Annotated in this window: 111 protein-coding genes and 11 pseudogenes; 52 read left to right on the top strand and 70 right to left on the bottom strand. The window is 58.4% G+C overall.

Translation table 11 applies throughout. From position 1 onward, the window contains the following. Positions 1-33 precede the first annotated feature (33 nt). From PVV74_RS19670 to PVV74_RS19655, 3 genes are all read right to left on the bottom strand, one after another. On the bottom strand, positions 34-2388 hold the full coding sequence (locus PVV74_RS19670) for a heavy metal translocating P-type ATPase (RefSeq protein ID WP_443217233.1): 2355 nt from the start codon (positions 2386-2388) through the stop codon (positions 34-36). Between the two features lie 474 nt (positions 2389-2862). Then, positions 2863-3525, bottom strand: coding sequence for a L,D-transpeptidase (locus PVV74_RS19660; RefSeq protein ID WP_103764591.1), 663 nt, complete (start codon positions 3523-3525; stop codon positions 2863-2865). Between the two features lie 465 nt (positions 3526-3990). Beyond that, positions 3991-4572 (bottom strand): L,D-transpeptidase, encoded by a 582-nt coding sequence (locus PVV74_RS19655; RefSeq protein ID WP_103764592.1) that lies wholly within the window; start codon positions 4570-4572, stop codon positions 3991-3993. A gap of 450 nt (positions 4573-5022) precedes the next feature. Between PVV74_RS19655 and PVV74_RS19650 the strand changes: the two genes are divergently transcribed. Further along, positions 5023-5784: a hypothetical protein gene (locus PVV74_RS19650; protein ID WP_146050082.1), complete on the top strand. Its 762-nt coding sequence runs from the start codon at positions 5023-5025 to the stop codon at positions 5782-5784. Between the two features lie 41 nt (positions 5785-5825). On the opposite strand, the pseudogene PVV74_RS19645 reads toward PVV74_RS19650, so the two are convergent. The 4 genes and pseudogenes from PVV74_RS19645 to PVV74_RS19630 all read right to left on the bottom strand — a co-directional run. Then, positions 5826-6191, bottom strand: a pseudogene (locus tag PVV74_RS19645) (integrase core domain-containing protein); the annotation flags it as partial. A gap of 18 nt (positions 6192-6209) precedes the next feature. Further along, positions 6210-6394: pseudogene (locus PVV74_RS19640) on the bottom strand (helix-turn-helix domain-containing protein); the annotation flags it as partial. A 152-nt stretch (positions 6395-6546) separates the two neighbouring features. Beyond that, complete coding sequence (locus tag PVV74_RS19635) at positions 6547-7272, bottom strand: copper-binding protein (RefSeq protein WP_103764594.1); 726 nt, start codon at positions 7270-7272, stop codon at positions 6547-6549. Positions 7273-7318: 46 nt separating this feature from the next. After that, the gene (locus tag PVV74_RS19630) at positions 7319-7801 is read right to left on the bottom strand and encodes a multicopper oxidase domain-containing protein (RefSeq protein WP_245890551.1); all 483 of its coding nucleotides are present in this window, start codon (positions 7799-7801) and stop codon (positions 7319-7321) included. A gap of 304 nt (positions 7802-8105) precedes the next feature. Between PVV74_RS19630 and PVV74_RS19625 the strand changes: the two genes are divergently transcribed. From PVV74_RS19625 to lgt, 8 genes are all read left to right on the top strand, one after another. Further along, positions 8106-8492 carry a hypothetical protein gene (locus tag PVV74_RS19625; protein WP_146050083.1) on the top strand — a complete coding sequence of 129 codons (387 nt, stop codon included), beginning with the start codon at positions 8106-8108 and terminating at the stop codon, positions 8490-8492. 204 nt (positions 8493-8696) lie between these two features. Then, complete coding sequence (locus PVV74_RS19620) at positions 8697-10469, top strand: copper resistance system multicopper oxidase (RefSeq protein ID WP_103764595.1); 1773 nt, start codon at positions 8697-8699, stop codon at positions 10467-10469. A gap of 25 nt (positions 10470-10494) precedes the next feature. Continuing rightward, positions 10495-11196, top strand: a complete 702-nt coding sequence (locus tag PVV74_RS19615) for a copper resistance protein B (protein WP_103764596.1) — start codon at positions 10495-10497, stop codon at positions 11194-11196. 323 nt (positions 11197-11519) lie between these two features. Beyond that, entirely contained in the window at positions 11520-11948 is a 429-nt protein-coding gene (locus PVV74_RS19610) for a DUF6010 family protein (protein WP_211286184.1), read from the top strand. Between the two features lie 10 nt (positions 11949-11958). Next, positions 11959-12642: a TVP38/TMEM64 family protein gene (locus PVV74_RS19605; protein WP_425442941.1), complete on the top strand. Its 684-nt coding sequence runs from the start codon at positions 11959-11961 to the stop codon at positions 12640-12642. After that, entirely contained in the window at positions 12639-13379 is a 741-nt protein-coding gene (locus PVV74_RS19600; RefSeq protein ID WP_146050084.1) for a hypothetical protein, read from the top strand. Before PVV74_RS19605 ends, PVV74_RS19600 begins: the two co-directional genes overlap by 4 nt. Then, positions 13380-14702: an APC family permease gene (locus tag PVV74_RS19595; protein ID WP_103764599.1), complete on the top strand. Its 1323-nt coding sequence runs from the start codon at positions 13380-13382 to the stop codon at positions 14700-14702. An 11-nt stretch (positions 14703-14713) separates the two neighbouring features. Then, positions 14714-15637, top strand: a complete 924-nt coding sequence (gene lgt, locus PVV74_RS19590; protein WP_103764600.1) for a prolipoprotein diacylglyceryl transferase — start codon at positions 14714-14716, stop codon at positions 15635-15637. A gap of 44 nt (positions 15638-15681) precedes the next feature. On the opposite strand, the gene petA is transcribed toward lgt, so the two are convergent. Then, on the bottom strand, positions 15682-16230 hold the full coding sequence (petA, locus tag PVV74_RS19585; protein WP_103764601.1) for a ubiquinol-cytochrome c reductase iron-sulfur subunit: 549 nt from the start codon (positions 16228-16230) through the stop codon (positions 15682-15684). 313 nt (positions 16231-16543) lie between these two features. Between petA and PVV74_RS19580 the strand changes: the two are divergent. Further along, positions 16544-17437 (top strand): annotated as a pseudogene (locus tag PVV74_RS19580) (IS481 family transposase). Here PVV74_RS19580 and PVV74_RS19575 read toward each other — a convergent pair. From PVV74_RS19575 to PVV74_RS19535, 10 genes and pseudogenes are all read right to left on the bottom strand, one after another. Continuing rightward, positions 17410-17883, bottom strand: a complete 474-nt coding sequence (locus PVV74_RS19575) for a hypothetical protein (RefSeq protein WP_245890552.1) — start codon at positions 17881-17883, stop codon at positions 17410-17412. The pseudogene PVV74_RS19580 and the gene PVV74_RS19575 sit on opposite strands and share 28 nt — an antisense overlap. Positions 17884-17901: 18 nt before the next feature. Further along, on the bottom strand, positions 17902-18552 hold the full coding sequence (locus PVV74_RS19570) for a methyltransferase family protein (protein ID WP_211286185.1): 651 nt from the start codon (positions 18550-18552) through the stop codon (positions 17902-17904). After that, positions 18549-18782 carry a DUF2933 domain-containing protein gene (locus PVV74_RS19565; RefSeq protein WP_074940703.1) on the bottom strand — a complete coding sequence of 78 codons (234 nt, stop codon included), beginning with the start codon at positions 18780-18782 and terminating at the stop codon, positions 18549-18551. Before PVV74_RS19565 ends, PVV74_RS19570 begins: the two co-directional genes overlap by 4 nt. Positions 18783-18833: 51 nt before the next feature. Continuing rightward, positions 18834-21242: a copper-transporting P-type ATPase gene (locus PVV74_RS19560; RefSeq protein WP_274594366.1), complete on the bottom strand. Its 2409-nt coding sequence runs from the start codon at positions 21240-21242 to the stop codon at positions 18834-18836. Between the two features lie 203 nt (positions 21243-21445). Beyond that, on the bottom strand, positions 21446-21715 hold the full coding sequence (locus PVV74_RS19555) for a DUF5676 family membrane protein (protein ID WP_103764602.1): 270 nt from the start codon (positions 21713-21715) through the stop codon (positions 21446-21448). A 712-nt stretch (positions 21716-22427) separates the two neighbouring features. Continuing rightward, positions 22428-22760, bottom strand: a complete 333-nt coding sequence (locus PVV74_RS22850) for a hypothetical protein (RefSeq protein WP_338020436.1) — start codon at positions 22758-22760, stop codon at positions 22428-22430. A 15-nt stretch (positions 22761-22775) separates the two neighbouring features. Next, positions 22776-22841, bottom strand: a pseudogene (locus PVV74_RS22845) (ubiquinol-cytochrome c reductase iron-sulfur subunit N-terminal domain-containing protein); the annotation flags it as partial. A 131-nt stretch (positions 22842-22972) separates the two neighbouring features. Then, positions 22973-23317, bottom strand: coding sequence for a hypothetical protein (locus PVV74_RS19545; RefSeq protein WP_146050085.1), 345 nt, complete (start codon positions 23315-23317; stop codon positions 22973-22975). 96 nt (positions 23318-23413) lie between these two features. Further along, positions 23414-24046, bottom strand: a complete 633-nt coding sequence (locus PVV74_RS19540; RefSeq protein WP_103764604.1) for an RNA polymerase sigma factor — start codon at positions 24044-24046, stop codon at positions 23414-23416. A gap of 129 nt (positions 24047-24175) precedes the next feature. Continuing rightward, on the bottom strand, positions 24176-25066 hold the full coding sequence (locus PVV74_RS19535) for a DMT family transporter (protein WP_103764605.1): 891 nt from the start codon (positions 25064-25066) through the stop codon (positions 24176-24178). Between the two features lie 204 nt (positions 25067-25270). On the opposite strand from PVV74_RS19535, the gene PVV74_RS19530 reads away from it, so the two are divergent. Both PVV74_RS19530 and PVV74_RS19525 read left to right on the top strand, forming a co-directional pair. Continuing rightward, entirely contained in the window at positions 25271-25549 is a 279-nt protein-coding gene (locus tag PVV74_RS19530; RefSeq protein WP_146050086.1) for a hypothetical protein, read from the top strand. A 238-nt stretch (positions 25550-25787) separates the two neighbouring features. After that, complete coding sequence (locus PVV74_RS19525) at positions 25788-26801, top strand: YncE family protein (RefSeq protein ID WP_146050087.1); 1014 nt, start codon at positions 25788-25790, stop codon at positions 26799-26801. Positions 26802-27143: 342 nt separating this feature from the next. On the opposite strand, the gene PVV74_RS19520 is transcribed toward PVV74_RS19525, so the two are convergent. Further along, a complete protein-coding gene (locus tag PVV74_RS19520) occupies positions 27144-27419 on the bottom strand; it encodes a hypothetical protein (protein ID WP_146050088.1) in 276 nt (91 codons plus the stop codon). 166 nt (positions 27420-27585) lie between these two features. On the opposite strand from PVV74_RS19520, the gene PVV74_RS19515 reads away from it, so the two are divergent. The 8 genes from PVV74_RS19515 (at position 27586) to PVV74_RS19480 (ending at position 34182) form a co-directional block, all read left to right on the top strand. Continuing rightward, a complete protein-coding gene (locus PVV74_RS19515) occupies positions 27586-28308 on the top strand; it encodes a response regulator (protein WP_103764609.1) in 723 nt (240 codons plus the stop codon). Beyond that, positions 28305-29717, top strand: a complete 1413-nt coding sequence (locus PVV74_RS19510) for an ATP-binding protein (RefSeq protein WP_211286186.1) — start codon at positions 28305-28307, stop codon at positions 29715-29717. The genes PVV74_RS19515 and PVV74_RS19510 overlap by 4 nt, the downstream gene beginning before the upstream one ends. Beyond that, entirely contained in the window at positions 29714-30034 is a 321-nt protein-coding gene (locus PVV74_RS19505; RefSeq protein ID WP_245890553.1) for an SHOCT domain-containing protein, read from the top strand. The genes PVV74_RS19510 and PVV74_RS19505 overlap by 4 nt, the downstream gene beginning before the upstream one ends. Before the next feature lie 628 nt (positions 30035-30662). Next, a complete protein-coding gene (locus PVV74_RS22915) occupies positions 30663-30998 on the top strand; it encodes a L,D-transpeptidase (protein WP_425442943.1) in 336 nt (111 codons plus the stop codon). Between the two features lie 12 nt (positions 30999-31010). Further along, positions 31011-31469, top strand: a complete 459-nt coding sequence (locus tag PVV74_RS19495; protein ID WP_103764610.1) for a c-type cytochrome — start codon at positions 31011-31013, stop codon at positions 31467-31469. A 108-nt stretch (positions 31470-31577) separates the two neighbouring features. Further along, positions 31578-32969 (top strand): multicopper oxidase family protein, encoded by a 1392-nt coding sequence (locus PVV74_RS19490; protein ID WP_103764611.1) that lies wholly within the window; start codon positions 31578-31580, stop codon positions 32967-32969. A gap of 59 nt (positions 32970-33028) precedes the next feature. Next, positions 33029-33448 carry a c-type cytochrome gene (locus tag PVV74_RS19485; protein ID WP_425442947.1) on the top strand — a complete coding sequence of 140 codons (420 nt, stop codon included), beginning with the start codon at positions 33029-33031 and terminating at the stop codon, positions 33446-33448. 2 nt (positions 33449-33450) lie between these two features. Then, positions 33451-34182, top strand: a complete 732-nt coding sequence (locus tag PVV74_RS19480) for a DsbA family protein (protein ID WP_103764613.1) — start codon at positions 33451-33453, stop codon at positions 34180-34182. A 47-nt stretch (positions 34183-34229) separates the two neighbouring features. Here PVV74_RS19480 and PVV74_RS19475 read toward each other — a convergent pair whose 3' ends face one another. Beyond that, a complete protein-coding gene (locus PVV74_RS19475; RefSeq protein ID WP_103764614.1) occupies positions 34230-34436 on the bottom strand; it encodes a heavy-metal-associated domain-containing protein in 207 nt (68 codons plus the stop codon). A gap of 137 nt (positions 34437-34573) precedes the next feature. Here PVV74_RS19475 and PVV74_RS19470 point away from each other — a divergent pair, with 137 nt between their 5' ends. The 5 genes from PVV74_RS19470 to PVV74_RS19450 all read left to right on the top strand — a co-directional run bounded on the left by PVV74_RS19470 (position 34574) and on the right by PVV74_RS19450 (position 39692). Next, positions 34574-37090, top strand: a complete 2517-nt coding sequence (locus PVV74_RS19470) for a heavy metal translocating P-type ATPase (protein WP_274594365.1) — start codon at positions 34574-34576, stop codon at positions 37088-37090. Positions 37091-37103: 13 nt separating this feature from the next. Then, positions 37104-37523: a Cu(I)-responsive transcriptional regulator gene (gene cueR / locus PVV74_RS19465; protein ID WP_103764615.1), complete on the top strand. Its 420-nt coding sequence runs from the start codon at positions 37104-37106 to the stop codon at positions 37521-37523. 92 nt (positions 37524-37615) lie between these two features. Continuing rightward, on the top strand, positions 37616-37954 hold the full coding sequence (locus tag PVV74_RS19460; RefSeq protein ID WP_274594364.1) for a potassium channel family protein: 339 nt from the start codon (positions 37616-37618) through the stop codon (positions 37952-37954). 102 nt (positions 37955-38056) lie between these two features. Further along, positions 38057-38926, top strand: coding sequence for a DUF305 domain-containing protein (locus PVV74_RS19455; RefSeq protein ID WP_103764617.1), 870 nt, complete (start codon positions 38057-38059; stop codon positions 38924-38926). Between the two features lies 1 nt (position 38927). Further along, on the top strand, positions 38928-39692 hold the full coding sequence (locus PVV74_RS19450; protein ID WP_103764618.1) for a MauE/DoxX family redox-associated membrane protein: 765 nt from the start codon (positions 38928-38930) through the stop codon (positions 39690-39692). Positions 39693-39734: 42 nt separating this feature from the next. Here the strand turns inward: PVV74_RS19450 and PVV74_RS19445 are convergent, their stop codons facing one another. The 4 genes from PVV74_RS19445 to PVV74_RS19430 all read right to left on the bottom strand — a co-directional run bounded on the left by PVV74_RS19445 (position 39735) and on the right by PVV74_RS19430 (position 44005). Continuing rightward, positions 39735-40460, bottom strand: coding sequence for a copper-binding protein (locus PVV74_RS19445; protein WP_103764594.1), 726 nt, complete (start codon positions 40458-40460; stop codon positions 39735-39737). Between the two features lie 130 nt (positions 40461-40590). Beyond that, entirely contained in the window at positions 40591-41865 is a 1275-nt protein-coding gene (locus tag PVV74_RS19440; RefSeq protein WP_274594363.1) for a multicopper oxidase family protein, read from the bottom strand. A gap of 12 nt (positions 41866-41877) precedes the next feature. After that, entirely contained in the window at positions 41878-43338 is a 1461-nt protein-coding gene (locus PVV74_RS19435) for a TolC family protein (protein ID WP_057796934.1), read from the bottom strand. A 304-nt stretch (positions 43339-43642) separates the two neighbouring features. Next, positions 43643-44005 (bottom strand): hypothetical protein, encoded by a 363-nt coding sequence (locus tag PVV74_RS19430; protein WP_146050075.1) that lies wholly within the window; start codon positions 44003-44005, stop codon positions 43643-43645. Between the two features lie 141 nt (positions 44006-44146). On the opposite strand from PVV74_RS19430, the pseudogene PVV74_RS19425 reads away from it, so the two are divergent. Continuing rightward, positions 44147-44419: pseudogene (locus PVV74_RS19425) on the top strand (glutaredoxin); the annotation flags it as partial. Between the two features lie 103 nt (positions 44420-44522). Here PVV74_RS19425 and PVV74_RS19420 read toward each other — a convergent pair. The 23 genes and pseudogenes from PVV74_RS19420 to PVV74_RS19310 form a co-directional block, all read right to left on the bottom strand. Further along, complete coding sequence (locus tag PVV74_RS19420; protein WP_103764475.1) at positions 44523-45263, bottom strand: cytochrome c biogenesis CcdA family protein; 741 nt, start codon at positions 45261-45263, stop codon at positions 44523-44525. Next, entirely contained in the window at positions 45260-45751 is a 492-nt protein-coding gene (locus PVV74_RS19415; protein ID WP_103764476.1) for a hypothetical protein, read from the bottom strand. Before PVV74_RS19415 ends, PVV74_RS19420 begins: the two co-directional genes overlap by 4 nt. Beyond that, the gene (locus PVV74_RS19410) at positions 45748-46446 is read right to left on the bottom strand and encodes an SCO family protein (RefSeq protein WP_274594362.1); all 699 of its coding nucleotides are present in this window, start codon (positions 46444-46446) and stop codon (positions 45748-45750) included. Before PVV74_RS19410 ends, PVV74_RS19415 begins: the two co-directional genes overlap by 4 nt. Next, the gene (locus tag PVV74_RS19405; protein WP_103764478.1) at positions 46443-46742 is read right to left on the bottom strand and encodes a hypothetical protein; all 300 of its coding nucleotides are present in this window, start codon (positions 46740-46742) and stop codon (positions 46443-46445) included. Before PVV74_RS19405 ends, PVV74_RS19410 begins: the two co-directional genes overlap by 4 nt. An 81-nt stretch (positions 46743-46823) precedes the next feature. Continuing rightward, positions 46824-47336: a TlpA family protein disulfide reductase gene (locus PVV74_RS19400; protein ID WP_057796928.1), complete on the bottom strand. Its 513-nt coding sequence runs from the start codon at positions 47334-47336 to the stop codon at positions 46824-46826. Then, positions 47333-47926: a DsbE family thiol:disulfide interchange protein gene (locus PVV74_RS19395; RefSeq protein WP_103764479.1), complete on the bottom strand. Its 594-nt coding sequence runs from the start codon at positions 47924-47926 to the stop codon at positions 47333-47335. Before PVV74_RS19395 ends, PVV74_RS19400 begins: the two co-directional genes overlap by 4 nt. After that, positions 47923-48348 (bottom strand): cytochrome c, encoded by a 426-nt coding sequence (locus PVV74_RS19390; protein WP_103764480.1) that lies wholly within the window; start codon positions 48346-48348, stop codon positions 47923-47925. Before PVV74_RS19390 ends, PVV74_RS19395 begins: the two co-directional genes overlap by 4 nt. Positions 48349-48502: 154 nt before the next feature. Then, positions 48503-48637 carry a hypothetical protein gene (locus tag PVV74_RS19385; protein WP_009503829.1) on the bottom strand — a complete coding sequence of 45 codons (135 nt, stop codon included), beginning with the start codon at positions 48635-48637 and terminating at the stop codon, positions 48503-48505. 66 nt (positions 48638-48703) lie between these two features. Beyond that, complete coding sequence (locus tag PVV74_RS19380) at positions 48704-49159, bottom strand: DUF411 domain-containing protein (protein ID WP_103764620.1); 456 nt, start codon at positions 49157-49159, stop codon at positions 48704-48706. A gap of 37 nt (positions 49160-49196) precedes the next feature. Further along, the gene (locus PVV74_RS19375) at positions 49197-50636 is read right to left on the bottom strand and encodes a multicopper oxidase domain-containing protein (RefSeq protein WP_103764481.1); all 1440 of its coding nucleotides are present in this window, start codon (positions 50634-50636) and stop codon (positions 49197-49199) included. A gap of 90 nt (positions 50637-50726) precedes the next feature. Further along, positions 50727-51080, bottom strand: coding sequence for a hypothetical protein (locus PVV74_RS19370; protein WP_103764482.1), 354 nt, complete (start codon positions 51078-51080; stop codon positions 50727-50729). 202 nt (positions 51081-51282) lie between these two features. Beyond that, complete coding sequence (locus tag PVV74_RS19365; protein ID WP_103764483.1) at positions 51283-51906, bottom strand: transmembrane anchor protein; 624 nt, start codon at positions 51904-51906, stop codon at positions 51283-51285. Between the two features lie 12 nt (positions 51907-51918). Then, positions 51919-52646, bottom strand: a pseudogene (locus PVV74_RS19360) (HupE/UreJ family protein). A 58-nt stretch (positions 52647-52704) separates the two neighbouring features. Further along, positions 52705-53064, bottom strand: coding sequence for a hypothetical protein (locus PVV74_RS19355; protein WP_245890541.1), 360 nt, complete (start codon positions 53062-53064; stop codon positions 52705-52707). A 1112-nt stretch (positions 53065-54176) separates the two neighbouring features. Next, positions 54177-54332 (bottom strand): hypothetical protein, encoded by a 156-nt coding sequence (locus tag PVV74_RS19350; RefSeq protein WP_274594361.1) that lies wholly within the window; start codon positions 54330-54332, stop codon positions 54177-54179. Between the two features lie 38 nt (positions 54333-54370). Beyond that, the gene (istB, locus tag PVV74_RS19345) at positions 54371-55132 is read right to left on the bottom strand and encodes an IS21-like element helper ATPase IstB (RefSeq protein ID WP_103764485.1); all 762 of its coding nucleotides are present in this window, start codon (positions 55130-55132) and stop codon (positions 54371-54373) included. Then, positions 55129-56616, bottom strand: coding sequence for an IS21 family transposase (gene istA, locus PVV74_RS19340; protein WP_146050076.1), 1488 nt, complete (start codon positions 56614-56616; stop codon positions 55129-55131). Before istA (PVV74_RS19340) ends, istB (PVV74_RS19345) begins: the two co-directional genes overlap by 4 nt. A 661-nt stretch (positions 56617-57277) precedes the next feature. Continuing rightward, positions 57278-57736 (bottom strand): dUTP diphosphatase, encoded by a 459-nt coding sequence (gene dut / locus PVV74_RS19335; protein WP_103764487.1) that lies wholly within the window; start codon positions 57734-57736, stop codon positions 57278-57280. Then, on the bottom strand, positions 57733-58872 hold the full coding sequence (locus PVV74_RS19330; RefSeq protein ID WP_170067257.1) for an N-6 DNA methylase: 1140 nt from the start codon (positions 58870-58872) through the stop codon (positions 57733-57735). Before PVV74_RS19330 ends, dut begins: the two co-directional genes overlap by 4 nt. Then, a complete protein-coding gene (locus PVV74_RS19325; protein WP_103764489.1) occupies positions 58869-59801 on the bottom strand; it encodes a hypothetical protein in 933 nt (310 codons plus the stop codon). Before PVV74_RS19325 ends, PVV74_RS19330 begins: the two co-directional genes overlap by 4 nt. Continuing rightward, on the bottom strand, positions 59791-61656 hold the full coding sequence (locus PVV74_RS19320; protein WP_103764490.1) for an ORC-CDC6 family AAA ATPase: 1866 nt from the start codon (positions 61654-61656) through the stop codon (positions 59791-59793). Before PVV74_RS19320 ends, PVV74_RS19325 begins: the two co-directional genes overlap by 11 nt. Further along, positions 61656-62522 carry a phosphoribosyltransferase-like protein gene (locus PVV74_RS19315; RefSeq protein WP_146050077.1) on the bottom strand — a complete coding sequence of 289 codons (867 nt, stop codon included), beginning with the start codon at positions 62520-62522 and terminating at the stop codon, positions 61656-61658. The genes PVV74_RS19320 and PVV74_RS19315 overlap by 1 nt, the downstream gene beginning before the upstream one ends. A gap of 319 nt (positions 62523-62841) precedes the next feature. Continuing rightward, on the bottom strand, positions 62842-64332 hold the full coding sequence (locus PVV74_RS19310; RefSeq protein WP_146050078.1) for a hypothetical protein: 1491 nt from the start codon (positions 64330-64332) through the stop codon (positions 62842-62844). A 264-nt stretch (positions 64333-64596) separates the two neighbouring features. On the opposite strand from PVV74_RS19310, the gene PVV74_RS19305 reads away from it, so the two are divergent. Further along, on the top strand, positions 64597-65193 hold the full coding sequence (locus tag PVV74_RS19305; protein ID WP_103764493.1) for a DUF6088 family protein: 597 nt from the start codon (positions 64597-64599) through the stop codon (positions 65191-65193). Between the two features lie 2 nt (positions 65194-65195). Further along, a complete protein-coding gene (locus tag PVV74_RS19300; protein ID WP_103764494.1) occupies positions 65196-66206 on the top strand; it encodes a nucleotidyl transferase AbiEii/AbiGii toxin family protein in 1011 nt (336 codons plus the stop codon). Positions 66207-66306: 100 nt separating this feature from the next. Here PVV74_RS19300 and scpB read toward each other — a convergent pair whose 3' ends face one another. The 5 genes from scpB to PVV74_RS19275 all read right to left on the bottom strand — a co-directional run bounded on the left by scpB (position 66307) and on the right by PVV74_RS19275 (position 71569). Further along, entirely contained in the window at positions 66307-66900 is a 594-nt protein-coding gene (gene scpB, locus PVV74_RS19295; RefSeq protein ID WP_103764495.1) for an SMC-Scp complex subunit ScpB, read from the bottom strand. A gap of 2 nt (positions 66901-66902) precedes the next feature. Further along, positions 66903-67793, bottom strand: a complete 891-nt coding sequence (locus tag PVV74_RS19290; protein ID WP_103764496.1) for a DUF1403 family protein — start codon at positions 67791-67793, stop codon at positions 66903-66905. Positions 67794-67938: 145 nt separating this feature from the next. Next, the gene (locus PVV74_RS19285; protein WP_274594399.1) at positions 67939-68994 is read right to left on the bottom strand and encodes a TniQ family protein; all 1056 of its coding nucleotides are present in this window, start codon (positions 68992-68994) and stop codon (positions 67939-67941) included. Then, the gene (locus PVV74_RS19280) at positions 68994-69932 is read right to left on the bottom strand and encodes a TniB family NTP-binding protein (RefSeq protein ID WP_274594360.1); all 939 of its coding nucleotides are present in this window, start codon (positions 69930-69932) and stop codon (positions 68994-68996) included. The genes PVV74_RS19285 and PVV74_RS19280 overlap by 1 nt, the downstream gene beginning before the upstream one ends. After that, entirely contained in the window at positions 69923-71569 is a 1647-nt protein-coding gene (locus tag PVV74_RS19275) for a transposase family protein (protein ID WP_274594398.1), read from the bottom strand. Before PVV74_RS19275 ends, PVV74_RS19280 begins: the two co-directional genes overlap by 10 nt. A gap of 120 nt (positions 71570-71689) precedes the next feature. On the opposite strand from PVV74_RS19275, the gene PVV74_RS19270 reads away from it, so the two are divergent. Continuing rightward, complete coding sequence (locus PVV74_RS19270; RefSeq protein ID WP_103764497.1) at positions 71690-72808, top strand: tyrosine-type recombinase/integrase; 1119 nt, start codon at positions 71690-71692, stop codon at positions 72806-72808. Between the two features lie 3 nt (positions 72809-72811). On the opposite strand, the gene PVV74_RS19265 is transcribed toward PVV74_RS19270, so the two are convergent. After that, complete coding sequence (locus PVV74_RS19265; RefSeq protein WP_103764498.1) at positions 72812-73120, bottom strand: type II toxin-antitoxin system RelE/ParE family toxin; 309 nt, start codon at positions 73118-73120, stop codon at positions 72812-72814. After that, positions 73107-73352, bottom strand: coding sequence for a type II toxin-antitoxin system ParD family antitoxin (locus PVV74_RS19260; protein WP_103764499.1), 246 nt, complete (start codon positions 73350-73352; stop codon positions 73107-73109). Before PVV74_RS19260 ends, PVV74_RS19265 begins: the two co-directional genes overlap by 14 nt. A gap of 120 nt (positions 73353-73472) precedes the next feature. On the opposite strand from PVV74_RS19260, the gene PVV74_RS19255 reads away from it, so the two are divergent. The 8 genes from PVV74_RS19255 to PVV74_RS19220 all read left to right on the top strand — a co-directional run bounded on the left by PVV74_RS19255 (position 73473) and on the right by PVV74_RS19220 (position 81613). Beyond that, complete coding sequence (locus tag PVV74_RS19255; RefSeq protein ID WP_274594359.1) at positions 73473-74354, top strand: recombinase family protein; 882 nt, start codon at positions 73473-73475, stop codon at positions 74352-74354. A gap of 134 nt (positions 74355-74488) precedes the next feature. After that, positions 74489-75682, top strand: a complete 1194-nt coding sequence (gene repA / locus PVV74_RS19250) for a plasmid partitioning protein RepA (RefSeq protein WP_009827042.1) — start codon at positions 74489-74491, stop codon at positions 75680-75682. Next, on the top strand, positions 75666-76595 hold the full coding sequence (repB, locus tag PVV74_RS19245) for a plasmid partitioning protein RepB (protein ID WP_209259511.1): 930 nt from the start codon (positions 75666-75668) through the stop codon (positions 76593-76595). Before repA ends, repB begins: the two co-directional genes overlap by 17 nt. Positions 76596-76808: 213 nt before the next feature. Beyond that, positions 76809-78020, top strand: coding sequence for a plasmid replication protein RepC (repC, locus tag PVV74_RS19240; RefSeq protein WP_089963197.1), 1212 nt, complete (start codon positions 76809-76811; stop codon positions 78018-78020). Between the two features lie 1195 nt (positions 78021-79215). Beyond that, positions 79216-79701, top strand: a complete 486-nt coding sequence (locus PVV74_RS19235) for a hypothetical protein (RefSeq protein ID WP_274594358.1) — start codon at positions 79216-79218, stop codon at positions 79699-79701. Between the two features lie 41 nt (positions 79702-79742). Beyond that, positions 79743-80681, top strand: a complete 939-nt coding sequence (locus PVV74_RS19230; RefSeq protein ID WP_064260190.1) for an ArdC family protein — start codon at positions 79743-79745, stop codon at positions 80679-80681. A 127-nt stretch (positions 80682-80808) separates the two neighbouring features. After that, positions 80809-81162 (top strand): ArsR/SmtB family transcription factor, encoded by a 354-nt coding sequence (locus tag PVV74_RS19225; RefSeq protein ID WP_274594357.1) that lies wholly within the window; start codon positions 80809-80811, stop codon positions 81160-81162. Then, the gene (locus PVV74_RS19220) at positions 81149-81613 is read left to right on the top strand and encodes an SRPBCC family protein (RefSeq protein WP_274594356.1); all 465 of its coding nucleotides are present in this window, start codon (positions 81149-81151) and stop codon (positions 81611-81613) included. The genes PVV74_RS19225 and PVV74_RS19220 overlap by 14 nt, the downstream gene beginning before the upstream one ends. A 181-nt stretch (positions 81614-81794) precedes the next feature. Here the strand turns inward: PVV74_RS19220 and PVV74_RS19215 are convergent, their stop codons facing one another. Beyond that, positions 81795-83180: an IS1182 family transposase gene (locus PVV74_RS19215; RefSeq protein ID WP_274594355.1), complete on the bottom strand. Its 1386-nt coding sequence runs from the start codon at positions 83178-83180 to the stop codon at positions 81795-81797. A gap of 184 nt (positions 83181-83364) precedes the next feature. Here PVV74_RS19215 and PVV74_RS19210 point away from each other — a divergent pair, with 184 nt between their 5' ends. Then, positions 83365-83658, top strand: coding sequence for an ArsR/SmtB family transcription factor (locus PVV74_RS19210; protein WP_274594354.1), 294 nt, complete (start codon positions 83365-83367; stop codon positions 83656-83658). Between the two features lie 9 nt (positions 83659-83667). Continuing rightward, the gene (locus PVV74_RS19205) at positions 83668-84072 is read left to right on the top strand and encodes a VOC family protein (RefSeq protein WP_274594353.1); all 405 of its coding nucleotides are present in this window, start codon (positions 83668-83670) and stop codon (positions 84070-84072) included. Positions 84073-84142: 70 nt separating this feature from the next. On the opposite strand, the gene PVV74_RS19200 is transcribed toward PVV74_RS19205, so the two are convergent. Together PVV74_RS19200 and PVV74_RS19195 are read right to left on the bottom strand one after the other, a co-directional pair. After that, positions 84143-84481, bottom strand: coding sequence for a hypothetical protein (locus PVV74_RS19200; RefSeq protein ID WP_274594352.1), 339 nt, complete (start codon positions 84479-84481; stop codon positions 84143-84145). Positions 84482-84511: 30 nt separating this feature from the next. After that, entirely contained in the window at positions 84512-84958 is a 447-nt protein-coding gene (locus PVV74_RS19195; RefSeq protein WP_274594351.1) for an SRPBCC family protein, read from the bottom strand. Positions 84959-85006: 48 nt separating this feature from the next. On the opposite strand from PVV74_RS19195, the gene PVV74_RS19190 reads away from it, so the two are divergent. Beyond that, a complete protein-coding gene (locus PVV74_RS19190; RefSeq protein ID WP_274594350.1) occupies positions 85007-85369 on the top strand; it encodes an ArsR/SmtB family transcription factor in 363 nt (120 codons plus the stop codon). 261 nt (positions 85370-85630) lie between these two features. Here the strand turns inward: PVV74_RS19190 and PVV74_RS19185 are convergent, their stop codons facing one another. Both PVV74_RS19185 and PVV74_RS19180 read right to left on the bottom strand, forming a co-directional pair. Further along, complete coding sequence (locus tag PVV74_RS19185; RefSeq protein WP_274594349.1) at positions 85631-85984, bottom strand: DUF1428 domain-containing protein; 354 nt, start codon at positions 85982-85984, stop codon at positions 85631-85633. Then, positions 85981-86700, bottom strand: coding sequence for a glutathione S-transferase family protein (locus tag PVV74_RS19180; RefSeq protein ID WP_274594348.1), 720 nt, complete (start codon positions 86698-86700; stop codon positions 85981-85983). The genes PVV74_RS19185 and PVV74_RS19180 overlap by 4 nt, the downstream gene beginning before the upstream one ends. A 292-nt stretch (positions 86701-86992) precedes the next feature. Between PVV74_RS19180 and PVV74_RS19175 the strand changes: the two genes are divergently transcribed. Together PVV74_RS19175 and PVV74_RS19170 are read left to right on the top strand one after the other, a co-directional pair. Next, entirely contained in the window at positions 86993-87184 is a 192-nt protein-coding gene (locus PVV74_RS19175) for a winged helix-turn-helix transcriptional regulator (protein ID WP_274594347.1), read from the top strand. 66 nt (positions 87185-87250) lie between these two features. Beyond that, positions 87251-87550, top strand: coding sequence for a hypothetical protein (locus tag PVV74_RS19170; RefSeq protein WP_274594346.1), 300 nt, complete (start codon positions 87251-87253; stop codon positions 87548-87550). Positions 87551-89014: 1464 nt separating this feature from the next. On the opposite strand, the gene PVV74_RS22910 is transcribed toward PVV74_RS19170, so the two are convergent. The 3 genes from PVV74_RS22910 to istA (PVV74_RS19155) are packed head-to-tail and all read right to left on the bottom strand — an operon-like array spanning position 89015 to position 91654. Next, positions 89015-89377: a DDE-type integrase/transposase/recombinase gene (locus tag PVV74_RS22910; RefSeq protein WP_443217232.1), complete on the bottom strand. Its 363-nt coding sequence runs from the start codon at positions 89375-89377 to the stop codon at positions 89015-89017. Positions 89378-89408: 31 nt separating this feature from the next. Then, positions 89409-90170: an IS21-like element helper ATPase IstB gene (istB, locus tag PVV74_RS19160; protein WP_274594344.1), complete on the bottom strand. Its 762-nt coding sequence runs from the start codon at positions 90168-90170 to the stop codon at positions 89409-89411. Then, positions 90167-91654: an IS21 family transposase gene (gene istA / locus PVV74_RS19155; RefSeq protein ID WP_443217231.1), complete on the bottom strand. Its 1488-nt coding sequence runs from the start codon at positions 91652-91654 to the stop codon at positions 90167-90169. Before istA (PVV74_RS19155) ends, istB (PVV74_RS19160) begins: the two co-directional genes overlap by 4 nt. A gap of 570 nt (positions 91655-92224) precedes the next feature. Here istA (PVV74_RS19155) and PVV74_RS19150 point away from each other — a divergent pair. Beyond that, complete coding sequence (locus PVV74_RS19150; protein ID WP_274594343.1) at positions 92225-93139, top strand: hypothetical protein; 915 nt, start codon at positions 92225-92227, stop codon at positions 93137-93139. A gap of 599 nt (positions 93140-93738) precedes the next feature. Further along, the gene (locus PVV74_RS19145; protein ID WP_274594342.1) at positions 93739-96255 is read left to right on the top strand and encodes a cation:proton antiporter; all 2517 of its coding nucleotides are present in this window, start codon (positions 93739-93741) and stop codon (positions 96253-96255) included. Here PVV74_RS19145 and PVV74_RS19140 read toward each other — a convergent pair. After that, the gene (locus tag PVV74_RS19140; protein WP_274594341.1) at positions 96171-96722 is read right to left on the bottom strand and encodes a hypothetical protein; all 552 of its coding nucleotides are present in this window, start codon (positions 96720-96722) and stop codon (positions 96171-96173) included. The two genes, PVV74_RS19145 and PVV74_RS19140, sit on opposite strands and share 85 nt — an antisense overlap. A 119-nt stretch (positions 96723-96841) precedes the next feature. Beyond that, positions 96842-97453, bottom strand: a complete 612-nt coding sequence (locus PVV74_RS22905; protein ID WP_443217230.1) for a MarC family protein — start codon at positions 97451-97453, stop codon at positions 96842-96844. 111 nt (positions 97454-97564) lie between these two features. On the opposite strand from PVV74_RS22905, the pseudogene PVV74_RS19135 reads away from it, so the two are divergent. Next, a pseudogene (locus tag PVV74_RS19135) lies at positions 97565-98278 on the top strand (IS6 family transposase). Positions 98279-98739: 461 nt separating this feature from the next. On the opposite strand, the gene rnk reads toward PVV74_RS19135, so the two are convergent. Both rnk and PVV74_RS19125 read right to left on the bottom strand, forming a co-directional pair. After that, on the bottom strand, positions 98740-99180 hold the full coding sequence (rnk, locus tag PVV74_RS19130; protein ID WP_274594340.1) for a nucleoside diphosphate kinase regulator: 441 nt from the start codon (positions 99178-99180) through the stop codon (positions 98740-98742). Positions 99181-99266: 86 nt separating this feature from the next. Continuing rightward, entirely contained in the window at positions 99267-99734 is a 468-nt protein-coding gene (locus PVV74_RS19125; RefSeq protein WP_274594339.1) for a hypothetical protein, read from the bottom strand. 297 nt (positions 99735-100031) lie between these two features. Here PVV74_RS19125 and PVV74_RS19120 point away from each other — a divergent pair. From PVV74_RS19120 to PVV74_RS19105, 5 genes and pseudogenes are all read left to right on the top strand, one after another. Then, positions 100032-100171 (top strand): annotated as a pseudogene (locus PVV74_RS19120) (IS6 family transposase); the annotation flags it as partial. Between the two features lie 989 nt (positions 100172-101160). After that, a pseudogene (locus PVV74_RS22900) lies at positions 101161-101313 on the top strand (IS6 family transposase); the annotation flags it as partial. 210 nt (positions 101314-101523) lie between these two features. Next, complete coding sequence (locus PVV74_RS19115) at positions 101524-102285, top strand: hypothetical protein (protein WP_274594338.1); 762 nt, start codon at positions 101524-101526, stop codon at positions 102283-102285. Between the two features lie 26 nt (positions 102286-102311). Continuing rightward, positions 102312-102854 (top strand): hypothetical protein, encoded by a 543-nt coding sequence (locus PVV74_RS19110; RefSeq protein WP_274594337.1) that lies wholly within the window; start codon positions 102312-102314, stop codon positions 102852-102854. Positions 102855-102873: 19 nt separating this feature from the next. Beyond that, positions 102874-106599: an Ig-like domain-containing protein gene (locus tag PVV74_RS19105; protein WP_274594336.1), complete on the top strand. Its 3726-nt coding sequence runs from the start codon at positions 102874-102876 to the stop codon at positions 106597-106599. On the opposite strand, the gene PVV74_RS19100 is transcribed toward PVV74_RS19105, so the two are convergent. From PVV74_RS19100 to PVV74_RS19090, 3 genes are all read right to left on the bottom strand, one after another. Continuing rightward, positions 106518-107993 carry a sensor histidine kinase gene (locus PVV74_RS19100; RefSeq protein ID WP_274594335.1) on the bottom strand — a complete coding sequence of 492 codons (1476 nt, stop codon included), beginning with the start codon at positions 107991-107993 and terminating at the stop codon, positions 106518-106520. The genes PVV74_RS19105 and PVV74_RS19100 overlap by 82 nt on opposite strands. Further along, positions 107990-108547 carry a molybdopterin-dependent oxidoreductase gene (locus PVV74_RS19095; RefSeq protein WP_274594334.1) on the bottom strand — a complete coding sequence of 186 codons (558 nt, stop codon included), beginning with the start codon at positions 108545-108547 and terminating at the stop codon, positions 107990-107992. Before PVV74_RS19095 ends, PVV74_RS19100 begins: the two co-directional genes overlap by 4 nt. Positions 108548-108721: 174 nt before the next feature. After that, entirely contained in the window at positions 108722-109723 is a 1002-nt protein-coding gene (locus PVV74_RS19090; RefSeq protein WP_274594333.1) for a hypothetical protein, read from the bottom strand. Positions 109724-110104: 381 nt separating this feature from the next. Here PVV74_RS19090 and PVV74_RS19085 point away from each other — a divergent pair, with 381 nt between their 5' ends. Then, entirely contained in the window at positions 110105-111163 is a 1059-nt protein-coding gene (locus PVV74_RS19085; RefSeq protein WP_274594332.1) for a response regulator, read from the top strand. 615 nt (positions 111164-111778) lie between these two features. Here PVV74_RS19085 and PVV74_RS19080 read toward each other — a convergent pair. Next, positions 111779-111892: pseudogene (locus PVV74_RS19080) on the bottom strand (integrase core domain-containing protein); the annotation flags it as partial. A gap of 86 nt (positions 111893-111978) precedes the next feature. On the opposite strand from PVV74_RS19080, the pseudogene PVV74_RS19075 reads away from it, so the two are divergent. After that, positions 111979-112248 (top strand): annotated as a pseudogene (locus PVV74_RS19075) (hypothetical protein); the annotation flags it as partial.

Here is a 112248-nt window from a genome sequence, read left to right as displayed (position 1 = left end):
GATGTCAGACGTTACCCTACCGAAACCGCCGGATCAATGACCGTGCGCGAGTGCTCCCTTCGCCATCCGCTCGCCAATCGGTTCACCGCCCGAGGGCCCCGCTTCGACCCGGTGGCCGTTCAGGAGCCGAAGCGCGTTGGCCACGACAAGCAGAGACACGCCTACATCCGCAGCAATGGCGCCCCACATTGAGGCCATCCCGAACGCGGTCAGCCCGACGAACAGCGCCTTGGTCGCCAGCGATATGCCGATATTCTGGTGGATGATCGTCATGGCCCGGCGCGAATGGCCAATAAGCCAGGGTACCTTGCCGATGTCGTCGGTCATAAGCGCGATGTCGGCCGTCTCGATAGCGGCATCCGATCCGACAGCGCCCATGGCGATGGCATAATGCGCCCGCGCCATGGCCGGTGCGTCGTTCACACCGTCGCCGATCATCGCTACCATGTCGTGGCTTTCGACGAGTTCCTCAATGGCCGTCACCTTGTCTTCCGGCAAAAGTTCGGCGCGCACCTCGTCGATGCCGACTTCGGCTGCCACCGCGCGCGCGGTGCGTTCGTTGTCGCCCGTCAACATCACGATGGTATCCACACCCTGCGCATGCAGGCGCGCAACGATACCCTTTGCATCTGGGCGGATGCGGTCGCGAAGCTCCAGTACGCCGGTCACGCCGGCCTTGTCACCCACGGCAACGAGGGTGCTCCCTGTCTCCCCGATCTGATCCCGCAGATCCGCCGGAATGGCATTGCCGAACCCTTTCTCTTCGGCGAACCGATCCGAGCCGAGCCAGATAGCGCGCCCGTCGGCGCGTCCTTCCAGACCGCGCCCGGGCACGGTGCGGGTGTCCTCTGCGGCAGACACGGAAACACCATCGGCTTTGGCGCGCGAGAGTATGGCGCGTGCCAGCGGGTGTGAAGACCGCACCTCCAGGCTTGCTGCCAGCGCCATGAGATCGCGTGCGGAAACACCGACCAGTGGGTGAACCGCCGCCACCTCAGGCTCTCCCATGGTGATCGTCCCGGTCTTGTCCATCGCCAGTGCCGTGGTCCGCCCCGGCGCTTCGACATAGGCGCCGCCCTTGATGAGCACCCCCGCCCGTGCCGACGCGGTCAGCGCCGCAACGATGGAAACCGGCGTAGAAATGACCAACGCGCAAGGACATGCGATGACCAGAAGGACCAGGGCATTGTAGAACCAGTAGTCCCAGGCGCCGCCGAGCAGGAGTGGTGGCACCAGCGCGATGGTGATCGCCAGAGCCATCACGATTGGTGTGTAGATGCGCGCGAACTTGGCCACCCACTGTTCGACCGGCGCGCGGCGGGCATGGGCATCGCCTACCATGCGAATGATTTTCGCGAGCACCGTATCCGAGGCGGCCTTCGTCGCCCGCACCGTCAGTGTGCCTTCGCCGTTGATCGTGCCGGCATAGACCTCTTCGCCGGGTTCCTTGGGTACTAGCGCGCTTTCCCCAGTAATTGGGGCCTGATCGACGGCCCCTGCCCCGTCCACGACCTCACCGTCGAGGGGGATCCGGTCGCCGCCGCGCACGATAAACCTTGCATTGACTGCCACAGCCGCAGCCGGAACGTCGGATTCCGATCCGTCTTCGTAAAGGACCCGCGCCGTTGGCGGCGCCAGATCGAGGAGCGCGGAAACCGCGTTACGCGCCCGCCCCACGCTCCAGCTCTCAAGATAGAGAGAGAGCGAAAAAAAGAAGGCGACCGTCGCAGCCTCAAAAAACTCTCCGAGGCTGATGGCGCCGGCGACGGCCAGCACCATGAGCAGGTTCATGTCGGGGCTAAGCCTCCGCGCCGAAGACCAGGCCTTGGGCGCGACAAGCCAAACTCCGAAAAGAATCGCGAGGGCGAAGATCCCTGCTTCCGCCATGGGCATCGGCACATCGCCATGGCCCGCAAAGAGCCCGAGCGCGCCACCCATGCCGGTCTCGACCATGTGAAAAAGGAATCCCGCCCCCCAGAAGCCGCCGCTCAACGAGGTAAAGCGCTTCTGACGTGCCAGATGCGCGGCCTGGTCCTCTGCTGCGTTGTCGGCATCCCAAGGCTTCGCGCTCATGCCGGTCGTTGCGACCAACTGCGTGACCTCGTCGTCTGGTATCCTCTTGGCGCTATCGAGGATGGTCATTCGCCCGTTGATAACGTCGAATGCCAGGTGTTCGGTTCCGCCCACTTTCGGCCCGACAACCCGGTTCAGGATCGCCACCTCTTCGGCGCAATCGAGCCCGGAGACCTGAAAGCTCCTTCCGCCGGACGGCGCTAGCCCAGCCGACGCAACATCACTGTTCGCATCGCAACAGGATTTGCCTGTTGCGTGAGGTTGCTTTTGATCACTCCGGTGGCTGTGATCGTTGCGGTTGCCATCAAAAGACATGGATTGACCTCGGGATTCATTGATTCCACATTGCTATAGCTCCTAAAGCAACTAGAGCATCAAGAGTTAGAATAGGACGTTTCATGCAGAAAATTGCAGCGTCCGAACGTTCACCGCACCACTAAGGCGCGATGAAATCAGAAAGAGCGGGTTAAAAATGCAAAAACGACAAGCGCCTATCATTGCAGCAATTCTGGTACTCGCCGGCTGCGCGGTGCCGCCGACAGATGATGGCGCTCAGAACAAGGTTGGCAATGTTCCCGCGTCTGTAGCGGCACTTGCTGCACCCGGTCAGGATCTCACGTCGGCTCGTCGACTTCCGGAAGATGGGTGCTACTGGTATCAGCACAGTGGACCAGTAGAGACCACTTTGGTACCTCTTCGCGCGGCCGGCGGCGGACCAATCTGCACGTCTCTCCAGTCTTGATTTGCTTGTCCAGAGGGTCGCGGATGCGTCGAGTTCAGTGCACGCCTTCAACTTTGCGCTGTCACACTATCCTCGGCCGAGTAAAGAAACGCTGTCGAACCTATCTTGACGTTGGGATAAAGTTCGTTGATGTGAGCCATGACCATCCGGACGCAGCCAGAACTTGCGCGACCGCCGATGCTTTTTGGATACGGTGTGCCATGGATACGTAGATAGCTATCCCTACTGCCGACAAAAAGATAAAGCGCACGTGACCCAAGTGCGTTGGTCGGGCCAGGTTCCATACCATCTGCGTATTGCTCGTACTCCGGATTGCGTTCAATCATGTTTTTGGTTGGCGTCCAATGAGGCCATTTCACCTTCCGCTTAATCGTATAAGTTCCCGGCTCATAAAGGTCGCCCTTTGCAATGGCCACGCCGTAGCGCATTGCAGTTCCACCTTTTTCGATGTGGTAGAGGTATCGCGCCACTGCGTCCACGTGGATGTCGCCCGGCACGAGATTGCGCTTCGCAACGACGCGCTGCGGCAAAAACCTTGGATGCAGACCCCATGGGTTAGTCGTGGCTGGCTCGTAGCCGAACGGTGTGACTTGCGTGTCCCAAGCCGCCTTTTGTGATTCTGTTGGCCACGTATCGGCAAAGAGCGGCTGAGCGATTGAGGCCGAGAATAGCGCAGTCGTTGTCTGGATGAAGTGGCGTCTCGTCAGCATTTTTCTGTTTCCTTCGCAAGATTTTACTAAAGGATAAAATATATCCTTAACGCGTCTCTACTTGCCCAGGAAGGAATGAGGCATCGTCAGCAACCTTCCCAAGGTCTAGTTCAGTACATTTTCGTTGTAACTCCTAAAGCTCCTAAACGTTCAAGGAAAAAGTTCTGCGAACACGATTCCCACTAACCCAGCCTCGTCGCGTGAAAAGCCAGCTGATCCAATTACTTCTCAAGGGGCAGACGAAGCTTTTTTCAGCCTATTTCCGAGCCACAGCCTCCAGTCAGGGTCAGACAGGCTAACAATTGGTTGATCCTTGCGAAAGTAGGCTTCGACGTAAAACATTGGTCCAAATTCTGCATGCGAACAGGATACGATTGCATCATTCATGTGGGTATCAAAACCTCACGGGGTGAGACATGCGCCGCGTACATTCGTTTCGCTGACCTCAAGTTGCAAACGACTTTTTCAAATGCCGTTCAGTTTGGGGTAAAGATAAACGCGTGCACCTATCGCAACACGATCGTACAGGTCCTTTACGTGCTTATTGGTGAGGCGGGCACATCCGTTCGAAACGGCCGACCCGATGGTTTCTGGTGCGTTGGTTCCATGGATTCGAAGATAGGTGTCTCGGCCGTCATCATCGTATAAATAGATCGCTCGCGCGCCGAGAGGATTATTCGGTCCTCCCTTCAAACCGTTTCTAAATCGTGCATACTTATTCGGCTCTCTTTGGATCATGGCGTTGGTCGGCCGCCACCACGGCCATTTGGCTTTGCGCGCTACTGTGAACACGCCTGATTCGTACAAATCCTTGCGTCCAACTCCTACTCCGTAGCGGATCGCCATACCTTCTTCGAGCATGAAATACAAAAAAAAATCATCCGGTACTAAATGCAGATCTCCGGGCAGCCAATCCGTCCGACGTGCGTTTACCAGTTGAGGAAGAAAACGTTCTGGAAAAGAGGGTTGACTTGCTGCACCAGTCATAGGAACCAACACGCTGGCTGCACTGGTAGATACGAACATTCGCCTGCTAAAGTTTTTCATTTCGATGTACCCCACTAAATTGAGTTACATGAAATTGCGAACACATCGCCTCGATAAGTAGAACTCACGATCGTGTGTTCACAACTGCGAGCAGTTCGATTGTTGCTCCGAGGGTACGATCCGAACTTTCCGAAGGGAGATTTGACCAAAGCATGCCGAGCGCGTATTGGATATCTGCGCGGCAATCCACAACACCGCTCTCCAGCGTGATACAATCTTGCCTCCTCGGTCACGGGCGATAGCGGCGAGACGCTTAAGTACTTCGATAGAAACGTGTTCGTCAACTTGCTCCTGATTTGCATCCAAATCGCGAGTGAGAGCTACTGGAAAGCCCACGACGTGTGAACGATGACTTTTCGAAGGTTGGATATTGCTTCAACCTATCGTGAGTCCAGCGTCAAGATGTGGTTTCACACCTGAGCCGAACGTAGGTTCGACTCAGTAAAAAGCTTGGCGCTTGATGCGCGGTCCCGCCTCGCATATTCCGGCGCCAAATCTGCTGAGAAAGGCACGCCTTATATGACTCTGTCCGCAATCCTGCGTATCGACAAAATCCTGCTCGGCATTGTCGCCGCCGTGCTGTTACTTTCGGTCGGTATTTATTTCTACAGCACCGACTATTTCTCGCTCACCTACGCGCGTGAAGACGGCTTGGTGGAGTACGGCACTGCTCTCTTTCTCTGCGTGGCCAGCGTCGTCCTGGTGATGAACGCGCGGTCGCTAAAGGCGCGCGGCGCGGGCCTCGCCTTCGCCTGCACGCTGTTCTATGCGCTTCTCTTCTTCTTTGCCGCGGGCGAGGAGATTTCCTGGGGCCAACGTATAATCGGCTGGGAAACCGGCGAGACCTTCGAGGAGATGAACAAGCAGCAGGAAACGAACCTGCACAACCTGATTGTGCCCACGCCTTGGGGCGATTTCCACCTCGCCAAGACGCTCTTCGGTCCGATCCTAACGTTAATCGTGCTGGTCTACATTACCGTGCTGCCACTGCTCTACTCGCGCGTCAGCTGGATCAAACGTGCCGCCAATCACATTGCCGCCCCGGTGCCCGGCACACGTCACGCAATGCTCGCCGTTGCAGCAAGCCTGGTGATTGCGGTCATCGACGTTCCTCGCAAATGGGAGGTCTACGAGTTGGTCTTCTCGCTCCTGGCAACCTCGATCTTCCTCCTGCCGCAGAACAGTAAACACACGACTTTCTTGGAGGCGTGATATGAACCGCGCCGGGTTTGCCGGAGGCTGATTGATCTTAGCTACGCGGCCATGTCTGATGTTTCCAGAGTCGCGTAATAGTTTGCTTCGACCTCTCTTGGCGGAATGTATACGATGGGTTCGAGAAGACGGCGGTTGTTGAACCAATTCACCCAATACAGGGTCGCGTATTCGACTGCATCGAAACTGCGCCATGGCCCGCGTCGGTGGATGACCTCAGCATTGAACAGGCCATTGGCCGTCTCGGCCAGGGCATTGTCATAACTGTCGCAAACGCTTCCCACGGAAGGTTCTACCCCCGCCTCTGCGAGTCGCTCGGTATAGCGAATGGACAGCAATTGCGATCCGCGATCCGAGTGAAGCACCAGGCCTGATCCGGGTTGTCTCTGAAGAACGGCCTGTTGGAGGGTGTAAGGTGCGGTTACTCGTGGGACATCCCGTTTGTTGATTATAGCTTCTCTCTGAGCGCTTCGTAAGACGTCTTGACGCCAACGGTAGAAGCTGGATCGATCTATCCCGAAATAGCGGCAAGTCCTGCGACGTGACCGATCTCCTCCGCATGTCGAAGTATCCGCAACTTGCGTTGGATCTCGCGTTGGTCCTTGGTCATGAACATCTCCTTCGTCCCAAACCTCGGAGGTTAAAGAAAATGTCCCGCGAGTAACGGCATATCTACATTGCTCGGCTACCTCCGTAGCGCTTGATTTTATTGCCTCAAATCGTTGGGGCCGGGCGTGTTCGCCTCGGCCCCATTGTCTATCTTCACTTCACCTGCGTGACAGTAAGCTTTCCCTCAACCCGGTCGGCAACGAACTCGATTTCCTGACCCTCCGCCATCTTGGCCATCATTGCTTCGTCAGCGCGGAACACCATGGTCATCGCGGGCATATCAAGGTTGACGAGAGGGCCGTGAATGATTGTGACTTTGCCGGCCTCCGCGTCGATTTTCTTGATGGTCCCGCTCGTGTACTCCACGTCAGCCTGAGCTATCTGGTCACCGACCGCGACCTCACGGTGCATGCCGGCTTCGTAGTGGCCCGGGATCAGGCATGCTGCTTCGAACGTACCGGAATTCGCGAAAGTCCAGACAACCTCACCCGACGCGCCCGCATCGAGACGGATACGGTTCGGATCGTCGTGTTCCATGTCCATCTTGGCCATTTCGATCTTGTGCTCGGCATTGCGCTCGACCGTGTCGAGTACGAACTCATGCTCCAACTCACCCTTGTTGGTGATGTTGAAGCGGATGGTTTCACCCTCCTTGATGGTCATCTCTTCGCTCTCGATCAGCATCTGGCCCTCATCGTTTTCGAGCAAAGTGACGTCGATTGTGCGATCCACCTTGGCGGGGTCACCTGGCATGCCGACCATCATTTCTGTCTGTTCGGTAGGCTGGTTTTCATCATGTCCACCGCCGTGCGTGCCTGTAGCATAGGCCTGTGTGGAAAGCGCGATCGCGAGGCTTGTTGTCAGAAGAAGGTTTTTCATTTCATTTTCCTGTAGGTTGGTTTGGTTAGAGATGACGAAGGGCTGCTCAGCCCTTCGAGGCTGGTTTCTGTGTGAGAATGGTCCTGGGGCTGTTGTTGGAGGCGAATTCAGGCAACTCGCCGGTCCATTCGTAGGCCATCTCGCCCGGGGGGTTCTCGTACCAGCCGGGATCGGAGTAATCGTCCGCGTCGATGCCGTCCCGCACCTTTACGACCGAAAACATGCCGCCCATCTCGATGGGGCCGTAAGGGCCCCAACCCGTCATCATCGGGATGGTATTGTCGGGCAGCGGCATTTCCATTTTCGCCATCTCGCCCATCCCGTTCGTACCCATAGGCATGTATTCCGGCTGGAACTGACGGATCTTCTGCGTCAGCGGCTTCTTGTTGACACCGATGAACGTCGGCACGTCATGGCCCATGGCGTTCATCGTGTGGTGTGACTTGTGACAGTGGATCGCCCAGTCACCCAGATGGTCCGCGACGAACTCATAGGCGCGCATCGCGCCCACGGGGATGTCGATGCTCACCTCTGGCCATTGCGCTTCAGGCGACACCCAGCCGCCGCGTGTGCAGCCCGGTCGATCAGTATGAACGATAAATCTATGCGACGGACTGGTTTCGCCTGCCGCATGTTCTCCACCGGCTGCGCTTGCAAAAACTTGCGGCTCGCCGCGACTGCCTTAGCGGTCGAATGAAACCTGTGTCTTTCAAAAAATAGCATATTCAGCCTTTTGAAACGTGGGTACCTAGCCGAGCAAGCTATGCTCCCGCGCTGGAAGGTCAATAAAAACCAATGCTTTAGAAGCATAATTTTTGTAACGAAATGTATCCTTGATCTTTGTTGGCAATCGCGCTTTTTTAATTGTGAAAGGTACGAGACGTATGCGTTTTTTCAAATTGACACGAATGGCTCATATTCTGTCGCTCATCGCCTTGATGGTAGCGGCCATGCCTTTTATCGGATCTGAAGCTGACTCGCCGCAACAAGATTGGAGCCACGTCGCCGCAATGGACGTTCGTGACTGTGGCGGACATCTTGTGTCGGACGATACTATCCCCGGTTGCCGTGGTATGATGGTGCATTGCGTCACTTTTTCTAACGGCGATCATGCGCTAGCCGAACCAAAGCTCCTTATCGTTCACGTTTATCATGGCTCGCGCGCGGTCTACGCGGAAAGCTTGACGCCGGAAGCGTCTTCGCCCCCTCCGCGAGTGTGAACGGGCTTCGATTCTCATCCCTGCATCATACGGCTAAGGTTTCCGGTCTCGTCCAAAGAAGAAACGGCGTGAACGTGTGACTGGCTCGCCTGTTGGGGTGGTCCTGAAACACCTCGGGTACTCGCGGGGTCACTCCTTGGAAACTACTCGAGGTCTGCCTTAGTCGGGCGAACCTTCGACTCAATCATCACAAAGGAGAAGAGTATGCGACTCTTCAAAGCAAAACAGTGTGCGCTTTCCGAAACAGCACTCAGTTCTTCGGAACATCTGGCAAAAGGTCTGTCCCGGCGTCAGTTCGGTTTGACCGCGGCTGCCGCGCTTGCCATGCCGACGGTATTGCGCGCGCACGGATCACCAAAAATCACATCGAAAGGGACCTATGATGTCACTGTCGACCGGGTTCGGATCAACACTGGAAACTTTCGGAAAATGGGCGTCGGTTACAACAAGAGCCAGATTCCAACGATCCTGCGTTTCAGGGAAGGCGAGGAAGTCACCATTAATGTGACCAATAATCTTCGCGAGAGCACTTCTATACATTGGCACGGGCTTGTCCTGCCATTCCGGCAGGACGGCGTCCCTGGCATCAGCTTCAACGGTATCGCCCCGGGTGAAACCTTCACCTACCGCTTTCCGATTCAGCAGGCGGGCACGTATTGGTTTCACAGCCACTCAGGCTTTCAGGAACCCGATGGTGCTTACGGTGCCATTGTGATCGAGCCGCGCGATGGTGAACGGCTTGGGGCAAATCGCGATTATGTCGTGCAACTGGCCGACAAACACCCGCATCCGGGCAGCCGGATCATGCGGAATCTCAAGAGGATGCCGGATTATTACAACCGCTCGCAACGCACGTTGCAGACCCTGATCAAGGATTCGCGTCAGGACGGCCTAAAGGCAGCCCTCAAGGACCGCGGAATGTGGGGCCGGATGCGAATGATGCCAACCGACATCGAGGATGTGCAGGGATACACGGCGCTCATCAACGGACGAAGCACCTCGCAAAACTGGACAGGACTATTCCGGCCAGGTGAGAAGATCCGCCTACGGATCATCAATTCTTCGGCCATGACCTATTTCGATATGCGTATTCCTGGCCTGAAAATGACCGTGGTCCAGGCTGATGGCAATGACGTCAAGCCAGTCACGGTTGACGAGTTGCGTGTCGCCGTAGCCGAAACGTATGACGTCATCATCCAGCCGCGGGAAAACAAAGTTTATAGCATCATTGCCGAATCAATGGGTCGCACTGCGCTCGTTCGTGGGACTCTATCGCCAAAAAAAGGTTATGCCGGGGCCGTGCCGCGGCTCAGGTCCAAGCCATTGCTCACAATGGCCGACATGAGCGGCATGATGGGGATGGATATGGGTGACCACGTCATGCAGAACGCAAGTGGCATGCAGACCATGAGTGGAATGGAGCACTCAAAAATGCAGGGTATGAATAAGCCCGGCATGAACGGCATGGAGAACTCTGGCATGAATATGTCAGGCAATCACGACCCATTCTATGCGCCAGGGAGCGGGCTGACACCCAAGGCCTATAACGGCGGCAAGTTCCTGTCCTACACGGATCTGCGCGCTGCGCGGCCGCTTTACCGGAACCGCGCTGCCTCGCGCACCATTGAACTGCGTCTGACGGGCAACATGGAGCGTTACATCTGGTCGATCAACGGAGTAAAATACGAGGATGCCGACCCAATCGTGCTGAATTATGGCGAACGGGTGCGCATCCGCTTCATCAATGAGACAATGATGGCGCATCCAATGCACCTGCACGGGATGTGGTCGATCATCGATACCGGTCAGGGCGCGCGTAACCCCATCAAGCACACGGTGAGCGTCCAACCCGGCACGACAACCGACATAGAGGTAGAGGTCGATGCCCCTGGACAGTGGGCTTTCCATTGTCACCTCTCTTACCACGCTGACGGTGGCATGTTCCGCAAAGTCGTAGTCAGAGGGCGCCCAGCCTGAACCAGTCAGTAAAAGGAAAATCAAGATGAAACGTTTCAAACTGGCCGGACTTGCCGGCCTCTTTCTGCCATGGGCTCAGGTCACATACGCCGAGCCGCTTATCTGGGGTTTCCAAGCGGAGCAGTTCGAATATCGCGCGATGGATGGTGAGGATGCCTTCGTATGGGATTTTGATGCTCTGGCGGGATCGGATGAGTTGAAATTCGTCTGGAGAAGCGAAGCCGAGCTTGGCCTCACATCGGATGATTTCGAAAAATTGGAAAACCAGGCGCGACTTCAGTTTCCAGTTTCGCCTTTCTTTGATGCCGTAGTGGGGGCTTATGCGGATACGCCGGGTGGGGCACCTGACCGCTACGCTGGTGTGGTAGGCCTCAAAGGCCTCGCGCCGCAGTGGTTCGAGATCGATGCCGATCTTTTCGTGTCTGATCACCCATTCTTCCGTTTCGAGGCAGAGTATGAGGCACTGTTGACCAACCGCCTGATTTTCACGCCGAGCATCGAAGTTGATATGCCCCTGAAGGATGATCTGGCGCGCGAACGCGGCGCTGGCGGTGCTATAGTGGAGATCGGAGCGCGGCTCAGCTATGACGTCATCGACCGCGCTTTTTCTCCTTATGTCGGCGTTAACTACGAGGCCTCTTATGGCGACACGAAGGACATCGTCAAAGCAAATGGTGAAGATACTGATGCATTTTCGATCGTCTTCGGTACGCGCCTAATGTTCTGAAAATTTTGTCGCCCCGGCTGCAAGCCCGGGCGACTTTCAAACTATGCAATCCCCAAAGGGAGCGTGAGAGATTAACAGCCAAACTTGAAACGAAACCGTGATGAGTGGACGGGGACACGCGGGTCACATGCGGTAGAGCGGACGCAGCATGGCAATTTCAGCTTAACGAGGTCGCTGTCGATGTGCGCGAGATGATGGGCCAGGCCGTCGACGCCGCGTGAAATGGAGATTCTACGATTACGTCTTGAGCTTCCATCAGCTGGAAGCCCTAGGGTCGTAGCGACCCGGACGCAATCCCGCCAGATACGAGGACGCACCGCACCATGTCGAACGATAGAAGCCAAGTCGGCTGGATCACTACAGATACGCTGGGTCCGAGTGCCATCGGTTCGGGGTTGTTCCTCGTATTTGCGCCCGTTCACCTTTGGGTGCCCGAACAGGTCTCGGTCGCAATCGCGGCCCTGACACTGGCCGTGATCGGGGGCGCCTATATCGGTTTCGGCGCCTCCTCTGGCTTGGCCCGGCAGTTCTGGTTGGAATTCGGGGCCGCTGCCTTCTACGCGTTTGTGGCGCTTGTTGGTCTGCTCTGGTCCCCGCTCGCGTTGCCGCTGGGACTGGCGGCGCATGCGGCCTGGGACCTGCTGCACAGTATTAGCGCCTTCGGTGCACCGGTGCCGAAATGGTACATTCCCTACTGCGTGGTCTTCGATCTGCTGGCCGCCGGTTTTCTCCTCATCCTTTATCTACCGTGAGGGCGGTCAGGTGGCACAGGGCATCACGGTTGGAACAGGCGCAAAAATCGTCCTCGCGGTCGCGCTCGTGGCCGCTGCGGCGGCGCTGTTCCTTGGGCCCTTATCAGGCTTCGAGGAAGACCTCAGCGGCGAGCGGATATCGGCCTCTGTGAGCGCCGCCGGCGCATGGGGGCCGATCGTCATCATCGCCCTCATGACGATCGCCATCGTCGCCACGCCGATCCCAAGCGCACCTATCGCCTTGGCGGCAGGTGCCGCATACGGACATACGATCGGCACCATTTACATCGTCATCGGCGCCGAACTCGGCGCCTTGGCGGCCTTCGCTCTGGCACGGTTCCTGGGGCGCGATGTGCTGACCAGAAGGTTGGGCGAGACGGTGGACAAGGGCTGGCTCGGATCGCAGAACGCGCTGGCCCTGACCGTGTTCGCCAGCCGGCTGATGCCGTTTATCTCGTTCGACATCGTCAGCTACGCTGCCGGTCTCAGCTGCCTGCATTTCTGGCGTTTCGCTGTAGCGACGCTTGCCGGCATCATCCCAGCCAGTTTCGTTCTCGCGCATTTCGGTAACGAGGCGGTGAGCGGCGAGCCCGGGCGAGCCGCCTGGGCCGCTGTCGGGCTGGGGGCACTGACGCTGACCCCCCTTATCGTCGGGGCGATCCGCGAGCAGCGCGGAAGGAAGGCTCGCTCATGACCGCGACCCCCAGGCCCGACGCGCGCCCGTCCCCGGGCTGGAGAGCCGTTCGCGCGCTGATCCGCCGCGAGCTGTTGCGGACTTGCCGCTGGCAACTGGGCAATCGGGCATTGCACCTTGCGGATGGCGAAAAGGTGCGCTGGCTGCCTGAAGACATCGAGCGTTTTCTCGTCACGCTCGATCGTGCAGCGGAAGAGATGCGGGAGATTGCCGGATTGCAGACCCTGCCCGATTGCGGCAGCCGGCTGATGGTGGAGCTTGCCATCTACACCGTCGCCGCCGATGCGCGCTCTGCGGCGCCCCGGGGCCGAGACGGGGTGCGCGCACGCGGTCGTCACCGATGTCGGTTGGGAACTCTACCGCCGGATGCTGCGCCTGTCGTCGCTGTCCGCGCGACTCTTCAGCCGCGATCCCGGGCGCAGGCTGCGCTGGACGATCCGGGCGCTGCTGGTGTTTCCCTTCCACCCGGTCGGCGCCCCGGGCCTTGCTGCGCGCGTCTTTCGCGATGGCGACGACCTGCAAACGCATTTCGCACATGCCCGCCGCAAACATTTGCCCGGGCGGCCGCAGCGCATCGCGCGGAGCCCGAACTGCTGGAAGCCTTTCGCGAAAGTTGGAGCCTCAACGACCGGCCCGGCGCTAATCTCATCGCCGGGGATGGCAAGCGGGGGCATTCCCGCAGACCGCAGACGCTCTCGGCCGGGAAGGCACGCGCATCCAAAAAGGGAAATGTCTAGATGAAATCTGAATACAAGGCGAACAGTATAAGCCTCGCGGATGCCATCGCGATGGGGACGGGCGTGATGATCGGTGCCGGTATATTCGCGCTGACCGGACAGATCGCACAGCTTGCCGGACCGCTCTTTCCGCTGTCCTTCATCGCCGGTGCGCTTGTCACTGCGTTCAGCGCATCTACCTACGTCAAGATGTCCAATGTCTACCCTTCGGCCGGAGGCATCGCGATGATTCTGCAGAAGGCCTATGGCCCGACGACCGTCGCCGCGGGGGCCGCGTTGCTCATGGCCCTATCGATGGTCATCAACGAAAGCCTCGTTGCGCGGACTTTCGCCACATATTCTTTGGAGGGATTAGGCGTCGAGCAGACCAACTGGTTGGTTTCTACCCTCGGTGTGGGTCTGATTGTGTTTGCCTATCTCATCAACGCTGCCGGCAACCGGTCGGTTGGGTTGTTCTCGATCGTCATGGCTATCCTAAAGGTGGGAGGTATCACGCTTTTCGGGGCGGCGGCGCTCTGGGCAGGCGGTATTTCGTTCGAGGCGGCGACGGACGGGCAATCGACGCAAATCACCGGCTTCGTGGCCTCCGTTGCGCTTTCGATCCTCGCTTTCAAAGGGTTCACCACGATCACCAATAGCGGTGCCGAAGTGACCAATCCGAACCGTAATATCGGTCGGGCCATCGTTGCGTCCATCGGCATCTGCGTTATCGTTTATCTTCTCGTCGCCTTCGCCGTCGGTTCCAGTCTTAACCTTGAAGAGATCATCGCTGCAAAAGACTATGCCCTTGCTGAAGCCGCAGGGCCGACCTTGGGCCGCAAGGGCTTCTACCTGACTGTCCTACTGGCCATCGTCGCCACGTCCTCAGGACTGATCGCGAGCATTTTCGCGGTCTCTCGAATGCTTGCCATGCTGACCGACATGAAACTGATCCCCCACAGCCACTTCGGCATGCCGGGTGCGATCCGAGACCATACTTTGGTCTACACCGTGGTTATCGCCAGTTTCCTAGCGGTGTTCTTCGATCTCAGCCGGATCGCCTCGCTCGGTGCGTTCTTCTATCTGGTGATGGACATCATCATCCATTGGGGCGTGTTTCGGCACCTGCGACAGGAAATTGGTGCCGTGGGGGCTATTCTGCTCAGCGCGATCGCGCTCGACATCGTCGTGCTAGCGGCGTTTGCCGCTCTGAAATGGCAGAGCGATCCGCTGATCGTGCTGGTGTCCGTCGGGATGATGGCAGCTGTCTTTGCCTTCGTGGGGCTCTTTCTCCGCCGCCGCCCGCCGCAGGAGGCACACTCCCAATCTCACTCGAAAATGTAGGAGAGAATCCGATGCTGACCGCCGCATTGCCCTTTCCCGACATCGGCCACGAAGTCTTTTCGTTCGATATCTTCGGATTCCACCTCGCGCTGCGCTGGTATGCGCTCGCGTATATCGTCGGCATACTCATTGGCTGGCGTATTTGCGTTCGGGCCGCCAGGCGGCCCGCAATCTGGCCGAGCGCGGGGGCGCCGATGAAGCCCGCACAGGTCGACGACCTTCTGACATGGATCATCCTCGGCGTCATCATCGGGGGGCGCCTCGGCTATGTCCTATTCTACCAGCCGCAATACTACCTGCAAAACCCGTCAGAGATCCTGATGGTGTGGCAGGGTGGCATGTCCTTCCACGGCGGGTTTCTCGGGGTGACGGTTGCGGCTCTCGTTTATTGTCTGCGCTGGCGTTTGCCATTACTGAGCACGGCGGATCTCTTGGCGCTGGCGACGCCGCCGGGGCTCTTTCTCGGGCGTCTCGCGAACTTCACGAATAACGAGCTTTGGGGCCGCCCCACCACAATGCCCTGGGGGGTCGTCTTTCCGGGCGAAGCCGCGCAGACCAGCCCCGGCATCGAGGGGCTCTGCGCGAGGCACCCGTCGCAGCTTTACGAAGCGTTGCTCGAAGGAATGGTGCTGTGCATCCTTATGCTGGTTCTGGCATGGCGAAAGGGCTGGCTGAAAAGGCCCGGTGCCCTGACAGGGGTGTTTCTTGCGGGCTATGGCATGTCCAGGGCCTTCGTCGAGTTCTTCAGGCAGCCGGATTTGCAATTCGTAAGTGAGGATAACCCAATCGGACACGCCCTGCATTTCGGAACCTGGGGACTAACGATGGGGCAGGCGTTGTCGCTGCCAATGATCTTTGCCGGACTGGCATTGATCTGTTGGGCTTTTCGCATGCAACAGCGAGATCGCGACCAGAAGACAACCGAGACATTGTAAGTTTCGATCCGCTCGAACCTATGCAATGAAACGCTGCGCGCCGTTTATCCCAAAACGAGAATCAAGTCATCCGACAGCGAAAGGTCCGGAATGTGAAGGTTCTCTGGTGCGGGTCCTTTTCTGATGCGCCCGGCGGTGTCATAATGCGAGCCGTGGCAAGGGCAAAACCAACCTCCAAAATCGCCGGAGCCGTTTCCAAGCGGAACGCATCCCAAGTGAGTGCAAACGCCAATCATGACCAAATACTCTTCGCGGCCGGGAACTGCCCGGTGCTCATCGGTCGCCGGCACGTCCCCGTCGAAGTTGGGGTTTCTTGCGATCGCATCAGGTAGGTCGGCGACACTTTCGGAACGCGCCGCAGAAATTTCCTCTTCAGTTCGATAGCGGATGAACACCGGTTTTCCCCGCCACTTCAAAGTGAGTTGCGTGCCGGGTGTCAGCTTGGAAATATCCACGCGGATACTGAGCAAAGCTCTGACATCAGCGGCAGGGTTCATCTGGTTAACAAGCGGCCAGATGGCCGCGCCCGTGACTACGGCCCCTGCCCCGGCAGTTGCATAATATAGGAAATCGCGTCGCTCTGCATGGTCAATAGACTTTGTCGTAGCTCCTCTTAGGGGATTTCAGCACTGGAAGCTCAAGCAGATTCTTGTAACAGACTGTATCGCTACCGGCCTGAACGGTATTCCGGGGGGCGTGGAAAGGTAGTGCACAGCAATCAACAAGCTCAGATGTCGCGACTGCTTGACTCGGCATTTTCTTCGGCGTTCAAACCTGCAAAACCCCAAACATCCTTACGACTTCCTTCGACGACGAAATTGATGTAAGCGAGTCTGGCTTGTAGATATGCCGTTACTCGCGGGACATTTTCTTTAACCTCCCAGGTTTGGGAAGAAGGAGATGTTCATGACCAAAGATCAACGCGAGATCCAACGCAAGTTGCGGATACTGCGACATGCGGAGGAGATCGGTCACGTCGCGAGGACTTGCCGCTATTTCGGGATAGGTCGATCCAGCTTCTACCGTTGGCGTCAAGCCTATGCGGAGCGTGGCGAAGCTGGCCTGATCAACGCGCCGCCCATTCCCAAGTGGCATGCCAATCGGACGCCGCCTGAGCGCGAGAACAAGGTACTTTATCTTCGGCGCAAGTATCACCTCGGCCCGATGCGGATCGTCTGGTACTTGGAGCGCTATCACGACATCAAACTGTCTGACGCCACGGTTTCGCGCATCCTGCGCCGCCATGGGCTGAACCGCCTCCCTCGCGGCACTCGCATGCGCAAGGTTCACACCAAACGTTATCAGAAGCAGGTACCCGGCCATCACATCCAGATGGATGTTAAGTTCCTGACCTTCATTGACTAGAAAGGTGAGAAGGTACGCCGGTTCCAATACACCGCCATCGATGACGCAACGCGGGTTCGGGCGCTGAAGATTTACGAAAAGCACACCCAAGCCAATGCAATCAACTTTGTTGACCACGTCGTTGAAAAGTTCCCGTTCCGCATCCGCGAAATCAGGACGGATAATGGCCATGAGTTCCAGGCCAAATTCCATTGGCATGTCGAGGATCTTGGCATCCGCCATGCTTACATCAAGCGCGGGACGCCGCAGCTGAACGGTAAGGTGGAACGGTCACACAGGTCGGATGGGCAGGAATTCTACCAGTTGCTGAGCTACAAAGGCGATGTCGATCTTGAAGCAAAGTTGGGCGAATGGGAGCGCTTCTACAACTTCCACAGGCCGCATGGCGCACATAACGGAAAGACGCCTTACGAAGCGCTCAGAGAGAAGCTATAATCAACAAACGGGATGTCCCACGAGTAACCGCACCTTACAATCATCCAGATCTCGCGCCCTTTCATGCGACCCATCGCCGTCTGAATGCCAGTATCGATGGCTTTGGTGGCGTTGACTACGCCAAGAAACCCACCCAGCAGGAGCACAAACAGCGCTACATCAATTGCGTTCGCCGCATAACTGTCCGGGTCATAGAATCCTGCCACGGGAGCTAGCATGACTTCGACAAAGCCCTGCGGATTGGGATCGACGGTCTGGTAGGTTCCCGGCACGGCGACTTCACGCCCGACCTCTTCGTTCATCGCACGATCATATTGTCCTGCGGGGATGATCCAGGTCAGGGCTGCGACAATGATGATTAAGACAAAAAGGATCGAGTACGCGGTCGGAAACCATGACGATACGCCATCACTGTGTGATTCCCTATCGGTTGGATTGTCGCTCATGGGTCCGCTCCCGTCTTGTCATTGAGTTGCGTCATGTGTCTGCGTGAGGTTTGGCAAGAAGGCGGGAACACGCGCGGCATACGCGTCGAACCTGTCTCCGAACGCGGCCCGGGTTTCCCGCTCCTCTGCGCGAGCAAGCCGCACGTACATCCAGATCAACACCGGATACATTGCCAGTGTCAGCAATGTCGGCCACTGGACCAGAAAGCCGTTCAAAACGAGGATGAAGCCCACGTATTGCGGATGTCGGACGCGCGAATAGGGACCACTGGTAGCCAGCGTGCCGTTCCGTTGGGCTTGGTAGAGCACTCGCCAGGCAGCCGAGATCATCCAGAACCCAAGCCCGATCAGAACGAAGCTCAGGATGTGGAAAGGACCAAAATGGGGATTCGCCTGCCAGCCGAAGAGCATTTCCGGAAGGTGGCCGGCATCGTGCGAAAACCAGTCAATGCCCGGATATGAGGTCTGCAACCAACCGGACAGCAGATAAATCGTGAAAGGAAAGCCATACATTTCAGTAAACAGCGCAACGAGAAACGCGCTGAAAGCTCCAAAGCTGCGCCAGTCGCGCGCCGTTTGCGGCTTGAAGAAGCTGAATGCAAAAATGATGAAAATGGCCGCATTCAGCAGGGCAAATATCCACAGCCCATATCCTGAATCATGCATCATGACTTGTCACCTCCGCCATGACCCCCGTGCCCACCATGCATGAAGAGATGCATTACGACGCATCCAAGAAGAAGCAGCGCGAGAAACCCATTGCCGCCGAAAATATGGACACGATGTTCGAATGCGAGGAGGAACGCTCCAATCCCCAGAGCAATCAGAAGAAAGACGCCTGTGCGAGATTTCCAAAAGCCCTTTTCCTGATTGTCGTGGTTATGATTGTGCTCAGTCATTTACTTTGATCCTGTTGCTGTCGAAGGGAGAAATTGTCTGCCGTCATTGGCTCAGAACTTCAGTCGTCTCAGCCTCAAGGAGTTCAGCACAACCGACAGCGATGACGCACTCATCGCGAAAGCGGCGAAGATGGGGCCGATCAGGATGCCGAAGAATGGATAGAGTACGCCCGCGGCGATCGGCACGCCCGAGGCGTTGTAGATAAGCGCAAAGAACAGGTTCTGGCGGATGTTGCGCATCGTGGCCTGGCTCAGCTTTCGGGCGCGCACGATGCCGTCCAGGTTGCCTTTGACCAGAGTGAAGCCCGCGCTCTTGATAGCGACGTCTGCGCCGGTGCCCATGGCAATGCCGACATCGGCCTGTGCCAGCGCCGGGGCATCATTGACCCCGTCGCCCGCCATCGCGACTTTCCGACCCTGCTCCTGCAATTCCTTGATGATCCGGGCCTTGTCCTCGGGAAGGACATCGGCGCGGATTTCGTCAATGCCAAGGCGGTTCGCGACGGCCAGCGCGGTGCGCTCGTTATCGCCGGTGGCCATGATGATGCGGAACCCCAGTTCGTGCAGCGCCTCGAGGGCGGTGGGCGTGGTCTCCTTCACCGGGTCGGCCACGCAGACGAGCCCGGCGATCGTGCTGTCGAACACGATGAACATGACGGTCTCACCCTCGTCGCGCCGCGCATTGGCGGCATCCACCAGGGCACCGCTATCCAGCCCCATGTCTCGGATCAGCGCCGCATTACCCAAGGCAACTGCCTTGCCATCGACGCGGCCCTTGACGCCCTTGCCGGTCACCGCCTCGAAATCCTCGGCCTTTGCGAAATCCACGCCGCGTTCCTCTGCACCACGCACGATAGCCTCGGCCAGTGGGTGTTCCGACCCACGTTCGAGCGAAGCGGCGAGACGCAGCACCTCGGCCTCGTCATGGCCGTCTTCGGGCAATACCGCCACCAGCCTGGGCTTGCCTTCGGTCAGGGTTCCCGTCTTGTCCACGATCAGTGTGTCGATCTTCTCGAACCGTTCCAGTGCTTCGGCGTTCTTAATCAGCACACCCAACTGCGCCCCCGTACCCGTCGCGGTCATGATCGACATCGGCGTGGCAAGGCCAAGCGCGCAGGGGCACGCGATGATGAGCACCGCCACCGCCGAAACAAGGCCATAGGCCATGGCCGGGTCCGGTCCCCAGATCGACCAGACGACGAAAGACACGATGGCGACCGCTATGACAGCCGGCACGAACATGCCTGCCACCTGATCGGCATATTTCTGGATCGGCGCGCGGCTGCGCTGCGCATCGGCGACCATCTGCACGATCTGGCTGAGCATCGTGTCAGCGCCGACGCGCGTGGCTTCGATCACGAGGCTGCCGGTGCCGTTGATCGTGGCGCCGGTGACGGGTTCGCCGGCGACTTTCTCGACGGGAACAGGCTCGCCGCTGATCATCGACTCGTCCACCGAGGAGCGCCCTTCGACGACGACCCCATCGACCGGCACCTTATCGCCGGGCCGGACACGCAGGTGATCGCCCAGTTGCACCTGCTCGAGCTCGATCTCTTCCTCGGTTCCATCGGGGCGGATCACCACCGCTGTCTTCGCAGCCATGTCCAAGAGGGCGCGAATCGCCTTTCCGGTACCTTCGCGGGCGCGCAGTTCCATGACCTGCCCAAGAAGAACCAGCGTGACGATCACGGCGGCGGCCTCGAAGTAGACACCGACGTTGCCGTTCTCATCGCGGAAACCCGCTGGGAATATCTGGGGCGCAATGACCGCAAGGATACTGAATATGTAGGCCGCGCCCACGCCCATCCCGATCAGACTGAACATGTTCAGGTTCATCGTTCGGAAGGAGTGGTAACCGCGCACGAAGAACGGCCAGCCCGACCACAAAATCACCGGCGTCGACAAGGCAAGTTCCAGCCAGAGAGATGTCCGTTCGCCCAGCAATTCCATGAAATAGGTGAAACCGACGAACGGCCCCATCGCGAGGACCAGGACCGGGATGGTTAGAACGGCACCGACCCAGAACCGCCGGGTGAAATCGACCAGTTCGGGGTTAGGGCCTTCGTCCTCTGCGCTGACGGTCTCGGGCTCCAGCCCCATACCGCAGATCGGACAGGAGCCGGGGCCGGGATGTCTGACTTCGGCGTGCATCGGGCAGGTATACACCGTGCCGGCGTAGCCTTCGGGCACGGTGTCGTATTCACCCCCCTTGACCCCCGCTGTTGCGGCGCCGTGGGCGTGACTGTGGCCGGAGTGATCATGGCCGTGATGGGCGTGGTCCGCGGCCTCGCCCTCGGGGACCAGGAACATGCCGCATTTCGGGCATTTCCCTTCTTCGGTGCCACGTATCTCGGGGTGCATCGGGCAGGTGTAGACTGTGCCGGTGTGGCCTTCCGGAACCGTGTTGAAAGTTTCCGGGTCGTCAGCCTCCCTTACTGGCTGGCCTTTGCTGTCGTTCATTTTGCGTCCTTTCCTGTCCCGTTCCGTCGAGATGCTGTCTATCCCCGATCCGAGATCTCAAAAATGTGCCCGTGGCCGGCTGAAATCAGGTGTCTTCGCTGACCTGTTTTCAGACAGGCATGTTTTTCAGCTCTTCCATCTGCCTCGCTGCCACATTCTTCGGCTATGACCCATGCCGGAGCGGGCCGGACAACATCGGCAATTCATGTCCTTTTCCTTCCCGAAAAGAAGTTGAACGTCGGCACGAAGATCACGGCGATGTACCAGCCATAGGCAAAGCTCTCGACCAGCCCCAGAAAGGCGCTCGACCAGCTGATCCAGGCCACGCCGGGCAGAAGTGGTAGCCAGGCTTGATACATGGTGGCGGTCGGGAACAGCAGGCCGAAGATAACGCAAAGCACGAAGCTGATCGCCAACAGAGTCCCAAGGGCCATGCCTAAGGGATAGATGCGAACAGGTGTGCGATCAGACATAATTTCTCCTTCCAAACTCTTTGGGGATGTCTCGCTGGGGAGATGACTGCACCCACAGCCAAAGAGGTGTCACGAGGTTTCCTGTATCGTTTTGTCACGATGGGTGCCGAAGATGGCTCCCGATGTGTGATCTTGTTCGAGGGGAATCCGGATGGCTATATCGCGATTTCCCCATGCGTAAGACGAGTGGGCGAGAAACAGGGCACAGAGTCCTGCAAAGGCGCTTAGCGAAATCATGACTATGTTGTCCTTCTTTTGGATGAATGTTGAAAAGTTACCGGCCTAACCTTCTCGCTACGCGAGACCGTGACGCGGTCGATCTCAATTATTGCTGCAGCAGCATCTCCCGCAGCGTGCAGCGGTCGATCGGGCCTCGGGCCGGACTTCGGTGGCTAGACTGACAGAACTGCCGCCACAGCACCCACCGGGCTTTGCGGTTTGGGTTTTATCGTTTTGGATGGTATTTTGAGCCATCTTTTTCTCCTTCAATCCTGGTTTCATATTGAAGACGCCTGCCACGTCATTTCATTACAGGGAAATCGGTGGATTTCGCGACCGATCCAGCGGGTCACTTCGTTCCGCTTTTCAGCAACAGATCGGGCGCGAGGCTTTAGGGCGGAATATCGAGATTTCGCGGCGCGGCATCTTTTCGAGTTCGGTCCGACTGATCGCAATGCGATCCGTGGCAAGGGCCAAACCATCCGCCGAACCCTCAAGCGCTAGAGCTATCCTGACCGACCGGCACACACCCCAATTGGGTGTACACAACTATCACGACCACCCACTCACCTCCCTCGCCAGCCGACCTCTTTTGATCGCGCGCCAGCATCACCCGGTCTTTGTTGGAGTTATCCTCAATGGCATCAATCGGATCAACTAGCTCTTCGAGATCTGTCGCGCGCGCCCCGGAAATCACCTCAGGCGAACGCCGCCATATGAAGGCGGGCTTGCCTGCCCAGTCATCCGTGATCCTGGACCCTACCGCTACGTCCGTCAGATCGAAGATACTGGTCGATTGGCTGATGACATCTACCGAAGGGTTCATGGAATTGATCAGCGGTCAGACCGCAGCGGCCCTTGCGACTACTCCGGTGGCTGCAGCGGCATAGTAGAGAAAGTCTCGCCGACGGCTGCGTTTGGGACACCAATTGTCTGTTTTGAATTGGACATCTTGTTCCCCGTCGCTTGCTGTTGGTCGAGTTCACGACGGCCATTAGCCGCAGCGCTGTTCGTTTGGTTTTTGCTGCTATCAGGCCGCTACTTCCGTAGCTTTGAATTGCTGGTCTCATTTGAAACAACAGGAGACGGTCTTTCGGTATCTAGCAGCAGAACCACGAGTTCGGTCGCCATATCGCGACGTAATCCGGCAAGGAGGTAGGCGCAGTCCTTGGGCCCGAGGCCCAAAATTCTGGCCGCTTCAACCAGACTCTGGCCGTCACTTTCGATCCGCCGAAAGAGTTCTTGGGAAACCGGCGCATCGGCATGGTGCGAATGCGACGCGCATGCGCAGCCCATCCGGTGAACGAGACTAAACAACTCCGTTGAGGCGGCGAGGCGCTTATGGATTGCCGGATCCGATGTATTGTCCTCTCCGCTGATCATTTTGGTGTCTCCCGCCATGATGCCCGGATATGGGCTTTCACGGAAGTCGACGCTTCCTGGCAGAAACCATTACAAGCTGGGCCTATTCACCCAGCATTAGTTGGATGCGTCCTTGGGAGCACAGTGGGTCTGATCCTCGGGGTTTTCGCAGCCGATCGGAGGGCAGTAGCAGTCATCCCAACCTGTCTTGCAACACTTGCCACAATGACCCGTCAGCGCATCGCGCAAGGCCGCGCGGGCACGATGCAGACGCACGCCAAGCGCGTTGCGGGTCAGGTCCATGTCGACGGCGACCGCAGCACGGTCCTCCTCTCCGAAGTCGATCCGACGAATCAATTCTGCATCTGCATCCCGCAGCGCCGGGATCAGACCATCCAGGCAACGGCAAAACTGCGCCATCTGTGCGGGGGCATCATCAGCCAGTGCCTCGGGTTCACTGCCATACGCTTCGGCGAGGCGCCCCCGGCGAGCCACCTTACGGAAATGATCGTTCATCGTCGATCGCAAGATGGCGTAGAGCCAGGAATCCATTCGCTCCACATCTCGCAGCTGGTCTTTGCGCGTCAGCACCCGAACGCAGAATTCCTGCAAAATATCGTCCGCATCCGCCTTGTTGCCCAAACGGCGCACCAGAAATCCCAGAAAGGCTTGCCTACCCTCTGCAAGCGCGATCTCGGCCGGGTCGTGGTCGTGGGCGGGTTCCCGTGTTTCTTTGTCTGGCTCCGTCATATCTCATCCCTCCATTTCATTGAGATGCGAGCACATTGCATTAAGTTCGACAAAACGCGGCACTCAAGTTCGTTCATCGAAGGTGACGGATAAACGACCGGTTCTCGGTTGCTTTGGAGGGTTGCGTCTTCAAACCTCATTGAGTGTCCGTTCCTTTCCGCAGTGAACCATCGCTATTCCTAAAAATATCATAACGATGCCTGCAATTTGTAACACAGAGAGCCACTCACCATAGACCACGATACCCAAGGTCAGTCCAAAAACCGGAATGAGAAAACTGAAGGCATTGGCACGATTCAATGGAACTGTTTCAAGCGCTGAGAACCACAGCCAATAGACAAGTGCCGATCCTGCCATCGCCAGGACGAGAAGCGACGCGATGAATGCGGGCGCCCAGTTAATTGTAGTTGGCTCCTCCATGGATATCGCCGCAATGACGAGTGGTACGCTACCTAACAGCATCTGCACGCCCATTGCCGAAAGGCTGTCCACCTTTCCTGCAATGGATTTTATCAGGACGTTGCTAAGCGTAACGCCAGCGGCTGCAAGAATGATGTACAAAACGCCAATGGCATAACTCTCGTTCCCGTCTGTCAGAAAATCCGGCAGGGCAATTAGCACAATCCCCGCAAATCCAGCAAACAAACCTGCGCTACCAATTAAGGACAGCTTTTCCCCGAGCCAGAACGCCGCGAGGACAGCTGCCAGAAGAGGTTGCGTGTTCGCTATTACTGTCGCAAGTCCCGGTGAGACAAACTCTGCCGCATGAAACATCCCGAGAAAGCCAAGACTCGTCGCACCGAAGCCAACTCCCGCTAGCGTCAACCAAACTCGGTGCCCTCGCGGAAACGGTCGCCCTAAGATCAACGCCAAAACTGTAAGCACGCCGCCTGCGAGGAGCGCCCTCATGGCGGCAAAAGTTAAATGAGGCGAGTATTCGAGCCCGGCCACGATGACCGGGAAGCACAAGGCCCAGAGCACCATCGCAAGGACAATCTTCAGGGCCGCTACTGGTGTCATGTGTGGTCCTTTCATCGAACCGGCTCACGTTCATTCTGTCTACGATCTACAGGATCAAGCGTCAGATACCGAAGAAACCTGTCACCAAATGTAACCAGGTCGACTTCTGCGACAGACCATTACACGACAAGTCCGGGCGCCTGTTGCGCGACACGTCGCGTTTGCCATGTTGGACCTACAACACGCCAAAAATGGAGGCTTACAATGAAACGCAACACCACGCTCATTCTCGCAACCGCATTTGCTACGGCTCTCGGCGGCGCAGCGCTCGCGGACATGGGATATGTAACCGGGCATCATGATCTGCCCGACCGCGATAACAACATCCACATGAACGATACGATGCGCGGCCATTTCGATCACGCCGATCAAAACAAGGACGGCAAGGTCACGCGCGCGGAGATGGAGGCCCATATGGAGGCTGCATCAGAGTTCAAGAGCATGTTCGAAGAGCGCTTTGACAATCCGCAGCGAGGCCAATGAAGCTATACAACAGGCGCTCTGGCTGACAAAGGAAAGTCAAATTCTCTGCAGCTTAAACACGACTGTGGCGCTCAAAATGCGCCGCAGTCAGCTGAAGTCTCATAACGGCTATGGCCTTCTTTTCGTCCGTGCTTCGCCTCGCGATAGAGAACGCTAAGTCGACGCGATTCACCGATTCCGGTTTCGGATAGCGTCGGAAATCAACACGGAAACCTATGCGAAAACAAGGAGCGACCCTATGAGATTGCCGTTACTAGCAATCGGTGCAGTAGTACTCACTAGCAGCGCTGCAATAGCCGATGTCTACATTCCGGAAGAAGAACTCGGAACAGTACTTCATCTGAACGAAGCCTTTGAGGTTGTTGGCCGCATCGAGGGTCTCGACAACGTTCACGGACTGGCCGGCGCAACAAACCGCGGCATCCTGGTTGCCGGTAGTCTTACGGAAACCGAAGTCGGCATGGTGCCCAAGCCTTCCGTAGTTTCTGAGGAGGATCACGCAGCCCACCACGGAGGCGGAGAAGATGCCGGCCCGGCCACTTCGAGTCTGATCACCTTGGTCGACGCGGACAGTCATGAAATCCTGCGTCGCATCGAAGTTCCCGGAATCGTTCACCATGTCGGGGTTTCGTCGGATGAACGCTTCGCCGCGGTGACGCATCCTGGACTCGATCCTGTTTCGCTGATCGACCTGGAACGCGGTGAGGTTACTGCGACCGTCGCCACGGGTCCGACCCCGGAATATGTAATCGCCGATCCAAAGAAGGGCTATTTCTTCGTTTCCAACGCCGGGAATGACACGATCAGCGAACTCGAGCCTAAAGACGGGATTGTTACGCGCAACTACAAACTGCAAGGTCCACCCAAGCACATGGTGCTGGATGCCGGGGCCCGTCAATTGATTGTCAGCGAGTCTGACGTCGGCAAGGTTTCAATTGTCGATGCCGACAGTGGTGAAACTCTTGATACGTTTGAACTTGGAGGAAACCTGCACGGCGTTGCAGCCGATAAAGATACAATCTGGTCGAGTGCACGCGAGCGTATTCTTGTGGTACGCATTGACCGCGCAACAGGTGAGCGTGTGGAAGTCAACATCGGACCCGAACCCTATCACATGGTGCGCGTGGACGATGTGCTTCTGGTAAGCAGCACATCCAAGAACGAGCTATGGGTTCTCGACCCGAAAACGCTTGATCTTCTCACGACTGTCAAGACCGACAGCACGGGGCATCAATTCGTTCAAATACCATAGGTTCAGACGATTTCAGCCAAAGCGGACACTGCAGTTTAGGTCCGCCACTATGCAAGATTGCTGACGAAATAGTTGAGCTGATCAGTTAGTGCGAAATCAGCAATTGCAACGCTGCGGTGTGTACAACAGCCCTGCTGGCAATCTAGGCTGAAACAAAGCACCACGCCGTTCCGGAAATAAGGGCCGTGACGGCGTGGCTAGTTTAGTCAACTCTGAAAAACTTGTAGCGGCTCAGCTGCTTGAGATAGCTTCCTTCAATCAAAAGCTAAGCCTGCGAGAGGAGAATTCGATCACGCTCTTGTTCAGCAAGCCACCCTGCCCTTTTGTGAGAGTTCTTCACAACTAAAATCCTGGATCAGCAAACTCCCCGAGCAGGGCGTTTCGCTTGAACCATTTGTCACGTTCATCGTGGGCTTCAACCTCCTCGCGCGACACCATGCCGTCCTGATTGCGGTCTATGTGCCGAAAGTGGCCTTTCATTGTATCTCCCGAATGGGTGGCATCACCTCGCTTGGGCAGTTCGTGATGCCCGGTACCGTAGCCGTTGTCTGCCAAGACAATACCACCAGCAGACACCGCGACAGTTGTACAAAAAATCAGTGCCAGTTTACGTCTCATTCACTTTCTCCTTTTCTCCTACATGAATTGTTTGCCGATGAAGTATGACTTGGGTTGGGAACGCTGCTAACGGCACGTTTGTATCAATCTGTCGCAAAGTGTGGCTTTGTTACATTAAGTGACAAATTTTCTCGGCAGCGATCCTTTCATCGCTTAGGTACAAAAGATGATAAAATCTCCGCACATACTTCTGGTCGATGACAGCGCCGAAATTCGCAAAGCGGTTGCGCGATACCTGGAAAAGAATGACATGCGCGTGACGACGGCGGTCGACGCTTCCCAGATGGATAGTCTACTCAAGATTGGCCGCTATGACCTTATTGTCCTCGACGTGATGATGCCAGGCGAAGACGGGATATCGGTCTGTCGTCGTCTGTCCACCACAGGGCTGGCCCCAATCCTCATGTTGACAGCGCTTGGCGAGGAAATGGACCGCATCATCGGCCTCGAAGTCGGTGCGGATGACTATTTGCCCAAGCCCTTCAACCCTCGCGAGCTACTGGCGCGGATAAAGGCAATTCTGCGCCGCGCGCAGAAACCGGAAGCGCTCGCCGGGAGTCTTACGGGCAGCAGGGTTAGGTTCGCGGACTGGACGCTCGAAACCGATACGCGCCGCCTTTTCGCAGAGGACGGCCGCGAGGACGTACTGACGACATCAGAATTCAAACTTCTGACGATCTTGCTCGAGCGCCCGCGTATCGTGATGAGCCGAGAACAGCTTTTTGATCTGACAGTCGGACGAACACCGGCCGCTTTCGACCGGACGATTGACAACCAGATTAGCCGCCTCAGGCGGAAGATCGAGTACAACCCAGGTCGTCCGAAGATCATCACAACGGTTCGAAACGGGGGCTATTGCCTTTCAACGGATGTCGAGGTGCAGCAGTGATCCGCAAGCGGCTGGATAGTCTACGCGTCCAGCTTCTGTTGCTCATCATCGGTAGTCTCGCCGTCGCCCAGGCGATTAGCATTTGGCTGTTCGTGGACGAGCGCAGTCTCGCCGTGCGTGCTGCTATAGGGGCAGAAGCGGCCGGGCGCGCGGCGAATGTGGCCCTGCTACTCGAACAGGCTCCAACGGACTTGCGAGCCTCCATTCTTCGAGCTGCAGACTCGCCGCTGGCACGGTTTCGGATCAACCCGCAGGCGGCTGTTGATCATCTTGATCACCGCGCCGGAGGAGCTGTCGAAGCGCGCGTCAGGTCATTGTTTAGCCCTGAAGACAGTCGCGAAATCCGAGTAGAATTGCATGAGTTTGAGCGCGCATTCCCACCAATGAGTTCAGTGCCGCCGCAAATAGTCGCAGAGCACAAGCAGATGATGCATGACAAGATCTCAGGGCTTGAATTAACATTATCTATCGCGCTTGAAGATGGCACATGGCTGAATGTCGATACGCGCTTTCAGCGACCGCCGCTACAGTGGCCAATCTTTTCTGCGGTGAGTTTTGGTTTCACGGCGGCGTTCCTGATCGGTGTTGCTTGCTGGTACTTGCTTGCTCGCCTGACCTGGCCGTTAAGGCGCTTGGCGCAAGCCGCAGACAGGCTTGGGAGGGGAGAGGAAAACAAGCCACTCCCAGTCGCGGGACCAAGCGAAGTCAGAGAACTGACGGATACCTTCAATCACATGCAGGAGAGACTGGTGCGCACGGTTGCTGACAAGACGCGTATAATGGCCGCTCTGGGTCACGATTTGCGTTCGCCACTGACCGCATTGCGGGTTCACGCAGAGATGGTGGATGAGGAAGAGACGCGTGACGCCTTGGTGAAATCCATCGAGGAAATGCAGGAAATGGTCGAGCGCACACTGGCTTTTGCTCGAGGCATGGCAATAAGTGAACCTCCTGAAACAATAGAATTCGGGGAATTTCTCACTGAGCTGAAGTGTGACATGCTCAACGCATTCCGACTCGAAACGGACACACCGCTTCGGGTGAGGCTTCGGCCTCAATCCATGCGCCGAGCTTTGCGGAACGTCATAGAAAATGCAGTACGTTACGGCGACGATGTCGAGGTCACGTATAGCCGCGAGTATGACAGGGCATCAATCTGGGTTCGTGATCATGGTCCCGGCATCCCGGAGACGCAGCTAGAAGAGGTTTTCGAACCATTTTTTCGGGTCGAGACGTCACGCTCACGCGAGACGGGTGGCACCGGTCTCGGCCTGTCAATCGCACGCACTATCCTGCGCTCGCATGGCGGCGATATAACTTTGCAGAACCACCCGGACGGCGGGCTTCTTGCGCGACTCGATTTGCCGTTTTCACAAAGTTCCAACCAGCAAGAAAAGACAGTATCATGAATGCCTATATGACGGTCAAATCCAGCGTAATCGCTCTGTTCGCGGGCACAGTCTCGGCCCTCGCGGATCCAGGCGGCATTGCTGATAACACCTTTGGACACATGATGTGGGGAGATGGTCATGGTTGGTGGGGAGGTTTCGGCATGATCCTTTTCTGGGGGGTGATTATCGCGGTTACCGTATTCTTCTTCCGTATGCTCACCAGCAACCGTTTGGGCGAAACTCGCGATGCGATGGAGATCCTCAAGGAACGCTATGCACGCGGTGAGATCGACGAAGATGAGTTTCGGCGCCGCAAGCAAGAACTCCAAGGCTAAGCCATCATGCCCTTTCCCGCTTCGCCGAAATGACCTCCCAGACATCATGCCAAAGGCGCGAGTATGAACGTGTTGCTCGAGAAGCCAACAGATACGCGACCTGCCACAGCATAAAACAAAACCGGCGCAAGTGTGACCGCACAGCAGACTCATATCCCAAAGTTCATCATGTTACTTGAATTGGAAAGCTCTACTCGTGATTTGGCCATTTTCATAATGTCGAGGCCCCGTAATTCGAAACCCTGCTAAAGGCTTATCCTGCAGGGAGGTGAGCGATACAAACCGTTACGTATTTCACGGAGTTTTCATCCCGACCATTCTTGACCTTCCAGTGCGGGAAGGCGGTTCAAGAGTCCCATTCAAGGATCGAATGCGCGGAGACGGACGATGGAAGACAAGACCCCCAGGGCAATAAGACGCCGAGGCTTTCTATTCTTTTCGGTTGGAGGGCTCGTTGCTCTTGCGGCACCATCGGTGTTGCGTGCCCAAGAGTTCGGACTCGGTTCGCCGGAATATTTCGTCATTCCGGTTGCATCGCTGGCAGGATCACTTTGACGCGCTCGGCAAAGGAATTCTGCTTTCCGATACCAACACCAGAGTTCTTCAGCACTGGACCGCGGATGGGGAGATGCGCATCTACCCCACATCGGTTCCTAAGGGCGACGAACTCACGCGGCGTGGCTATAGCGAGATCGTCTACAAGGACGATGCGCCGGATTTGGTGCCCACCACGTCGATGCGCGAGCGCGATCCGTCTTTGCCGGCATATGTCGCCCCCGGCCCCGAGAACCCGCTGGGCGTGCGCGCCATGCATCTGACCTGGCAGTACTACCGCATCCATGGGACCGGCGACACGCGCAAGATCGGTCGCAAATCCTCCAGCGGCTGCATCGGTCTCTACAACGAAGATATCATCGAAGTGTTCGACAGGACTCCAATCGGCACCCAAGTCAAACTTATCTGAAGTAAGGATCAAATGAACAAGACAGTTCTAGCCATTCTGGCCTTCTTCGTGTTGGGCGGCGCAGTAGTCTACTGGAAAATCGCGCAGCAACCCCAGCAGGGGATGGGCCATTCGGTGGTACCTCCCGACACCAGTGATCTGGAATCGGGCGCCCCCATGGTCGAAGTTTCGCTGCCGGCGGAGCTTTCGGACCAGGCGCAGATGGGCAAGCGGGCCTACGAGGCGAAATGTGCGGAATGTCACGGCAAGAACGCCGCAGGCCAGAACGAGGTCGCACCACCACTCGTGCACAAGATCTACGAACCGAACCACCATTCCGACATGGCGTTCGTGATGGCCGCGAAAAACGGTGTGCGCGCGCATCACTGGAATTTTGGAAACATGCCGCCGGTCGAAGGTTTGACTGATGGCGACGTCGAGTTGATCGCACGCTATGTACGTGAATTGCAGACGGAGAACGGGATCAACTGAGCCTTGGGCAGGTTCCGGGTGCCCACTCTCACTATCCGGCCTGATCTTCCGATTTTCAGATCTGATTGCCGGCGCCATAATTGCCGCGATTGAAACACAGGATTCTCCATGCCGACGCGACGCGATTTTCTCATGCAGGGGGCGGCTATCGCCGCGGCGCTTGCCCTTCCAAAGCGGCTTTATGCCGCAACGTCAGAGTTCCAATCCCTGGACGCACGCACGGCCAGCGTTCAATTGGCGCCGGAAGACTATCCCAAGACCGAAATCTGGGGCTATGGCGGCGCGATGCCCGGCCCTCAAATGCGTCTTCAGCAGGGTGCGCGGCTGCAACGCCGCTTCATGAACGCACTGCCCCAGGCAAGCACGGTGCATTGGCACGGGGTTCGCATAGACAATGCGATGGATGGTGTTGCCGGGCTGACCCAGCCCGCGGTCGAGCCGGGGCAAAGCTTCGACTATGATTTTACCGTGCCGGATGCCGGAACCTACTGGTATCACGCGCATAACCGCTCGACCGAACAGGTGGCGCGCGGGCTCTATGGCGCGTTGATCGTCGAGGAATCCGAGCCGCCGGACCTGGATCGGGAAGAGACACTGATCCTTGATGACTGGCTGCTCGACCCCGAAATGGCGCAGATCGCCCCGGACTTCACCTCGCGCCATGACCGCGGCCATGCCGGGCGGCGCGGCAATTTCATCGCCACCAACGGCCGGCACGACCTTTCCCTGGAGGTGCGCCAACACGAACGTCTGCGCCTGCGCCTCGTCAACGCGGCCAACGCCAGGATTTTCGTGCTGTCGCTTCATGGCATGGAGGGCTGGACGGTTGCACTGGACGGCATGCCACTGCCCCGGCCCGAGCCGCTCGCTGAGGCGCTGATCCTCGGCCCCGGTCAGCGGGCCGATCTGATCGTCGACGTGACCGCCGCGCCCGAGGAAACCGCCCATCTCGTTCGCCTCGACGATCAGGAGGCGGCCTCGCAGGTGGCTTTCACCGTGACTGGAAAGGCCTCGACCACGCGCCGGGATGCACCGGACGCGCTGCCACCCAATCCGGGGATGGAGGTGATCGGCCTCGATGACGCCAGGACCGTGCGGCTCGACATGCAGGGCGGCGCAATGGGCACGCTCGACAGCGCGTTTCTGAATGGCGAGAAGAAAAGCTTTCGTGAGTTGGTGGACGCCAACCAGTTCTGGTCTTTCAACGGGACAATCGGCATGAACGATACCCCGCTTGTCGATGTCGCGAATGGGGAAACGGTCAAGCTGCAGATCTACAACGAAACGTCCTTTCCTCACGCGATGCATCTGCATGCGCTGCATTTCCGCGAGATCAGCGAGGATGGCGGCCTAGGGCCCTTGCGCGACACGATCCTGATGTTCGGCGGCCAGACCCGCACGATCGGTTTCGTGGCCGACAATCCCGGCGATTGGCTGTTTCATTGCCACATGCTCAGCCACGCGGCCTCGGGCATGATGACCTGGATGAAGGTGACATGATGCGACGCTCGCTTGTCCTCTTTCTACTCGTGGTCGGCGCGGCTAGCGTTGGCGCCTGGATGATGGCGGGTAGTGGCACATCCGGCACCGCGACGTTGCGGCAGACGGTCGATCTGGCCGAGGGCGAAAAACTCTACCAGGAGTATTGCGCCTCTTGCCACGGCGCCGATCTCGAGGGACAGGTCGGATGGCGCTCGGCCGGAGAGGATGGCATCCTGCCCGCACCCCCGCATGACGAAACCGGTCACACCTGGCATCATCCTGATAGTGTTCTGTTCGACTATACCAAGCTCGGCGGAAAGAAGACTCTCGCGAAGCAGGGTGTGGATTTCCAAAGCGGCATGCCCGGTTTCGGTGACGAGCTGACCGATGCGCAGATATGGAACATCCTCGCCTTCATCAAATCCACATGGCCCGACCGTCAGAGAGAGGTCCAGGCCGCCCGCAGCGAGGCAGAACAGCAGAAACGAGGAAACTGAAAATGATATCGCTTCGATTGGCAATGCTCGCCCTGAGTATCCTGTTGCCGTTTTCCGCATTTGCACAGGCCCTGAGCGAGGAACGCGTCAAGGAACTGGCCCTAGAAGCGATTCTAGAAAACCCCCAGATCATCATGGAAGCGGTGCAGCTTCTCGAACAGCAGGAAGCGACCGCGCAGGCAGAGGCCGCGGCGGACGTGCTCAAGGAACAACGCCAGCTCTTGGAAGAGGATCCGAACGCGCCGGTGCTGGGCAATCCTGATGGGGACGTCACTGTTGTGGAGTTTTTCGACTACAACTGTCCCTATTGCCGCAGGGCCATGTCGGAGGTTGAAGGTTTGATCGAGGCGGACACGAATGTGCGGCTCGTCTTTCGCGAATGGCCGATACTCGGTGACGGGTCCGTCTTCGCCGCGAAAGCAGCCCTGGCGGCACGCAATCAGGACAAGTATGAAGAATTCCACTGGGCGCTTATGGGCATGGAGGAACGTGCGCAAGAGGCGTCTGTCCTGCGGATCGCTGAAGAAATCGGCCTTGATGTGGACCAGCTGCGTTCGGACATGGAGGCGCCGGAGGTCCAGAGGCACATCGACGAATCGATGCGGCTGGCGCAGGCATTGGGCTTCAACGGCACACCGTCGTTCGTGATCGGAGACCACCTGCTTCCCGGTTTGGTCGAACAAGACCAACTGGAAGCCTTGGTTGATGAGGCCCGCGAAGGGGAACGAAACTAGTGCGATGATGGAGAACCGGCGCCGGAATTGTCCGGCGCCAATGGTCTTCAGGTCGTCGAGGCAGCCGTAACACCGAAACCGGCATTTCGGATGGCCTCCGTCAGGGCGTGCTCGTTCAGCACGCTATCAACCTCGACTTGCCGCGTACCCGTATCGCAGGTCACGGACGCTGTTGGGTCTATCGCCTTGATCGCCTTTTCGATCGTTGCGGTGCAATGGCCGCAACTCATATCCGAAACCTTGAAGCTACGCATATCTGTTTCCTCCAGTTCTCGGCATTAGATGCATGCCTCCCGCATGGGAAGGTCAAGGGCGAAAAAATGTCTCGGCGCCGTTGACCTTCCAGCGGGGGGAACCAATAGATATCTTGCAGGAGATGAAGGAGACGTTCATGCCGGAGTCAAGAGAGTTGCGTTTTTCTGTTCAGAACATGTCTTGCGCGTCCTGCGTCGGTCGGGTCGAGCGTGCGCTTTTAGCATTGCCCGGTATCGACGAAGTGAACGTGAACCTCGCCGCCGAAACGGCGCAGGTCCAGATCGACTCGGATGCTCGGATCCCCGAGGTGATCGGGGCGCTGGACAATGCCGGCTATCCCGCCCGCACTCAGACCGTGCGCCTGAACGTCTCGTCCATGTCCTGCGCCTCCTGCGTGGGACGGGTGGACAAGGCGCTGGCGGCGGTGCCGGGCGTGCTCGACGTGGACGTGAACCTCGCGTCGGAAACCGCGACCGTGACCTATGCCGAAGGCGCTGTCGATCCGGCTGACCTGTTGCAGGCCACCGAGGCGGCGGGCTACCCGGCCGAGTTGATCGAAGATGCTGCAGAGGATCGCGGCGCGCGCAAGGACGCCGAGGCTCATGCGCTCGCCCGCAGGACCGTTTTCGCGGCGGCACTGGCCCTGCCTGTCTTCCTGCTCGAGATGGGAGCGCATCTCGTGCCGGGCATGCACGAGATGATCGGGCGCACCATCGGCTATCAGGCCAGCTGGATGATCCAGTTCATGCTGACGACCGTCGTGCTGTTCTGGCCCGGACGCCATTTCTACACCAAGGGGTTTCCGGCCCTATTCAAAGGGGCGCCCGACATGAACAGCCTTGTCGCGGTGGGCACCGGGGCGGCCTATCTTTATTCGGTCACCGCGCTTTTCGCGCCCACCGTGCTGCCCGAGGCGGCGCGTGCCGTTTATTTCGAGGCCGCGGCGGTGATCGTCGTGCTAATCCTTCTGGGCCGCTGGATGGAAGCGCGCGCCAAGGGCCGCACGGGGGCCGCGATCCAGAAACTGCTGAGCCTTCAGGACCACACGGCCCGGGTTCTGGTGGACGGCGAGGCGCAGGACGTGGCGATCGAGCGCATCCGCGTCGGCGACATCCTCGTCGTCCGGCCGGGCGAGCGCATCGCGGTGGACGGTGAATTGACCCAAGGCAGCGCGAATGTCGACGAGAGCATGATCACCGGCGAGCCGGTGCCCGTGGCGAAGTCCGAGGGCGATCCCGTCACCGGCGGCACGGTGAACGGCAGCGGCAGCTTCCGCTACCGCGCGACCCGCGTGGGGGCGGACACGACGCTGGCGCAGATCATCCGCATGGTCGAGGAAGCTCAGGGCGCCAAGCTGCCGATCCAAGGCATGGTGGACCGGATCACGCTCTGGTTTGTACCGGCGGTTATGGCATTGGCCGCGCTGGCCGTGCTGATCTGGCTGCTGATCGGACCGGCGCCCGTGCTGTCCTACGCGCTCGTTGCAGGCGTTTCGGTGCTGATCATCGCCTGTCCTTGCGCGATGGGGCTGGCCACGCCCACCTCCATCATGGTTGGCACAGGACGCGCGGCCGAGATGGGTGTCCTCTTCCGCAAGGGCGACGCTTTGCAACAGCTGACTGGCGTGGACCTGGTCGCGCTCGACAAGACCGGAACCGTGACCGAGGGCCGCCCCGAACTGACCGACCTGGTGCTGGCCGAGGGGTTTGAGCGGGCCGAGGTCCTGGCGCTAGTCGCGGCTATCGAGGCGCAGTCCGAACATCCCATTGCCGAGGCAATCATGCGCGCGGCGCAGGCCGAGGGCGTGGCGCGTCACGAGGTCGAGGGGTTTGACTCGATCACCGGCTACGGCGTGCGCGCCAAGGTCGCGGGGCACGACGTGATTGTCGGCGCGGATCGCCTGATGACCCGCGAGGAACTGAGCATCGAGGCGCTGGCCGATACCGAGCGTCGGCTCGCGAAGCAGGGCCGGACGGCCCTTTTCGCGGCCGTTGATGGAAAGATCGCGGCGGTCATCGGCGTGGCCGACCCAGTGAAGCCCGATAGCGCCGCTGCCATCGAGGCGCTGCATGATCTCGGGCTGAAGGTCGCGATGATCACTGGCGACAAGCGCGAAACGGCCGAGGCCATCGCGCATGAGACCGGCATCGACGACTTGATTTCGGGAGTTCTGCCCGATGGCAAGGTCGCTGCGCTGGACGCGTTGCGGCGGGAGGGCCGGCAGATCGCCTTCGTCGGTGACGGGATCAACGACGCCCCGGCGCTGGCCCATGCCGATGTGGGCATCGCCATAGGCACCGGGACAGACGTGGCCATCGAATCCGCGGACGTCGTGCTGATGTCGGGCAACCTGCGCGGCGTCGTCAACGCCTTCGAGGTGTCGGCTCGCACCATGCGCAACATCCGGCAGAACCTGTTCTGGGCCTTCGGCTACAATGTCGCGCTGATCCCGGTCGCGGCGGGCGTGCTCTACCCAGCCTTCGGTCTGTTGCTCTCGCCGGTGCTGGCCGCCGGGGCGATGGCGCTCAGCTCAGTTTTTGTGCTGACTAACGCGTTGCGCTTGCGCCGGATCCGGCCGGCCATGGATGAAGCCAGCAGCTTGAAATCTGAAGGGGCGGATTCTCTGTCCCCTGCCCCTGTCGCTGCTCAATAAGGAGGATCATGCAATGAATATCGGAGATGCGGCCGACCTTTCCGGGCTGCCCGCCAAGACGATCCGCTACTACGAAGATATCGGACTGGTCAAGCCCTTGCGCAGTTCGAACGGTTATCGCACATTCCGTGAAAGTGACGCGCACAAGCTGGCGTTTTTAGGACGCGCCCGTGCGCTCGGTTTCACAATTGAAGATTGCCGTAATCTTCTTGCCCTCTACGAAGACGAAGAGCGTGCCAGCGCCGTGGTGAAGGAGATCGCCAAGCAACATCTTGAGCGAATCGACGGCAAGATCGCCGAGTTAAAGGAAATGCGAGCGACACTCGCGCATCTCGTCCAGGAGTGTGCCGGAGATCACCGCCCGGACTGCCCGATTCTAGCCGATCTGGCCATGAAACGGTGCGACGAGGACGACCGCCGCAAATCAACTTAGTCGGGTCCGAAGACGTGGTTTGGGCCATCCTTCTGGTTGTCGTTCTATTCGGGTCGAGCGGGCTGGTGCACGTCCGTGCGATGACCCTTGTGATGAACCAGGCGCGTGGGACGCCGTCCACGCAGTCCGCACGTCTCCTTTTTGCTCTTTATACGCTTGCGCTTGCCCACATCATTGAAGCCGGACTTTATGCCCTCGGCTTCAGTTTCGGTGAACTCATCGGTATCGGCGGTTTTGAACAGGAGAACGTCGACACGTTTATGGACGTTTTCTACTTTTCCCTAGTCAACTATTCGTCCCTCGGCCTCGGCGATATCTATCCCACGGACCATCTGCGTTTTCTGGCCGGTGCCGAGGCCCTGAATGGCTTTCTCCTAATTAGTTGCTCGGCCTCCACCATCTTTCTCGTGGTTACGAGAGGGAAGGACTAGAAGCGTCAGATGACTTAATGCCCGGAAAATCTGGAACCCTCCAGCGCTGGATGGTTGTTGTTGCTATGTCCGCGACGACAGTGAAAGCAGAAGGAGTACAACATGTCATATTGGAGATTTGCAGCCATGATTGCGACCTCCACGGTTGTAATGTTCGGACTTATGTATTTGAATACTTATCTGATTTCCCACATTTTTTGGTCCGAAACAAGGGCTTACATGGCATTGTTGATGGGTGCAACGATGGCTATCATCATGCTGGTCTTCATGCTATCGATGTATACCAGCAAGGCGATCAATGCGGCGATCTTCGCCGGCGCTGCCGTCGCATTCGCGGGATCTCTCTGGCTGGTGCGTGGGCAGGCCACAGTGGGGGACACCAGCTACATGCGCGCGATGATCCCGCACCATTCCATTGCGATAATGACATCCAGCCGCGCCAACATCTCTGATCCCCGTGTTCGAAAACTGGCGGACGAGATCATCTATGCGCAGGACAAGGAAATCGCTGAAATGCGCTATCTCATCAACGAGATGGAGGCATCGGGTGACGTATCCGAGCCTGAGAAACCTGTGAGCCCTCGCATCGTGAACCTCGACGAAGCCCTTTCTACCGCGAACATCGCCGTGCTCGATCCCGGTTTCCTGACCGAGGAGGAGATCGCTCAGCTTCTGCCCAATGGCGCGGCCTGCACCTTCAACTACACCACTGGCAGTCCGGCTTCTCTGGCACTTGGCGAAGTGAATGGTGAGGCCGTCGGGCTGGTCAAGCTGAGCGGCGACCTCGTGCGGATCGACCAAGGTGCGGCCGGGGAACTAGGCACCGAGGGTCTGGCGATCCTTCTCACCGCCGCCGAGGACGGAACGGCGCTTGACTCGGTGGGCAGCAAGCCGGTCGAGGCGACGATGACGCTGGAGCTCGACGCCGGTCTCTCCGCCGGCTACCGCGGCTTCTACAGCTGCGGGGGCTGACATGGACCAGCAGGCAACTCCGAGCACGGCGAAGCTCTATCGCATGGTGATGCCGGGTCATCTCTGTCCCTATGGCCTGAAGTCGAAGGATCTTCTTGAAAGGGAGGGGTATGAGGTCGAGGACCACCATCTCACCACCCGGGAGGACACCGATGCCTTCATGGAACAGCACAGCGTCGAGACCACGCCACAGACTTTCATCGACGGTGAGCGGATCGGTGGTTACGAGGCTTTGCGGGTGCACTTCGACAACGACAACACGGAAGGCGACGAAACCAGTTATCAACCAGTCATTGCGATTTTCTCAGTCGCGTTTTTCATAGCGCTCGGCCTCAGCTGGGCAAGCTTCGGTAGCATCTTCACGCTGCGCGCGGCGGAATGGTTCATCGCCATTTCCATGTGCTTTCTCGCCGTGCAGAAGCTGCAGGATGTCGAGAGCTTCTCTACAATGTTCCTGAATTACGATCTACTGGCTCGCCGCTGGGTCCGATACAGCTATCTCTATCCGTTTGGGGAAGCTTTCTCTGGTATCCTTATGGTTGCTGGCGCGCTCACTTGGCTTTCGGCGCCGGTTGCGCTGTTTATTGGAATGGTGGGAGCGATAAGCGTTTTTAAGGCGGTCTATGTCGATAAACGCGAGCTTAAATGTGCCTGTGTGGGCGGTGACAGCAATGCGCCACTGGGTTTCATCTCTCTGACTGAAAACCTGATGATGATGCTCATGGGCATCTGGATGCCAATTAAAGTGTTCGCGCTCGGATGGTAGTAGTGTTCGGGTGGCAACCGCGCCACCCGAACATCTAAGTGATTATTTCACCTGCGTGACAGTAAGCTTTCCCTCAACCCGGTCGGCAACGAACTCGATTTCCTGACCCTCCGCCATCTTGGCCATCATTGCTTCGTCAGCGCGGAACACCATGGTCATCGCGGGCATATCAAGGTTGACGAGAGGGCCGTGAATGATTGTGACTTTGCCGGCCTCCGCGTCGATTTTCTTGATGGTCCCGCTCGTGTACTCCACGTCAGCCTGAGCTATCTGGTCACCGACCGCGACCTCACGGTGCATGCCGGCTTCGTAGTGGCCCGGGATCAGGCATGCTGCTTCGAACGTACCGGAATTCGCGAAAGTCCAGACAACCTCACCCGACGCGCCCGCATCGAGACGGATACGGTTCGGATCGTCGTGTTCCATGTCCATCTTGGCCATTTCGATCTTGTGCTCGGCATTGCGCTCGACCGTGTCGAGTACGAACTCATGCTCCAACTCACCCTTGTTGGTGATGTTGAAGCGGATGGTTTCACCCTCCTTGATGGTCATCTCTTCGCTCTCGATCAGCATCTGGCCCTCATCGTTTTCGAGCAAAGTGACGTCGATTGTGCGATCCACCTTGGCGGGGTCACCTGGCATGCCGACCATCATTTCTGTCTGTTCGGTAGGCTGGTTTTCATCATGTCCACCGCCGTGCGTGCCTGTAGCATAGGCCTGTGTGGAAAGCGCGATCGCGAGGCTTGTTGTCAGAAGAAGGTTTTTCATTTCATTTTCCTGTAGGTTGGTTTGGTTAGAGATGACGAAGGGCTGCTCAGCCCTTCGAGGCTGGTTTCTGTGTGAGAATGGTCCTGGGGCTGTTGTTGGAGGCGAATTCAGGCAACTCGCCGGTCCATTCCTAGGCCATCTCGCCCGGGGGGTTCTCGTACCAGCCGGGATCGGAGTAATCGTCCGCGTCGATGCCGTCCCGCACCTTTACGACCGAAAACATGCCGCCCATCTCGATGGGGCCGTAAGGGCCCCAACCCGTCATCATCGGGATGGTATTGTCGGGCAGCGGCATTTCCATTTTCGCCATCTCGCCCATCCCGTTCGTACCCATAGGCATGTATTCCGGCTGGAACTGACGGATCTTCTGCGTCAGCGGCTTCTTGTTGACACCGATGAACGTCGGCACGTCATGGCCCATGGCGTTCATCGTGTGGTGTGACTTGTGACAGTGGATCGCCCAGTCACCCAGATGGTCCGCGACGAACTCATAGGCGCGCATCGCGCCCACGGGGATGTCGATGCTCACCTCTGGCCATTGCGCTTCAGGCGACACCCAGCCGCCATCCGTGCAGGTGACCTTAAAGTCATAGCCGTGCATGTGGATGGGATGGTTTGTCATCGTCAGGTTGCCGACGCGCACACGCACCCGGTCTCCCTTGTTGACTACCAGAGGATCGATGTCGGGGAAGATCCGGCTGTTCCAGGTCCACAAGTTAAAGTCGGTCATGGTCATGATGCGCGGCACGTAGGTGCCGGGATCAATGTCAAAGGCGTTGAGCATGATCAGGAAATCACGATCCACCGGCATGAACGTGGGGTCCTTGGGATGGACCACGAACATGCCCATCATCCCCATCGCCATCTGCACCATTTCATCGCCATGCGGGTGATACATGAAGGTGCCGGATTTGATCAGGTCAAACTCGTAGACGTAGGTCTTGCCCGCCGGGATGCCGGGATGGCTCAGTCCGCTGACCCCGTCCATGCCGGAAGGCAGGATCATCCCGTGCCAATGAATCGTCGTCGCCTCGGGGAGCTTGTTGGTGACGTAGATGCGGACCCGGTCACCTTCGACCGCTTCGATCGTTGGACCCGTGGACTGGCCGTTATAGCCCCACAAATGCGCGATCATTCCATCAGCGAGTTCGCGCTCGACCGGTTCGGCGACGAGGTGGAATTCCTTCACGCCGCCATTCATGCGGTGGGGCAGGGTCCAGCCGTTGAGCGTCACGACGGGATTGTAATCTGGCCCGGAAGAGGGCCGCGGAGTAATCGCCGTCGCGGCAGTGTCCATTTGGGCCGCTTCTGGCAAGCCCATGTTTGTGGTCTTGCCCCAAGCTTGAGAGGAGACGAGCGCCGCTCCTGCGGCGCCGGCCCCAAGTAATTGACGTCTATTGATCATGTCATATTCCTTTCAGTGCCCTGCGCCGCCACCGGCGGCAAGTGATACGCCCTCTCCATCGCCCATTCCGCCTGCGCCACCGCCGTATATGGCGGCAGTCAAGTTCGCTTGGGCCAAGTAGAAGTCACGCTTGGCATTGGCCGCCTCGAGCGAGGAACCAAGTTTTTCGCGCACATCCGTGAGCAATTCGAAGGTGTTGGTAATCATGCCGTTATAGGACAGCAGGCCTTCTTCCTCGATGGTCTTGCGCAGCGGCACAAGAACGTCGCGGTAGTGACGCGCAATCTTGTAAGATGCGTGATAAGCGGTCTCAGCAGAACGTGCTTCGGACCGCACATTGACCGCGCGCTCAGCCAGAACATTTGCCGCTTGAAGATACATCAGCTCGGCTTTGCGCATCCGCGCCTTGCCGGTGTCGTAAATCGGGATGGCGAACTCCAGCTCAATCTGCGGGGTAGTTTCAGTTTCAAGGTTACCGTCCTCTCTTTCCCGCTCTGCTTCGAAACCAGCGATGAGCTCGAGATCGGTCACAAGCCGCGTTTGATCGGTCAGCCCGAATGCAGCCGCCTGCGCTTCAAGCCCGAGTTTAGCGACCCGCAGGTCGAACCGGTTTCGAAGGGCTTTAGCTTCCAGGTTGGTGATTGGCCCAACCGACCTCGGGAGCGCTGGCAAAGCATCGGGCACGTAGTAATTCACTTCGGTGCCCCACAGCCCCATTAACCGCGTCAGATCTTCTTTGGCTTGGGTTGCATTCAGTCGGGCCTGTGCCAGCTGTCCAGCCAGCTCGGCATTGAACGCTTGTTCCCGCGCCTGACCGGCCTTGTTCAGCGCGCCGGTCTCGCCCAGCCGGGCCGCAAGTTCTGACCCGGCGTCGGAAGTGGCCTTGGCACGCTTGAGATACGTTACAGTTTCAAACGCAGCCACGGCGTTGATCCACGCCATTCGCGTCTGGTTGGCAAGCGCAAGCGTGTCATTCACCGCATTCATCTGTGCGGCCCGAAAATTCGCATCTGCCAGCAGAACACGTTGCTTCCGCGTTTGCGCGTCAAGGATGTTCGCTCGAAACAACCCTTCTATCGCCCGGTAAGCGCCCAATTCCGCAGCTCCGATGCCAAGCACTCCGATTGCAACGATCGGATTCTCCGGCGTTGATTCCTGCCAAGCCTCTGCAGCCGAAAGTCCGACATTGGCATAGGAGGCTTGCAGCCCCTTGTTGTTCAAGAGCGCGACCTGCACCGCCGTGTCTGCCGAGATCGTTCGTTGATGGACCATTGCGTGAACTTGTTTTTTCAATTCCGCGTTCTCGGCTTGGGTCTGCGCAAAAGCTGTTCTTTTGCCGATGGCCGCCGCGGTCTGGGTTGACACAATCGAAAACCCGGCTTTCTGGTCCGTGTAGGCATCTGGAACCGCCGTCGCGCATGCTGCCAGTGTCATTGGCAGACCAAGCGCAAGTAAAGGTCTCGTCAAAATCATCAGTTTGCCTCCGATTGCTCTTCGTTGACCTCGCGCCAGTCGCGCGGTCCAGTTGGGCCGCGAAACGTGTACCCGGCCAGGGGGTTTTTGTAAGACAAGGGGGATGAGACTGTACCATTGAACGTAGCCTCTTGGCTGGCAACGCTCGGAAGCGGCGTGGGCTCTGACGTGCATGCCCCAAGCACGAGCGCAGATGCGCCCAGAAGTATAGCAATTTTCATTAGTTTAGACCTGACTTATTGAGAAATTCGAGAACGCTTTGCAGGCGCACTCAGAAGATCCACATACCGGATCGGCGGCTAAGTCAGACTCGTGGTGGGCGTTGCGGGCTGTCCGGTTCGAACGATACGATCAGGCGGTCGACAGCCACGTGACGCGCGCTTGGCTCGTCGCGCGACCGGATCACGTTTCTTTCATCGAGAACAACCGAAAAGCAGAAGCCGTTGCAGCATTGAATCCCGTCATGTTCGTCATCCGCGTTTGCAACGTGTTCGCTTTCTCCGCAATGAGTTGCGGTGGAATGGCCGTGACCACTATCGTTTAATTCAGACATCGTTTCGGCGCTATGATCTGTGCCAACCGGCTCGCCATGTCCGCCCATCTGAGCATGTAGAGCAGACGACGGAACTGTAGCCAAAGCAAGCACACAGATGATACCAAGCATCATCTGACGCAATCTTGAAATGGTGAGAGCGATCCTCATAGTAAGTTAAATGTATCATGGAGAGCATTTTGTCAACGTTTCCATCCTTTGAAAACTGTGACCTGAGCCCCGACTCCCCTCCAACCATTTGGAGAATCCGCAGGTTACGGCAAGATCTATCGCTTCGGAGAGGCCTTCGCGGGTATCCTCATGGTCGCCGGAGCGCTCACCTGGCTTTCGGCACCCGTGGCCTTGTTCATCGGCACCGTAGGTGCGGTATCGGTATTCAAGGCGGTCTACATCGACAAGCGCGAGTTGAAATGCGCCTGCGTCGGCGGTGACAGCAACGTGCCGCTGGGGTTCGTCTCGCTCACCGAAAACGTCATGATGGTGGTGATGGGGATCTGGATGCCGATCCGGGTCTACCTGATCGGCTGACGGCCCCGCGACCTCTACAGGGGCGCGGCGTGTACGACCTATTTGAGTGGTGGAGATGATCCCCACTTACCAACCATCACGCCAAGAGCTGGTTCGAGGTTCGTCAGCCGATTGTCGCGAGAAAGGGAAACGTCCCCAGCAGCCAATAGGCAAACCGTGACAATTGCCCGGTCATGATGGCAACTCCCATGATGATCATGGCAATACCCGCGCCCTTGTAGAGCCAGCGGCCGGCCTTGCCGATCTGCCTTACCCGCGCGGCGATGGCGTCGGTGAAGAGCGCCGCCAGCAGGAAGGGCACCCCTAGACCAGCGGAATAGATCGACAGCAGCCAGATGCCGTCCGCCATGCCGCCGGAGGTCGAACTGAGTGTCAGGATCGCGCCGAGGATCGGTCCGATGCAAGGTGTCCAGCCAAAGGCGAAGGCCAGTCCCAGCACGTATGCCCCGAGCGGGCGACCGCCGGGAATGTCGAGATTGAAACGGGTATCGCGCGAGAACGCATTGAGACGAAAGACACCCAGCATGACCAGTCCGAACAGAATGATGATCGCGCCGCCGAGATAGTTCAGCTCGGTGCGCCATGTCAGCAGCAGGGATCCGAGCGCACTGGCCCCAGCCCCGAGTGCGACGAAGACTGTCGAAAAGCCCAAGACAAAGCAGGCGCTCAACCCGAGCGCCCCGGCGCGCGCCCGCAGGCCGACCGAACGCGTCGTGCGCAAATCCGGCTGGCCCGCAATATAGGAGACATAGCCCGGCACCAGCGGCAGGACGCAGGGCGACAGGAACGAAATGGCCCCCGCCAGAAAGGCCGCGAAAATGCCGATGCCGGAGATATCCGTCATTTTTCACGATCGGTGTTGAAGGGCCGCAGGGCCCACCAGAACGCGGTCAGCGGGATCACGATCCATTGCAGCACAGGTGACAGGCCCGCATCAAGGATCGGAATGATCGGCATCAGGTCCGAATAGGCCCAGGCCGCGCGGATCACAATGTTGAGCCATTCACTGAACAGCGTGTATCCCAGCCCGAATACCACCGTCAGGACAGTCACAGACCGCCGCGTGGAGGCAACCAGGGGCCAGCCCCGGCCCGACAGCATGAGCGCAAGCATCAGCGTGCTCATGGCGATCAGGATATCGCCACCCGTGCAATGGACGGCTGCGAAGACAATCTCCCCCCAAGTGCCCTCTTTCCAGATCGTGTAGAGCGGCATATGTGCGAACTCCCAGATCAGATTGGCCGGGATTATTACCGAAAAATACCGACGCAGAGCTGTCAGGGAGATTCCGTCTGTCGAGGACAGCCTGACGCCAGTCGCGACGACACTCATTGAAACACACCTGTCAGCCGGTCCCACCAGCTGGGCTCCCGGCGTCGATGTTGGTCGTTGTTGATCAACTCGCTGACGTAGAGGATCAGGTTCACGTTCTTGAAGTCCATGCCATGGAATTTTGCGGCGAACCGTCCGCCGATGTCCACGACATGGGTGACCGCTCCGTGCATCATCATGTCGCTGTCGGCAGTCATCGTGAACTCCATCCCATATTCCCGCGCGAGAAGGCGCGTTACGTCATCAGATTGATGAGGCTGCTTGGTCAAAATGACCCAGTTGCTCGTGTCGAGTCCATGCCGATCCGCGTAATCGCGCAGCAGGTCCGGCGTGTCATTCACCGGATCGGTCGTGATCGAGATGAACTGTACCAAATCTTTCATCGGCCCGTCGTTGATCGAGGCCTGAATGGCCCCGATCTTTTGGGAGTGGAGCGGGCAGATATCCGGGCAATTGGCGTAGATGAAGTGCAGGATGACCACCTTGTCGCCGAAGTCCGACAAGCGCACAGTATTCCCCTCGGAATCCCGCAACTCGAAATCCGGAGCCTGCGCTGCATCGATGGCTTGGAAGTAGGGTTCCATCTCGAACATACGTGCATCCAGGTTTTCACCCGGATGATTGGCGAAGGCCGGAGACGAAATCGTGGTCGCAAGTATCGCCAAGGCTGCGCGACGGGTCAGAAAACTGTTCAAGTGTCGCCTCTTTCAGTTTGAATGGGATTGGCTGTTTTCGCATCCTTACATTGTCCGCCGGACCCGCCCTTCATGCATAAACCGAGACCGCACATCGCAGCGCAGGGGGCCAGCGAGACCAGAACAGGCGCGAGCCCGATCGCGGTGAGCCATCCCCAGTTCAGCGCCATGCCACCCCCCATGACCGTTGCCGCACCGACGAAAAGCAATCGCCTGCGCGTCAACAACGGGGGCCTGTTGCCAGCACTGGAAATGCCTGAAGTGGCTGCGTCGCTGGACGGTATTACGTCGGTCATCCGAAAAATCCTTTCTATGTTAGTGAGATAGTCATTCCGGTAACTGGAAGGTCAAGGGTGAGGGAACGTCTTCTGGGGAACTCATTCGATAAATCCGCGCAGAAAGGACACCATTTCGGGGTCGTCCCATTCGGCTGGTCCGACCAGTCGCCCGAGCTCCCGCCCCTGCGCGTCGATCAGGATCGTCGTCGGCAGGCCAACGGTGCGCAGCGCGGTCATCGAAAGCATGGTCTGGTCGACATACATATTGAGATTGGTGACACCGATCTCGTCGTAGAAACGCCGAACGATTTGTGATCCGGCCCGGTCGATGGAAAGGGCAACCACTTCGAAGTCGTCGCCGCCAAGTTCCGCCTGGAGCGCATCCAGCGTCGGCATCTCTTCGCGGCAGGGGACGCACCAGGTTGCCCAGACGTTCACGAGGATCACCTTGCCGCGAAAGTCCTCCATGTCCCCACGGCTGCCGTCTTCTTTCTCGTAGCGCACATTGGCGACGGGCTGCGGGGTATCGTGCAGGGCGAACCCCTGCGGTCCGGCAAACGCCGTGCCGACGGACAGTGCCCAAGCGATCAGCGCCGGTTTCAGATGTTTCATGGCGTTGTCTCCTTGGCGGATTGGGTGTTCAGATCACGGACGATCGGCAATAGGGTTTCTTCCAGGATTGACCGCGTAATCGGACCGACATGGCGGTAGGCGATGGTGCCATCGGCGATGACGTAGGTTTCGGGCACGCCATAGACGCCCCATTCGATACCGGCGCGTCCGTTGATATCGGCCCCAATGCGCGCGTAGGGATCGCCCAATTCGTCGAGCCAGGCGCGCGCCTGATCGGGCGGGTCCTTGTAGTTGATTCCGTAGAGCGGCACCTCACCGGTTGCGTTCAACTCCATGAACAGCGGATGTTCGGCACGGCAGGGCACACACCACGAGGCAAAGACGTTCACCAGTGACACGTGTCCGATCAGGTCCTGCGTCGAAAGACCTTCTTCTCGGCCAAGCACCGGGGGCAGCGCGAAGTCGGGCACGGGTTTGCCGAGAAGTGCCGACGGCAAGTCGTCGCCACCCTTGAAAAGCCCCCAACTGAACAGGACCATGAGGGCAAAAGCTATCAGCGGCACCAGCACGAACCTGGAGATACTGCGCCGCGACACAGGGTCGGCATTTCCCTCGACCTCTTCCGTCATGGCTGCGCCTGCTCATCGGCAAGGGATCGGCTTTCCTGCGACGCGCGGATCCGGTCGGGCCATGTGCTCTTGATGTAGTCAATGATCCCCGTGATCTCATTGTCTGTCAGCACATCCTCATATCCGGGCATGTCGCTTTCGTACCCGTTCCCGACAATCGCCGCCGGCCCGCGTTTCACGATGTCGAGCAATACGCGGTCGGGGTGATGCCAGGTATGGCCGGAGGCGTCGTGCGGCGGGGCAGGCAACTTGCCGTTCGGCAATCGTGTGCGCCAATCTGGTTGCCCCTCCAGGTTCGCCCCATGGCAACTGGCACAATTTTCTTGATAAAGGCGCTCGCCCATGAGCACGTCGCTCTGCGCCGCTACTGGCAAAACCGTTGTGGCGAGCAAGACCGCAGCGAGCCTAATGGTGTTTTTCACGGCACTTCCGCATTCTTGTTACGAACCACATACAGAGAATGAAAAGTGCCGCCAGCAACGACAGGACAAGCAGGACGCAAAGCGCCCAGGCCAATCCCATCGACAACAGGCTGTCGCCACTGCTGGCATCCTCAATCCGCATTCTGGCACATTTCTATTTCCCGCTGTCCGAGCGGATGTATTTGACCAAGGCGATCGCCGCGAGCACCAGCACACCCACGATCAGCAACCAGACGAGGCCCATCGCAATCATCATGCCGCCGCCCATCATTCCACCGTCCATCATCATGCATTCCATCCTTTGCTTTCCCTTGAAGCCGGTCTGGCACGGGTTCGCACCAGACCGCGCGATAGATCATTCGACCGCATATACGGTCGGGCTCACACCTTCCTCGACGGTGTAAATCTTGAAGGGCTCCTGTTTCGCACCGCCCATACCCGGCGACCCCAATGGCATGCCGGGAAGAGTCACACCGGCAATTTCCGGGCGCTCTTCCAGCAGCCTGTTGACGACATTGATCGGCACGTGGCCGCTGACAACGTATTCGTCCAAAGAGGCTGCATGGCAGCCTTGGAAGTCATCCGGGATGCCCGCATCGCGGCTAATCTGCGCCAGATCGTGGGTCGGCTTCACCTCCACCGTGAAACCGTTCTCGCGCAGATAGTCCGCGTAACTCTCGCAACATCCGCATTGTGGGTTCTTGTAGAGCGTGACCTCCTGCGCCGCGGCAGGCGCGGCATTCAGGCTCATCGCAAGGACGGCGACGGTACCTGCCGTGCCGAGGCTGGCAAATCCAAGTATCTTCTTCATCGGTTCATTCATTTTCATGGTCCTAAGTGTGTGAGTTTCAAGTTTTGGTCGTGCCGGGTTCGACACGGATGACGCCCATCATGCCCGCCGCCTGGTGTTCCAGAATGTGGCAATGGAACATCCAGTCACCGGGATTGTCCGCGGCGAAGGCGATCTCGACCCGTTCTTCGGGTGCCATCAGGACGGTGTCCTGCCATTCGCGATACCGAGTCGGTTGTCCGTTGCGGGCAATCACACGGAACGAATGCCCATGAAAATGGATCGGATGGTGCCAGGCGGTGCGATTATCCATCTCGAACATGTGCGACGTGCCCTGCGGCAGGACCAGCAAGGGGTCCATCATATGACCCGTCGCGGCTTCTCCATTGATGAACCACATGTTGCCCTCGCGCATCTGGTCCATCATCGACCCCATGCCGCCGCCCATCATCATCTGCCCCATCATTCCGCCGTTGAAGACGATCCGGTGCCGCGCGGCCGACGCCATGACCGGTTCGGCCAGCGGGTTGGGCGGCAGCTCCATCGACCAATCCGGCACCGTGTCCCGCAGCCTGTCCGGCGCGTAGGCAAGATCAACCAGACGGTATTCAAGTCCCTCGTAGAAGGCATCGATGACGGTCACGGCATCTCCGGGCTTGCCGGTCAAGTCGATGACCAGATCGACACGCATCGCCGGGCCGATCACCACGACCCCGCCGTCAGGGGCATGGGGCGTCACGGGTTGACCGTCCAGCGCGACCACGACGGGGGCAAGACCCCCGAAATCCAGCCCGAATATCCGCGCGTTCGCCGCGTTGACTAGCCGCAAGCGGATGCGCTCACCGGATTGCACCGAGATGCGTTCGGGGATCTGACCGTTGATGGTCACGGAATTGCCAATACGACCGCCGTGCATCGCGTCATGGCGGTTGCCGAAGTCATCCGCAATCTGTCCGTCCCGGGTCATGCGCCAGTCGTCCAACATCCAGGTCACGTCGCGATCGACGCGGATCGGGTCCGCCTCCTCCACGATCAGCGGCCCGTAAAGCCCGCGTCCGACCTGTTCCGAACTGCGCTGGTGCGGGTGATACCAGAACGTGCCCGCATCCAGCGCATCGAATTCGTACAGGAATTCGCCATCGAAGGGGATCGGGTCCTGCGTGAGGAACGGCACCCCGTCCATCGCATTGGGCGTGCGGATGCCATGCCAGTGGATTGTGGTCCCTTCATCCAACCCATTTCGAGCCAGAACCCGCACGCGGTCGCCCTGCCGGACCCTGATTTCAGGACCGGGGACGGATCCGTCATAGCTCCAGACATTAGTCGGGCCGTATGGTGACGGGCGCAGGGCGGCCTGTCCGGATGCCGCGCGTAAGACAAATGGGTCCCCAGTTGGATCGGCCATCGCCATTCGTGCAGGTGACAGAGCGGATAGGGCTGTGAATGCAGCACCTGTGCGAAGCACGTGCCTTCGTGAAATCGGTCTGTGGAGGATCATCGCAATTGCCTTGATTTGAAAGGGTCGCACACAGCCAGCTTCGGCCAAGGCAACAATCAGGCCTCGCAGCAGGCGAGGCCGGTTTCAGGTTCAGACAGGCAGTTTGGGCGGGAATGGATCGAGTGAAGGATTGATGCCGAGCGGCATTAGAGGTTCGGCACCCCGGACGGCAATACCAAAGGGCATGGCGAGCTGCGCTAACGAAACCTTGGCGATGATGCCGGCCGTTCCACTGGAGCCGCAAGGAACAGGACACCCGCCCTCGCAGGGCACCGCGTCAGAAAATCCTGCGGGGACGCATCCGTAGCAAAGCTGATCTTGGCTCTCGGCGGTGTCTATCTGCGTAATGGCCGCGTCCGACATACTGGCCGACACCCCATCCGGTGCAATCACGGCACCGAAGCTGAAAGCCAGAATCAAAATGAGGCGGAAAGCGCGGATCATGCAATTCTTATGCAAGCTTCCAGTAGGGGGAAGTCAAGAACTATCCTGTAACATCGGCGTGACATTCGTACTCGCCGATTGGCCAACGAATGCCGGCGGATGGTTTCAGAGGAAAATTCGAGGCGAGACTGCATATTTACCCAAGGTCTGTTTCGAAGCCAGCAGCCATCCGCTTACTTTCATGCGGATGGCTGCCCTTGTGTCAACTTGCGTCTTTGAATTTGGTGTATTCGCCGCGCACCTGGATCGTCACGGTCGCGGGCTCGCTGTCTCGATTTCGCCAGAACCAGCCGTGTTCGCCGTCGAATGCCGCAATGATCTCGCCCTCGTCGCCCGTCGAACCGCGGCCCTTTTCATAGGTCACCGAATTGCCGCCGCCGTGGCCGTGCATGTCGAAATTCACCCGACCGCCTTCGACCAGCATCCGGTATTCCACCGTTTGGCACTCTTCCATGACCAGCTTCCACTCGGCACTGTCACCGGGTGCCAGCGTGAAGGTGGTTTCGTCGCGCCAGATCTCGGCTTCCTGCGCGTGGGCTGTGCCGACAAAGAGCCCGAAGATGTCGTTCATCAGGCTTGACTGCTCCTCAGCTTCAAGCTCTAACAGCCTGTCGGCCTCGGCCTCTTCCCCGAGCTGGGTTTTGATCTCTCCCATTTCGGCCAGACCGATCGCGCCGCCGATCCCGGTCGGGTCGATGCCGTATTCGGCGGGCAGGACGACGGTGACGAGGATCACGACCGCCGAGACCGCCGCGATGACGGTGGAGCGGATCAGTTGAGCAGAGCTTGGAAGCTCGTCGAGGCTGGGTTTTTCTGCGTTGAACATCTGTTTGTCTCCTTATGCGGCCTCGAAATAGCCGGTGATTTGCAGTCCCATGAGGATGAATCCCATGGACATCATGACGACGTTGGCGGTGTAGGCCTGGCGGAAGAAGTTCGGGGACTTCCGCCAGTAGCCCATGACGATGAGGATCACGGCGAGCGCCATGATCTGGCCGAGCTCGACACCGACGTTGAAGGCCAGAAGATTGGCCAGCAGTCCGTCCGAAGCGATCTCGTAGTTGAGAATCTTGGTGGCGAGGCCGGTGCCGTGAAAGAAGCCGAAAATCAGCGTCGCGGCCTTGGTGTTGGGCTGGAACCCGAACCAGCGCTGGTAAGCCCCCAGATTGTCGAGCGCCTTGTAGACGACCGAGAGGCCGATGATGGCGTCAATGATGTAGGCGTTGATGCCCCACCCGAACCAGACACCGGCGAGCATCGTGGTCGAGTGCCCGAGGGCGAAGAGGCTCACGTAGATGCCGACGTCCTTCATCCTGTAGAGGAAGAAGACGACGCCGAACAAGAACAGGATGTGATCGTAGCCGGTCACCATGTGTTTGGCACCGAGATACATGAAGGGGATGATGTTTACCCCCAGATTTCCTGGATATAGCCTGCGTCACCTTCGGTCACGGCATGGGCAAGTGCTTGTCCCGCATTCAGAATGAGCGCTGACAGCATAATGGAGGACAGGATCACGGTCCGGCGAATGCCGAGATCGGTCGAGCCCCGATGGACTGTAGTCATGGATTTAACTCCGCATATGTGTTGATGATCGAATGCAACGCGCCGATGGCGCGGCCGATCAGACGCGCGGAGGGCGTTCGATCTGGTTTATCCGTAACGTGTTCGACGTGGCCGAACTCAGCCGCCATGCGGTTCTGTAGATATCAAGCGGCTGCGACGACAGATCGAGACCGGGCACGACCGCTTGACTGTGATCGTGATCGATACTGTCATGGCTATGGCCGTGCATGGCCCAGAGAATATCTTCTTCGAAACCATGTGAATGACCATGTTCCGCGATCATTTCCGAATGCTCTTGGATCACATCGAGGACATTAGGTACATGAGAGGTCGTGGGTAGCACTGACCAGACCAGCAGGGCCATGCAGAGAAGTGTGGCGAAGGCGGCTTGTCCGATTGTCCGTAAGGTTGTCATCATCTCTGCCTGCCTGCCTGCCTGCCCGCTCGTCGCTCGCGTGGTGCGTCGCGGCACCATCTTGTTCTATCCCCCAGGGGAGGATAAGCCTTCCTTATGAGAAATCCCCCGGTTCATGCAACCCATCCCGCTGTCACAGTACCCTAATAAATCAGATTCTGCGGATTCAGGGCATTTTGGAGCACTTTTGTACCCTTAATTGCAATATATCCACAGGCTCCGCGCCTCAGGATTTGACACCAACTGAGCCTTTCCAGATTGCATCGGCGCGCGTCAGAAGCGCTTGGCGATTTGCGTCTGCTCCAAGCTCGGATATGGCCTGACGAGCTGCCTGCAGAGCGCTCTCGGATGCACTTGGGCGGCTCGTTCCATGCGTTTTCTGCCCGGTCGGATGCTCTGATTCCCACCGCCCCGGAAGCCGCTGGCCGAGGTCTCGCGACAACCCACGGGCCCGCTCAATCACCCGACGATGTTGAGGAAAGGCGCGACGCAACTCAAGGACCATCCGTTCATTTCCACGTAGAATGATGGCAGCACCCAAAATGGGACGAGTCACGCTTATACCGATCCCGGCAAGCGCCATTAACCTTTCGCGCTCACTCCCCGAAGTGGGCGCCCAAAGATGCCCGATCTCCATCACTGCCATGAGATGCAAGGTCAAATCCACCCGGCGCAACCGCGCGAGATTGTTCATAGCGACAGCCGTCTTAAGAGCTTTCGCGCCGCCTAAAGCTCGAGCCCGAAGTCTGCCTGACACATCTTTGGCTGGATACTTGGTTGCCAGAGACTCACCGCAGGTTTCGCAGATCATCGACCATGCAAAGCGCCAATGACGAAGAGTGAGACCGGGCGTATGCTCCGCGCACCCCGGGCAATGCTGGAAGTCATGCTGCGACACGATACGCAGCGAATGATGCGTCGCGTCCGGAAGGCACATGGCGGCGATTTCATCCGGGGACCGCTGAACCGCACCGCATAGCCTGGCCCAGTTCACCGCCCGCAGGTCGTTCGCACATTCCGGCACCCTGCCCTGCCCCAAACCCAGATAACCACAAAGCTCTTCAACCGAACAATGATTGGCTTTCGCCAGTCGCCCGATCTAGCTGGACAGAAGCTCATCGCGCGCCGGCGGTGGCCGGAACGGTAACGGTCTGACGGTCATCTGTCAACGGCGGAGTAAAAACCGGCCACGCGGCGGTGTAAAACCAGGCCAGTGGCAGGGTGCCAAGCGCCATGGCGCGCGCGCTCTCCAGATAGCTGGCGCGTGCCATGGCGCATTGGTCCGCAGGGCCAATTCTGTGACGGTTGATCAGGTGCCGGCTTCTTTCCGGGCGCGGCTTTGGGCAAGTCTGTAACTCTCACCGTTCATTTCGAGGATGCTGACGTGATGGGTCAGGCGGTCGAGGAGAGCGCCGGTCAGCCGTTCGGTGCCGAAGATTTCGGTCCATTCGTCGAACGGCAGGTTGCTGGTGATCAGCGTGGCGCCGCGCTCATAGCGCTGCGAGATCAGCTCGAACAAGAGCTCCGCACCGGTCTTGGAGAGCGGCACGAAGCCCAGCTCGTCAATGATGAGCAGCTTGACGCTGGCCAACTGCTTTTGCAGCCGCAGCAGGCGACGTTCGTCGCGGGCCTCCATCAGTTCACTGACCAGCGTGGCGGCGGTGATGAAGCGGACGGGCAACCCCTTCTGGCAGGCCTCCAGCCCGAGGCCGAGAGCAACATGGGTCTTGCCCGTGCCGCTCGGGCCAAGGGCGATGACGTTCTCCCGCCGCTCGATCCAGTCGCAGCGGGCAAGTTCCAGCACCTGCATTTTGTTCAGCTTGGGGATCGCCTTGAAGTCGAAGCTGTCGAGGCTCTTGGTGGCCGGGAACTTCGCCGCCTTGATGCGCCGCTCGATCATCCGCCGCTCCCGGTCGATCAGTTCCAACTCGACCAGGCGGGTCAGGAACTGGACGTGGTCCTGACCTTCGGCGGCGCATTGTCGGGCGAGCTTGTCGTATTCCCGCAGGAAGGTCGGCAGCTTCAGCGTCTTCAGATGATCCGCGAGCAGGATCTTCGGGGCGTCACTCATTCCGCCGCCTCCGACGTCAGGGCCATGTAGCTGGCGACCGAGGTCGTCTCGACATGCGCGCGTGGCAGGTAGGGGTAGACGTCGAGGTCGAGCTTCGGCGGCCGCTTCTCGACGTGACAGAGCACGAGGTGCTTGACCGCATCAAAGCCGACCGCCCCCAATTGCAGGGCCCTCTTCACCGCGGCGTGGAGGTCATCGATGCCGAAGGTCTCGAGCAGGCGCAGAACCTGAACATACTCGCGGCGCCCGGCCTTTTTCATTCGCGCTTCCATCAGGCGGCGCAGGGTCGCGAACTCAGACGGCAGGTCCCATTCAGCCAGGGGCGCCGCCTGGTCCAGAGCGTTGATCTTTTGCTCGATGAGCGGAAGGTAATGCACCGGATCAAAGACCATGTCCTCACGGTCGTGGCAGCGGGGATGGCGTGCGATCACCTCGCCATCGCAGCCGATCACAACCACGTCGACATAGCCCCTGATCCAGACGTCACGGTGGCCGTAGGCGACCGGCACCGAGTAATCATTGGTCTTGTAGCGCACCAGCGCCTGGGAGCTGACCCGTCCGGTCGCCTGATCACAGGCATCGAACGGCGCCGCGGGGAGTTCGGACATCGCCGCCAGATCCCGCGCGAGCCGGTCTCCGATGGTCTCGGATTGCCCCCGCAGGACATCCGACTGGCGTTTTCGGCACTGCTCCTCCAGATCGACGTTGAACGCCTCCCAAGAAGCAAACCGCGGGATCGGCACCATGAAGTTGCGCCGGGAATAGCCGACCAGGCCCTCCGCGTTGCCCTTGTCGTTGCCTTTGCCGGGACGGCCGTATCGATCACGGAACAGGTAATGTGACAGGAACCCGCTGAAGAGCGTCGCCCGCTTGCGCGTTCCGTCCGGCAGGATCTTCGCAACCAAGCAGCGGTCGTTGTCGTACAGGATCGAGATCGGCACCTTGCCGAAGAAGGCAAAGGCGTGGATATGGCCATCGACCCAAGCCTCGGCGGTGGCCGCCGGATAGGCTCGCACGAAGCAGCCATCGCTGTGCGGCAGATCCATAACGAAGAAGTGTGCCTTCTGCTCAACACCGTCGACGACAACCACCGCCTCGCCGAAGTCGGCCTGGGCGTGCCCGGGCGGATGCGCCAGCGGCACGAACATCTCGCGGCCGCGCCGTTCGCGCTGACGCATGTAATCCTTCACGATCGTGTAGCCGCCGGTGAACCCGTGCTCTTCGCGGAGCCGCTCGAACACACGCTTCGCCGTGTGGCGCTGCTTGCGATGGATCTCCCGATCGCTGTCCAGCCAACCGTCTATGATGCCGGTGAAGGCATCCAGATTTGGTCGTTTGACCGGTGCCGTTCGTCGATATCCAGGCGGAACCGAAAACGCCATCATCTTGGCTACGCTGTCGCGCGAGATGTTGAAATGCCGCGCCGCTTCTCGCTGGCTCATGCCCTCAGCACAGGCCAGCCGAACTTTCCGATACAAATCCACGGTGAAAATCCTCCCGCCCTCCCTGTCGCCAGAAAGGGTAAAGGTGGCCGACTTTTACGCCGCCCGCAGCAGGCTCATCCCGCCGCTACCGTGGCCGACTTTCGCACCGCCGTTCTCATTTCAGCCCACTCTTGCGATGCAAGGTATTCAGCATGAGATCTTTGGAAGTATGACTTGCCCTTCGAACTACCCCGCCACCGGCTCTCTTGGAGCTTGACATAACGGCGACGGATTGAGTCCCAACTTCCCTTGCGCTTTGCCTCGTAAGCCGGGTTTTGCGCAGTGTCTATTTCTGGCAGTAGATCAGTCTCGGGTGTGCGTTTGACGGGGTTTCCAATCAACAGACCGCAGTCGAGGCACTGATTTTTGACAATTGGTCCGCCGCCCTTATTGAAGCCACGGCGGAGTTCAATATGCTCGTGTCGGCACTCGGTTGCGCTCAGAGCGCTCACCTCCTTTGCATAGCGCTCTGCAAGGTCGCTATCCAATGGTACTCGTTGGCCGGTGTCAGGGTCGGTAATCGCCATTGGTCTTCTCTACTTTTGTTCGAGTGCTCCACGACCATCGGGGCTAGTTTCATGGTCGCAGAAAAAACCTTGAATAAGAGGAGCGTTGTTGGGGCGGGCCCTCATTGAACTGCTTTGTCCGCGTCGGGATCCGGCTAGTACCCTGTGCTTCCAAATCCATGGGTGTCTCTTTCGGTACCTGACAGTTCGTGAACTTCGAACAGCTCTGGTGACTCGAAACGTACAAACACGATCTGTGCTATTCGCATACCATGAGTAACTGCGAAATCTTCTCTACCTAGGTTAGCTAGCAAAACGGAAATCTGCCCACGGAAGTCTGGGTCAATCGTCCCGGGAGCGTTCAAAACAACAACGCGCGATGACTTCGCAAGCCCTGATCTACTTCGCACTTCACAAAGGATATTCTCAGGACAGGCCAATGAAATCCCCGTCGGAATAGAAAGGACCTCTCCGGCTCTGATTAAAATACCATACTCACGATCATGCGCCGGCAAGTTTGCCCGGATGTCGTATCCAGCTGCGCCATCCGTTGCCTTAGCAGGCGGAGCAATACCTTTGTCCGCGCCCTCGCAGTAGGTGAAGTCGATCCTCATAGCTCCGCCTTAGCCGAATTCTCGCCATCAAGACAGTCGCCACTGGCATCTGGATTCCAAAGCCGGTGATCGTTGGAAAACTCGGCCTTGTACCCGAGCTTTGCGGAAAATTCTCTGAAAGCATCTAGAGTCAAATATGAAGCGCAAGTTCCAGAATAGGCGTCTTCTAGAGCATCCCAGAAACGACATATCTGTTCGTGTAGATGTTCTTCAAATCCACCCGGCACAGTTTTTACACAAACAATGCAGTCGGATGGAACAACCGGCTGTATGAACGAGCCAACAGCAACTTTCTCGACGTTTGGTCGAGCAACCCTTGGAAGCATAAGTACTTTGCCAGACACTAGTTTGTTCTTTCGCGTCGCGCGGCGTCTGCTGATCGAGATTTCATAGTTAAACAAGTCTGTTGTGTGGATAAGGCTCGGTCCCTGTGTGTGAAACACACCGTCTGCAACCGCGTGGCTACCTCGCATAAACACCAAGCTATACGGATGTTTGGGGGTTATTTTGTCGACATTGGAATTTTGACTTGCCTGATCCGACACCAGAGCCGCACGTTTAGAGATCCGGACCAAATGGACAGAAACCGAAGCTCTACTGAAGCCAGGGCTTTCATACACCCCCAGATCATCAACGTTGTAACCGTTGGACAGATTTTCGCGGGCTTGGCCGTCTTTTTGACTGTAAAGGCAGGAACGCGGAACGATGGCAAGTATCTCGCCATTGGCGCTCAAGTAACTACAACTTCGAAGCAGGAAGGCCATGGCTTTACTGCTCTTGACTAGATTATCGCCGAACTCCGTCGTCTCGAATGATGAGCCTCGGCAAGTGAACGGCGGGTTTAGAAGGACAAGGTCTATCCTGCCTTGTAGATCATGATTGGCTGCTCGCGCTGCACTCGACAGATAGTCTGAGGTAATTGCTTTCAGCCCTGGCAGACTGTCCTGCGCTCTAGCTATTGCTTCCGGATCGAGGTCGAGCCCGTGAAGCTGAGCTTGAGGCCATCTTTTCCTTGCTTCTAAAAGAAGCGCACCGTCACCTACTGCGAAATCCGCAATTATTCTGGGGTCGCGTTGAACACTCAATCTGACCAAGTCACGGGCCAGCGCCGTCGGTGTATAAAAGTCGTCCTTCAAAGGCCCATAAACTCGCTGACTGCATAGACAAGGCATTTGTCTGTTCCACTTGTTCGGCCAGGCTTTCGCAGCACATGATCGTAGATGATCTCGGAACGGGACTCATTTTGCATCGCGAATAGCAAAGCCCCTAGTGCGTGTGGCTTGGTGCCAACCAACCCAAGCTTCATAACATGATCGTCAAACTCGGACGCCAGCTCTTCAAGGCGATAAAAAAGGCTAAACGGGCAGTTTGACTTGGCAAATCGAACTCTCACAAACGACTCAGAACGCTGTAGTGGGTTAGCGTTGCCAAGGTAGGCGCTAAACGGGTACTCTTGGCGAAACCCGGGAACCCCAATGATTGGAAAGGTCTTTCTATCTTCCGGTTGAACATTTTCGAACATATGAGCAAATCGCGTGCCTTCGAAGCCCAGTAGAGGCACAAAGCAGGACTTCTCTTCTTCAAAGTCTCCAAATGTCGGGAACATAGGAAGCTGATCGATACCTTGGATCCTAAGGCTCAAGTCAAAAATATCGCCAAGCTTTGGCTCTAGTGTTTTCAAGTAGCTACTTGGCTCAAGGTAGACGACACGAACCGTTCTACCTTGTTCAACAGCACATCTCATCAAGGCGGCCCAAGTGGCATGGCCCAGACCAGTGATGTCGATGTAGACAACTGGTTCGGATACTGACTGTAGAAAAGCTGAGATCGAGCTCTTATTTCGAAGACTGATCTGGTCGCCGCCGGCTATGTCACTTGAGAAATAGTACTTGTCCTCAGCCGTCACCTTATAAAAGCGCACGCTATCCGCCCTTGCAGCCAACTCATCTGCGAAAGCGCTTCTTGGCTCACCGCTTGTGCCGTAGATGTACGCACTATCCTTTGTTGGGGTGAACTCGGTAATCTCATTGAATTCCTTTGTAAAAAGCGGACGATCAGCCAACATCGTTAAAGAACGCCTCGAATAGTTGCATCTGCTGAGGATGTTCGTCGCTTTGCTCTACACCGTGCTTGGAGATAATCTCTTGAATGAATTTTTTGGGTTCAGCTATCAATCCGGAGATTTGAGCACCTTTCAGGACAATCTTTCGCTTGCGGCGATAGCTGTACTCGAAGAAGGGGGAAAAAATCGGATGAACTGCGTAGTCAGAAGTACGTGTTTCGAACTCCATGCGCTTACTGGACTCAGTCCGAACTAAAGCAAGATGCATGACTGCCGACTCTAGCAGCTCACGAACATCCGATGAAAGAACTTCATTATCCATGAAATGGAACTGAGTATACTCTGGGGCGTGGCCTTGAGGATGGGAGGCAAGCGCCTCAAAAACCTTTCCAAGACCCAAAAGGAGCTTTGTCAACTGAGCACCATTAACTGACAGGCCCTCTAACTCTGATAGGTTCTTCTTGGCGACGCTTACCGCGGCTCGAGTTTGAATCTCTTCAGAAATCGGTACGTCTACCAAGCCGTGCTTTCGATTTAGTTGGATCGACCTGCCAACCAATTCGAGGAGATAACGGATGTTACCGTTGGCTAGAAGAACATAGGTCTGCCAACCGCAGTAATACTTACTAATTTCGGCTTTCTTTGATTTAATGGTGAAGAGCATAGAGAACCGATAATTATCGAAGCGCTCTTTCCATTTCTGTTTATGATTGTGCCTTTCGTTAAGCACCTCTTCAATTGGAAGGTTTTGGCTAGTTGCCCAAAACTGGGCGAAGTACAGCTCTAGGCTGGGAATATCCGAGATCTCTTTTTCAGAAATACCTGACTTAATCCAGTCAGACCGGATGAGCTTTGCCTTGTCATCAATCCCAAGACGATCTGCTTCCTCATATGACGTCATACCAGGCAGCAATTCTTCCAGAGATGCAATCGCACCCAAGCTCTCTTCCTGTTGGGCTCGAATGAGGCAAACGCTTTCCGCAAACTCTCTGAACGTCACAGCGTCTAACCTTTGCCCAATGTCGATCCTCTCATAGTCCGCCGGGCTAACCAATTGCTCTGTTGCGTTGAGAGTAGTTCTCTCTCGCCAACCTAACTCCTTTATCCCAACTTTGAATGTGTAAAACTCACCACAGTGTTTGATAAGCGTGTTGAGGATTATCTGTTGGTAGTTAAGTAGGTTTTCATACTCGTCCACGATGAAAAAAAACGACTTCTGGCTGAACTGGGGCAGCTCAAGCAAAGCCTCACATAAGTCATCAATTGGCTGCCCTTGAACCGACAAGTTTGGCAATTGATCTTGCGACAAGTTGTTGAGGAGCGTTTCAAAGCGCCGTAAGCTCTTCCGAACCATGGCTGCCAACTCAGATTGGGATTGTGCTTCTCCCGCGAACAAAGAAGAGCTGATTTCGCCGCAAATCTCCGCGTCCAACTCAGGCGAACCTTTGTGCTTGTCGCGGTACCACTCCGCAAACTTCAGAACTTCATTGCAAAACACTACATTGACGTAGTGTCCGAATACCTTCGACCACTGGCGATCGGTGAGTTCCGGCCCAGAGAACGCAGTGACGCGATTTGTGTTAATCTTGTGGTAGAAACCGTAGTAAGACCATGTTGATGGTCGGGCGGGAACATTCTTTCTCTGCTCTAGCTGGTACTTACCGTCATACGATAGGCACTTCAGGACTGTGGTCTTACCTGTTCCCCTTCCACCGAGGAGGACGCATGCTCTATTGGTTTCTAACTCGGGAAAATATGATGGCATGGCAAACAGGTCATAGACCGCTGCTTTCAAGCTTTCCGCCCGATACATGCCAAAGGGCTCGGAAACAGATGGTTTATTGTCCCTGTCGCTCATCACCGCCTCGACACCAACGGCTTCCAGCCGTTCTCATTTGAAAAAAAGAGTGGAAGCGTAGCATCCGGTGTTGAGTGCTCGAAAGCAAAGCCAAGGCCGAGGCAATGAAAGCCGCGCCAGTCTGACTCGCTGCCATCGTCGTCAATGTATCCCAACTGCTTCGAGTACTTCTCGATCATCGCAATCCCATCGTCACGCCTTTCGTCAGGCCACATTCCGCTTTCCTTCGAGACCCAGCTATACTCGCGTCCAAGAACATTCCCACTTGCCAACGCGGCTCCTGGAAAGTCACCATTTATTCGCTCCATGCCCTTCTGCGTCATTGTGACGTTGCAATAGTAGACTTTCAAATCAGGATGAGTTGGCCACAGATTTTCAATGCTCTTGCCTTCTATTCCTACGCGCTTCGATCGGCGCTTCAGAGTTTTCGTGAACTGTTCACCAGAACCGACAAAGTCATCAACAAACACTATTGGAAGATTTCTTCCTGCATCAACAGACGCAATGGCTTCGTCGAGGTCAACGAGCTGCTCCTGGGGGATCCCGATTATTTGGCGAGCTTTCCGAGCAAATGTATATCCACTGTCTGAGGGGTTTGGTGTCTCCCCTTGGACGGGCACAATCAGGCAGGTATTAAGAAACGTGTTCCATTTCTTTTTGGTTTCATCAAATGGTCCCCAATCAGAGCAGACTAGGTTGGAAAGGCTCTGGAATGAGGAAAGAAACTGGGCATCGATCAGCTGGTCATTCAAGTAAATGAATTGACTGACCATATGCAGGGCAAACGGCTTGTCTACTTCATCAAAATTCGACAGCCATTGCTCAACGTTTATCTTGCTGAACGGCCAAGCTTGAAGTGCCGTCAACTTATCGCAACACTCCATGCAGAACTTTTCGTTTCCAAAATTGGCCAATTGTTTCCCAGAGGCACAGACAACTATCGTTTTTCGTCCACGTCGCCGTGGTGAAAGACAGCTTCGTCGATTTGGAGTTCACCGACAAGGTGTATCGGCATAAACAAGGTGCCGATCTGGACCTCGGCTTTCAAAGCGTGCAGCCGCCAATGTCCGGTCTTTAGACACGAAACTTCGATAGCTCGCACACGCTTAGGTGGATGACTTCCCGTGGTGCCACTGGCGATTCTCATATCGGCGCAGAAGTTGGCTTTGGTCGAGAGGGCCCGCGTTAAGTCGTTTCAAGCAGGTCTGGGTCCAGCAGGATTTGTATACCTTCCGCTTCCGCACGTTCACGACCGTACTGTTTGAGGTCTAGTACCTGCGGACGAACATCCACAAGTTCAAACTTCGCCGAGCGGAACTTCGGCTTGGTTTTAATCACGCGTTTCAGAACCACGCGGACGCAGAACGAGATCTCGGCACCAGCAAATGAACAGCTGTTGAAGTAAAGGGCTTCAAGCTCGTTTGGCTGACACTCGCCCTCAATATCGAACTCCATATAGCCAGGCGGGTCAGGATCTAGCGAAAGCCCGACGGCCACCTGCACAGCCCAGCTTGCCTTTGCTTCATCGATTGTGAAGGCTTCTGTTGCAGTGCTTCCCGCGAGTTCGACGAGCCGCTTCCACCTTTCGAGAAAATCACGGAGTTTTGGAAGGTCTTCGGGGTTCGGTCCATTTAGACTACCGGCAACTGGGAAGTGGCATGTATTGCCTGCGGTTGTTGTAATCGCCAAGCGGCCCCTTCCATCGGCGAGGTGCGCCAAACCGCGCAGGAGGTTGCACCAATCGCCGAGGGTACGTCTGGTCTCGGTAAACACGTCCACAGTTTCGAAATGTAGTCCGACGTCATCGAAAGTGATTGTGAAGTCGTCATGTTTTAGGAGCGCATAGGGGCCTCCTAGCTCAGGAGGTGCAAGGTGCAGTTTTACGTCGAAGCTCGCGGCGGCTTCTAGGGCATCGGCACCTTTCATTGCTACGCGCCAGGTCCCCATCTCCGGAGGAGTCACATACACATCGTCAAGGTCGTCAAATAACGAGCCGATGTACGGAACTGGGATTCCAAACCGCGCGTCGAAAACCTGCATCGCACTGGATTTAAGCGGCTCCAATCCTAACGCAACACGCGCCAGTTGGTCGTCGCGTTCAACGCGGAACACAACCTGACCTACAAGTTCAGCGTCCTCATAACCGAGTTCTTCCAACTGCCGCTGCTTCTCCTTCACATATGTCCCTTGGTCGTTACCCACCGCTCCCTCTATTGCCGCGCGCAGACCCTCCGGTGTTAGTTCGAAGGGAGATCCTTTCGAGCTATAGTCAAAGGACATTGTTTCTTTGGCTAAATCTGCTTCGCCTTTGGCTTCCGCCTGCCGCAATCGAAGCAGAACACGACGAAGCTGATCGCCGATAATGTGAACGACAAAACCTTTCTTAGGGCGTCCATCGGGATGCAGCCCAAAGACAACAAGCAGGGATGGGCCAGGTAGTTTTGCAAAGGTCTCAAACGTCGACAACTTTACTCGGACGGAAGTTGGTTTCTTCTCTGCCGTTGTTTTCAATTGCACATGACAAGACCACTCGGAACGTTTATCCAGCATTTCGTCAGAGGCCGAGCGTGGCCCGCCGGGTTGAACAAAAAAATCCCAGCCTTTCTTGTCGATATTGCTCGAATTGGCGATCAGCCGTGCCGTAGCCGCTAAGCTCGTAAAGAGCGCTTCACCCACGTCGCCTAACTCGTCCGAAGTTAGAGTGACGGATTCCTGCTGGATGCGTGACTTTGTCAAAACTTCAATATCAGCGTCGAGACATCGCTGAACCTGTTTGCTAGTGAGTTATTCACGACGATACCTTTCCCAATGACCGCTTTGAAGCGATTACATCTTCGCAGCGATTGCGCAGCGAGCGACGGCTTCCCGTCCTCATAGCCGAAACCTCCCCATCTTGACTTTCAGAAAAACATACCCTATTTTCTGACATGGAGTTGAACCATGATCACGGCAAAAATCAAGCAGCGCATCGTTGGAAAGGGCCGAGGTGCCATCTTCGCGCCGTCGGACTTCCTCGATATCGGATCGCGTGCGAGCGTGGATCAGGCGTTGTCGCGTCTGGCGGATCAGGGCGTGATCAGGCGGCTGACGCGTGGCCTCTACGACTATCCCACGCACAGCACCCGCTTCGGGCTCCTCGCACCCTCCGCCGATGACATCGCACGCGCCGTTGCACGGAAGGACAACCAGGTTCTGCAGCCTTCGCCGGCCATGGCGGCGAACCAGTTGGGTCTGTCCACCCAGGTCCCGTCCAATCCGATCTACATGACCGATGGGCCTACCCGGACGAAAAAGGTCGGGCGGCAGGTGATCCGGTTCCGGAACGCCTCTCCGAAGACCTTGGTTGGTGCCGGGTCTAAGGCGGGCACGGTGTTTCAGGCGCTCCGTTATGTTGGCAAGGACCGCGTCGACGATCAGGTGATCGGCAAGATCGCCCGCACGCTGGATGCCAAGGATCGGGCGCTGCTTGCAAAGCAAAGCCGACATGTTCCGGCCTGGATGCATCCTGTTGTTGAGCAGATTGTGGCTCACGCCTGAGTATGGATGCCTTCGCGAACGACACGCCTGCAAACCGCGATGAAGCTTTCCGCCAGGCCGCGGCAGAACTCGGCTTTGCCAAGGCGATTGTCGAAAAGGACTTCTGGGTGTGCTGGTCACTCCAGCACCTTTTTGCCCTGCCCTCTTTTGGCGACCACCTAATCTTCAAGGGAGGCACATCGCTTTCGAAGGCCTATGATGTGATCCATCGGTTTTCCGAGGACGTCGATCTGTCGCTCGACCGCGCGCAATTCGGGTTTGAGGGAGACCGTGACCCTGAAAACCCCGGCCTCTCGGGCGGCAAGCGCAAATCGCTGCTGCAAGATCTTCAAGAGGCCGCTGAGGCGACCGTCGCTGGCCCTTTGATCGGAGAAATCAACACCACTTTCTCCGCGCGTCTGGACCAGCCATTCTCGCTCCAGATCGACGAAGACGACCCTCAGACCATACTCTTCGCTTACCCATCTCTCGGCGGCGATGATCCAGCCTATATCAAACCCGTTGTACGGTTTGAGTTCGGTGCAAGAGGCGCACAGCTTCCGGCCGATCAGCGAACAATCTCAACTTACGTTCAGCAGGCCTTCCCCGATCTGCCCGGCCTCACCTCTGTTGATGTACACACTCTCGGGATCGAAAGGACGTTCTGGGAAAAAGCGACGATCCTTCACATGCTCTTCCATCAGGACGCGGGCAAACCGCTCGCTGACCGCATGTCTCGACACTACTACGACATGGCAAAACTGACCCAGCACGACGCCAAGGCGCACGCTTTGGCCAATCTCGACCTCTTGAGCGAAGTTGGCCAGCACAAATCGGTATTCTTCAAGGCGGCCTGGGCAAGATACGAGGACGCTAAACCGGGCTCGCTTCGCCTTACTCCGGGCGACCAGCTGAAGGCCGCCCTCCGAAGGGACTATGCCGGGATGCGTGAGATGATCATGGGCGACGCGCCAAGCTTCGATGATGTGCTGAGTGCGATCGGGGCGCTGGAAGCAGAGATCAACGCAGCCTGACCTAGAAGCCAATTGAGCGCCATGAGCTATAGGATCTCGTTCTATAACTCATGAATGGCCCAGATTTGAGCGATAGAGCGCGAGGTTTAACGCTGGCATGTCATTCTGCAGCCAGTCCCGCATCTTCCAGCTGTTCATGGTCCGGCAGGTCCTGCAGTGACTCCAGATCGAAAGCCACGAGGAACTGCTCTGTGGTCACATAGGTGTAGGGTGCTCCGCGCCGCGGCGAGCGCGGGCCGGTTCCGATGAGACCGCGGGCGTGCAGCCGCCCGATCAGGTCGCGACTGATCTCCTTGCCGAAGATATCCTTCAAGCCATCCCGGGTGATCGGCTGGTGATAGGCGATGGCGGCCAGCACCGCGACATCGTATTCGCGCAGGCCGAGAGCCTGATCGCCGACATCCGCCGCGGTCCGGATCGCCGCCGCATAGGCCGGGCGCGTCCGCAGCATCCATCCGTCGGCCACCTTCGCGACTTCGAAGGATCGTCCTTCGAGATCAGCCATCAGATCGTCGATCAACAGATCGACCGAGGCCCCCTGCCCTACGACGCGGGCCAGGTCTTCGCGCGGCACAGGTGAGGCAGACGCAAAGAGAACCGCCTCGATCCGGCGCATCCATTCGCGCCAGCGCAGGTCAGCGGGCAGGTCGTCCAGCTCACGATCCAGATCGGTATCGGCGTGGTCCTTCGCCATCGTCAGATCCCATAGAGCCGAAAGGTGTCGCGGCCGGTCAGCTCGCGCACAGCGCCCAACTCGACAAGCCGGTCACAGATTCGGCGAGCAGCTCGATCGGACCTGAGCGACATCAGTGCCGTCGGAGCCACGGCATCCCGGCTCAGGAAAAGCGCGACGGCCTCATCAGACCCCCTCGCCCGGAGCTTCGGCGCGACCTCTTTCAAGCGCGCGGCGCGGCGGGCAAGATTGGCGGCCTCCTGTGTTGCCTGCGCGACAGCCGCCAGGATCGCCCGATGGCAGGCTAGGCGTAACTCGTCACCCGACTTCCGCAGATTGGCCCGCTTCAAACCAAGTGCCAGGAGCGGCAGGACATGGTTCCACCCGAGCGTCTGCGCCAAAGCCGCGTCCGCCAGGATCAACGCCGTCGCGGGATCGCGTGGTCGATCAGCAAGAACCGCCTGCAGCACCGACGCAACGCGCGCGACCGGCGCGCCCCGCCCCGCGCTCAACCAGGTGGCAATCTTCTCCGGTTCAAGATCAGGCATGGCGCGGTGCAGTGCTTTGACCGACACGGGTCGTTGGACTGCGCGCTGCCAAGAGAGATAGATCTCGCCCGCCGGTCCGGGACTGTCGCCAGGCTGCAGGAACGCTACAGAATCGCGCAGCTCCGCGGCCCTTTCCGGCCGGCACGCATTTACCACGGAGACCTCGGCCGCGCGCAAAGCCAGCCGCGCCCTCAGCAAGGTCTGGGGGACGTCGTCCCGGCTCAGCACCAGATGCAGGTGGCCAAGTGTAGCACCGGACAAAAACGCCACATCTTCAGGGATTTCCAGCCACGCCGACGTGACCCAGGACGGCATCCGGGGTAATGTCTCGCTGTCGTCTAGGAGCTCATGGCGGGCATAGGTCATGCCACAAGAATATCGTACGGCGGCGCTTTCGTCCACAATATGATGTACAAACCGCCCCGCTTTGCCGTCCTCTGTCATGTCCAATAAGTTTGCCTTATCGGACATAAATGAAGTAGGCTGAGAAACATGAGCTGTCGTTTTAGTTTCATGGGTGGATTCGGCCGAAATCGCCTCTCTCGTCGAGGAAATTTCCATTTAACCGGTGGAGGGGCCTCTTGCTCAATCTGTGGACTCGTTCCGCCCCTACGTCAATACCACGCTTTCCCTTGCCCGCCCGCGTGCCTCGCCCCTCTGACAGCCACGGCAATGGGGCGGCACGCCGGAACAGGACGAGGGCGGCCTCCGGCAGGACCGCACCAGGCACCAGATCTGTTCCAAAGAGATCATGCAAGATCACCAGCGTCAGAGCCCGCCAACGCACCGACAGGTGCTGAAGAGGCGCATGCCGACCGACGGTCGCACGGGCCTCGTAGGGACAATTCCACCCCGGTTCATCGTACCAGAGCGCGAGGACCGGCCGCGCCGCCCCGTTGCGATCGAGCGGCGCCCACAAAATGCGAATTGCATGTTCGAGTCGATCAAGGCGTCCTGGGCCTCCTCTGACGATCCCATTGATCTGGCGTTGGAGATCGAGGACACCTGCGGCGAAATCCACATTCAAAAGGTCCTCTGCCTCCCCTCCCCCACCTGTCAGAACGGCTTCGCACTTGCGACAGAAGGGACGCAGCAGGCCATTCAACATGCGAAGGGAAGGCCTCAGGTGACCGCGACAAGCGGGGCAGCGGTCCAGGAGCATGGTCCGGTGCACCGGACAAACCACCTGCTCCGTCAATCGCCAATTCACCCGCAGATAGGCATCGCGACCGACAGCAACATCCGCATCGAAACAGGCAAGGCAGACCGGTACAGTCTCGGTCAGAAACCAATCCCGAGGCTGAGCAGGATATCGGGAAGCCAGTGACCTGCGACGAAGCCGTTCCGGATCGATCCTGCAGGCCTTCGCCCAAAGCATGAGCAGCCCCATATCCGGCGCCACATCGTCAACCTGCCGCGCGCCTGCGTCCCTACCCCCCTGCCCCGCCAGGTGTACCATCAGCTCAAGGGGCTCCGCCCCGTAGCGCGCGGCAACCCGCGCCACCCAGGACGAAAGCAGTTCGTCCCGGAACGGACGCGGCGCGACGGGCAGTCTGGCCGGCACCATCATGCCCCGACCCGTTGTTGCGCGGGCTTCCCCCGCCGCCGAGCGGTCTGGGTCATCGAGACCAGCGGCAGCACCAGATTGTCGCCAAAACTATCCGCGTCGAGGCGCTCCTTGCCCGACCGAACCGCATCTTCCGCCGCCGTCTCGATCAGGCGGAAAATGCGCGCCGTCACACCGGAGGTCAGCTTGTGAATCCGCTCTCTGGCCTCCCCGCTGATCAGATCGGATGCCTCGCGCAAAGGCAGGATGCGTTCAAAACTTTTCAGGAGCCCGGCGAAGGCGGCATTGTTCAGCCAGGGCTTGAGATGGAACGCCTCGAACCGCTCAGCCAGCTGCGCATCGGTCAGCAGGGCTTGGCGCGCAAGATCCGTGCCGGCACACACCAGTGGAATCCGAAGGTCATTAGCCAGAAACCGGATCGCGTTGAGAAAAATTCGCTGTTGCCGGAAGGTTCCGGCCAGCATGCCGTTCACCTCGTCGAGGATGATCATCTTCGCGCCCACGGTCCGCAGCAGCGATCGGCAGATATCCTTCTCACGGGCAAGCGTGCCTCCTGTCATCGCCGGCGCGCCCATGGCGGCCAGAAGTTCGCGGTAAAGATCGCGCTCGATGGGTTCGGATGGCACTTGCGCAACAACCACCGGGCGGTGGTCAACGCCGGTGATCTGACTGAACTTCGGCGGGTGGTCGCGTTCAAACTTGCGGACGATCTTGGTTTTACCCATGCCGGTGTCACCGTAGATCAGCAGGCATGGCATCCGGTCACGCGGTGGATAGGTCAGCAGGTTCTCCAGACGTGCCAGAGCGGCCCCGGACTGATCGAAACCGATCCAGCGGTCGGCCCGGATCCAGGCAATGCGCTCATCATCCGGCAGCGCCGCAAACCGGCGGTAGGTCGGATCGAGATGTGCAAATGCGCTGCCTTCGGTCACGACCATTCCTCAACTTCGAACCCCGGGTGGTCCCTGAGCACATTCTCGCTTTCCTTGGGCTCCGGACCGGCATCTACAGCCTCGTAGGCCCCTACCCCATCAAGCGCTCGGTCCCGTCTCTCGGAAAACCGCCTGGCCTCCCGTGTCCTGCTACTGGCAGCATCAACCAGGGCGCGCTGTTCCTCGATCACCGCGAATATGAGGGCTTCATCCTCGAGCGCCCGCCCGCGCTCGCGCAAAATCGCCTGCGCACGGCGATGTTCCGCAAGGGTGATCGACGGATGGCGTAGATCCGCAAATCGCACAGGATAGCGCTGACCTTCGGGGCCAAGCACAAAGATCGTCGAGAGATCGCGCGGATCATAAGACACGCGCAATTGCCGGTCCTGCCGACCCGCCCAGAGGCTCAGGATATCGTCCCAATACCGCAGACCGAAGAGATGGATGCCATCGCGGCGCACCATGCGTTCCGTGCTCGGCAGGAAGTCGATCCGGAACCCCTCCGGATCGTAAGGCCGGCGCAATGGTGCCTCGCGCCGCCCATAGGCCTCGTTCCAGGCCGCGACTGGCGGAATGCCGAGCGAACGGTGCCGTTCAGCATGATAACGGGTGATTTCCAACGCCAACCAGTGCTCCAGCTCGTCGAGCGTCATCGCCGACTTGCCCACGGAGTCGTAATCACCGCGATCCTTGATGCTGCTGAAGGTCGATCCCGGCAGCAGGTGAGCCGCCCCCATCATTGTGCCAATCAGCCGCTCAATATGACCGCCGTAATGTGGCGCCCCTATCGGCCGGTACTGCAGTGAAATCCCGTGCTCTTCCGCCCCGCGCTTCATCGCCTTCGAGCGGAATTCCTTCGCATTGTCGATGTGAATGGTCTCCGGCAATCCCTCGGTCGGCCAATCCGCGTCGATCCCCAAGCTCTCCAGCCAATCGGATTTGGGCTGCACCAGGTGCTGAATGGCCAGTGCCACCGACAAGGCCGATGGCGGCTCCAGCGTCAGATAAAACCCTGCCACCATGCGGCTGGCGACGTCGATGGCGAGGGTCAGCCAGGGCCGTTGCAAAGGTTTCCGATGAACCCGGTCCACGACGATGACATCCACCAGCGTGTGGTCGATCTGAACCACCTCATAGGCCCGTTCGACCTGATAGCTGCCCGGCACCGGGTGATGGCGCTGGCGAGAGGCCTTGGCACCCTCACGCGCAGTCGTAAGTTCCGCCGGATCTATCGCCGCCACACGGTCCCGCAGCGTGGTCCAGCACGGGGGACGTAGACCCCTCTGACTGCACTGCCTGCGTACCTCCTTTTGCAGGGCGTTGATGCTTGGCTTCTGGAGGGACTTGTAGAACTCCTCGATCGCCCCCGAAATCACCGCTTCGATCTCGTCAGGCAGCCGACGGCTGCCCGTCGGTGTCCCAACCTGAGCCGCCAGCAAGGAACTGGCGACCGGGCGCGCCTTGTACGCTGAGATCAATTCGTAGAGGCGGGAGCGCTTGAGACCAAGATCGCGGCAGGCCTTGAGGAATTCGGCACGGTTCGGTGACGCCTTGCTTGCAAGGCGGCGGATCACAGCTTCCCGCGCGACCGCCTGTGCCCACGCAGCATCGTCGACGGCGTTGATGTCTGCTCGATCCACCATGGCCAAACCCGGAAAATAAGTGTCTTATGTCCGATAATGAACCTATAATCCGGGAATGAAACAAGAACATGAACACAATGATATCAATACGTTAGTGTCCACTAATGGAACAAGAACGACATGAGCAGAACACCTGAAAATACGCCCTCAGGCGATGAGAAATCGAGCGCAGTGAACGATGCTGCAACCGGAGATCACAAGATCGACGAGAGAGAGGCCGCGGACGGGTATACGATCACCCTGCCCGCTCATGTGGCCGGCTCCGGCAATCTCGACCGCCTTGTCGATATCGCCCGCGACTACGCCAAGGCCTCGACGGCGGAGAACACCAACAAGGCCTACGCGGCCGACTGGAAGCACTTCGCGCGCTGGTGCCGGCTGAAAGGCACGGAGCCCCTGCCGCCGTCGCCGGAGATGATCGGACTCTATCTCACCGACCTGGCGGTGCCAAGGAATCGGGTCCCTGCCCTGTCAGTTTCGACGATAGACAGAAAACTCTCCGGCCTTGCGTGGAACTACGCGCAACGTGGCTTCACCCTGGACCGCAAGAACCGGCACATCGCCGCGGTGCTGGCCGGGATCAAGCGCAAGCACGCACGCCCACCAGTGCAGAAAGCGGCGATCCTGCCCGAGGACATCCTCGCCATGGTCGCCACCCTGCCCTTCGATCTGCGCGGATTGCGGGATCGCGCGATTCTGCTTTTGGGTTACGCTGGTGGCCTCCGGCGCTCCGAGATTGTCAGTCTCGATCACGGGAAGGACGACACACCGGACTCCGGTGGTTGGGTCGAGATCCTCGACGATGGTGCGATCCTCACGCTCAACGCTAAAACCGGTTGGCGTGAGGTCGAGATCGGTCGCGGATCGTCCGAACAGACCTGCCCGGTGCATGCGCTCGAACAGTGGATGCATTTTGCCAAGATCGATTTTGGGCCAGTCTTCGTGCGCACGTCACGCGGCGGTAAACGCGCGCTCAACGCCCGGCTCAACGACAAGCATGTGGCTCGGCTGATCAAGCGAACGGTCCTGGACGCTGGCATTCGATCTGAGCTGCCCGAGAAAGACCGCGTGGCGCTCTTTTCCGGACATTCTCTGCGCGCTGGTCTCGCCAGCTCCGCCGAGGTCGACGAGCGTTACGTCCAGAGACAACTTGGGCACGCCTCGGCCGAGATGACCCGTCGTTATCAGCGTCGCCGCGACCGGTTCCGGGTAAACCTGACCAAGGCTGCGGGATTGTGAGGATCAGCCGTCTAGCAGATAGGCCGTCAGGTTCTGGTGGGCATGCAATATGCGGATGATCTCGACCCCCTGCCCCGCCGCCCGGTAGATCACCAGATGCGCTCCGCTGGGATGGATACGTACCGCAGGTGTGAACTCACTGCGCTCCCGGGCCATCTCTGGAAAGTCAGCGAGAAGGTCGAAGAGTGCAAAAAGGCCATCCGCATAGCGATCTGCCTGCTCGATGCCCCAGTTGTCTGCGCCGTAGTGCCAGATCTCGGACAAGTCGGTTTCAGCCGCGGGTCGAATGACCCAACCGCTATTCTCCGGCATATTTGGCGTGCATCCGGGACTTGAACGTGCTGCGATCAAGCGAGGTCGCTGGGCCACTGGAGAGGCCTGCGTCGACAGAAGCCTGGATTTCAGCAATGGCCTCACTCCGCGCACGATCACGCCGGATCAGGTCGCGAACGTAGTCGCTGGAATTGGCATACCGTCCGGTTTTTGCCTGTTCTTCGACCCAGTTTTTCATCGGGTCCGGCAACGAAATATTCATGGTGCCCATGGTGATCTCCTTATTAGTAGTATGTATGACAAAGTTTGCCAAAGTGCAAGAACGGCTCATACAAACGGAACCAAACGGTCGTTTACTAGCGATACCTTAAATTGCAAACGGCCCGTTTTCATGCCCCTGATAGGCTACGCCCGTGTTTCCACAGAGGATCAGACCCCCCTGCCCCAGTCTGAGGCCCTGCAAACTGCGGGTTGCGTCGAGATCTTTGAAGAGCACGCCTCTGGCGGCAATCGCGCACGACCGGTGCTGGCACGCGTGCTCGAACGTGTCCAGGGCGGCGACACGCTGGTCGTTGTGCGGATCGACCGGCTTGCGCGGTCTCTGTCGCACTTGTTGGAGGTGATCGAACGGCTGGAGGCCAAGGGGGCTTTCTTCCGCTCGCTGCAGGACCCGATCGACACGGCATCGCCACAAGGCAAGTTCACGTTGCAGGTTCTAGGCGCTGCGGCCGAGTTCGAGCGCGCTCTGATCCGCGAACGCACAAAGGCCGGGCTTGCCTCTGCGCGCGCCAAAGGGCGCGTTGGTGGCAATCCTGGGCTACGCGCCAAGGATCCCGCTGCGCTGCGCAAGGTGCGGCTGGCGCGACAGGACGGCTACATGGAGCGCCTCAACGAGACCGCGCAGGATTGGGTGCCCCATGTGCGCCGCTTGCGCCCCGATATGGCCTGGGAAGACCTGCTGCGGATCATCAATGGCCCCCTGCCCCCAGATCGCCATTGGACACAAAGCCGACTGCTCCGCGCTGTGAAGGCATATGTGCGCGACGGGTTCCTTCCTGCCGAGGTGCTTGGCCGCGCCGGACGCCGCGAAACCGATGACCGCCTGCCGGCCATCGTGGCGGCCATCAAAGGGTCGGACCCGGATATCACGCTACAAGCGATCTGCGACCGGTTGGAAGCCATGCGTGAGCGCACCCCTCGGGGCCGCACTGGCTGGCAGCCGTCTTCGGTCAAAATGCTGCTTGAGCGTGCGGAAAAGTTGGGGCTCCTCTGAACACGACACTTGTGTTGGCCTAACGGATTGCCACTAAATCTAGAAAGTGCTTGCACGAATCTGGCTGCTCGGGCAATAGTCTCGAAAAATAACGCGCGGTCACATAAAAAACGCGCCCACGGATCGGGGCAAACATGAGCGAAGCAGAACAGGATCTAGATATCGCCATCGGGCACTACGCGGAACTTCTCGCGTCGAACCTGCATGCTCAGCGCGCTGCACACTTCCCACCAGATGCAAAGAAGGTGATGCGCACTTTGACAAGCGGCGAAGCTGCTGAGCTCCTTGGCGTCGACCATACCTATCTTCGGAAGCTTCATCGAGAAGGAAAGATCGTTGACGTTGAGACGACGGCTGGAAGTCATCGCCGTTATACGCTCGACGATATTTGGGAAATCCGGCAGACGCTTGAAGGAAACGCAAAAAAGTCTGGAACTTACGTGCCCGGACGTCGCGACGGTGACGAGCTTCAAGTCATTTCAGTTGTGAACTTCAAGGGCGGGTCCGGCAAAACGACGACATCTGCTCACCTCGCTCAGCGCTTGGCGCTCAAGGGGTACAGGGTTCTTGCGATCGATCTCGACCCCCAAGCATCTCTTTCGGCTCTTCACGGAATCCAGCCAGAACTCGACCTCATGGAGGGCGGGACCCTCTATGATGCCGTTCGCTATGACGATCCGGTTCCGATCGCCGAAGTGATCCGCAAGACCTACATCCGCGGCCTTGATCTTATCCCGGGCAACCTTGAACTCATGGAGTTCGAGCACGAGACGCCTGCTGCGATCCAGCGAGGCGGAGCGAAGGCGTTCTTCGCGAGAGTTCATGACGCACTCGATAGTGTTGAAGCGAACTACGACGTTGTTGTGATCGACTGTCCGCCGCAACTTGGTTTCTTGACGATGTCAGCACTATCCGCGTCCTCTGGTGTGCTCGTGACGGTTCACCCGCAGATGCTTGACCTTATGTCGATGTCCCAATTCCTGCGAATGACTGCGGATCTCCTTGGAGTAATCAGGGATGCAGGCGCAAATCTGCGCTTCGATTGGCTTCGCTTCTTGCCAACGCGATACAAAGTCGGCGACGCACCACAGACCGAAGTCATCGCCTTCATTCGCGGGCTCTTTGGGAGGTCGGTCCTGACCAATCACATGGTTGAGTCGACCGCAATTTCTGATGCCGGCTTGACCAAGCAAACGCTCTACGAAGCTGACAAGAAGGACTTCACGCGTCAGACGTTTGATCGTGCGATCGAGTCTATGAACGCAGTGAACGATGAGATCGCTGAAATCATCCAGAACACATGGGGGCGGAATGGCAAGAAAGCCTAAACTTGGCCTGCCGCTGCAGACCCTTCGCAACGCTCCTGACGCTCTTGAAGGGCGCCGACTGCGTGGCGGTGTTTTTGAGATCGATCCGGCGCAGATTGTTACCGAAGGACGGTTGGATGACAGGCTTCAGATTGAAGTTGAGGGCCTGAAGAACTCTATTTCCAAGAACGGTCAGCGTGTGCCTGTCTTGGTCCGCCCACTGGAAGGCGATCGCTACAACCTGATCTATGGCCGCAGACGCTTGGAAGCATGTCGCGAACTCGGTATCAAAGTTCGAGCCATCGTCACAGAGGTTGAAGGTGATCAAGCGCTTCGAGATCAGCTTCTCGAGAACCAAGAGCGTCGTGATCTGAGCTTTATTGAACGTGCGCTTGTAGCGACGGCGCTTCTAGACGGCGACCATTTGGAAGGGGCTGAGCGCACCAATCGTGGTGTCGCCGAAGTCCTTAACCTCCACGAAGCTGGGGTTTCACAGCTCTTGAGTGTCGTTCGGACGGTCGGCGAGGATCTCATCCAGGCAATTGGTGCAGCTCCTGGGATTGGTCGCCCGAGATGGGAAGAGCTCAAAAAGGCTTTGGGTGCCTACGACGGTGATCGGGACCAACTGCTAGCCATAGCTCATGCAGCCAAGTCCGGAAGTTCCGGCTCGGTCGATGAGGTTTCTGAGCGTGCGTTTCTCGCAGTTCTGGCAGCTGCGAAGAGCGCAGAGAAGAAAGCAAGCCCGTCTAGAAAGGGTGTGCCTGCTTTGGCGATCCCCGGTGTTGGAGCTGCGACGGTCAAGACCAGCCGCCAAGGCAAGCAGCTCAAACTTGATCTAACTACGGATGAACCTGATTTTATCAGCTGGTTGGAGGGCAACGCCCCAAAGCTGATTACCGAGCTTCATGAGCGCTGGAAGCGTTCAGGAGACTGAGGAAGAGCAACCAACAAGAAGGAGGCACGATACAGGCAAAAAGAAAAAGGCCCCGAGAAGCTAGCTTCACGAGACCTTTGTAAGGTTTCGCACCGGGATCAGCCCGCTACAAAATCTCAGTTTTCGCACTTCTGAATGTAGCGTTCTGGCCCCTACCCCGCAAGCGCAAAGCGATTCGCGGGCCCTAGAATTTTTGTCTTCGTGGACATTTTCATGGAGTACACACCAATCTCGCCGTTTATGCGGCCGATTTCGCACGCCCATTTGCGCGTCATTGAGCGACCCGAGGCATCTGTTCCAGCCAGACCCGTTAACAAGTGGGAACTCCTGCGCGAGCTCTCCAAGGCGCAAGCGGCCTTTGGGGTCTCGGAACGTGATCTGACGGTTTTGCAGGGGCTCCTCAGCTTCTTTCCGGACGATGCGCTTGGCGGGAACGCCGAGATGGTCGTCTTCCCCTCGAACAAGGCGATCTGTGAGCGCCTGAATGGTATGCCCTGCTCCACGATGCGTCGTCACCTCGCGCGTCTTGTCGAGGCTGGCTTGCTCCAGCGGCGCGATAGCCCCAATGGGAAGCGCTACGTCCGTAAGCACGGCGAAGACCGCGTTGCCTTTGGCTTCGATCTTTCCCCGCTCTACTGTCAGTCCGAGGAGATAGCACGGGCCGCAGAGGCCGTACGTGAGGCTGAGGAGCGCGTCAGGCGCCTGAGAGAGGTCGTAAGCCTCATGCGCCGCGATCTCGCGGCCCTCGCCGAGTTCGGAGACGAGATGCAGCCAGGCCTAGGCTTCTGGGATCAGCTTCGCGACAGGGCTGCCCTCACAGCCCGCGCGCTTCGCCGCAAGCTTTCAGTTGAGGACCTCGCGGCCTATCGAGCCGACCTTGAAGCTCTCCTTGACCAGGCACGCAACATCATTGATGGCCCTGAAACAGAAGAAATGAACACCAATGATGCCCAATCTGAGCGTCACCATCATAATTCAAATAAAGAATCTATAGATCTTGAACCTGCTTTAGAAAAAAGCGGGGCGGCCGCGGGTGTGCCAGATGTGGATACGAATGAGCCGGTGGCTGACGTTGATGAACAGGACACAAGACACCTGCCAAAGATCCCGCTGCACCTAGTGATCGCGGCATGTCCCTCGCTCAAGACCTTCTACCAAGGTGAGATCCGGCATTGGCATCAGCTCTTCGATGCGGCGTGCCATGTGCGGCCAGCCATGGGCATCAGTGCGTCTGCATGGGAAGAAGCACAGCGGTTCATGGGTCCGGAGCAAGCGTCGATCGTCGTTGCTGCCATGCTGGAACGCTTCGCCGACATAAGATCGCCTGGTGGATACTTGCGAGCTCTGACTGCCAAAGCTGCGGCAGGCGAGTTTTCCTGTGGCCCAATGGTCATGGCACTGATTGGCCGGCGGAACGCGGCTTAACAGCTGTTAAACTCCGATCTCGTGCGGCTGGCATGGCATAACTTAACAGCTGTTAAGTAGGCTCTCGGCACACAAACGGTGTTCGAGAGAGAAAAGTTAGGGGGTTGAGGTGTGGCGGTATTTGAGATCGTGAAAGTGGCTTTCGCCTTCGTCGCGGCGAAGATCTGATGACGAGGGCATCCCGATCATCATGGTAAAACCTCAGCTGGTGACCATCGCTGCTAGTAGCGCAAAGGCGGCTAGTGAAGAACATACAGAGCGTTGCGCTGTAGCCAACCTAGCAGTTGCGCGCCTCCGCGGCCCCTGCCCTTTTCGAAGTCTGAGATCTGATGATGAATACCCTGAACAATTGGTTCTACGCTATCCGGCGCCTGCTGACGGCGATTTGGGTCCTGGCCTCGGATATTCCCTTGGCCTTCATCGGTGCTAATGACTGAGAGGTAGGTTGTGGATGTCTGTTGCATGATATCGTGGCTACGGGCCGCAGCGCACAAGGAGCAGACGATCGATGGTTGCCAAAACCGTTTGACCAAGGGCTCGATCCTCGAATTCCCGCACGCGGGGAGCCGGTAACTTCTCAGTCACTTCGATAATGGCGACATGGCCAGCGAGGCAATCGGTTCCTCAAGCGCAGCAGCTGGTTGCCAGCGGTCCCGCGTTCCACTGATTTGGTCGTAGTGGACGGCGAGGACATCGCAGAACAGCGGGTGCAACTTAATCTCTTGATTTCATGACACCCGAACTCTTCAAAAGAGTGCTTTGATGTTGGCTGCGGAATGATCTGATCCATCCGGTGGATGAAAGCGATTTAATAACAATGGGTTATTGTGTTTTAGTGTTCGCGATGGGAAATTATGCCCATAACAGCCATCATCGACATGGTTTCCCTTTCCAGGGTGCCGATCCGCTACATCGGCGGGAAGCCAAAGCATCAGCACGCTTTATGAAGAAGTTGGCAGTTGCGGGCCGATTGAGCGGTTTGGGCTATCTCGTGAAGAAGGAGCCGCCACAGGTCTAGCCGTGGGCCCTGTGGAAGTTCTGATCCCGTCGTACCAGTACAGTTCGGTGGCGGTTGGGTGTTTCATGGGTTTGGTCCACGAAAAGTGAAAGTGTTCTTCGGGTTTTGTGACTGACGGATGAGGGCCTTTGGGGTCCCTCAGATGGGTCCGGGCCGGGTTCCGGTCTGCCGTTCCGGATGAAGGGCATTCCCATGCAAACAGGTGTCTTGCGCGTGCTCCGCGCAACCGCCGCCTCCTGGTGGCGACATAGAGAGCTGCGCCGAACTGGCCAGACGGCGCTGGCACAGCGGCTCGAACGCCAGACCGTCCTGCGTGATCTCGGCTATCTCAGGCAGGCGGCGACGCTGCCGAATGCCCATGTGATCTGCGGGGCGGGTGGAACGTTCCTCCATCTCGGCTGCGCCACCGTATCCACCCACGCGCCGATTGAGCGCTTTCCCTTGGCCACTCTTGCGGTCGCACGTGGCACGCCGTTCATCGATATCCGACTCGTCACCGATGTCATCGCCTTCGCGAACCTGCCGCGGGTGACGCGGGACGGATCGGTCGACCCTGACTCTTCGGGTCCCGGCAAGTCCGTGTCGCTGACCACCTACATCGACATGGTCGAAGCCCTCGGTGGCAGGATCGCCAACGATCCGCGCCCCTGTCGGTCAACCTAGTCACCACTCCCTCTCACCAAAACTCGAAAAGGAGGCCAGCCATGGCCCGATCCCGTACGCCCAAATTCGATGCCTCAGAGGTCATCACAAACGAAATCATCCGTATCATTGAGCGCGGCGTCCTGCCCTGGCGAAAGCCCTGGACCGCAGGCGGCAGCTCTCGCCCCCTGCGCGTGGGGGGTGAGCCCTACCAGGGGGTCAACAACTTCCTGCTGACGATGCGCACCGTGATGGCGGGCCACAGCTCGCCCTTCTGGATGACGCTGCCTCAGGCCAATGCCTTGGACGCGAAGGTGCGCAAAGGCGAGAAGTCCTCTGTCGTTGTCTACTACGGCCAAAGCCGGAAAGACGCCGATGGCGAGGACGACCGTAGCAGCGGGGATGATCACTCCGAGGAAGCCCGCATCTTCCGCTTCCAGAAATCCTACCGCGTGTTCAATGCCTGCCAGATCGAGGGCTTGCCCGACAGTTTCTACCCTGACCCGGAGCCCGTGCCCGAGCATCCGCCGTCCGAGCCCATCCCGCACATGCAAGCGTTTTTCGATGCCATCGACATCACAACCGTCTTCACGGGCACGGAGGCGTACTATTTGCCCCCCGTGGACAAGGTCTACATGCCGTCCATCACGCGGTTTCAGGACCCGCGCAATTTCTACGGGGTCTGGGCCCATGAGCTGGCCCATGCCACAAAAGCCCCCCATCGGCTGAACCGCGATTTCGGGTTCTCGAAGTTTGGCAACACGTCCTATGCTCGCGAGGAGATCGTCGCGGAATTGACCTCGGTGTTCCTGGGTCAGACGCTGGGCTTTACCGCGCATACGCTCGAGATGAATGCCGCCTACCTCCACAACTGGTTGCGCGTTCTTCGGTCGGACAAGGGCGCAATCTTCCGGCACGCCGCGGACGCGCAGCGGGCCTGCGACTATCTGATCGCCAGATCGGAGGCGTGCAGGGCAGGGGAGGGCGCTGAGGCAGCATGACCTATGCTCTTCCGCAACGCAGAAAATGGCAGCTTCGAGCCCAGACCAACATTCCTGCTGCGTCGCGGCGAATATCCGTTTGCAGAAATAGTTTGCTAAGCGGCCAACTTTTTGTATAGTTGGCCACATGAAAAACTATCAATCCGCGCTCGATACTGCCTTTCATGCTCTTGCCGACCCGACTCGTCGGGCCATGATCGCACGGCTGATTGAGGGACCTGCGTCGGTCAAGGAGCTTGCGGAGCCTTTCGAAATGGGCCTCCCGTCATTCCTTAAGCATGTGAAGGTTCTGGAAGCCAGTGGGCTAATCAGCTCGGAGAAGTCCGGACGGGTTCGAACCTGTCGCCTAGTGCCAACGCACCTCGCTGCTGCGGAAGACTGGCTGAATGAACAGCGGGCTATCTGGGAGGCTCGAACCGATCGCCTGGCTGCATTCGCCGAAAATCAACATGCATCGGAGACGAACAATGACGTCGAATAACCAACTGTCCGTATCCAGACTGATCAATGCTCCGCGTTCTGCCGTCTGGCAGGCCTGGGCGAACCCAAAGAACTTCGAGCAGTGGTGGATACCCGCCCCTATCGTTTGCCGGGTCGAAAAGATGGACCTTAACCCCGGCGGGGGCTTCGAGACCCTGATGAGCGAAGACGGCGGTGAATTTAAGCCTCATGTGGAGGGGTGTTTTCTAGACATTGTCCCGCAGGAACGGATCGTATTCACCACGGCGCTGAAGGAAGGATGGGAGCCTGCGGAACCATGGCTGACATTGACCTCAATCATCACAATGGAGGACGAAGGTAGCGGCACACGATACATCGCCCGTGCCCTCCACAAGAATCTCGAGGACAGCCGAAAACATGAAGAGATGGGGTTCGAGGAAGGCTGGGGAAGCACCATAGAACAGCTAGCTAAGCTGGCCGAAAAACTTTGAAGCAATCAGCAGGCAGATAGAGCGGACATCCGAGTCCGCGGAGCGAGGGGCAGGATGATCCCGCATTACCGACCTTCGTGCATCTTGCGGCGAAGGTCCGGACTGAGCCGATTCTGTGGAAAAACAACGTGTTGCTGGCGCAGTAAGTGGTGCTCTGAACGAGGCGCGCGCGCTTTCCTGATCAGGCTTTTCGCGTTTGCTGCGGTGCGGGAAAGGTCTTGGCCAGCTTGCGGAGGTTTTGGGCGGTGGCGGCGAGGAGGAATTCGTCGTTTGCGCCGCATGGACCACGTAATCGGAGTCGGCCCAGGCCGAGGATACGTTTGAGGTGCGCGAATAGCATCTCAACCTTCTTCCGAAGCTTCATCGAGATCTCATATTGCTTGGTTGTGGCGATGTCGCGGGCGACCTGGCGAGCGTCTTCGTGTTCTTCGCGGGTGATGGAGCGAAAGTCCATGTTCGGACAGCAGCGCGTTTTCGATGGACAGGCCTGGCAGACGTTCTTGAGACCGCGATACTTGGCGACGCCCTTTCCGGTCGGCCCCCTGTTCGGGTCAGAGTAGTTCCGGCGGAACTGATTCAGCTCCTGGCCTTCCGGGCAGGTGTATCGGTTGTTGGCCGCGTCCCACTCGAAGTCCGCCCGGGTCCAGGTGCCGTCGCTGCGGCCTGACTTGTCGAAGACCGGGATGTGCGGGGCGATCTTGCGGTCGACCAGCCAGCCCAGCATCGGTCCGGTGCCGTGGGCGGTGTCAGCTATCACGCGCTCGGGATGCAGGCCGAACCTGGCCTTCACTCGATCCAGCATGGTCTTGGTCGATCCGACTTCGGCCTGCCGGATCGACCGCGTCGCCTCGACATCGACGATGACGCCATGATCCGTGTCGATCAGGTAGTTGTCGGAATAGCTGAAGAATGCCGGCCCCTTGCGCGCCGAGGTCCACTGGCTGGCCGGATCAGAATGCGACGTGAACTTGGGCTGGACCTCACTGGCGGCACCGAACGCGGCCTCGTCCAGAGTGTCGAGATACTCGCGGACCGCGCGGGGCGCATCGGCTGGATCAATCTGCGAGACGTCCCAATCCTCCTTCGGCGTCGAGTTCTGCTTGTTGGCATCTGCCGCGATCAGGCTGGCATCTACCGCCATACGCTGACCGCTCACGAGCCCTTCCTCGATGCAGCGCGCGACGGTCGTCTCAAACAGATGACGTAGAAGCTCGCTGTCGCGGAACCGGCCATGGCGGTTCTTGGAAAAGGTAGAGTGATCCGGGACCCGATCAGCCAGGTCGAGCCGGCAAAACCAGCGATACGCGAGGTTCAGATGCACCTCCTCGCAGAGTCGTCGCTCCGACCGAATGCCGAAGCAATAACCGACCAGCAGCATACGGATCAGCAGTTCGGGATCAACGGAGGGACGGCCCGTGTGGCTGTAGAAATCCGCAAGATGGGCACGAATGCTGATCAGGTCAACAAACCTGTCGATGGATCGAAGCAGGTGGTCTTGCGGGACGTGACCCTCAAGCGAGAACTCGTAAAACAGCGCCGGTTGCGCCTCCTGCTTTGGTCCCATCATCGCTATCCCTCCCGCCCGCTGGCAGAATTGAATCAGCAGGATGACCCTCGATCAAGCGCGAGTTTTTCAACAGAATAAGCCCTACGACGACCTTCGTGACCAGATCCTGCCGCCGCTGAGGTCTTGGCGCTCGCTTGTCCGCATGGGTTGACATGCAGTATTCTTACTGCATATTGCAACCAGCATGACCGAGGATCAGATAACACTCGTTTTCAAAGCGCTGGCGCATACGGAACGGCGCCGCATCCTGGCCTCGCTATTGCAGAAGCCCGGTCAGACGCTTTTCGATCTGTGTGTCGCCCCGGACCAGCCGGACGGCGCGGGACATTTGTCCCGTCAAACTGTCTCGCAGCATCTCGATGCCCTCGAACGGGCGGGACTGCTTGAAATTTCGTGGCAGGGGCGAACCAAGACCCACAGGCTTGAGCCGGGTCCGCTGCGCGAGGCCGTGCAACAGGCCCTTACCCCGTATCTTTAGGAGCGAACGATGATGAAAATCTACGTCACCAGTGTCTTTGTCGACGATCAGGACCGCGCGCTCGACTTTTACGTCGGGAAGCTGGGCTTCCAAAAGAAGAACGACATTCCGGTGGGCGAGAACCGATGGCTGACGGTGGTATCGCCGGATCAGCCGACTGGCACCGAACTGCTTCTGGAACCCAGCGACCATCCTGCTGTGAAACCTTACCAGGCAGCGATTGTTGCGGATGGCATTCCCGCCGCGTCATTTCACGTCGACGACCTCGCCAACACCTATGATCGCCTGACAGAAGGCGGCGTCAGGTTCATGCTGGCCCCGATTGATGCGGGCGATGTCAAAATGGCTGTGCTGGACGATACGTGCGGCAACCTGATCCAGCTGGTCCAGATCAAGAACCCGCAGCCCCACTGACGTGCGCTTGCGATCTCAGCGGAACGCCACCACCTGACCCAACACCGGGTGGTGGCATCAATTTAGTGGCTCACCCCATCTGCTCTTTGCGCAACAGGATCACCGTGCCGGCCGGGTCCGACGTCCAGTGCCCGGTCACATTGGTCAGCGGCTCCAACTCGTCTCGTTTGGGGCTGCCGAGGCTCGACAGCGCGACGTCGGGGTCGTCGTCGAACAGCTCGATCCAGACATCCACCTGGCTTTGCGCCGGTACCCGGTCGATCCACAAGGTCATCGCGCCGAACTCGAAGCCCGTGCTGTTCTCCAGCTCACGGGCGACTGTCAGACCCACCTTGTCACGGTAGAAGGCCACGGTGTCCTCCCAGCGATGCAGGGGCACCTTGATGGCGATGTTCTTTCCGGCTTCCATGTCATGTCGCTCCTTCTTTGAAATCTCGGGTTACTTGTAGAACCCGTCCCGGAGGTTGATCCCGTGCTCCAGCCAGGCCTTCATGGCGCAGAGCATCCCGGTCCAGCCTTCGCAATTGCCGAAGCAGGAGGTCAGGCTGGCCTCTGTTTCGGGCCAGCCGAATTCGCTGATCCGCACCAGGGTGCGCCCGTCCTCCAGTGGACTGAACTCCATGGTGACGGTGGTCCATGTGGCGGTCTTCTCGTCCGCCTCCCATTGAAGCACGATCTTTTGGTTCGGGACGACCTCTTGCACCAGGACAGGGAAGGCGCCCGGAAAGTCGTGGAAGTCCCACGTCACCTCGGCCCCGGTTTCCAGTCTCCCCCGCGCGCCGCCCGTGGTGAAATATTGCGACAGGCGGTCAGGGGCGACTACGGCCTCGAAGACCTCTTCGACCGGCTTGGACATGCGCCCCGCCACCGTGAATCTCAGCTCCATGATGCGAATCCTCTTTGCTTTCCACCATTCATGTTATAAAAATATAACATGTCAACTGAAAATAATTTCGACGCCGTGTTCAAGGCGCTCGGCCATCGGGCGCGGCGGCGGATACTCGACCTAATCAAGGATGGTCCGCAGACCACCGGCGCCCTTTGTGAGACACTGACGGATCTCGACCGCTGCACGGTGATGCAGCATCTATCGGTTCTGGAGAAAGCTGGGCTGGTGGTTGTCGAGCGGCGCGGCCGAGAACGCTGGAACCATCTCGACGCCCTCCCGATCCATGACATCCAGAAGCGCTGGATTGGGCCTTACGCCGCGCACGCGGTCGGGATGCTTGGGGATCTGGAGAGGCTGGCCGAAACCGACGCATCTTCGGCCGACGCTGACGGTAGCAGTCTTGTCTGAGGCGTGGGACAAGAGCCATGTCTAGCCCCCTGTTTATGGGCCACTAATGGGCGTCTTCTCTAAGACAGTTTCTGGGACTGGTGGCCGCATGTTGAGGGCCTGATGCGGGCAAAGTCATCATGCCACTCAAGGCAAGGGAAAGAACACTGGAACGCTTGTTGCCAAGTACGTGAGCGATGGTCATCGCGACGTCCCTTTGTTGGACGGAAATCCGGCGGCTCGAAGGTCCGGTCGGCCTGCATGCGTGGAGCAAAGCCCGGTTCAGGCCGTCTCCTCGAAGATAGGTGTGAATCCGCCCCACATCATGCGCGTGCCATCGAAAGGCATGTCCATGTCCTGCCAGCGTGGGTCGGTCTGCATGCTGGCGCCGCACTTGTCGTGGGTCTTCTTGTCGGGCCAGACAATCCAGGAGAAGCAGACGGCCTCTCCCTCTTTCAATGCAACCGCACGCTTGAAATCGGTGTGTTTGCCCTCTGGAACCTGATCCTCCCATGTTTCCATGATCTGCAATGCGCCGTACTCCTTGAAGAGGGGCCACGCCTTGCGGGTGCTTTGGATATAGGCCTCCTTGTTGCCGTTCGGCACGGGGGTCAGAAATCCGGCGATATAGGTCATGTCAGTTCCCCTTGGTGGGATTGGAGCTCCGCCATCCAGGCGTCGAAACCGGGTGGGGGATTGCCGGTGAAACCGGCCAGATGATCATTCAGCGCCTGACGGAACGCGGGCCGTTCGGCACTGCGCGCTACGTAGTCGGCGAGGTTCGGGAACGCTTCGACAAGGCCTTCGCCCTCTATGATCCGCAGGACGCTGACCATCATCAGGTCGCCTGCGGAAAAGCTGCCGGCGAACCAGTCGGCGGTTCCCAACCTGTCCGAGGCCTCCTGAAGGCGTTCGGTGATCCGTTCGTCGATACCCGGAAGGCGAGGGGCGGACCACGGATCTTTCGCTTCGAATATCGTGGCCTGCGCGCGGTCCATGATCGGCGGCTCTATCGTGTTAAGGGCGGCGAAGAGCCATTCCAACGACAGGCCTTTTCCAGCTGCGCTCTTGGGGGTGAGGCCGGGAAAACGTTCGGAGATGTGCCACACGATGGCGCCGCTTTCGAACAGCGCCTGTCCGTCCTCTTCGTAGGTCGGCACCTGTCCGAAGGGTTGCAGTGTGCGATGCGCCGCTTCCTTTTGCTGGCCCTGGGGCAGGTAGCGGACAGCGTAATCCTGGCCGACCTCCTCGAGCGCCCAGCGTACGCGCAGATCCCGGACCTGTCCTTTTGCGAAGTCAGGCACCCAGTCGAAAGCAGTGATGGTGATGGAGGCGTTCGGATCAACCGGCATGGTACAGCCCCCGCGTTTTTGCATTCAGCGTGTCGCAATGCGCAATTGAGCGGTCGAGATACGCCATGGACAGGTCTATATAGGACATCTCAGACATTAAGGTTCCTCCGAGTCGCGTCGTCGATGTGGACAGGCTAATCCAGTAGAGTTACAAAAAGCAACTATGTAAAAACAAAAAGTAACTAGATCGGCGGAAGCGCCCCATGGACGGTGGTATGGCGATGCCTGCGGCACCGCCTTCGGCCTTGAATTGCTCGCGGAGCGCTGGTCGATGCTGATCTAGCGAGAGCTTATGTTTGGGCCGCGCCGCTTCAGCGATATCCGCGCGAGCCTGCCGGGGATCAGCGCCAAGGTGCTTTCAGAACGACTTGCCGGTCTCGAGACAAATGGCGTCGTTGTACGGTCCGTGGCGCCAGAACCGGCGCTGGCGCAGCTTTGTGGCCTGTCGGAGTGGGGGTATGCCGCAGAACCGATCATACAGTAGCTTGGCCGCTGGGCGGCGGCCTCGTCCTTGCATGATCCGACGCTACCTTTGTCGCCGGTTTCGTTCATGCTGTCGCTGCGCACGATGCTCGATCCCGACGCAGCCGGCAGCACCAAGGCGACCGTGGTTTTCGTAATGGGTGCCGCGCAGTTCACGGCGCGGCTTGCCGATGGTGCAATGCCTGTGACGCGTGGCGCTGCGGACGAACCCGATCTTCGGTTCGAAGCCGCTGACGCTCCCTCCCTTGCCGCGGTCTTCTATGGCGGGGTGGATCCTGACACGGCGGGGCTGCGGGTAGCAGGTGATCCCGAGCTTGCGCGAACGTTCATCGCGCTCTTCAACCTGCCGGCCAAACTCGACAGGTAGAGTGCGACTTGCGGTGCGTCGTCACGTTCTGCGTGCAAGAGCCGTGATGCCGAGAGAGCCGGCCGGTTTGGCACATCTATCAAGGTGACGGACCGGATCGATTGTCGAGGTTGCTAGACAGTGCGCAAAGTGGTTGCTTCCGACATGGGCACCTCGGCAAACCGACGCACGGTGGGGCTCGCACCGACTGGGTCGCAAAAGAACAAGAAAAGGTCCACGGATCTACGTAAATTTCGAGGTACTAACTGAAGCTCAAGCCACTTCGGGCAGCATCTTTGCAAGCCAATCAAAAACGCAACCAAATCCTTTGTCTTCGCTCTACCGAGACGTCTGGGCGGCAGAGATAGCATTGTTGCGCACAAAAAGAACGCAACGGGTGTATCCATCCTGCAACATTTTTGGGCACCGCACATTCTTATGGTTGTTCGGCGCTATATGGATAGGCGAAAGAAGGCCTCCGGGCGTCTTCATCCCCGTTGAACGTCCTGGGGTGGGTTTTCCCGCCGCGCTGATGCGTTCTGCCTGCCTGTCCGATGGAACGTGCTAGCGTATCTCTATACGCCCCTTTCTGCCTTTCAGATAGGGGCTGGGCGGCTGGTTGTTGAGTACCATACCAGCCGCCTTTTTCTTAAGACGTGAGGACTATCTGAGCAGAGTTCTACTCTCCTTCACCCTCCGTATGTTCTACTTTTTCTCGAGTTTCTATTCTCTTGAAAGGTAGATCTGGGTGCGTTGCCCAAGGTTGCGGGCAGATACTCTATCGAAATGAGCCTTGTAGATCTGATCGCCACACGAATACGCACCTTGCGTCGAGCAGTGCTTTTGTTGCACAATTTTTGCGCGGGTGCGTCGCTCCCCATGATGACCCGCGTGGTAAAGTGGTAAAGAAGTATCGTACCACCGTCAGCGCGGTCTCCCAATAGGTCGGGTTGACGATTAACTAGCCTCAGCGCCTCCTAGCTCGAGGCAGGGCGGCTGGTGCATGAATGTCGTATCAGTCGCCTTTTTTGAACCGGGGAGTAAACCAATGGCTGCGTTCTGGAAGATGTTCCTTCATGCTCCCGTTGTATGACGATTGGGCGCTAACGCGATGAACATTCTACATTCGACTCGATGGCGCACGCGTTGGCGTCGCTTTACAATTTGAGGTTTGGATCCTCTTCGAAGGTCCAGCCGAGGTTCTTGATTAGATCTTCGTCTCGGAATGGTCTCTCAATCACCTCTCAGTACCTAAGGTGCAAGGCAGGTCGCGGGCGTCTTCCTTGAAATCGGTCAAGAATACAACTTTGCAGGACTGCTGAACTAACTGCTGCGCGAGGCCAACCATGCACTAACAATCAAATTGGACCACTCAGGTGGGGCTGATCAGGTCATTTCGATGCGATTGTTCAAATGCTTGCGATCAATGTGCCGGATCGCATCATCGGGACCGAGCTGACCGTAAATCTCGCCGATCACCTGAGCCTAGTTGTGTGCCTTGTCAGCGACAATCCTCAGTGGCTGATAGTGCCGTGCCGTTTGTCGCGCCTGACGCTGGAATGCCCTTTCCGCCTCGGCATTCCAGCGCGCGGTCAGCCGCAATTCGATCAGTTGGCCGAACTGATCCACTGCCTTCAAATGATAGCGCCAACGCCCACCGACGCGGTCGTAGGTTTCATCTGTATGCCATTGCGGCCCGCGCCACGAGCGATGTTCGGCGAAGGCCGCTTGCGTGTCAACGGCGGAGTAAAAACCGGCCACGCGGCGGTGTAAAACCAGGCCAGTGGCGGGGTGCCAAGCGCCATGGCGCGCGCGCTCTCCAGATAGCTGGCGCGTGCCATGGCGCATTGGTCCGCAGGGCCAATTCTGTGACGATTGATCAGGTGCCGGCTTCTTTCCGGGCGCGGCTTTGGGCAAGTCTGTAACTCTCACCGTTCATTTCGAGGATGCTGACGTGATGGGTCAGGCGGTCGAGGAGAGCGCCGGTCAGCCGTTCGGTGCCGAAGGTTTCGGTCCATTCGTCGAACGGCAGGTTGCTGGTGATCAGCGTGGCGCCGCGCTCATAGCGCTGCGAGATCAGCTCGAACAAGAGCTCCGCACCGGTCTTGGAGAGCGGCACGAAGCCCAGCTCGTCAATGATGAGCAGCTTGACGCTGGCCAACTGCTTTTGCAGCCGCAGCAGGCGACGTTCGTCGCGGGCCTCCATCAGTTCACTGACCAGCGTGGCGGCGGTGATGAAGCGGACGGGCAACCCCTTCTGGCAGGCCGCCAGCCCGAGGCCGAGAGCAACATGGGTCTTGCCCGTGCCGCTCGGGCCAAGGGCGATGACGTTCTCCCGCCGCTCGATCCAGTCGCAGCGGGCAAGTTCCAGCACCTGCATTTTGTTCAGCTTGGGGATCGCCTTGAAGTCGAAGCTGTCGAGGCTCTTGGTGGCCGGGAACTTCGCCGCCTTGATGCGCCGCTCGATCATCCGCCGCTCCCGGTCGATCAGTTCCAACTCGACCAGGCGGGTCAGGAACTGGACGTGGTCCTGACCTTCGGCGGCGCATTGTCGGGCGAGCTTGTCGTATTCCCGCAGGAAGGTCGGCAGCTTCAGCGTCTTCAGATGATCCGCGAGCAGGATCTTCGGGGCGTCACTCATTCCGCCGCCTCCGACGTCAGGGCCATGTAGCTGGCGACCGAGGTCGTCTCGACATGCGCGCGTGGCAGGTAGGGGTAGACGTCGAGGTCGAGCTTCGGCGGCCGCTTCTCGACGTGACAGAGCACGAGGTGCTTGACCGCATCAAAGCCGACCGCCCCCAATTGCAGGGCCCTCTTCACCGCGGCGTGGAGGTCATCGATGCCGAAGGTCTCGAGCAGGCGCAGAACCTGAACATACTCGCGGCGCCCGGCCTTTTTCATTCGCGCTTCCATCAGGCGGCGCAGGGTCGCGAACTCAGACGGCAGGTCCCATTCAGCCAGGGGCGCCGCCTGGTCCAGAGCGTTGATCTTTTGCTCGATGAGCGGAAGGTAATGCACCGGATCAAAGACCATGTCCTCACGGTCGTGGCAGCGGGGATGGCGTGCGATCACCTCGCCATCGCAGCCGATCACAACCACGTCGACATAGCCCCTGATCCAGACGTCACGGTGGCCGTAGGCGACCGGCACCGAGTAATCATTGGTCTTGTAGCGCACCAGCGCCTGGGAGCTGACCCGTCCGGTCGCCTGATCACAGGCATCGAACGGCGCCGCGGGGAGTTCGGACATCGCCGCCAGATCCCGCGCGAGCCGGTCTCCGATGGTCTCGGATTGCCCCCGCAGGACATCCGACTGGCGTTTTCGGCACTGCTCCTCCAGATCGACGTTGAACGCCTCCCAAGAAGCAAACCGCGGGATCGGCACCATGAAGTTGCGCCGGGAATAGCCGACCAGGCCCTCCGCGTTGCCCTTGTCGTTGCCTTTGCCGGGACGGCCGTATCGATCACGGAACAGGTAATGTGACAGGAACCCGCTGAAGAGCGTCGCCCGCTTGCGCGTTCCGTCCGGCAGGATCTTCGCAACCAAGCAGCGGTCGTTGTCGTACAGGATCGAGATCGGCACCTTGCCGAAGAAGGCAAAGGCGTGGATATGGCCATCGACCCAAGCCTCGGCGGTGGCCGCCGGATAGGCTCGCACGAAGCAGCCATCGCTGTGCGGCAGATCCATAACGAAGAAGTGTGCCTTCTGCTCAACACCGTCGACGACAACCACCGCCTCGCCGAAGTCGGCCTGGGCGTGCCCGGGCGGATGCGCCAGCGGCACGAACATCTCGCGGCCGCGCCGTTCGCGCTGACGCATGTAATCCTTCACGATCGTGTAGCCGCCGGTGAACCCGTGCTCTTCGCGGAGCCGCTCGAACACACGCTTCGCCGTGTGGCGCTGCTTGCGATGGATCTCCCGATCGCTGTCCAGCCAACCGTCTATGATGCCGGTGAAGGCATCCAGCTTTGGTCGTTTGACCGGTGCCGTTCGTCGATATCCAGGCGGAACCGAAAACGCCATCATCTTGGCTACGCTGTCGCGCGAGATGTTGAAATGCCGCGCCGCTTCTCGCTGGCTCATGCCCTCAGCACAGGCCAGCCGAACTTTCCGATACAAATCCACGGTGAAAATCCTCCCGCCCTCCCTGTCGCCAGAAAGGGTAAAGGTGGCCGACTTTTACGCCGCCCGCAGCAGGCTCATCCCGCCGCTACCGTGGCCGACTTTCGCACCGCCGTTCTCAGCCTCGGACGTGCACCGGAGCATTCAGTAATGAGGGACAAGAGGTAATTGCGCCAAGTGGTGAGGATCTGGCTGGTGAAACCACATCATATCTCAATCCGCTGGATCACCGACAGGTCGCGGTGGGCAGAACGTCACGGACAGTATCTAGCAAGTCCCGCCCGGGTTCTGTGCCAACCCGCGTTCTTCCCCCAGACCCGCTGTGCGCCTTGAGTTCGGCCAGTCCCGCTCAATTCTTCAGTCCCCACTGGTTGTCGAGCGCCCCGTCATCGCTTCCGGCGTCATTCAACGCGCACTGGAGATGATAGGCGAGGCGGACCGGCGGCGCCTCGGAGTAGGGGCGTCTGAAAAATGCCGGGCAATCCAATCATTCCCGCAGGCCAGAGTGGCAGAAATGTTGACGGTCGAAAGCCCGCATTTATCCTGATGCGGCATAGTGCAAGGAACGCAGGTGTGGCGAAGCTTCGAAAATCGATCAATCGGTGGGCGCTCTGTGTGGCGGGCCTTGCTTTCGCCGCCGCAAGTGGCCAGCCCGCCTTCCCGGCTACATACGACTATGGCAACGACAAGGCCTCGATCATGGACCTGCGCGTGAAGGACCCGGACAGCCTGACCGAGGAAGAACGGGCCATCCTTCAAGCCGCGAACCGGACGGGCTTCGTGCATATTCCGGCGTGCAGAATGGGCAGCAACGCCTTCCTGGTGCGCATCGACGGCCGCGATGCCATCCTGACGTCCGGGCACATGGTGGTTGACGAAAACACAAGTCAGATCAAGAACGGCTGCGGCCCGCGCGACCTGGAAACGGCAGTCTACCACCCAAACCTGTCCTACCTGGACCTGCGCGACGGCCGTCCCCGTCCGACCCCGGACGATCCCATCATGCGGGCAGTGCGGGTTGAACCGGGCGTCTTGAACCTGGACGCTCTTGTCGGAGATTTTGAGCGTCGCAAGGACTGGGTGGGGTTTTTCCTGTCTGAACAGATCTCGCAACAGCCAAGTTTAGACGGGACGTTACGCGGGTATCTGAAATTCACTGCCGATGGCCGGGGCGAGGGGGAAGGGTACTTGATCGGATTCGATCCTGCCTTTGACCAAGCTAATGGCGGTCGCTCAGCGTCGTGGCAAAAGTGCGAGACCTATGTTACGAGTTTCGTCCTTCACACCTGCGACACGGGACCCGGAACGAGTTCATCTTTGTTGGCATCACTTCAGTTTAACGAGATCAGATTCGTTGGAATGAATGTTTCTGGCGAAGTAGGTTCAGGTGGCCATGTCCCTGAGAGTCGGTTGGCGTGGAATATCGGAGTATCCGGTGACACCATTGCAGACCAGCTTCCCGAAGGCATGGCATTCGGTCATGAGTAACGAAATTGCTCCTTCGCCGCTTAGCGGCACGTTACCGCAGGTAGCAGCCCCCGGACGGCATCCAGCAAGGCCCGCCCCGGCTCTGTGCCAGCCAACGCTTCTCCTCCGGAGCCGCTCTGCGTCTTGAATGCGGCCAGCGCCGCACGGCTCGCCGGCCCCCACTGGCTGTCGAGCGCCCCGTCATAGCAACCCGAGTAAATCCAGCCAGAGACCCAAAGGTAGCACTTCCATATCGTCACCGAGGCAATGAGATCGGCGTGCACCTTCGCTCAATCTCGGGAAGTCGTCCATCCAACGCAGACCCGCCAGCGAGGAATACTGCGAAAGCGGGGCGGCAAGCGGCCGTTTTGCCGAGTTCAATACTAACGTCGGCCCACCGGCGCCTTGAACATGTTCGGGCGGTTAATGCCGAAGCGGCTCCATCACGAAATGACGGCCGAACTGCGGCAGCGTCGGTCGCCACAGGCAAGTCTCGCTTCGGCGCAGGTCTCGATAGGGAGAGCCATCCGGGACGACAGTATGAAGAAAACACACCATTTTCCGGTGACCTTCCCAGTCTGACGATTCCCCACGCATGCAATTCCGGCTATCTTAGATTCATGGATATAGTTCTTGTCACCACTGTGATCGCATCTTTGTTTCTTGTGATTGGTGCGGCAGAGCCGCTCGCCGCGCGCTTGCGTCTGCCCTACACCGTGATCCTCGCCGTGCTGGGCATGATGATCGGCGCAGGAGCAATCTTCTTTCTGCGCACGGAACTGACCGATGCGCTGAACCCGATGGCCGAAGCAATCCTGCAGCTTCCGATCCGATCCAACGTCTTCATCTATGTCTTCCTGCCGACGCTGCTGTTCCAAGCGACGCTGGGGATGAACCTGCGCCGGATGATCGACGACTGGGTGCCGATCCTGGTGCTCGCCGTGGTGGCGGTGGTCATGGCAACGTTCAGTGTTGGCTACGCCCTCTCATGGGTGAGTGCGCTGCCGCTGGCGGCCTGCCTGCTCATCGGCGCGATCGTTTCCACGACCGACCCGTCCGCTGTGGTCACCATCTTTCGGTCGATCTCGGCGCCGCGCCGGCTTGCTCGGATCATCGAGGGCGAGAGCCTTCTGAACGACGCCGCCGCTATCGCGCTCTTCGGCCTATTCATGGGCTTCGTCATGCTGGGAATGCCCGATCCCGACCTGGGTGAGGCGCTGGCGCGCTTTCCAGTTCTGATCTTCGGCGGCGCGTTTGCGGGCTGGCTGTCCGCACGGATGGCAGTCTGGGTCATGGCGCTCTTCGGCCGTCATGAGTTGGCACAGATTTCGATCTCGGTCGCGTTGCCATACCTTGCCTTTATCGGGGCCGAGCAAAGCATTGGCGCCTCGGGGGTCATCGCGGTAGTTGCCGCCGGGCTGACGCTGAACCTGACCGGTCCCGGCCGCCTGCCACCGCAGGCATGGATCAACCTGCGCGAACTCTGGAACGTGCTGGCGCACTGGGCCGGGGCATTGATTTTCATCCTCGCCGCCCTCCTGATTCCGCGACTGTTGGAAGAAGTGCGCATCGAGGATTTCGTTCTCGTCGGCGTGGTAATCCTCGCCGCCATGGCCGCGCGGGCGGTGATCCTGTTCGGGCTGCTGCCGCTACTGACGATGCTCAAGCTCTCACCCGCAGTGGAAAGACCCTACCGTGTGGCGATCCTCTGGGGCGGCCTGCGCGGTGCGGTGACGCTGGCGCTGGCGCTTGCAGTGACGGAAAGCTTCCGCGTGCCGGACGACATTCAGCGCGTAGTGGGCATCCTTGCCACGGGCTTCACTCTCTTCACGCTGATCGTGCAAGGGACGACGCTCAGGTGGGTCATCGGCCGGCTCGGCCTCGACCGGCTGTCGCCCATCGACGAGGCGCTGTCGCGGCAAGTGGTCGCCGTGGCGCTGCAGACAGTGCGCGAGGATGTGGCGCGCACCACCGAGAACTACGAGTTGAGCCGCGACATCGTGCGTTCGGAGGCCAAGCGGTTCGGAGAACGACTGGAGATGACGGTGAAATCGGCCGAGGACAGCGCCGACATCCTCGACCGCGACCGGGTCACGCTTGGCCTGATCGCGCTCGCAGGCCACGAGCGAGACACGATCATCGTCCGCGTTCGGGAGAGGACGATCTCTGCGCGGATGGCGGAGCAGGTCCTATCAGATGCGGAACGTCTGATCGAAGGCGCCCGTAGCCAGGGGCGTAGCGGCTACAACCACGCAGCCCGGCGCAGCGTCGCCTACGGTCGCGGGTTTCGCATCGCCGTGCTTCTGAACAGTCGTCTGCGCCTGTCCGGTCCGCTGGCGCGCATGACCGCCGACCGGTTCGAACTACTGCTGTCACAGCGGCTGATCCTGCGTGACCTGAACACCTTCATCGACGGGCGCATCCGGCGAATCCACGGGCGGCGGGTGGCGGAGCTGCTGCACGAGTTGCTCGCCCGGCGGATCGAGACAGTGGAGACTGCGCTGGAGGGGTTGCGCCTGCAATACCCGGGCTATGCGGAGGAACTGGAGCGCAGGTTCATCCGTCGCACTGCTCTCCGCCTGGAGGAGCGGGAATACACTGCGATGCGCGAGGACGGGCTGATCGGCTCCGAAATCTACACCGCCTTGATGCAGGATCTCAATGCACGCCGCCTCACCGCCGAGGAACGACCGCATCTGGACATCGCGCTGCAACGGGCCGAGTTGGTCCGGCAATTCCCACTCTTCGCCGAACTCGATCGAGCCGTTCTGAAACGCCTCGGTCGTGCACTCGGGACACGTCACTTCAATGCCGGAGAGGTCATCATCCATAGGGACAGCGCCGCCAGACGCGTGTTCTTCATAGCCTCTGGGGCGGTGGAACTGGAGACTGCCGGGCAGACTTGGCGTCTCGGGCGGGGAGAAATGTTCGGGCAAATGGCGATCCTGATGCAGAAGGCCCGCCGCACCGAGGTTCGCGCCATCACCCCGTCGATGCTCCTGGTGCTCGACGAGGCGCGGTTCCGTAGGCTGCTGGAGCGTAGCGAAGCTCTTCAGGTCGCCGTTCGCGCGAGCGCCGAGAAGCGCGGGGTCGACCCTGAACGACTGTTAGCGGCCACGAACCGCGCGCCCGCCTGACCTAAATCCAGCGTCGCGTCGAATTCAATGATGCTGCGCCCGGTCTCGGTGCTTGGCGCGACAATGATCTTCGTGTTGCCAATTCCTGGCCCAAAAAACTCAATCGACAGGTCCAGAAGATCTCCAGTGCCTTGCGTCACGGCGTATCCGTTGACGCACAGGCATTGTTGCCAATCCGCATCGATTGCATCGACATCGGTGCCCGTTGCGATGGAGAACATCCGCACGGTTGAGCCGATTGCGCGATCCGTGACGACCTCCGCATCGCCCGGGATCGCAAGCCCATCGGGAATCCGGCGCTGTATATGCTCGACGGCGTAGACGACTGCCGAGGCGGACAGAACGAGCCAAGCCGCAACAAGCGTGCCCATGATGGGCAGGGGTGGGATGGCGGCGCGCAGGTTGGTAAAGGACCGTACAGTATCTGCGGAGCAGCGAGAGCGGTTCGTGCATCTGATGACGATCATGACTGCAAACCTATCGAGCTCAATGAGACACTCAAGTTGATCGGCACCTGTCCGCCTGTCGCCGCGCTGCAGCCCAGATACTTGTTCACTGAAATGGGATTTTGCTCAGCCCTTCAACCCTACGGCCAGATCGAAAGCAAGATCATGTCGATGGCTACTATCAAGACTATACCGCTTGGCACTCTGCGAAATGCGATAATCTCAGGCCTTACAGCGCTCCCGCCCTTGCGGTAGATTCTGCCAAGAAACATAAAGTATCCCGCAGACACAGCGGCCAACACCACGTAGGGTAATTTATCTGGCGAGCCGCTCGTATCGGAAATCAGGAAAAAGACAGCAGCGATGCTCGGGATTGTGGTCACATTATTCAAACAAACTCTGAATGGACACTCTGACATTCCCCTCTCCTTGGAAGGATAAATCGATGACCGCCCTTGAAAGTCATGCACCGCACTTGCAAGCAGGATCGCACCGCCAGTAAGCGTGAGGGACGCTTCTGCGAGCGAAAGCCACGAGAATGCCACAGAAAGCAAATAGAGTATCGAGACAAGCAACAGAGCCACGCATAACGCTGACGAAATAATTGTGGATCGCTTCGCATGATGCTGCACCGGAGCGCCCTTGCACGATATCGCAATCAAGGAAATTGGATTGAAGATACATACCAGGACTATAAAGCTTCGGACTATTGCGCTCCAATCCACCAGTGCAGATTCCCAAGGTCCGGTCATGATTCTTCAGATCGGCCGATGCAAATGAACGTAGAGAGGGTTTCTATACCGAAACATGTTGCTTCGGCATCGTCAAGTTGCGGGGCATATCAATAGCCGGTACGCGGGGACATGACCAAACCCAAGCAATCTGGGGCCTTTTCAGGCCATCGCTTTCCTGCTGAGATCATCGCATATGCCGTCTGGGCCTATCACCGGTTCCCCATGAGTTTGCGTGATGTTGAGGACTTGCTTGCCACACGCGGTATTGTGGTCAGCTACGAGACCATCCGCGCTTGGGTTGCCAAATTTGGATCAAAATATGCCAGGGCGATCCGCCGCGACCGCCCTAAAGTGGCGAACAAATGGCACCTGGACGAAGTTGTCCTTCCAATGAACGGGCAGAAGTATTGGCTATGGCGCGCTGTTGATAGCAATGGCGACGTGCTGGACATCCTCGTTCAGTCTCGGCGCAATAAACATGCCGCAAATCGGTTCTTTCGCAAACTGTTCAAGGCGTTTGGCCAACCACGAGTTGTTGTCACGGACAAACTCCGAAGCTACGGGGCCGCCCTGAAAAGCCTCGCTTCGGGAATAGAACACCGCAGCCACAAGGGCATCAACAATCGATCCGAATGATCACACAGGCCGACCCGAAGGCGAGAAAAGATCATGGGAAGGTTCAAATCGCCAAAACAAGCTCAGCAATTTCTCTCCGTTCATGATCAGGTCCAAACTATCTTCCGTCCCCGCCGCCATACACTTTCAGCTGCTGCCTATCGCCAAACCAGAGCCGATGCCCACTGGATCTGGGACGACATCACGCATGGCTTGCAGGCTGCTTGAGGTTTAGCGCCCCGACTTACGCTGCCAGAAACGCCAATAACTTGACGATGCCCTCCGTTATCGTGGCGATTGGCGTGGAGATGACCGCCGTGTTCTTCGTGGTCTGAGGCGGGATGGGCCGGCCACTAGGCTAGTTCAGGAAATTTGCGCTTTTGCGGACGCATCATGCGGCAGGTTCTGCAGATCGGGGAGATATCCCCGGTGGGTATGTCACTGCCAAAGCGGCGGCAGGTTGCATTGATCGGGCGCTTGCGGGGGTGAATGCGGTGATGGCAATGGGGGGCAGCGTCGCGCGGCCGCGAGCGGCAGGGTTTCACCGCAGGACGGACAAGGAATGCGAGATTGCTGATTCATGGATAAACTTCTTAAACTCCGAGTTACGCGGTCGGACAAGGATGGACGCAGCCCGAACCGGTCAGTTGTGCCCAGCCGAGGTTACGGCCACGGCTTGGGGGAATCCGCTAAGCTGACGTTTTGTCGTCGGGATTCACTGAAGTGACGCTGACCACGGTAAGAGCCCGAGCCTCGCCTTCTACGGTCTGCCAGTGGAAGACGGCACCCTCGGACAACCCGATGAGCGCGACGCCGATAGGGGTCATGACGGAAACGCGTTTCTGGGAGATGTCGGCGTCTTCGGGCAGGACCAATCGGACGGTGCTTTGCTTGCCGGTTGTCTCGTCCCGATAGGTCACAGTGCGACCGAGTGAGACAGCATGCGCTGGCAGCTTGTTCGCGGGCACGATGCGTGCGCGCCCGAGTTCGTCGAACAAGCGGTTTGCAAGGTCAGGATTGCGCCGAAACCCGCCTTCGGCCAGTGACTCCAGAATGTTGAAATCCTCTTGGCACAAAGCGAGCCGGGGGCGACGCCGCAGCAGGTTCGACGGGATTATGGATTTTTGCATGGGGTTGCTCCTTTGCATGCAGTGCGCTGAAGCGCATTTGCGGAAATCAGGACTTGAACGCCCGAGCCGAAGGCGAATTGCACGGCTCAGGCCGCTGCGAGTTCCGGTAGTGGTGAGGTGTCCAGGATGACGAGCGTGTCGACGGTACCGTCTTCGCGCAGTATCGGCGCCTGCTGGCGTCGACGCATTCCGATCATGGTCGCGCCGAGCATCGAGGCGATCGGAATGGCACCGACTTGGTGCATCGCGTTGAATGTCAGAAGGCCGCTTTGGAGACCGCCGCCGCTGATCATGTAGTACACATGGCACCCGCCGGTGACCAGATCGACGGGGGCCGGTTCGCGCACCGGGATCGCAGTGCGAAGTTTGTAACGCAAAAAGCCGGTCAGGATGACGGGGTAGGGCGTTTCGGACATCACCCTGTCGTGCAGCAACCGTTCAAGAGAGGTCCGGTCGCTGCGGGTCAGCGAGAACGTGCGTCGACTGACGAGGCTTTTCCGGTGCGGCCAGGGCGCACTAGAGTCGTGTAGTGAATAGGGAGTGTTCGTGGACATGGTTTTGCTCCCGGGAGCGGCAATTGCTTGCCAACACTGTTCAAGGAATTGAAGTGCCCCGGGAGGTCTGGTTGAACGCTAAGCGCCGACCGCCCGGGGAGCCCGGCGGTTCAGAACAGGAAACCGGATATGATTCATGTTCGTGACCATGAGGCTCATGGTTAGACTTCCCCGGTTAACAGTCAACGTCTATTTTCTGGCCTGACTGAACCTTGCCGAGGACAGACGCCAACACGTGTTTAAGGCGTTGCGCGCTCACGGGTAGCGGAGGCGGGCAATCCGTTCGCAGGCTTCATCCAGAATATCTGCCACGCGCATGACCAGATCAACATGATCTTCCGTCTCCGCCGATACAAACTCACTGCAACTTCATACCGCAGGCTCGCTCTGATGCGTTCAAAATCTGGGACGACTACACCGCCGAAATCGTGGCGTGACCTGCCTTTGCCATTGCCTCACAAGATTACGCCAACAACTTGGCAATACCGGGTCGGCGATCAAGGTAAGCAAACGTCAGCTGCATACAACTGCTGCGGGAGCCGATCCTTGCGGTAAAATAGAGAATCATGAATGCTCTGACCATGCGAGGTCGCGAAAGCAGTAGGAACTCATCATGTTAGGAGTGCATCATGTCGACCGAATGGACCAACCTTCAAGTTTTGGAGTGTGAAACAGGAGAAGGATCGTTTCTTACCGTCATCAAACAGTCAAACGGGAGTGTGTCTCGATATGTTCTGGGTAACGGAACCCCCGTCTCGCCCAATCCTGACGGTACGTTTCGTACTCCAGATACCTCAGACGTTTTGAACGTAGTGGGCTTTTGACTATACCCTGTTCAGTCGGCCTGTAGCTTTAGCAGGCTTCCCAACGCCGACACTAACACTCCCGTAGCCATTGCCGAACACCAAGATTGGCTACGGTTGAAGCCGCCGTTGTACGTCCCTAGACTTCGACGGCTTGTTAACGGGACTGGCCAATCTGTCGGGATGTTGCTGTGCAAACTCCGCTTGGTTCCGCTCTGCTACGTCCTTGAAGCAGTCCAGGAACACGCCACTATCTAGGCGCGAGTCTCGAACGTTACCCCTAGCCAGCACCTTAGGGGCGTGGAATGCACGACCTAGGCTTTGTGACGTCGCTCCGTGCCGAGAATCTGTGAAACACGAGCGGTGGCAGAATTGCTGGTCAGAACCCGTCCGCTTCTCGATCAAACTCACGCACTATTCTCCACCTCTCCACAAGCAATTGCCAACTGGATCAGGATACACGTGCGCAGGGATGACGGTTTATTAACCTTTCGATGCGACACTCGCTACACAGGAGAGTTACAGATGATCAAAGAAGGACAGGAAGAAGCAGAACGGATCCTCGCGGCCTACGCAGCGAACGGGCTCAGTGAAGAAGCAAGAGACTACTTCGCAAAGTGGGTAAGCTCCGCACATATGGTACAGATAAGCGCGAGCTCGTGCCGGGATTGAATCCCTAGTTTCACAAAGTACTCAACAATCGCGCCGAGAACAGCCATTTGCCATTTCGAAAGCAAGAGCGCGCGATGCAGGGTCATCGCTCACACGGGGGTATGCACCAACACTCAGACCGAACCAATCAGGTTGGGGCTTACCAGCACGCTTCCGGGGTATGTCCAAATGTAAAATCTCGGCATGAGAAAATTTCTTGCTTCACCTATCTGGATAAAGGGGGCGGCACTAGTATCAACCGTTTATACGCTGAATCAACTAAGTGTTTCAGTGGAGTGGACATGGTTTCAAAGTGCCTCAAGAGATGCAGAAACTTGCCGGCAACCCTGATCTTCGGCCTTGTTCCGTTCATCGCTCAGGCGGAGATCGACGGGCATGGCCCAGATGCATGGCGGGTGACCGGTGTCGCCGCCCACGATGTCCTCAACGCCCGGATGGGACCCGGCACCGGCTATCCGGTGATCGAGACCTTCGCACCTGATGCGCGTGGGCTGGAGGAGATCACCTGCGTACCATTCTTCACCATGGCACATTTTTCGACCATGACCCCAGCTGAGATCGACGCCCTGCCGCCACGCTGGTGCCTGATGCGATCAGCGGATATGAGCAAGGCGGGGTGGGTTGCGCAACGGTATCTGATCGCTGAGGGGTACGAACCGGTGGATGCACCCCACCCCGGTCCGGATGCAATGCCTGGCGATGCGATGATCTCCCAGGCCCAAGAGCTGGTCCGGGCTCTCTATGAGAGCGCACGACTGGCCAGGATGGGCGGCCCGGAGCCACTCGATCCGGCCAATGCCGGCAATTTTTTCTCCACAGAGTTCGTGACCTCCATGCTGGCCAGCACGCTACAGGCGGACCCGATCTATGGCGCACAGGATTTTCAGGGCAGCGTGAGCGTCCCCAGGCCCGATCCCGAGCAGCCGATGTATCGCGGCATGATTACCATCAATGTCGAGATCACGAATTTCGGACGGGTGCATACTGCCGTCTTCCGACTGCGGGCCGATCCCGGTCAGCCCGGCGCGCCGCTGCGGATCTTCCGCATTGAGCATGACGGCTGGTCCTTCCCATAATTTGATGAAAATAAGGAATTTAAAGCATGAGCACCAAGCTAACGTTGGCGAGTTCGGTCGTCTGCCTCATTGGGCTGACACAAGCTGCCATGGCCCGGATCGAAACGGTCGTCGTCGGGACGGTCACCGCGACCATCGGTGATACCGCCTACGAAGGTGAAACACTCGATGTTCCCTCGGAGGGCACATCCACGGCGGAATGGCGAACCTTTGGACCGGTGACGTCCCTGAGCATTCAGGCACATGATCCGAAGGCCGCGAGCCGCATGCAGAATGTACTGAACGTCGAAATCACACTCATGGGCGAGAACGCGGCGGCATCGATCATGGAGGCCTCGGTGTCGTGGTGGCCAGAGGGCATGGGCGCGCCACACTACTTCAACGAGGGCAGTGGAACGGAGGTGAGCATTGCCATTGATACCCTCTCTCTCGAAGAGGGCACCTCCACGGTTTCAGGCGACTTTTCAGCACGCCTGTGTCGCAAGGATGGCATCTATGACGAGACCGATACCGGCGATTGCCTGACTGTGGACGGCCGCTTCAATACGGCTTTGCACAAGGCCGATTGAGCCGATGACAAGGAAGCCGTTGCCTGAGTTCTGGGCGTGGACGTCGACCCCGTGGACTTTCGTGCTGGCCCTCCCGTTCTTCACCCTTTCCCCGCAAACCCATGCGCAGACGGTCGATCCGAATGCGCCATATGCGGATGCCTACGACGTCCAGACCCGCGGCAGGCTGGTCGGCACCTGGAAGGGAACGATCAGCGGTAGCTCGATCTCGCAGGCGGGCGGCCAGATGGAAGGCCAGGCGGTGTTCGTGGAGCGCGGATACGACGGCCGCGACGACTTCGGCATTGTTCTTCACGACCATCGCCATCGCGAGGGGCAGGCATACTCCGAGATTGTGATCGGCAGCGTTCCCTGTGGCCCGGACGGAGGGGCCATTCGCGCTGTCGACCCAGTTGAATTGCAGAACGCCACAACGGGACCATATGCTACGGTCACTTTCGCCAATCGTTTGGCCGATACGGGCAACGACGATTTCGTAGTCGGCGCGGGGGGGGGGTATGGGGCTGAGTTAGCCAAACCGGCGACAGTCATAACCCGCTGGACTGACGACAGTTTCACCCTGAGCCTCCACGGCCAGTTCATCTCGGCGGTTCTTCCGGTCAAGAATCACACTTTCGACTATGAACGCCAAAGCGAAGGCTATCTCGATCGCATTCATCTGGACGTGGAATTCACGCTTGAACACAGCCCCGAAACTCAGGCGGCGTTCGACTGGATGATGTGCGACGAGCCGGATGTCTTCGAGGTGGTCGAGACGATCCCCACGAACGGGCGCGAGAACGTGATCCTGGAAGGGGCGGATTTCTTCGTCACATTCAGCGAGGAGCTGGCCAAGGGCAGTATCGATCCGAGCACTGTTACCATGACGACGCGGGACCAGAACAATGGGTTCGTCTTCGTCGATCTGGAGCTCGGGCTCGAAAACGAGACCGGCGCTGAGGACGATAGAAGCCTCCGCATCGCACCGCGCGAGCCCTTGCGGTCAGGCACAATCTACGAGATCGCGATTGCCGGGTCTGATACCGGCGTGCGGGGACGTGATCGGCAATTCCTGGAAGAGGACTATTCGTTCTTCGTCTCGACGATGGTCGATCCGGAAGAGATGAGCCTCGGAATCTACCAGGTTTCCCGCAACGCGCCGCTCGTCTACGGCAAGCCGGCATCTGCCCGCATTCACCTCGATTGGGAGGAGCTTGAGGATATTCACCCCGAGTGGCAGGTCCTCAGCTACCCCGTGCTCGCCGAGATACTTGATACGCGGGAGACTACCATCTTCCCCGAGATACAGCAAAGAGTCGAACGGCCGGATCAGTATACCGATGAGGACCGGAGGCTGGGAGAGCATATGCTGGATCTTTTCGGCTGGACCCCGACACGCGCGCGCGACCCTCGGGACTTCAGAGCCGAGGTCCTGCCCGCCGATCACTACCCTGAAGACGTGGATATTCACCCGAAGGTTGTCGAGACATGGGTGAACTACGCCGCACGTCACACCGACCGGATGACCATCGCGTACTACATCGCCGAACATGCCGAATGGGGATCCAACGGCGCCGGACAGGAAATGACTGGTCACATTCACGAAGCGGTACGGCGCGAGCGAGCCTTCATCAATCAGATATTTCCTGTCGCCCGCGTGGCCGCGCATTTCCAGGGCAGCTATAATATCGAGACATGGATCTGCGGCCTTCCCAAGCTCTCGGACAAGTATTGTCCGCAGAACAAGCAGAACCTCGGGATGCTGTTTCAGCTGTTCGACGAACATATATCGGCACACTCCACGGCCGATATTCTTGTCTCCTATCACCCGCCCAGCCTTGATGGCACCGGCAAGGCATTTGCCCTCTATGAACAGCCGGAAACGCTTATCTATCGCCCCGGGGAACCGCATCGACCCGGCGAGGTGCATCCCGAAGTAGAGTCCTTGCGCAGGTCCGACCGGGGAAACAGGAACATGATCGTCATGGCCACCAGCGCTCTATCCGGGAAGCGATTACCTGCGGTCGTGTCTGTGCCGCTCATTGCGCATGAAGTGGGCCACGTCTTTGCCCTGCCTCATTCGCCCTACGCCGATGACCACGCACATAGGGCCGAGATATGCCACACCTACCAGAACGTGGGAGCGATCGGGATCGACGGGATGCGCATCGCATTGAGCGGCGAAACCGGTTGGCAGAAATCGAGTGAATACGGCAATGCCGAGGCCTCTGCCGATATGCGCAACCTGATGTTTCCCTGCGCCCTCGATCCGCGCGAGGAATACTGGATCGATCCCGCACAATACGACTGGCTGGTCGAGAATCTGCCTCGAATTCTAAACACCCTGCGCCGTGAGCGGGCCGCGCTTGCCACGCGTTCCTCCACACGTCACGCGCAAAGGGCAGCGCCACTCGAAGGGCTGCTTTGGCGGGCGGCCTTTCAGGAGGAGGATGAAGAGCAATGGCTCATGATCTCGGGCGTGTTGGATGAGCAGGGCGCGGTGCTTTTGCCTGCTATCCGGGTTCCCGGCCCCCGTGCGGCCCTCGCGGGTGACGGCCCCTATGAGGTTCATGTCGAGGATGCGTCCGGCCGGGTACTGGCGCGCGCACCTGTCGGGCCGGGGCAGGCAGACGACGGGGGTTGGTCGTTCTCGGTATCGGTTTCGGTTCAGGGCGAACCTGCGCGGATCGTTCTGTCGCGCGACGGGGAGGTTCTGGGCCAAAACCGCGCGCATCCATCGCTGAAAGCACCCGAAGTCCGCTCCCATGCTCCCGGAGCCGTCTATCGCGCGGGCGACACGCTGGAATGGGACGGCGAACCGTCGGATGGCCTGACCTACACAGTTCGCTTCACTGACGACGGTCAGAATTGGGAGACCATTGCGGTACTGCTGGGCGAGACCCGGTTCACTCCCGATGCGACAACGCTGCGGCCTGGGCGGCAAGCCGCCTTCGAGATTATCGCCTATGACGGGGTAAGGGAGCGCAGAACGCACTTGCCTGTTCAGGTCGAAGTACCGCTTGAGCCACTAGCGATGCGGCCCCTGGGCGATACGGTTTTGACCGAGGGAGAGGCCGTGGAAATCGCCTTCAATACCCGGATAGACGCGTCCAGCCTGGATGCGGTGACCATCGAGGCAGACGGGGTACCTGTCACCGCCAGGGTGACGCTCGCTCCCTCCGGCATGGCTCTGTCGATTGCCCCGGAAACGCCGGAGTCGGGTGTTATCTATACCGCCCATATCGGGACCGCGCTGCGCGCAGAAGATGGCAGGTCGTTGGACAAGGCGATCCGGGTAGAGTTCAGGATGGAACCGCTGGCCACGGTGGTCGAATCTGCCACCTGGGATGCGGCACGATTGGCCATCCTGGCGGAAGATCATGGTGACAGCGCTAGCGCAGATGCGGTGCAGGACCCCTTGATCGTCGGAGACGGCGAAATCACGCTTGAAATGGGTGAACTCATTACGCGCGTAGCGCGCATCCTGCATTGCGAAGTCGATGAGGTCGGGCAACTTTCCAGCCTCGACCTCGCTTTCGAAACGATGCCGGGCGACCGCGTCGATCTTGCGATGTACAGGCCGGATGGATCGACGCTGGCGACCGAAGCAACACTGAGCAATGGCGTGACATTCAAAAGCCGGGATGACGGCACCGGCAATTGGCGCCTGAACGTGGAGGACGGTCAGCTTTCGGTGCGTGGCTCTATCGGTACAGGGTCGGATGCGATCGCGTTCGAGTTGATCGGAACCTGTCCCGCGGAGTAGCGCGGGACAGGCCGTGCTGCCGCCGTCGAAGGAGCGCTTGCTTCCCTCGAAAGGCCTTTCCCGCATCCCGGCCATTCATCCGGTAATGCGAGGGTGAAGACCGATCCGTACCCGGCACGGCTGTCCCCCTTCAGTTCTCCGCCCAGCAACACCGCCAATTGAAAGGCAATCGACAGCCCCACGCCGGTGCCAGGCATTCCCTGCGCCGTGCTGGCTCGGAAGAAACGCTCGAACAGCCTTTCCTGCTCATCCTCAGGAATACCGACACCGAGATCTTCGATTGCAAAGAGAATCTGCCTGTTAGCTGCTGAAATTCGGATTGTGACTGGTTCTGTGTCCGGCGAATACTTGATCGCATTTGAAAGAAGGTTGGTCAGGATCTGATCGGCCAGCAGCGGGTCGGTGTGTATCGAGGGCGGGACTTCATCGCCAATACTGATCTCGATGACACGCTTTGGGGATGTCGCAAGTTCCCGGGTTCGTACCTGTTCGACCAATGCTGAAACCTCGCACGGTGCGGGATTGGGTGTTATCTGTCCTGCTTCCAACCGGATTACGTCGAGCGTCGCCCCGATCAGATCGTTGAGAGTTTTTACCTCGGCGCGGGTCTGCGCCGCGCGTCGAACAACTTCCGCTCTGGACATGGCCTCACCGCTACGCAGAAGTCGTTGCATTGATGAGTCAATCACCGAAAGTGGTGTGCGAAACTGGTGTGACACGAGTGCGACGAAACTGCGGTAAGCGTCTGCGACTTGTTGTTCACGCTCGAAAGAACGCATGAACCGCTCCTGCCCGGCCATGGCTCGCAGCATGGTAACGGATAGGAAAAGGCCAAGCGCGATGAGCGCGATGATGGAAATGATAACCTGCATGATCGCATTATGCTGCCTGTCAAGCCGCGTTCCCGTCGCCTCCCACTGGCGGACCATGGATCGGTTTCCGGCCAGCCCGAGGGAGCGGATCAGCGGGTTGAGGATAGCGTGTACTGCTTCCGCAGTCCCGGTGTCTCCAAACTCAAGGACGAGAATCGCGGCCTCGAGTGCGCGTATTTCCTCTCCGACGGAGCTGAGTGCATCATTGAGGCCAAGCTCGCCCATGTAACGCAGTTGTGGTCCTTCGGATAGCAGTGTCAGGCGGCTTAGAAGCACATTGTAGCGCCTTTCCAGGTCAGTCGTTGCCCCAGGAACACCCACCTTCCGAGCGATATCGGAATCGAGCAAAAGCGCCGCTGACTGGGTCTGCGAAATGGCCCAGAGCATGTTGTCACCCTCGTTCTTCCGCATCTCCGCTTCAGTGTCGATCAAGCGGAGTAAGGCGAAAACAAGCAAGACAGCAAAAGCTACGATTGCGGTACCCGCCACGCCATAGGCCAGCTTGGCGTTGTCACGTGTCACTTGACGTCCAGCCGAACAAGCTGCCAGACCCATCGGTAATCGTATCGGATGTCCTGCAGCTCCCTGTGGTCGTCACGCGGATAGACGATCCAGAGTGGCCCCTTGTCGCTGGCCAACAGGCGTTCGCCATCCATATGAGTGGCCATGATCACGTCGAAGTCACGAAAATCCGTCATTGGAATATCGATGACGTAATCGTTGAGGGCAGTAGCGGTCACGGTTCTTCCCTCGGCGCCGACATGATTGAACAGGTCGCGCATCAGAACACCTTCGAAGTGCTTAACCCCATCGGTCACGACGGTGCCCGTGTTCAGGCGAGCGGGAGGAAGTGCCTCCAGCATTGTCTCGTCGAACAGGGCTTCACCATCGGAAGTAGTGCGAGATATGGCACCGGTAATGGTAAGGACAACCGGGCCCCTAGGTGCCGGAAGCGCACGCTCTTCCGGCCGGGCCATAGAAGGATGGGCGAGAAGTGTCAGCGTCAGCAGGAAAGCCGAGACGATCCGGGCGATGGAAACACCTAGGGTGGCTTCCTGTAACCGCCATCGTTCCAAGCCTGGCGTGCTTCTGTCGCAGTGCTGCCTAAGTATTCGAGTCTCAGTATGCCTTATAGGCTCCATCCCCGCCACTCCTTTGCGTTGAGGGCCAAGAAAATCAGACGTTTCCTGTAATGTCCACGCACTCGCCGAAGCCTTCCGCGTCTCCGGAGGCGTCGGTCTCTTTGTACGTCACCACAGCTTTCCATCCGCAGGCGCAGCAGGTGCCCCGTCCAGTGCGGCACGCGGTGGTTGATAACTCTGGGCTTTATCCTTGAGCCGGGCGAACTTTCCGGACAGGTTCTCCAACTTCGCCTCCCAGGCCGGATCGGGCACTTGGCCCTCAAGGTTGCGGAAATAAACCTCCATCATGCAGGCTACCGCGAAAGGCTCTAGCAGAGCAGCCTTGACCGACCAGGCGAAGAGAAGGGCAAAGACGATGCCCGCAGCCGCCCAGGCCCCAGGGATAAGATAGGCGACCAGTGCGGCCGGGGCGAGCATGAGCAGGAAGGTCACGAAGGACAGCCCATAGACGATCAAAGCCAGCCATGCGGCATTCTTGAGCATGGGTTTGTAATTCTGCGCATAAAGAACCAACCCCGTCTGAGCAGAGGCCCAGGCGTTGTCGGATTGTGTTCGGATGGCGTAGGCGAGGACGACCTCGTCGATAAAACCGACGGCAAGGTTCAGAAATGCCCGAATGACCGAGACAAATTGCTGGGCGCCAGGGATAGGCAGAATGCTGACTATCCCCCGGACCAGCCCCGTGATCGCCCGCAGGACGCCTTTGACCAGTTGGTCAATGCCGAACAGCACGCTGGCCTGTGCGAAGCGCTGCGCCACCTCGTGACGGGCATGGGCGATCTGCGAGCGCCCCCCGGGCATTTCCTCGCCGTCGAGCAGCTTGACCAGCACTGCGATATGACCAGCCTTCACAATATAAAGAGTGTATTCGCGCGCCAGATACATAACGGCGGACATCAGGCTGAAACCGAGAACGCCTCCCCAAAACGTCGCACCGGCCCGGAACCCTTCATCCCAGAAACCGCCAATGCCCCAGCCGATCCCGGCACCGGCGCCGGTCATCAGCACATAGGCTAGAGCGGCACCGAAATAGATCGCCATCCGCAGCATAATGAAGGGCAAGGTTGCCACCATCAGCCCCAGTGCCCGTCTCACCGAAAAGTCCCACATTTTCCAGTTGCTCCAGCTTTCAGCTTCCACCAACAGAGAATATTATCGGGCTACTCCGAATGTGTCCCCGTTCGTTTACAGGGGGAAACTGGCGCGGATTCTTGTAGAACACTGTCGGGCACCAGCAGAACGGCATCAACGTCAATGTGGAAAGGGGCTTCGCATCGTCAGAACACCAATGATGTTTCTGCGTGAGGTTCGGATGCGCTGTCTTTGGTGACAGCCCCGACTTTTAACAACGGCGCGGGCGCGGCCTACGCCCAGACCGTCCCGCTCTACAGCCTGAGTGCTGACGCGCTTCGAGCTCGGTGATAGTATACTTCCCATCGATGATCGTGGAGGGGCTTCCTGTCTGCCGGTCAATGAGAGGAGCGATCACAAATGACAAAGACCGGTGTCGGGTCGCAAGGAACCATTCTGTGCGTCGAGGACGAGCGGCACCTGCGGCAGGATATTGTCGAAGAACTCGTGGCGGCAGGGTACAAGGCCATCGGTGCCGCCAATGGGCGTGAAGCGCTTACAATACTGGAAACGGTACGCCCCGATCTCATTCTCTGCGACATCTCTATGCCTGGGATCGACGGCTATGGCGTCCTTCGCTACTTTCGAGAGATACGCCAGGATTTGGCGAATGTTCCTTTCGTTTTCCTTACGGCTCTAGGCGGGCGTGACGCGATCATCGATGGCAAGCGAATGGGTGCTGACGATTATCTGGTCAAACCCATCGACTATGACCTCATGCTTGCAACAGTCGAAGCACGTCTGCGCGAAGTCGTCCGTATCGACAAGAGATTCGACCAGTTACGCGACGCCCTTTCAGACGCTGGATCGGGAAACCCCGCCGATATCAGCAGGATGGTGAATGTTCTCGACCTGCTTTCCTTCGGTGTCGTGCTGTTGTCTTCAAACGAGGTTCTGCACGCGAACCGGATGGCACAAGATATACATTCTTCCGAAGATGGCATTTCCATCGACACAACGATCCATGCCGCATCTGCCCGGATCACGGCCGATATTAGGGCGAGATGGAAGTCGGCGTGTAAAGCGGCGTGCGAGAACCGTGAGGAGCTTAGTAGCCTGTCCATCCCGCGCCAGTCGGGCAAACAGAGTTTCCACCTGACCCTCTGTGCATTGCCGGGTTCGCATTATAGACAAGAGGGAGGAGTGCAGACCGTTGCCTTTATTATCGACCCCCTGCACCGTCCGGCTATTCCGACTGGTATACTGTCCGGCTTGTTCGATCTGACCCCGACCGAAGCCGAAGTCGCCCGTGCTCTTGCCCGCGGCATGCGGACTGACGAAATCGCAACCGAACTCGCCATCGCCCCCACGACGGTCGCGTTTCACCTACGCAATCTTTTCGACAAGACGGGCACCCGCCGACAAGCTGATCTCATCGCGCTTCTTCTGACCGGACTGGCTTCCATCAGTCCAGCATAGGCGAACGCAATTACAGACGACTGGAAACGTGTCTGACGTCTGCGCTATTGGACAGATTGGTGGATTTCGTCCGCATGGTAACTCTCAGTCAAGATGGTAGGTGCCGCTTGATCGCGTGGAAGGCAGGACGCCGCATTGTCGGGCATCAATGGTGGGACGCGAGCGTCAATGTACCCTAATTAAACAGAATCTTCGGATTGGACGCCTTTTCGGCAGTTTCTGTACCCTTAATTACAATACATTCACAGGGGAGCCGCATCACCGCATGACATAGCTTTTGCACTTCCAGATTGCATCGGCTCTTGCCAGAAGCGATTGACGATCCGCATCGGGGCCGAGCTCAGAGATTGCCTGTCGAGCTGCCTGCAAGGCACCTTCAGACGCAACTGGTCGGTCCGCTGATTTTGTTTTTTGCTTTGGCGCAGGTTCTGCTATCTGTGCGCCCGGAAGACGCCTCTCGAGGTTCTCTGACAGTTTGAGCAACCGCGCGATCACCGGTCAATGGTGAGGAAAGGCCCGGCGGCTGAGCAGCCCGGTCTGATTGGTCCAAGGTAATTGTTAGTGCATGATTGGGCTGGTTTCCATTGGGATGATGGTTTCATGAGCCGGTGGGCGTTAGCCCAATGCACTGTGTGGCCTCTTGGTGTTGTAGTGTTTCCTCCATTGCTCGATCAGGATTTGAGCCTCACGCAGGCTGTAGAAGATTTCGCCATTGAGCAGTTCATCTCGCTGTCTAACGTCATCACCTACCGGACAGATTTAGGTGTTTGAGGGACGGAGGATTTCTGGTTCATCGAAGCCATAATGGAGCGAAGATGAACAAGAGATCCGGAACATCCAAGGATGCTGCTGACAAGCTTGTCAGGGGTATCAAGCGTAAGACCCGCAATCACTACTCGGCGGAGGAGAAGATCCGCATCGTGCTTGCCGGGATGCGGGGCGAAGAAAGCATAGCGGCCCTGTGCCGTCGTGAAGGGATCGCCGAGAGCCTGGATAACCTGACGCCGGCTGACGTCTACCACGGTCGGGGTCGGACGATCCTGAAAATGAGAGAGGAGATCAAGAAACAGACAATCCGAAAGCGC

Source organism: Roseovarius sp. SK2 (genome assembly GCF_028807495.1).
Classification (GTDB): domain Bacteria; phylum Pseudomonadota; class Alphaproteobacteria; order Rhodobacterales; family Rhodobacteraceae; genus Roseovarius; species Roseovarius confluentis.
This window is presented reverse-complemented; position numbering and strand designations above follow the sequence as displayed.

Excerpts from the sequence above, each read along its gene's own strand:
- istB (WP_274594344.1), bottom strand. The coding sequence starts at position 90,170 with ATGAGTGACGCCCCGAAGATCCTGCTCGCGGATCATCTGAAGACGCTG.
- PVV74_RS19405 (WP_103764478.1), bottom strand. The coding sequence starts at position 46,742 with ATGACCGACGTAATACCGTCCAGCGACGCAGCCACTTCAGGCATTTCC.
- PVV74_RS19475 (WP_103764614.1), bottom strand. The coding sequence starts at position 34,436 with ATGCGTAGCTTCAAGGTTTCGGATATGAGTTGCGGCCATTGCACCGCA.
- PVV74_RS19435 (WP_057796934.1), bottom strand. The coding sequence starts at position 43,338 with ATGATTTTGACGAGACCTTTACTTGCGCTTGGTCTGCCAATGACACTG.
- PVV74_RS19450 (WP_103764618.1), top strand. The coding sequence starts at position 38,928 with ATGGACCAGCAGGCAACTCCGAGCACGGCGAAGCTCTATCGCATGGTG.
- PVV74_RS22910 (WP_443217232.1), bottom strand. The coding sequence starts at position 89,377 with ATGCGCCATGGCACGCGCCAGCTATCTGGAGAGCGCGCGCGCCATGGC.
- rnk (WP_274594340.1), bottom strand. The coding sequence starts at position 99,180 with ATGCAAAAATCCATAATCCCGTCGAACCTGCTGCGGCGTCGCCCCCGG.
- PVV74_RS19470 (WP_274594365.1), top strand. The coding sequence starts at position 34,574 with ATGCCGGAGTCAAGAGAGTTGCGTTTTTCTGTTCAGAACATGTCTTGC.
- PVV74_RS19620 (WP_103764595.1), top strand. The coding sequence starts at position 8,697 with ATGCGACTCTTCAAAGCAAAACAGTGTGCGCTTTCCGAAACAGCACTC.
- PVV74_RS19285 (WP_274594399.1), bottom strand. The coding sequence starts at position 68,994 with ATGGTGCCGGCCAGACTGCCCGTCGCGCCGCGTCCGTTCCGGGACGAA.
- PVV74_RS19445 (WP_103764594.1), bottom strand. The coding sequence starts at position 40,460 with ATGAAAAACCTTCTTCTGACAACAAGCCTCGCGATCGCGCTTTCCACA.
- PVV74_RS19485 (WP_425442947.1), top strand. The coding sequence starts at position 33,029 with ATGATGGCGGGTAGTGGCACATCCGGCACCGCGACGTTGCGGCAGACG.
- PVV74_RS19595 (WP_103764599.1), top strand. The coding sequence starts at position 13,380 with ATGAAATCTGAATACAAGGCGAACAGTATAAGCCTCGCGGATGCCATC.
- PVV74_RS19255 (WP_274594359.1), top strand. The coding sequence starts at position 73,473 with ATGCCCCTGATAGGCTACGCCCGTGTTTCCACAGAGGATCAGACCCCC.
- PVV74_RS19545 (WP_146050085.1), bottom strand. The coding sequence starts at position 23,317 with ATGATCAGCGGAGAGGACAATACATCGGATCCGGCAATCCATAAGCGC.
- PVV74_RS19480 (WP_103764613.1), top strand. The coding sequence starts at position 33,451 with ATGATATCGCTTCGATTGGCAATGCTCGCCCTGAGTATCCTGTTGCCG.
- PVV74_RS19170 (WP_274594346.1), top strand. The coding sequence starts at position 87,251 with ATGCTGTCGCTGCGCACGATGCTCGATCCCGACGCAGCCGGCAGCACC.
- cueR (WP_103764615.1), top strand. The coding sequence starts at position 37,104 with ATGAATATCGGAGATGCGGCCGACCTTTCCGGGCTGCCCGCCAAGACG.
- PVV74_RS19555 (WP_103764602.1), bottom strand. The coding sequence starts at position 21,715 with ATGTCTGATCGCACACCTGTTCGCATCTATCCCTTAGGCATGGCCCTT.
- PVV74_RS19415 (WP_103764476.1), bottom strand. The coding sequence starts at position 45,751 with ATGAGTGTCGTCGCGACTGGCGTCAGGCTGTCCTCGACAGACGGAATC.
- PVV74_RS19085 (WP_274594332.1), top strand. The coding sequence starts at position 110,105 with ATGACAAAGACCGGTGTCGGGTCGCAAGGAACCATTCTGTGCGTCGAG.
- PVV74_RS19530 (WP_146050086.1), top strand. The coding sequence starts at position 25,271 with ATGAAACGCAACACCACGCTCATTCTCGCAACCGCATTTGCTACGGCT.
- PVV74_RS19505 (WP_245890553.1), top strand. The coding sequence starts at position 29,714 with ATGAATGCCTATATGACGGTCAAATCCAGCGTAATCGCTCTGTTCGCG.
- PVV74_RS19525 (WP_146050087.1), top strand. The coding sequence starts at position 25,788 with ATGAGATTGCCGTTACTAGCAATCGGTGCAGTAGTACTCACTAGCAGC.
- PVV74_RS19145 (WP_274594342.1), top strand. The coding sequence starts at position 93,739 with ATGGATATAGTTCTTGTCACCACTGTGATCGCATCTTTGTTTCTTGTG.
- PVV74_RS22905 (WP_443217230.1), bottom strand. The coding sequence starts at position 97,453 with ATGACCGGACCTTGGGAATCTGCACTGGTGGATTGGAGCGCAATAGTC.
- PVV74_RS19655 (WP_103764592.1), bottom strand. The coding sequence starts at position 4,572 with ATGAAAAACTTTAGCAGGCGAATGTTCGTATCTACCAGTGCAGCCAGC.
- PVV74_RS19195 (WP_274594351.1), bottom strand. The coding sequence starts at position 84,958 with ATGGAGCTGAGATTCACGGTGGCGGGGCGCATGTCCAAGCCGGTCGAA.
- PVV74_RS19670 (WP_443217233.1), bottom strand. The coding sequence starts at position 2,388 with ATGTCTTTTGATGGCAACCGCAACGATCACAGCCACCGGAGTGATCAA.
- PVV74_RS19290 (WP_103764496.1), bottom strand. The coding sequence starts at position 67,793 with ATGACCTATGCCCGCCATGAGCTCCTAGACGACAGCGAGACATTACCC.
- PVV74_RS19600 (WP_146050084.1), top strand. The coding sequence starts at position 12,639 with ATGACCGCGACCCCCAGGCCCGACGCGCGCCCGTCCCCGGGCTGGAGA.
- PVV74_RS19190 (WP_274594350.1), top strand. The coding sequence starts at position 85,007 with ATGTCAACTGAAAATAATTTCGACGCCGTGTTCAAGGCGCTCGGCCAT.
- PVV74_RS19230 (WP_064260190.1), top strand. The coding sequence starts at position 79,743 with ATGGCCCGATCCCGTACGCCCAAATTCGATGCCTCAGAGGTCATCACA.
- PVV74_RS19460 (WP_274594364.1), top strand. The coding sequence starts at position 37,616 with ATGAACCAGGCGCGTGGGACGCCGTCCACGCAGTCCGCACGTCTCCTT.
- PVV74_RS19200 (WP_274594352.1), bottom strand. The coding sequence starts at position 84,481 with ATGGAAGCCGGAAAGAACATCGCCATCAAGGTGCCCCTGCATCGCTGG.
- PVV74_RS19280 (WP_274594360.1), bottom strand. The coding sequence starts at position 69,932 with ATGGTCGTGACCGAAGGCAGCGCATTTGCACATCTCGATCCGACCTAC.
- PVV74_RS19495 (WP_103764610.1), top strand. The coding sequence starts at position 31,011 with ATGAACAAGACAGTTCTAGCCATTCTGGCCTTCTTCGTGTTGGGCGGC.
- PVV74_RS19540 (WP_103764604.1), bottom strand. The coding sequence starts at position 24,046 with ATGACGGAGCCAGACAAAGAAACACGGGAACCCGCCCACGACCACGAC.
- PVV74_RS19175 (WP_274594347.1), top strand. The coding sequence starts at position 86,993 with ATGTTTGGGCCGCGCCGCTTCAGCGATATCCGCGCGAGCCTGCCGGGG.
- PVV74_RS19430 (WP_146050075.1), bottom strand. The coding sequence starts at position 44,005 with ATGATGCTTGGTATCATCTGTGTGCTTGCTTTGGCTACAGTTCCGTCG.
- PVV74_RS19575 (WP_245890552.1), bottom strand. The coding sequence starts at position 17,883 with ATGAGCGACAATCCAACCGATAGGGAATCACACAGTGATGGCGTATCG.
- PVV74_RS19615 (WP_103764596.1), top strand. The coding sequence starts at position 10,495 with ATGAAACGTTTCAAACTGGCCGGACTTGCCGGCCTCTTTCTGCCATGG.
- PVV74_RS19260 (WP_103764499.1), bottom strand. The coding sequence starts at position 73,352 with ATGGGCACCATGAATATTTCGTTGCCGGACCCGATGAAAAACTGGGTC.
- PVV74_RS19370 (WP_103764482.1), bottom strand. The coding sequence starts at position 51,080 with ATGATCCGCGCTTTCCGCCTCATTTTGATTCTGGCTTTCAGCTTCGGT.
- PVV74_RS19570 (WP_211286185.1), bottom strand. The coding sequence starts at position 18,552 with ATGATGCATGATTCAGGATATGGGCTGTGGATATTTGCCCTGCTGAAT.
- PVV74_RS19350 (WP_274594361.1), bottom strand. The coding sequence starts at position 54,332 with ATGGCACGCGCCAGCTATCTGGAGAGCGCGCGCGCCATGGCGCTTGGC.
- lgt (WP_103764600.1), top strand. The coding sequence starts at position 14,714 with ATGCTGACCGCCGCATTGCCCTTTCCCGACATCGGCCACGAAGTCTTT.
- PVV74_RS19365 (WP_103764483.1), bottom strand. The coding sequence starts at position 51,906 with ATGTTCAACGCAGAAAAACCCAGCCTCGACGAGCTTCCAAGCTCTGCT.
- PVV74_RS19210 (WP_274594354.1), top strand. The coding sequence starts at position 83,365 with ATGACCGAGGATCAGATAACACTCGTTTTCAAAGCGCTGGCGCATACG.
- PVV74_RS19455 (WP_103764617.1), top strand. The coding sequence starts at position 38,057 with ATGTCATATTGGAGATTTGCAGCCATGATTGCGACCTCCACGGTTGTA.
- PVV74_RS19320 (WP_103764490.1), bottom strand. The coding sequence starts at position 61,656 with ATGAGCGACAGGGACAATAAACCATCTGTTTCCGAGCCCTTTGGCATG.
- PVV74_RS19140 (WP_274594341.1), bottom strand. The coding sequence starts at position 96,722 with ATGATCGTCATCAGATGCACGAACCGCTCTCGCTGCTCCGCAGATACT.
- PVV74_RS19185 (WP_274594349.1), bottom strand. The coding sequence starts at position 85,984 with ATGACCTATATCGCCGGATTTCTGACCCCCGTGCCGAACGGCAACAAG.
- PVV74_RS19125 (WP_274594339.1), bottom strand. The coding sequence starts at position 99,734 with ATGTCCACGAACACTCCCTATTCACTACACGACTCTAGTGCGCCCTGG.
- PVV74_RS22850 (WP_338020436.1), bottom strand. The coding sequence starts at position 22,760 with ATGAACCCTTCGGTAGATGTCATCAGCCAATCGACCAGTATCTTCGAT.
- PVV74_RS19385 (WP_009503829.1), bottom strand. The coding sequence starts at position 48,637 with ATGATGATGGACGGTGGAATGATGGGCGGCGGCATGATGATTGCGATG.
- repB (WP_209259511.1), top strand. The coding sequence starts at position 75,666 with ATGGCAAGAAAGCCTAAACTTGGCCTGCCGCTGCAGACCCTTCGCAAC.
- PVV74_RS19375 (WP_103764481.1), bottom strand. The coding sequence starts at position 50,636 with ATGATCCTCCACAGACCGATTTCACGAAGGCACGTGCTTCGCACAGGT.
- PVV74_RS19110 (WP_274594337.1), top strand. The coding sequence starts at position 102,312 with ATGAGCACCAAGCTAACGTTGGCGAGTTCGGTCGTCTGCCTCATTGGG.
- PVV74_RS19325 (WP_103764489.1), bottom strand. The coding sequence starts at position 59,801 with ATGTTGGCTGATCGTCCGCTTTTTACAAAGGAATTCAATGAGATTACC.
- PVV74_RS19180 (WP_274594348.1), bottom strand. The coding sequence starts at position 86,700 with ATGCCGGTTGATCCGAACGCCTCCATCACCATCACTGCTTTCGACTGG.
- PVV74_RS19535 (WP_103764605.1), bottom strand. The coding sequence starts at position 25,066 with ATGACACCAGTAGCGGCCCTGAAGATTGTCCTTGCGATGGTGCTCTGG.
- istB (WP_103764485.1), bottom strand. The coding sequence starts at position 55,132 with ATGAGTGACGCCCCGAAGATCCTGCTCGCGGATCATCTGAAGACGCTG.
- PVV74_RS19380 (WP_103764620.1), bottom strand. The coding sequence starts at position 49,159 with ATGAAGAAGATACTTGGATTTGCCAGCCTCGGCACGGCAGGTACCGTC.
- PVV74_RS19270 (WP_103764497.1), top strand. The coding sequence starts at position 71,690 with ATGAGCAGAACACCTGAAAATACGCCCTCAGGCGATGAGAAATCGAGC.
- PVV74_RS22915 (WP_425442943.1), top strand. The coding sequence starts at position 30,663 with ATGCGCATCTACCCCACATCGGTTCCTAAGGGCGACGAACTCACGCGG.
- PVV74_RS19520 (WP_146050088.1), bottom strand. The coding sequence starts at position 27,419 with ATGAGACGTAAACTGGCACTGATTTTTTGTACAACTGTCGCGGTGTCT.
- PVV74_RS19420 (WP_103764475.1), bottom strand. The coding sequence starts at position 45,263 with ATGACGGATATCTCCGGCATCGGCATTTTCGCGGCCTTTCTGGCGGGG.
- PVV74_RS19635 (WP_103764594.1), bottom strand. The coding sequence starts at position 7,272 with ATGAAAAACCTTCTTCTGACAACAAGCCTCGCGATCGCGCTTTCCACA.
- PVV74_RS19090 (WP_274594333.1), bottom strand. The coding sequence starts at position 109,723 with ATGTGGGACTTTTCGGTGAGACGGGCACTGGGGCTGATGGTGGCAACC.
- repA (WP_009827042.1), top strand. The coding sequence starts at position 74,489 with ATGAGCGAAGCAGAACAGGATCTAGATATCGCCATCGGGCACTACGCG.
- PVV74_RS19225 (WP_274594357.1), top strand. The coding sequence starts at position 80,809 with ATGAAAAACTATCAATCCGCGCTCGATACTGCCTTTCATGCTCTTGCC.
- PVV74_RS19395 (WP_103764479.1), bottom strand. The coding sequence starts at position 47,926 with ATGACGGAAGAGGTCGAGGGAAATGCCGACCCTGTGTCGCGGCGCAGT.
- PVV74_RS19205 (WP_274594353.1), top strand. The coding sequence starts at position 83,668 with ATGATGAAAATCTACGTCACCAGTGTCTTTGTCGACGATCAGGACCGC.
- scpB (WP_103764495.1), bottom strand. The coding sequence starts at position 66,900 with ATGGCGAAGGACCACGCCGATACCGATCTGGATCGTGAGCTGGACGAC.
- repC (WP_089963197.1), top strand. The coding sequence starts at position 76,809 with ATGGAGTACACACCAATCTCGCCGTTTATGCGGCCGATTTCGCACGCC.
- PVV74_RS19490 (WP_103764611.1), top strand. The coding sequence starts at position 31,578 with ATGCCGACGCGACGCGATTTTCTCATGCAGGGGGCGGCTATCGCCGCG.
- PVV74_RS19400 (WP_057796928.1), bottom strand. The coding sequence starts at position 47,336 with ATGAAACATCTGAAACCGGCGCTGATCGCTTGGGCACTGTCCGTCGGC.
- PVV74_RS19300 (WP_103764494.1), top strand. The coding sequence starts at position 65,196 with ATGGATGCCTTCGCGAACGACACGCCTGCAAACCGCGATGAAGCTTTC.
- PVV74_RS19355 (WP_245890541.1), bottom strand. The coding sequence starts at position 53,064 with ATGATGACAACCTTACGGACAATCGGACAAGCCGCCTTCGCCACACTT.
- PVV74_RS19610 (WP_211286184.1), top strand. The coding sequence starts at position 11,520 with ATGTCGAACGATAGAAGCCAAGTCGGCTGGATCACTACAGATACGCTG.
- PVV74_RS19565 (WP_074940703.1), bottom strand. The coding sequence starts at position 18,782 with ATGACTGAGCACAATCATAACCACGACAATCAGGAAAAGGGCTTTTGG.
- dut (WP_103764487.1), bottom strand. The coding sequence starts at position 57,736 with ATGAGGATCGACTTCACCTACTGCGAGGGCGCGGACAAAGGTATTGCT.
- PVV74_RS19275 (WP_274594398.1), bottom strand. The coding sequence starts at position 71,569 with ATGGTGGATCGAGCAGACATCAACGCCGTCGACGATGCTGCGTGGGCA.
- PVV74_RS19235 (WP_274594358.1), top strand. The coding sequence starts at position 79,216 with ATGAAGGGCATTCCCATGCAAACAGGTGTCTTGCGCGTGCTCCGCGCA.
- PVV74_RS19515 (WP_103764609.1), top strand. The coding sequence starts at position 27,586 with ATGATAAAATCTCCGCACATACTTCTGGTCGATGACAGCGCCGAAATT.
- PVV74_RS19440 (WP_274594363.1), bottom strand. The coding sequence starts at position 41,865 with ATGATCAATAGACGTCAATTACTTGGGGCCGGCGCCGCAGGAGCGGCG.
- PVV74_RS19660 (WP_103764591.1), bottom strand. The coding sequence starts at position 3,525 with ATGCTGACGAGACGCCACTTCATCCAGACAACGACTGCGCTATTCTCG.
- PVV74_RS19305 (WP_103764493.1), top strand. The coding sequence starts at position 64,597 with ATGATCACGGCAAAAATCAAGCAGCGCATCGTTGGAAAGGGCCGAGGT.
- PVV74_RS19220 (WP_274594356.1), top strand. The coding sequence starts at position 81,149 with ATGACGTCGAATAACCAACTGTCCGTATCCAGACTGATCAATGCTCCG.
- PVV74_RS19265 (WP_103764498.1), bottom strand. The coding sequence starts at position 73,120 with ATGCCGGAGAATAGCGGTTGGGTCATTCGACCCGCGGCTGAAACCGAC.
- PVV74_RS19560 (WP_274594366.1), bottom strand. The coding sequence starts at position 21,242 with ATGAACGACAGCAAAGGCCAGCCAGTAAGGGAGGCTGACGACCCGGAA.
- PVV74_RS19215 (WP_274594355.1), bottom strand. The coding sequence starts at position 83,180 with ATGATGGGACCAAAGCAGGAGGCGCAACCGGCGCTGTTTTACGAGTTC.